Raw genomic sequence first — 86418 nt, 5'->3', positions numbered from 1 at the left:
CAAGCACTTTTTCACCTATTTATGCATTTTTCTTCACGAGGCTAAGGATTGAGGGCTTCGAGACCAGCATCGCAGGCGCGCGCCTGCCACGGATTTCAATCTCGATGGGGGTGCCGGGCCGGGCCAGTTCCGCGGGCACATACCCCATGCCGATCCCGATGCCCAGCGACGGGCTCTGCGTTCCGCTCGCTACCTCGCCAACTTTCGCCGCGCCTGGCCCGGTCCTCCAGAGGGCATAGTGGGGGCGGGGCGGAGCTGACTTCCCGGTCATCTTGAAAGCCACGAGCTTCCGGGCCGGGCCTTGCGCCTTCTGCGCGGCAAGCACTACGCGGCCGATGAACTCGCCCTTGTCCAGCGCGACAAAGAAACCCAGCCCCGCTTCAATGGGGGTTGTGTCTTCGTCCAGTTCGTGGCCGTAAAGGGGGTAACACACTTCGGTGCGCAGCGTGTCGCGCGCGCCCAACCCGGCGGGCTTCAGCCCGCAGGGTTGCCCGGCAGCCAGCACTTGGTTCCAGATCGCCTCAGTCATTTCGCCGGGAGCGACGACCTCGAAGCCGTCTTCGCCCGTGTAGCCGGTGCGTGAAACCCAGACTGTGCCGCCGGTTCCACTGAAGCGGGCTATCTGGTTCTTCTTCAACTCTGTCACCCGCGCCACGCTGGTGCCGCCCGTGGACGGGCCGGGAAAGCAGCGCTCAATGAACTCCACGACGCGCGGGCCTTGCACGGCCAGAGCGCCCGTCGAGTCCGACGCATTCTGGAAGCTCACCCCGCCGCGTTCGGGAAACGCGGCCAGCTGGGTTTCCAGCCAGCGCACATCAGCTTCGATGCGCGAGGCGTTGATGATGAGGAGGTATTCCTGGGCGGCGAGGCGATAGGCGTAAAGATCGTCAACGACCCCGCCGCGCTCGTTGCACAGCAGGGTGTACTGGCCCTGGCCAACCGCCAGCTTGCGGAGGTCGTTGGTGAGGGCATGATTGAGAAAGGCCTCCGCCCCGGGGCCGGCCAGTTGCAGCTCGCCCATGTGCGAGATATCAAACAGCCCCGCCGCCTGCCGCACGGCGAGGTGCTCGTCGGTGATGTCGGTATACTGCACGGGCATCTCCCAGCCGCCAAATTCGATGAGCCGGCCGCCCAATCGCTGATGGGCGGCGTGAAGTGGAGTGCGTTTCATCCGCCGAGCATTTTCTCATTCGCAGTGCCGCAGCAAGAATAATTTGCCCGCCGCCATTATCCTTTACCGCCTGCGGCAGGGACAGTGTGCTCCCCGCCGCGTCCTTTATCAGCTACGAGGACCGTCGGTGCTCGGACCCCGGTCCCGAACTCATTCGTAACCCCAATGGCGTCGCCGCTGTCGTTCGCGATCCTTCGACCCTTTGCGCGCTTTGAGCCTCTGTTGGAAGGCCAGCCAACCGAGATACACCACCACACCGACCGCGAGGGCAGCCATACCATTTACGAATATATCTGCGAGTGACATAAGGACCATCCGGCCGTTTCAATAACCTCCAGCCCTGGCAAGTTCGCAAAGAACGCTCCTCGCCGAAACCTCCGACGCCCGGTTCCATGTGGCGGCTACTCCGGAGATCGTTACCAAGCCCTTGGCGACGGCGAACCGGGTCAGGCCGGCGGTGTTGTGGATTTCGAGCTTGTGCATTAACCGCTCGCGATGGGTCTCCACGGTACGGGTGCTGATGTTCAGGCGACACCCGATTTCCTTGTTGCACAGACCGTCGGCGATGTGAGTCAAGACTTCGCGCTCCCGATCAGTTAGATCAGCCAAACCAGGGCCCGTCTGGTTGCCCCGGACCATCTGGTTGATAGCGACGTGAGCCACGTCGGGACTGAAGAAGGGCGCGCCGGAGTGGACGGTCTCTATCGCCCGGACAATATCTTCGGGCGACGACTCCTTGAGGACGTACCCGCTGGCGCCCACCTGGATGCAGCGCAACACAAATGCGCCATCTGTCTGCGTGGACAACAGCAGAACTTTGATCTGCGGCAATTCTCTATTCAGGGTTTCAACCACGGCCAACCCGGTCAGGTGCGGCATGTAGATGTCGGTTAACAGGACATCTGGAACCAGCGCCCTGGCCTGATTGATCGTCTCCCGCCCGTCAGCGGCTTCCCCGACCACCTGGATGTTCGGATGCCGTTCCAGGCAGGCCCTGAGACCGCGGCGCACGACCGGGTGGTCATCCGCCAATAGCAGCCGGATTGGCTGGCTCGCGCCGGGAAGACTGCCACCGTCGTGAGAGTGGTTGCGCCGGCCGAGGCCAACACCGTTGGCGGGGGCCGCAGTCGATGGGGCAAACGTGCGTGATCTCATTGCTAACTCGCTGGAAGTGGAATGCGGAATGCGGGATTCCCGAGTTGGATTTGAGCCGCCAGGCCATTGGCGATCAACTCGGGCAGGATGTTCGTCCGTCGGCGGGCATGCGGGATGGAACTGGCAAAAGAGGGCGGCTCGGTTTTTCGAACCGCCCTGACGCAACAAACGTCAAACCCACAACAGAAGGACATACTGCGAGCGTACTTTCGCACACGTGGCACATAGCAACAATCCGGGGCAAATCTGGAAATCACACCGGGGATTCACCGGGGCTGCGAGCAAACCTGGCGCCGGCGGAGTGGTATCCGGCGGCGAGCAGCAAGAGCTCCTTCCGCCGTCCTCCAACCGCTGCAGGGGTCAGCGGCGACCGCGGGTCGGGTGGGGCGACGATTGTGGTTGCTTTCGCAGACTGGTAGGTGCCTATACTTGGCCATGAAGGCTGTCCCTGCCTTTGTGGGATCAGGGCTGGTGCGCGGCGCGGCCGTCGCGGGCGGCGGACGAAACCGGAGGCTGCCTCTCTCTTCTCGTGGTTTCACCCTGATCGAGCTGCTGGTGGTGATCGCAATTATCGCGATTCTGGCGGCGCTGCTGCTGCCGGCGCTGGCGAAAGCCAAGGCCAAGGCCCACGCGGTCTATTGCACCAACAACATGAAGAACTGGGGCTACGCGACCATCATGTATGAGGGCGACTTCAACGACAGATTCCCACTCTTTGGCGATGACTCCACCGACTACACTAAACCGTTCTGGTTTCAGATTCTGGCGCCTTATGTCGCCAAGCGGCAGAAGCCCGGCGCTGGCCAGTTCAACACCGACCCCCTCTTTCTGGATGCGCTCCGGCGATGTCCCGGCGGGAGCATCGGCCCGGCGCCTTACTCCAGCGGGCCATCCGGGACCAACTGGAATTGTTACATCGGCTGTTACTTCGGCGCTTACGGGGAACCCGTCTCCACGCCGAGCTACAAAGGGATTTCAGGGCCATTCTATTATGGAAACAGGGTGCCGGCCATGCCTGCCTCCAAAATCAAGCGCCCTGCCCAGGCGATGATCTTCACGGATACCATCACGCACTATCTCTATTCCCCTTTGGCGTATCCCTTTACCGATGATGTGGATAACGACACCCAGAACGATACCTGGCCCAACTATGGCTACGCCTACAACTGGGGGCGGCCCACGGTTCACAGCCGCGGGGCCAATGTCACCACGGCCGATGGCCATGTGGAGCACGTGCCGTTCCGGGTGCTGTGGCGGCTGAACGGCACGGAGATGGTCAGCCGGCTGTGGTATATGGAATGAGGCGCAGCGGCGTTTTCGGCCGCAACAGCAACTCAGCCTCACCAGCGGCGCCACGGACCATCGGCGTGTTACCCTCCCGCCCGCGCCCAATTCCCGCCATCCCTCAAAGCAAGTAGTCGGTGTGCAGAAAACTGGAATGCCGTCCGCTGACGATATCCTGGATCAGCTGGCGGCTGTCGGGAGTGGATTGGGCCGCCACCAGTGAGCGGATCGAGAAACACTTCAGCGCGTCGCTGATGGACAGCGTCGCCTCGGCCGAATCCTTCCGCCCCGTAAACGGCAGGGTGTCAGGCCCGCGCTGGCACTGGCAATTGAGGTTGATGCGGCAGACCTGGTTGGCGAGCGGGGCAATCAGCCGGGCCACGCGCTGGTGGTCGCGGCCAAATATGCTCACCTGCTGTCCGAAGTTCGACTGCACCACATAATCCAGGAATTCCCGCTCGTCCCGATAGGAGCAGACCGGCACTACAGGGCCGAACTGTTCCTTGTGGTAGAGATCGGTTTGCGGCGCCACCGGATAGACCACGGCCGGGAAATAGAGCGTCGCCACATGCGTGCCGCCGCCGGCATTGATCACCTTGGCGCCGGCCGCCACGGCGTTCTCCACATACGCGTCGAGCGTCACGGCCTTGTCAAATTCCGGCAGCGGGGTAAGCTTCACATCCTTGTCCCAGGGCATCCCGACGGGGAGCGCGTTTACCGCGGCGCATAACCTCTCCAGGAACGCCGGCGCGATGGATTTGTGCACAAAAAGCATCTTCAACGCCGTGCAACGCTGGCCGTTGAAGCTGAGGCTGCCGGTCACGCATTCCCGCACCGCCGCGTCCAGGTCGGCGTCCGGCAGGATCAGCGCCGGGTTCTTGGCGTCCAGCCCCATGATGCAGCGCATCCGGTGCGGCTGCGGATGCTGGTGTTTGAGGATGTCCGCCACGCGGCTCGACCCGATGAACGCCAGCGCGTTGAGGCGTCCGCTCTTCATGATCGGGCCGATGATCTCCGCGCCCGAGCCCGAGAGGAAATTAACGACCCCCGGCGGGAAGCTATCGGCAAACGCGCGCAGCAACGGCTGGTGCAGCAGCCGGCCAAACTTGGGAGTCTTGACCACGAGCGTGTTGCCCATGATCAGCGCAGGGATGAGCGTGGTGTAAATCTCGTTCAACGGATAGTTGAACGGCCCCATGGAAAGGACCAGCCCCAGCGGCGAGCGGCGCACCTGGGCGATCACGCCGCCATCGAGGCTGAACCGTGATCCGACGCGGTCTATGTCCTTCAATGCCTCAACGGTCTTCCGGATGTAGTCCACGGTGCGGTCGAACTCCTTGCGGCTGTCGTCCAGGCTCTTGCCGATCTCCCACATGAGCAGCTTCACCACCTCGTTCCGCACGGCCAGCATGCGCCCCACAAAAGCCTCCACCGCCTCGATCCGGGCCGACACGGTCAGCGTTGGCCAACGACCGCGCCCGTCATCCCACGCGCGGGCGGCGGCTTCGAGCGCCGCCAGGCCCGCCGCCTCGTCCATCGCCGGCACGCTGCCGATGACCGGCCGGCGCAGCACGTTTCCCTCGCGCAAGCAGATCGGCGAGAGGATCTCCGCGACTGGCCCGGTCCATTCGCGGATTTCGCCGTTGATCAAGTACAGGCGTTCATAACCTCGGGTATCCGGGTGCCATTCCGCCGGCACCCGGTCGGCAGCGGGGAAAGCTTCAGTTAGTCGCCCGGCGAGGTTCGTGGAAATTGGCGCATTCATTTGCCGTGGATTCAACCTGCACCGGCCCACAAAAGCAATCCCGCCGCCACCGGAGCGCCGATCCTACAGGGCTGCATCTAACCATCTCCGCCTCCAAACGCGGTAGCGGCAGGCAGGATGCCTGCCGGGGGCATCCGAAACCGCTGGACCAGCCGCACTTGTTCCCCTTTCTGAGCCCCGGAGGGGCAGACGGATTGTAGCGCAGGCGTCCACGCCGGCGGGTCCTGGCGGCGTCCCACCGCCAAATCCGTGCGATTGCCTTGAATATCGGCATTACGGACGGCCCCCCATCCCTCTCCGCCTCCGAGACGTCGTGACGCCGAATGAATCACCGCGCTGGATTCGATTTCGCTCTCCCCGGATGGCGCCCGATCAAACGCCCACACCTGGAGTGCGGCGGCGTCCGACACGAGCGCGGCCAGCTTTCGGCGGAGCCGCAGGTCTTCGGCGCAAGGCTGGTGCGGGAACGGGCTGGCGCCGCAGCCAATGATCAATGACGGCTATCGCTCCTCCGACGAGCAGCACAAACAAGAGCGGCGACGCCAGACGAGGTCTTAAAGGCATCAACGGCAGCATGACCATACCCTACACCAGATCGCATTCTGGCACCAGCAGGCTTCGCGCATATTCACCGACTGAAAAAGACCGCTTCTTCCGGTTGGCCGGCCAGACCTGAGCTCCGCGATACACTTCGCGCCCGAACTCATTCTGCGAAAAATCTAGGTGTCAGGCAGAACTTGGTTCAGCACAGGACTCCCGGAAGTGCCAACGGTGGTTTTCTTCCCCACATTCCCGAATGCCGAAGTAGAGGAATTGCGATGTCATGATTGCCCCCAAGCCAAAACCGGTTGGATCCTCCCAGTTTCGAGCCCGCGCACTGTCCACATTTTGGACACTTATGCTGCCTGCCTGCGCTCTTAAGTCCCCGCTGACCCCGGCACCTCTGGCTTGGGATTACGGTGACAACCCGGTGCTGCTACGGTGTGTATCCCATGGGGATCGCTCCCCATGGGATACACACCGTAGCCCGACCGCACTAACAAGGCACCCCCCAGCCAGTCGCAAGCCAACGCCGGTGCACGACCGCCATAACGGCGTCGAGCCCGTCCGGCGATGGTGATGGAGGCAAGAAGGGGAGGCAAAAACGACGAATCGCCGATCCGCAACTGTGGTTTGATGCCTCAGGGGAGCTCGGCCCTGAAACTGTAGCTGCCCGATGCGACGTGAAACACGGCTTCGCTGGCAGGGGCCGCTATGAGCTTCACGCCTTCCGCATCCCGCGCGGGCACGCCCGACTCGGTGACCGCATCGGGGCTGCGGGTGGGAACGGTCACGATAGCGCTGGTGTTTGGCGGAACTTCGATCTTCAACCTCAGGCTCCGCCCCTCTCGCCGCCAGTCGCTAACGATGTTTCCGTGGGGACACCGATAGCGGCACCTGACCCACTCGACGGAATCCACCACCCCCGGACGAATATGGAATCGTCTGAAGCCGGGATGCTCCAGGTCGGGCCGAATCCCGGCGAGTCCTTCATAGAACCAGGCGCCAGGGGACCCGACGACCTGTATCACCTGGCTGCCCCAACCGGACCAACTTTCCGGCCAGGTCGCTGCGTTGCGCTCCCGCAGCAGGAAACCCCAGCCTGGAAAACCGGTCTGGTTCATCATGAGCGCGACCAGATTGTGGCGGTTCTCCCGTGTGAGCAGGTCCAGGAGGATGAAGGTGCCGAGCATGCCGGTGTCCAGGTGGCCGTTCCTGCGGTGCACAATGTCGGATTCGAGCTGCCTAAAAATGTCCGATCTGAGGCTGGCAGGCACGACTCCGGCATAGAGTGCGATGGCCAGATATGCCTGCCGGTTGGGGCCGTAAGTGTTCCGGGCCGCATCGAAGTAGGTTCGGTGAACGAGCGGGCGCAGACCAGCAAGCCTGTCTTTGCACCGCTGATACTCCGCGTCATCGCCGAGCAAGCGGGCAAAAGCCGCTAACTCGTCCCACAGCAATACGCGGTAACAGTTGTTGAAGAATTCGCGTTCCTGCTCGGATTCGAAAACAAAACCGTGTTCGTCGGCGGATGCCCCCGGTGGATTCCAATCTCCGAGAAAGTACCACCGCAGGTAGTTGCCGGGCGGATAGGGATTGTAGTAGCGCAGGATGTCCCCCTCCGTGTGGCTTTCCAGGAAATCCACATATCTGCGCAGCGCCGTGTAGCTCTCCGATGCCGCCCGCGTGTCGCTAAACCAGACCGCGAGGCGCCGCACCAGCTCGCTGGCCTGTCCGCCCCACGAGGGTCCGCCGCCGGTCGGATAATACTCCGGCGCGGTGTGGCCAAGGAAGCCGTCCGCCCGCTGCCCATCCAACCAGTCGCGCAGCCACTTGCTGAAGAAGGCGTCGCTGCGAAAATTGTAGAGCAGGCCGGAAAGGAAGGCCCCTCCGTCGCCGTAGCCGAGCTTTTCGCGCGCTTCGCCTCCGCCCAGCACACCCGCCGGCATCTGCGTGCCGAGCGTGTTGACGGTGACCCGGTGAATCCGGTTGAACAGTTCGTTCGAGCATTCAAAGCTGCCCGCACTTTCCAGATCCGTCCGCACGATCCTGGCCTCCGCATCCTTCAAGCGGGGCGCATCCGCAAGGCCGCCTATCACGGCGTAACGGAAGGCGTGCTGGTTGAATTTGCTTTGAAGGACACCCGTCCGCTCCCGGCCCGCCACAAACACATCGCGCTGGTTGAAGGTCTGAAAGCCCTGGCTGTTTGTCATGTGCGCCAGATGGCGCAGTTCGGCCGGCAGATCAGCGTATTCAATCGTAATCTCCTGGCCCGGTTTGAGCCGGTTAAGCCGCAAATGAACCCAGCCGGTCAAAGGAGCGCCGAAGTCAATTACCCAGTTTGTGCCGTGCGGATAGATCGTCTTTGCCTGGATAGGCGGCCCCAGGCGGCTGCCCGGTAAAGCCTGCCATGAGCTCGGAACGTCAGGCGCCGCGACCTCCACGGCCTTGTGCCAACGGCTGTCATCCAAATGGATGTTGTTCCAATCTTCAACATACTTGCGAGCGTCCCATCGTTCCCCGCCCATGTCGCCCCACGCCCACGTTCCCACCTGGCTCAGGCAACTATCCCGCACTCGCCAGGAGGCGTCGGTCGCAACAACCTGCGAGCCGGTTGCCGTCGCCATCTCGAGCTGGGCGCGCAAGATCGGGGCTTTGCCCGGGTTGCCGTAGGCCGGTTGATACCATCCCGGTCCCAGCCAAAAGGCCACGCAGTTGAGTCCTTTCCTCAAGTGGCCGGTGACGTCATGCACGTTGTATAAAAAGCGTTTCCGGATGTTTGCATGCGGGGGGAGGAGCACCTCGGACCCGACCCTTCTGCCGTTGACATACACCTCATAATGTCCCGGAGTGTTCACATAAAGGAGCGCGCGCTCTGCCGGCGCCGGGAGAGCAAATTCCCGACGCATCCACGGATGCGCCAGCGTTTCGGCTTCCATGGTAATCCACTTGGCCCGCCAATCCTCCGGGTTGCGCAACCCCATCGTCCACTCGGCGAGCCGGCTCCAGGCCGAAGCCTCCCCGTCCTTGCCCCACACCCGGACCTTCCAATGGCAGCGCGCGCGCGAGTTCAGCCTGCGCCCGCCATATTCAACCTGAATGCTGCGGTCTGACGCCACTCGCCCGCTGTCCCAAAGATCGCCTTGATTCCTGCGCAAGAGGTCGGGACTGGTCGCCACGAGCACTTGGTAGGCTGCCTGCACCTCACCCCGCCGGCCGGATTGCAGCAGCCAACTCAGGCGCGGGCGGGCAACCTCGATGCCGAGCGGGTTCACGAAATACTCGCACCGGAGCCCCTCCACCCTGACCTTGCCGCCGCCCGACAAGCCGCCGGCGAACGCAGGAAACACCGCCAGGATCAGCAACGCAATCAACCGGCGGCCGCTTGCGGTTCCTGCGGAAGACCTTTCCCAGGGGGCGTGAACGTTTTCGAACCGCATAGAGGAATCATGAACTCGCCGGCTCACGCGGTCAACGGCGCCAGGAAAACTCCGGGAGGTTCAAGCTCCTCTGGGCCGAGCCTCACCAGACAGAATCCTCGACGAGCCGGTCTCTGACTGGAAGTGGCTTCAAACTCATTTGGGCACAAAGCGCAATGTTCTCAAGGCACAGGGGATGGGAAAACAGAAGTTGCGGCTCGCATCTCCCGCCGTGCGAAATCAGCCGCGGCGCGGAAGCTGTGCCCCAAGCGAGCCCGGGCGGAAGCAAGTTCCGCCCTCGCTACGGTCGCCAGGAATCCGCGAGGCGGCGAAAGCTGAGCTCGTCGCTGCCTGGGCTGACCCACAAAGCGGGGTCAAAGGCTTTGGGGTTGCTCCGGGCGCTCTGCCACTTCGCATGCCCGTCCGTAAAGAGCGCGTTGAGGCCGGCGATCCCGCTGTCCTTGTGGGGCACCAAGTCCAGGGAGTGGCACAAGTCGGTCGTGATGCTCTTGGCGGGATCCAGCACGTTCAGCTTTACCGGGCCCGTAACCTCATATGTGCCGTTGCCGATCTCGAGGCGAGCGCGGTCGTAGGTGACCTTCGGCAAGATGAAGCCCTTGAAATTCTCCGTTTCCTTCCGTTGGAAGTAGTAGGTGTAGCAAACCCGAATCCGGCCGGCCGAGTCGGTAGCCGGAACGGACGGCCAGGCGGCCACCTGGGTATAATACTCGTACGTCATGTTTGCGTTTTGCTTCGCCTGGCTCGGGCAGTAGAACACCTTCGCGTGGGGAACGGCCTTGGTGCGCCACAAGAGACCCAAGCCATAGTACCCCTGGATCACCTTTCCGGTGCCGGGAGTGACGTAGCAGGGAAAGTAGCTCAGCAGCGGCCAGTCATGATCCCAGGAAATCAGGGGAACAAAGTCATTGGACTCCGCGCTGTACATGTTGATTCCCAGGCCAATCTGCTTGAGGTTGCTCACGCAATTGACCCGCAAGGCGCGCTCCTTGGCCTTGCCCAGCGCCGGCAGCAACAACGCCGCCAGAATGGCGATGATGGCGATCACCACCAGCAGCTCGATCAGCGTAAAACCGGCCCCTGCCGGCGCCGCGCGAGAGCACTTCCCGCGATCGGCAGCGGCCTGCGCTTGTGAACTGCAGCTTAGTCTCATAAGTCGCATTGCAGTATATCCCAGGGGCGCGAGGCTTCAAAGCCCGTTTCATCCTGCCTAACCGTTAGACAGGATATTCCCCGCCAAAGCCGAGCCGGGCCCCGTGGAGACGCGCGCCGTCAGGGAAGGCAAGGAGCGCGCAGGGAAGAGCGATCCGGACTCGCGCCGCGGATTTGGGCAGAAGAATTGTGCAAAAGGGGGCTTGCGTTCAGCCGGAATTTCCGTAGCTTGTCCCAGCCTATTTGGAAGCGAGCGTAGCTCAGCCTGGTAGAGCATCACGTTGCCAACGTGAGTGTCGAGGGTTCGAATCCCTTCGCTCGCTCCAATTTTGCCGCAGAAACCGAGGGCCATCGGAGATTGCCTGTGTCTCGCGTTGAGAGGCGGAAGCACTGTGCCTTTGCGTTGCGGAACAACCGTTAGCTCGAAAGCACTTCAGAAGATTCCCAAATAGCCGACAAATGAACGCCGGTGAACGAGGTTTAATTGACGAAAGACGGCAGAATCCGCAAGTTATGCGCGTGATGAGATTTCCAGGAATTCTGTTACTCCTGCTCGGGACAACTGTCGCGGCACTGCCGCAGACGAATGCTCCTGAAGTCCGCAAGATGGCGCTGATAGACTGCGTTGAAGTTGCTTTGGGTCACAACTTCGATGTGCAGATCAAGCGCTACAATCCCGAACTGGCGGGCTATACGCTCAGCGCCAACTATGGGGATTACGAACCCGTCTTCAACCTCTCCGGCGGGCATGATTATTCCCGGTCGCCCGGCGGTTACGACGAGCAAGGCCGGCCTTTTACGGGCACCGAAGCCGACAATAACAAACTCGCTTTGGGGTTCTCCGGATTGCTTCCCTGGGGACTTAATTACAGCGTTGGCTCCAGCTTTCAGGATACCTATGGAACCCGTCCGGATGTTGTCCTGGCGACGCGAACCTCATTCCAGGACTTCTCCGGCAATGTCGGGTTCATGCAGTTGCGGCAGCCGTTGCTGAAGAATTTCTGGATTGACAGCACCCGGTTGCAGATCCTGCTGGACAAGAAGAACCTCAAGATTACCGAAGAGGACCTGCGCAACCAGTTGATGACGACGATCACCGCCGTGGAACAGGCCTACTATGAGGTGATTTTTGCCCAGGAGAACGTGAAGGTGCAGCAGAGCGCCCTGGAACTGGCCGAGCGTTTGCTGGCGGAGAACAGGAAGCGGGTGGAGCTCGGCGCACTGGCGCCGCTGGACGAGAAGCAGGCCGAGTCCCAGGTTGCCAGCAGCCGGGCCGATCTCCTGGCCGCGCAGGGCACCCGGGACACCCAGCAGCGGGTGCTGAAGAATCTGCTCAGCGACGATTACGGCAAGTGGCAGGATGTTTCCATTGAACCCGGGGAACGGCTGATCGCGGTGCCGGAGACCTTCGACTTGCAGGAAAGCTGGCGCAGGGGACTGACCTTGCGTCCCGACGTGCAACAGCAGAAGCTGAACCTGGAGAAGCAGGGTTACATCGTGCGTTATCAAAAAAACCAATTGCTGCCCCAATTGGACCTTGTCGGCACGGCGGGTTACCGCGCGTCCAGCCCCAACATGCCCGACTCCCTGGCCCAATTCCGAAGCCGGGACAACCCCTTCTGGAGCGGGGGTGCGCAATTGACTTTTCCCATCGGCAACACCGGCGCGCGGAACACCTACAAAGTGTCCAAAGCCACCCGGGAGCAGCTCGTGCTGCAGTTGAAGCAATTGGAGCAGACGGTCATGATCACGATCGAGAATGCGATCGCTGTTACGCGAACCAGCTTCCAAAGGGTGGATGCCACGCGGGAAGCGCGACTCTATGCCGAGGCCGCCCTGGAAGCCGAACAGAAGAAACTGGAGAACGGCAAGAGCACCAGTTTCTTCGTGTTGCAGCTACAGAGGGACCTCACCGCGGCGCGGTCGGCTGAAATTCGCGCTCTGGCCGACTACAATGAGGCGCTGGCACAACTGTCGCTGCAGGAAGGAAGCACTCTGGATCGCCGGCACATTACGCTGCACGCGAGGTGACCGTCCAGGAGCCGTGTACGTGACCGGTGGCAACTCGGTCAGCCGGCACCACGCAGACCCGGGAGTTCCCCAACCGCCTATGCCCCCGGTTTAACCGTTTCCTGGTCCTGCGGTTCAAATAGCCAGCCGGGATCATCCACAAAATCCGTCACCATCTGTCCCAGGTCTGCCTGTTTTACAGGGAAGTACTTCCCGGTGGCGGTGGCCAGGGTCTCCCCATTTTTGTTTCTCAGCTCGGCTCCGGCCTCGAACAGTTTGTCCCGCCGGTTGCAGACCAACTCGCCGGTGGCAACCAAGGCTTCATTGGGCCGGACCGGCCGGATAAAGCGCACTTTCAACTCGGCGCAATAGGCGAAGCGTTTCGTCCGCACCGCGCACGCCCAGACCATGATTTCATCGAGCAACGTAGCGATCAACCCGCCGTGGACGGTCTGCCGGAAACCAACATGCTCCGCGCGCGGGACAAACCGGGTTTGAACGCGGCGCCCATCCGTCTCAAAGCGCAGGTTCAATCCGGCCGGGTTGGCTTCACCGCAAACGAAACAGGAACGGGTGTGAGGCAGAGTTTTCAGGTTCATAGGTTCTTGTGATCTCGCGCCTGGAAGGCTTCAGCGCAAGAGTACCCCCCACGCGTTATCTCCCACGTGGTCGAATTCATTCAAGGGAATTCGAGCTTCATGGACCCGCATTTCAAGGGCGGGCAACCGGGCGATGCGCATCGCGCCCACTCATGGCGGCTTGGAACGGAGGCGGCAAGACTTTTCTGCAAATGAGCGCACCGGCGCCCGGGGCGCCCTCGCCGCGAGCGCCGGGGGACGGCGGTTTTCGGAGAACCCGCCCTCTATTTGCTAAGGAATGGCGCGTTCCACTCTTGCCCATACTTTGTAATTGCCGGACATGGCCGTTTGGCCTAGCTGTTACAAGAGAAACGAAAGGACTCTTATAATGCATACAAGTTTGATCATACTGTTCATTGTGCTGGCGCTGCCGGTGTTCTTCATTCTGATGTGGTTCGTCGTCACCTACAATGCGCTGGTGGCGCTGCGCAATCGCTTCAAGAACGCGTTCGCGCAAATTGACGTGCAGCTCAAGCGGCGCTATGACTTGATCCCTAACCTCGTCGAGACCGCCAAGGGCTACCTCAAGCACGAGCGTGGCACGCTCGAGGCCGTCGTGGCGGCCCGCAACGCCGCCTCCGCGGCCAGCCTGAGCGCCGCGCAGAATCCCGGCAACGCCGCAGCCATGAAGCAGCTCTCCAGCGCGGAAACTGCCCTGGCCAGCACGCTGGGCCGGCTCTTCGCGCTGGCCGAAGCCTACCCGGACTTGAAGGCCAACACGACCATGCTGACCCTGATGGAAGAACTCACCTCGACCGAAAACAAGGTGGCGTTTGCCCGGCAGGCGTATAACGATGCCGTGATGAGCTATAACACCAAACGCGAGACCTTCCCGACCAACTTGATTGCCGGACCGTTTAACTTCGGACCGGCCGAGTTGTTCGTCATCGAGAAGCCGGAACAGAAAGAAGCGCCGAAGGTCAGCTTCTGACATGCCCAATGCCGATTACCGATCGGCAATTGGCGATTGGAGATTGGCAATGGACTTCTTCGAGCGACAGGATCGAGCCCGCCAGAATACCAGGCTCCTCGTCATCTACTTCATTCTCGGCGTGGCGCTGCTGATCGCGGCGGTCTATGCTGCCGTGCTGGTGGTCTTCGCCGGTCTCGGCACCGGCCACCACCAAGGTTACGGTCAGGAGGCCCGCATGGTTTTGTGGCATCCGCAGCTTCTGCTCGGGGCTGCCGCGGGCACACTCGCGGTTATTGGCCTGGGCAGCGCCTTCAAAACCATGGAGTTGGCCCAGGGCGGCAGCGCCGTTGCCACGATGCTGGGCGGGAGGATTGTCAGCCCGACCACCACCGACCCGAACGAACGCAAACTGCGGAACGTGGTCGAGGAAATGGCCCTCGCCGCCGGCCTTCCGGTGCCGCAGATCTACCTCTTGCCCGACGAAAGAGGCATCAATGCCTTCGCCGCCGGCCACTCGAGCAGCGACGCCGTTGTCGCCGTCACCGCCGGCGCGATGAAGTTGCTCACTCGCGATGAGCTGCAGGGCGTCATCGGCCACGAGTTCAGCCATATCCTCAACGGCGACATGCGGCTCAACCTGCGCCTGATGGGCATCATTTTTGGCATCCTGTGCTTGACTGTGGTGGGCCGGATACTTCTGCAAACCAGAGGCCGGAAGAATCCACTCCCCTTGCTCGGCCTGGCACTGCTGCTGATTGGCTGGATCGGCGTGGTGTTTGGCCGGCTCATCCAAGCCGCCGTCAGCCGGGAGCGTGAGTTTCTCGCGGACGCCTCGTCAGTGCAGTTCACGCGCAACCCGGCGGGCCTGGCCGGCGCGCTGAAGAAGATCGGCGGGTTGGAATTGGGATCGAAGCTCAAAGCGGCGCATGCCGACGAAGCCAGCCACATGTTCTTCGGCAACGGCATGGGCAAGTCGTTCTTCCACCTGCTGGACACACATCCACCGCTGGCCGAACGCATCCGGGCCATTGATCCGGACTTCGATGGACGTTTCCCGCGCGTCAGCCTCGCCACAGCGGAGGCGGCCGTTCCGCCGGCCTCAGCCAAACCGCAGGGCTCACCCATTCCGTTCCCATTCCCGGGCCTGCCGCACGCGCAACGAGGGCTGGCAGAACTCACAACACCGGCAACTGTCTCACAAACGGTCCTGGTCAACGCGGGCAAGCCCACTCCCGCCCATCTCCGCTACGCCGAGGAGAGGCGCTCCGGCATCCCGACAAATCTGCAGTCCGCCGCGCGGGAAAGCCTTGGCGCCAGCACCCTGATTTACGCCCTTTTGCTGAGCGACGACGAAGCGGTCCGCCACAAGCAACTCGAGGAACTAACCACGACGACCTCTGCCGCCGTGGTTCAGGAAACGCTTCGCGTGCTGCCGGAGGTGCGGGCTATGCCAACCTACGCCAAACTGCCCCTGGTTGACTTCGCGCTGCCGGGGCTTTGCCAGCTATCGCCGCGGCAATTCCAGCAGTTCCGCGCAGCGGTGCGAAAGTTGGTCGAGAGCGACAGCGAGATTGACCTCTTCGAATACGTGCTGCAAAAGATCGTCGTGCGCCACCTGGAACCGCATTTCCTCCCGGCCCGCAAGCCGGTCATTCAGTATTATGCGCTCAAACCGCTGGTGGGGGATTGCGCCATCCTACTCTCGGCGCTGGCGTGCCTCGGCCAGGACGCCCCAGACAAAGTCCAATTTGCTTTCCAACAGGGCGCGCAGCCGCTCAGCTACGCCGCACAGGTGGAACTTCGCCGCTTGCCTGAGGCGGACTGCGATCTGGCGCAAGTGGACGCCGCCTTGAACCGGCTCTGCCAGGCGGTGCCGCAGATCAAGAAGAGCGTGCTCAATGCCTGCGCGCAAACGGTGGCCGCAGACGGCGTCATCCAGGAAATGGAGGCCGAACTCCTGCGGGCGATTGCCGATACGCTCGACTGCCCAATGCCGCCGTTTATCCTCGTTCAACCCAATGAATAATTCACTTGAGATCCCCGCGCTGTCCGCGTTCGCGCTCTGCTCCGCCCTTGTCGCCCTCGATGCCCAAACAACCAGCGACTCGACCCCGCCGCAACTCCCGGCAAAGGAGAAACTCCACCTTTATTTGCTCATGGGCCAGTCCAACATGGCCGGGCGCGGCAAACTCGGCGCCGAGGACATAACACCTCATCCGCGCGTGCTGGTCTTCAGTCTCGCGAACCGGTGGGAAGCTGCCGTCGAGCCGATCACGCGCGACAAGCCGCAGATGCTCGGCGTGGGGCCGGGCCTGGCTTTCGGCAAGGCCATGGCCGAGAAGACCCCTGGCGCGACGATCGGCCTGGTTCCGTGCGCGGTCGGCGGCACAGCGCTGAAACGCTGGCAGCACGGCGGCGACTTGTACTCCAATGCGGTCCACCGAGCCAAACTGGCGGCGCGCGATGGCACGCTGAAGGGGATTCTCTGGCACCAGGGGGAAAGCGACTCCGGCACAGCCACGAATGCTAATACCTACGGCGAACGCCTCGCCGGGATGATCCAGGACATACGCGCCGACCTTGCCGCTCCCGGGTTGCCCGTGGTTGTGGGTCAGATCGGCGAGTTCCTCTATGACCGTGGTCCGGACAAATCGCCCTATGCCCGCGTCGTCAACGGCGCCCTCGCTGCGCTTCCTGACAAAGTCCCCGCCACCGCTTGCGCCCCCTCCAAAGGCCTGAACCACAAAGGCGACCAGCTACACTTCGACGCCTCCTCCCAGCGCGAGTTCGGCCGCCGCTACGCCGCCGCCATGCTGCGCCTGCAACCCGCCCGGAAGCCTGCCGAACCGGAACGATAGACTACTGCGCCCGTCCGGAGCCGCACACCAGGCTTGCAGAGGTGGCAGCTACGGTGAATGCTGTCCGGGCGTGACGAATCAAATCCCCATGTTGCCCCCGGCACTGATCCGCTCGGCCATCCTGTTGGCAGCATCCACCGTCTTTGCCGCAGACGCACCTCCTCCCTTCCCACTCGACCCTCAACAGCACCTCGAGCGCACCTGCTTCCAGACCGCGGCGCCGTGGAGCGCCATCGCCAACCTGCGCTCGGATGTGGCCATTGCCTACGGCGTGGACCCCGGTCTCCCGCAACGCATCCAGACGTGGCGGGACCGCGGCTACCGCATTCACGTCATGACAGGCGTCTCCTGGGGCAACTACCAGGATTACCTCTACGGGCGGTTCGACGGCGTCAACCACGAGGACGACGCCCAGACGGATCGGGCGGGGAACAAGATCAGCCACGGAGGCGATGTTTACTACATGTGCCCCGGGACAAACTACGGGCGATTCCTGTGCCAGGGCGTCCAGCGCGCGCTCGATGCCGGGGCTGAGGCGATCCACCTGGAAGAGCCGGAGTTCTGGGTTCACGGCGGCTATTCGGAAGGCTTCAAACGCGAGTGGCGGAACCACTATCGCGAGGACTGGCAGCCGCCGCATACTTCCGTGGATGCCCAGTGGCGTTCCTCCAGGCTCAAGTATTACCTCTACCGGCGCGCCTTGCAGCAGGTGTTCGACCATGTGCAGGACTACAACCGCCGCACCGGCCGGCGTGTGCGGTGCTATGTCCCATCACACAGCCTGCTCAGCTACGCCCACTGGCGCATCGTCAGCCCCGAATCCAGCCTCGCGCGCCTCAACGGCTGCGACGGCTACATCGCCCAGGTCTGGACCGGCACCGCCCGCACCCCGAACCTGTTCCGCGGCCAACTGCGCGAGCGCACCTTCGAAACCGCCTTCCTGGAATACGGCGCCATGATGAATCTCGTCCGCGGCACCGGCCGCCATCTCTGGTTCCTCAACGACCCCGTCGAGGACAACCCCGACCACGACTGGACCGACTACCGCGTCAACTGGGAATCCACCATGGTTGCCTCTCTGCTTCAACCCGACGTGTGGCGCTTCGAAGTCGCGCCCTGGCCGGAGCGCGTGTTCGGCGGCCAGTATCCGAAGCCCGGCAAACCGGGCGAGCGCGAGCCCATGCCCCCGGCCTACGCCACCGAGGTGCAGACGGTCTGCCAGGCGCTCAATGACATGAACCAACACCGCCTCGAGTGGGACTGTGGCACCACCGGCATCGGCCTGATCGTCAGTGACTCGCTGATGTTCCAGCGCGGCGAACCGACCCCCAGCGACCCCCACCTCAGCCACATTTACGGCCTGGCCCTGCCGCTGCTCAAGCGCGGCATGCCGCTCACGCCCGTGCAACTCGAGAATCTGACTCTGCCGGATTACCTCAAGGGCTTCCGCGTCCTGCTCCTCTCCTACCACGGCCAGAAGCCGCTCAGCCCCGAGGTGCACCAGTCGCTCGCCGCCTGGGTCAAGCGCGGCGGCGTGCTGGTCGTCTGCGATGACGACGCTGACCCCTATAACACCGTCCGCGAGTGGTGGAACAGCGATGGCCGCCATTACCGCACCCCGCGCGAGCATCTCTTCGAACAACTAACCCTCGTAGCCGCCGACGTCAGTCGGCGCACTTCTTCTTCACCCAACCTGGCCCCGACTAACAGCGGCGGCCACGGTTCACACCTCATGCCCGTCGGCAAAGGCGCTGTCATCTGGATGCGTGAAAACCCCGCCGCCTTGGCCACGAGCGCCGCGGGAGACGCGCGCCTGGTCGCCACGGTGAAACAAGCTGCCGCCCGCGCCCGGCTCAAATGGCGCGAGACCAACTACCTGCTCCTGCGCCGCGGCCCGTATGTCATCGCCGCGGGCCTGGATGAGTCGGTCGCAGGCCCGCCCCGGACCCTTCGTGGCCGCTGGATAAACCTCTTCGACTCCGAGCTGCGCGTCCGGCAATCAGTCGCCCTCACGCCAGGCTCCCGCTTCTTTCTGCTGGACGTCGAAGCCGTGCGCGGCCGCGATCCGCGTGTGCTCGCCTCGGCGTGCAAAGCCCTGCCGACAAAGGCCACCCGGCGCTCGCTCTCACTGGCAGTGGAAGGAGTGGTCAACACCCCTGCCGTCGTGCTGCTGCGCGCGCCGGCGGCTCCGCGGTCCGTCACGCTCGCCGGGCAGCCACTGGCGGATCATCACTACTCCTCCGCGGATCGGTTGCTGTGGCTTCGCTTCACCAACGAAGCCAGCCCCCGGGATCTCGTAGTTGAGTTCTGATCGGCGTTGGCAGGCCATTCTGCCGGCGCTTTCACCCTTCGGAGCGAGCCGCACAAAGGTGGGCCTTGAACCTGCGGCAAGTGGCGGCAAGGTCACCCGCGTTGAGAATCGCCGACACCACGCAGACGCGCGTGGCGCCTGCGGCCAGCACGTCGCGCACATTCTCCAGATTGATTCCACCAATCGCGAACCACGGAACGCGGACGTTCGCCGCTGCCCAGCGCACATACTCGAGCGTCACCGCCCTGGCCGATGGCTTGGTGCCGGTCGGAAACACCGGCCCGACGCCCAAATAATCCGCCCCTGCCGCCTCCGCCCGCCGAGCCTGTTCCGGCGCGGCTGTGCTCAGTCCAATCCTGACTCGGGCGTTGCCGGCCCGCTTCCCCTCCGCCAGCATTCCATCAGGGCCGCTTCCAGTCGCGAGCTGAGAAACCTCGGTATAGCCTGCGCCAAAGAAGTCCTCCTGCCCCAGGTGGCAGAACTCCGCGCCCAGTTCCCAGGCGAGCGCCGGATAATCGTTGATCACCAGGCCGACTCCTGCCCGCTGCGTCACAGGCAGGATCTCCTCGGCCATGCGCCGCACCTCGTCAGGCTGAGAGAGCTTGGCGCGGAGTTGGACCAAGTCCGCGCCGCCGTCGCAGAGTTGCTGCGCGACCACCGCCGGCGTCCTTCCGTGCAGGTAAGCGGTATCCACAAAGGCATAAAGCCGGCATTCCGATAGCGGTTTCATCGTTTGAGCATGCGCCCCTATTGGTCTGAGTCAAACAGTTCTGCAATTTCCCCGGCGATTGTCCGCGCACCAAGGGGGTTCGACCGGTCAGACGGGGAGGTGACGTTGCCGCCATGAAGAAACAGAAAGGCCGGGCTGCGCACCCGGCCTTTCTGCCACATTCTACACTGAGAACAATTTTAAATTCTCAACCGATGCCACACACTGACATCGTTAACACGCCATAACCATACCAGACCCACTGTCCCCCGCCAGTCACCAGTACTGGGGACAACAGGCAAGAGCACCCATGGCCGGTCAGGCTGAGGCCCGGATACCCAGCCCCGGAGCCAAAAATCGCGGAAATAACACACCCCCCGGTTGGCAACCCGGCGATTCCGTTCGGCAACACGGGTCAGCAGCCAGCCGCCCACAAGGGAGTCTCACCGTATCCTCACCGTATCCTCACCGTCTCCACACCGTAGATACAACCTTGACATCGCCGCAGATTTTTGGCGTAACATGCTGTTTTCAAGCCACTTACATCCAAACCCACCCAAAAAGGGCCCTCCTGGAGGGCAATTACATCGTAAATACCGCAGCAGTAATGAGTTGCGAATAATCAGCAGCCTAACGCAGACCTCCCATCCTCGAAAGGCCTCCCCAATACCCGGAAAGGGTCGCTACCCATTGAACTACCCTGCCCATGCGCTCTAATCCGCCCAGGCGGCCATCCTCTGCCCGGGTGCTGGCCGTCCCTTGGCCGACCTCCTGGCCGTCACATGGCCGTCTAGTGGCCGTCTAGTGGCCGTCTCATGGCCGTCCAGGACCCGTCCCGTGGCGAATTCCGTAGCAGTGGGGGCGCGCCCGGCAGCCGAAGCCTGATTTGCAGCAAGTTATCCAACCCGCAAACGCCACCCTTCAGCCTCCCAGCCTTCCCAGCGGGTCGCTTGACAGGTGCGTGATCAAATTTATAGTGCGCTTACCCGATTTTAGGGGAAAAATGCACCGTAAGATGTCATCGGAGAACGGCGACGAGCCTCCCTCGTGTAGCGCGACAGGCACGCTCAAAGAGTTCCGCCCGGCCGGGCGGGGCTTCTGGGCCAACGTGCCGGACGCGGATTGGAACGACTGGCACTGGCAACTCAAGCATCGGATTACCACCGTCGAGCAGCTCGAACGCCTGATGCCGACGCTCACGCCGGAGGAGATCGCCGGCGCGAGACTGGCCAACCACAAGCTGGCGCTGGCCATCACGCCCTATTTCTTCAACCTCATTGACCCGGCGGACGAGAATTGCCCTATTCGCTGGCAGGTCATCCCGCGCGTGGCGGAAACGCACGTCGCCCCCTGGGAGATGAGCGATCCGTGCGGGGAGGACTCCCATTCGCCCGTGCCCGGGCTGGTGCACCGGTATCCGGACCGGGTGCTGTTCCTGGTCACCGACCGGTGCGCGGCGTATTGCCGCTACTGCACCCGGTCGCGCCTCGTGAGCAACGCCAGCGGCTACGACTTCCACCCCGAATTCAACCGGCAGATTGACTACGTGCGGCTCCATCCGGAAGTGCGCGACGTGCTGCTGAGCGGGGGCGACCCGCTCCTGTTCAGCGACGACAAGCTGGAACATCTGTTGAGCCGGCTGCGCGCCATCCCGCACGTGGAGTTCCTGCGGATCGGCACGCGCATCCCGATCTTCCTGCCGCAGCGCATCACCCCGGAGCTATGCGCCATGTTCCGCAAATATCACCCGCTCTTCGTCAGCATCCACTCCAATCACCCAAGGGAGTTGACGGTTGAGGCGCGCGAAGCCCTGGGGCGACTGGCCGACGCGGGCATTCCGCTGGGCAACCAGTCGGTGCTGCTGCGGAATGTGAATGACAATCCGGCGGTGATGAAGGCGCACGTGCAGAAGCTGCTGCTCTGCCGCGTGAAACCTTACTACCTCTACCAGTGCGACCTGATTGCAGGCTCGGCCCATTTGCGCACCAGCGTCCGCAAGGGGCTGGAGGTTATGGAGAACCTGCGCGGGCACACGACCGGCTACGCCGTGCCGGAATACGTGATTGACGCCCCCGGCGGCGGCGGCAAGGTGCCAGTGACGCCGGAATACGTGCTTAGCCGCAACGCCGAGCGCGTGGTGATAAGAAACTACGAGGGCAGGATTTTCGAGTATCCCGAGGCGAGCGACGGCACGCCCCTGTTGGCGCCGCCGCGCGAAATCGAAGAGCCCGAGTTGGTGTAGCCAGCCTCAATCCTCAGCAGCCTGCGTGGCCACGGTTAGACGCGCCCCCGGCTGATCAAGCCCACGATTAGTGGTTGTCACTTGCTTCGGATTCGGTCACAATCCCGGCGTGGAAGTCCAGGTTCAGTTTGCGAAGCAGATGTCACTTAGATAGCACAAAAAACCAAATACTATGAGCACAAATCATACATGGAGATTCTTCAGGGCCGGCGGCTTTGACCAGGTCAAGCTTGATACCGGCGCGGACCTGTTGGCGATTGACCAACTCGACCTCAAGCTGTGGGTGGCCCTGGCCTGCCCGACTTCAGGACTCGAGTTCGACAAAGAAACCCTGGCCTTGATTGACACGGACAAAGACGGGCGCGTCCGCGCGCCGGAACTCATCGCGGCGGTCAAGTGGGCCGGCAACCTGCTCAGGAACCCGGACGACCTGCTAAGAAGCTCGCCCACGCTCCGACCGGCCGCCATCAATGATACCACCGCCGAAGGCACGCTGATCGCCAACTTCGCGAGGAAGGTCCTGGGCAAGGCCGAATCCGCGGAGATTACTGTCGAGGAAGCCGCCGCCGCCGCCCAGGTCTTCGCCGCCAAACCTTTTAACGGCGACGGCATTGTGCCCGCGGACTCAGCCGGCGACGACGCCACCAAGGCCGTCATCAACGATATCATTGAGTGCCTCGGGTCGGTCCTGGACGCAAGCGGCAAGCCGGGCATCAACCAGGCCAAAGTGGACCAGTTCTTCACCGACGCGGCAGCCTACTCCGATTGGTGGAAAAAGGCCGAAGGCAATGCCGCGCTGCTGCCGCTCGGTCCGGGCACCGAAGCCGCCGCCACTGCCGTCAAAGCGGTCAAAGCGAAAGTGGATGACTACTTCGCCCGCTGCCGGCTGGCAGCGTTCGACCCGCGCTCCGTCAACGCGCTGAATCGCGACGAGAAGGAGTTCCTCGCCTTGGGCGCCAAGGACCTGACCGCCGCGAATGCGGACATCGCCGGTTTCCCGCTCGCACAAATCAGCGCCAACAAGCCGCTGCCCCTCACGCAAGGGATTAACCCGGCCTGGGCCGGCGCGATGGCCACTTTCCAGGCCGCCGCGGTTAAGCCTATCCTCGGAGAGCGAGCCTCGCTCACGGAAGCCGACTGGGCCGCGCTGCTCGCCAAGCTGGGCGCCTTCGAGGCCTGGACGGGCAGCAAGGCGGGCGGATCGGTCGAGAAAATCGGCGTGAAGCGCGTGCGGGAAATCCTGGCCGGCAAGGCGAAGGAAACGCTCACCGCGCTCATCGCCAAGGACAAAGCGGAGGAAGGCAATGCCCAGGCCGTGGTCGGCCTCAACCGCCTGGCGCACTACCACCGCGACCTCAACCAGCTCTGCCACAACTTTGTTTCCTTCAGCGACTTCTACGGCCGCAAGAACAAGGCCATCTTCCAGGCCGGCACCCTCTACCTGGATCAGCGGAGCTGCGATCTGTGCCTCACGGTCGAAGACGCCGGCAAACACGCCGCCATGGCGGCGCTGGCGGGCACCTACCTTGCCTATTGCGATTGCTATCGCAAGGGCACGGGCGAAAAAATGCAGATCGTTGCCGCCTTCACCGGAGGCGACTCCGACAACCTCATGGTCGGCCGGAACGGCATCTTCTTCGATCGCAAGGGCCGTGACTGGGACGCGACGATCACCAAGATCATTGACAACCCGATCAGCATCCGGCAGGCGTTCTTTGCACCGTACAAAAAGCTGGTGCGAATGATCGAAGAGCAGGTGGCCAAACGCGCCGCCGCAGCGGACGCGGCCTCCGACGCCAAACTGGCGGCAGCCGCCAAGGCGACAGCCGGCGGCGAATTGCCCAAACCGGCGGAACCGCCCAAGACGAAGTTTGACACCGGCACACTCGCGGCCATCGGCCTGGTGCTGACCACCTTGCTGGCCGCCCTGGGCGGCATCTTCGGCAAGATCGTCGGCTTGCCGTGGTGGCAGATCCCATTGGTCATTATCATCATCCTGCTGGCCATTTCCGCGCCCTCAATGATCATGGCGTGGCTGAAGCTGCGACGGCGCAACCTCGGCCCCATCCTGGACGCCAACGGCTGGGCTGTGAACGCCAAGGCGAAGATGAACGTGCCGTTCGGCGGGGCGCTCACCGGTGTTGCCGCGTTGCCGCCCGGCTCGCAGCGGGACCTGGTCGACCCATTCGCCGAAAAGAAGAGCCCGTGGCCAAAGATCATCGTGGTGCTCATCCTGCTGGCGGTGGCCGCCTTCTTCCTCCTCAAGCAGGGGTGCATCCCCACACCGCGGTGGTGCTGCACCAAGGAGCCGGCGAAGGTTGAAACGGCGGTCCCGGCGCCGGCGGCTCCAGCCGATGCCGCGGCGAAACCGGCTGACACGCCTCAGTAACTCTCTGCCCGCAGAGTTGATCACGTCACCCCGGCAGCAGCTTGCTGCCGGGGTTTAGTGCGTCTAGCCTCAAACCAGACATGCCTCGTGAAACCAAAGACGCCAAAACGGCCAGGCTCCAGGCAATCATCGCCGGCCTGAAGCAGGCCCACCCGGACGCCCATTGCGAACTGAACCACACCTGCCCGCTGGAACTGCTGATCGCCACGATCCTTTCGGCCCAGTGCACCGACAAGCGCGTCAATCTCGTCACGGCTGGGCTGTTTACCAAGTATCGCTCCGCGGCCGATTACGCGCGCGCGCCGCAGGCCGAACTGGAACGGGACATCAAGACCACCGGCTTCTTTCGCAACAAGGCCAAAAGCATTAAGGCTTGTTGCCAGGCCCTGGTGGAAAAGCACAAGGGCCAGGTCCCGCGCACGATGGAGGAACTGACCCAACTGGGCGGCGTGGGCCGCAAGACCGCCAATGTCGTGCTCGGCAATGCCTTCAATATCAGCTGCGGCGTGGTGGTGGATACGCACGTCGCCCGGCTGTCCCAGCGGCTCGGGCTCACCAAAGAGACGGCCCCGGAGAAGATCGAGCAGGACCTCATGGCCCTGGTGCCACAGGAGCAGTGGACGATGCTGAGTCACTGGCTGATCTGGCATGGCCGCCGCCGCTGCGATGCCCGCAAACCCGACTGTGCCGCCTGTGAAATCAAGCCGCTCTGCCCGCGAATCGGCGTGCTCAGACATGCCTGACCCTCCAATGCGATGACCCGGCAGCCCTGGTACCTCCTCCAATCCGGCCCGGGCGACGCGGCCTTCAACATGGCCCTGGACGAGGCCCTGTTGCACGCCGCGCCGCGGCTGGGCCAGCCTGTGCTGCGCTTTTACGCCTGGTCCGAGCCCGCCGCGTCGTTCGGCTACTTTCAGAAACACACCCTGATCGAACGCCTGACGCCGCTGCGCCCGCTGGTGCGGCGCCCCACCGGCGGCGGCCTGGTGCCGCACGACGCGGATTGGACCTACAGCCTCATTTTCCCCCCAGTTCACGACTGGTATGGCCTCAGCGCCACCGAAAGTTACCGGCGCGTGCACGAGTGGATTCGCACCGCCTTCACCCGGCTTGACCTCGCAACCGAACTGGCGCCCGTGTGCAGCAAGAGCCTCCCCGGCCAGTGCTTCCAGGGCCACGAGCGGTTCGATTTGCTCTGCGGTGGCCGGAAGCTCGCCGGCGCGGCCCAGCGCCGCACCCGCGACGGCTTGCTAATTCAGGGATCGGTCCAGCCCCGGGGCTTCTGCTTCGCCCGATCGGATTGGGAACGAGCCATGTGCGAGGCGGTTCGCTCGGCGCCGGGCGTGCAGTGGGAGCCATACACGCCGGACGCCCGCCTCGCCGAATGCACCCTCGCGCTCGCGCGGCAGAAGTACTCCCAGGCGAGCTTTAACCGGAAACGGTAGCGAGCGGCTCCGCCGCTGACATCGGCCGGGGATGTCGTTGCCTCGAGCGGTGGAGCGGCTTATTGTCCCGGCGCATGATTCGGTTGGTTCTATTCGACATTGACGGCACGCTGATCCGCACGGGCGGCGCGGGGGTGCGGGCGTTTGCCGAGACGTTCGCCTCCGAGTTCAACACGGTGGACGGTTTCGAACGGTTGCAGTTCCCGGGCCGCACCGACACCGGCCTGGTGCGCGAATTCTTCGGATTCCACCAGATCGCGCCGACGCCGGAGAACTTCACCCGGTTCTTCCAGCGCTACGTGTTCTGCCTGGACCATATTCTGCGCGAGAGCAAGACCGCGGTCTGTCCGGGCGTGTGGGAATTCCTGCGCGAGCTGCAGGCGCTGCCGCACGCGCCGTTGCTGGGCCTGCTGACGGGCAACATCCGGCTGGGCGCCGAAATCAAACTGCGCCACTTCCAGATGTGGGACGCATTCGAGACAGGCGCGTTCGGCGACGACCACGAAGAGCGCGATCGGATTGCCGCCGTGGCGCAGCAGCGCGGCAGCCGCCTGCTCGGCACCGAACTGCGCGGAGACGAAGTGCTGGTGGTGGGAGATACCCCCAACGATATCCGGTGCGGACGGGCCATCCGCGCCAAAGTGCTGGCGGTGGCGACCGGGGGAAGCCGGCTGGAAGAGCTCGAAGCGCACCAGCCCGACTGGGCGGTGCCGGATTTGCGGGCGATCACCGCCCGGGAAGTGGCGGGTTAACGGGATCAGTGATGATGCTTGCCGCCGCCGCAGCAGCATCCGCAACCACCGCCGCCCTTGCCGTCGCACGCCGGCGCGGCGCTGGTCGGGCTGGCCACCGAGGAAGCGAAGACCGAGAGCTTCTTGGAGAGTTTAGCCGAGCCGCATTGCGGGCACTTGGTCCCCTTCCAACGTGTGGAACGTACCAGGATTTCGCTGTCTTGCTCGCAGTTAGCGCAATGAAACTCGTAAATCGGCATGAGGTTAAGGTATCCGGGCGGCGCCAGAGCTCAAGCCTGGATTTCCACCGCCAACCCGCTGTTTGACCGAGCGACAGGAGATTCGCGTCGAATAGGCCAAACCCGGGGTTCAGCGGACCAGGAATGTCAAATCGCGGCGGCCTGCTCGTTTCTCCGCGGCAGTGCCATCGCCTGCGCGGGTCGCAAATGCGTTAACGCAAAGAGCATCAAGTAGGAGAGGAACAGGAATGCGCCGAAGAGGATGGGAAAGACAAAGGAGGTGGAATTGGCCAGGGGATCGGCAACCCAGCTGCCAATGCCGTGATAGACCTGTCGTGGCTTGAACAGCACGTCCCAGCTGTTGAAGCGCATGAAGCGGCCCAGATAAATACCGAATCCGCTCAACGCCGCCACCCCGCAGATAAACAGCCAGCTCACCGCCCGGCCGAACATCCGCTCCACCACCGACTGCATCAGGTAAAGGGATAGGAAACCCAGCACCAGTCCCGTGACCGCGCAGAGCAGGATCAGCACTAGATCCACCCAGAAATGGCCGAGATGGCGGGAATTAAGGTGAATCAAATCCGTGAAGATGTAGGGCGCGTTGGGAAAGAACAACAGCCATGCGCCAGCCAGGCTCACGAAAGCCAGGTTCCACCGCGCGGCGCCTTGATAGCGCTCGCAAGCCAGCAGCGCAAAGATCAGCGGCAGCCAGGCCAGGAACAGGTTCCATGTCAGGAAGCTGTAACGCAGGTTGCCCGTTGAGGCAATTCGCGCCATCACCAGCGCCACGCAGGCGCCGGAGGCAATCAACAAAGCGAGCACCGGCATGGCGGTCTCGTGCTTTAAGGCAAGCTTTAGTATCTTCATAACGGAACGGCTGTCTTTTGACCCTGCATCCAGGCTTCCCGCTCAATGTTGCATGGCCATGCTTGATGCCGGGGTGGGAACACCGCGGTCCATTGCTCAAGGCGCTCCGCTCAGGCGCGATCCCGCGCATACCAATCAATGTTCCGCGTGAACCAGATCACCGCGCCCAGCACCGCGAATAACCCTCCCGTTCCGAGCAGCAAGGCGTAATCCTGCAATTGGAGCGCGATGTAGAGAAAGCCGTAGATGCCTGCCAGCAGGCCCGCCACGATGAACGTGCGCCCGCCGCTCTTCAGCATCTTCGCACTGTGGAAACAGATCAGCAGCGTTGTCGCTCCAGCCGACGCCAGGTACGCAAAGCCAAACGGGATAAACTCGGAGAGCGAGAGCAGCCCGAGATAAAACAGGCAGAGCGCCGCGCCCACAATGGCATATTGGAACGGGTGAATCCTGAGCGCCGCCAGCAGCTCGAACAGGAAGAACGCCGCGAAGATCAGCACGATGAACAGCACCCCGTATTTGATCGCCCGCTCGGTGTTGCGATAAGCGTCAATACCGGACAGGAAGTTCACCCCGAAGAGGGAGGATTCGATGCCGCTCGGCGTCAGACAGGGCTCGGGCGTCTGGCTGGTCCACTGCTGCGGGAAGTTGCGCCCGTAGTAGGAAACCTGCCAGGTGGCCTCAAAACCATCGCGCGTGACCTTGCGCTCGGCCGGCAGAAACGTTCCGAAGAAACTTGGATCCGGCCAGGGCGACGTCAGCTTGACGGTGGTCTGGGAGCCCAGTGGCGCGAAGCTCAAGCCCCCGCTGCCGTTAAGCGAGAGCGCAAGCCGGAAGGGAATCGGCTCCTCGCCGCCCTGCACATCGCCCACGGTGGCAAACACGCCAGATTGCACGCCGGACTGGAACCCGCCCAACCTGCCGCCCGGCAACAGGGGACAGTTCTTCTCGCCCCACTTGAGCACCAGAGTTTCCTTGACACCGCGCAGGTCCGGGATGGCAAAGGCAACCAGCGCCTCGTCCCACAACACCTCCTCGGCCTTGCTGCTGCGCAGGCGCCCAAAGTCGGGCCGCGCAAACTCGCCCGCGAACTCCAGCGTCCCGGTGTAAACCACCGCCGGGTAAATGCCGCGCCGCAGTTCCATCGGCTTGACCTCGCCCGTGACCGCCAGGTTGGTGGGCAGGAAGTAGGCGTTGGCCGTCACCAAATCCACCACCTCGACCTTCTCCACCTTGCCGCCCGCCCCCGCCTGCTCCTTCCAGGACTTGGCCTTGTAACGATACGGGACGATTAGCACGGGTCCGATCAGTTTCTGCTCGCGGCCCCAGATCGAGGTGATGTCCGCCACCGCCTCGTTGCGCCGCCCCAAGCGCTCGCGCAGCACCGAGCGCACCATGCTCAGCGGAACCAGCAGCAGCAAAATGAGCACCGCCACGCCGATCAGCTTGAAGGTCGTGGACCAGCGTTTCAGGAAGGACGATGCCTCCGCAATGACAGGGGGTTTAGTTTCGTTCATAGTCTTCTCTCCTTTGGTTCTTTGCTCAGGCTTGCGGTTCGGGCTCAAGCAGCCTGTCGGTGCTGCAACTCGCCGGCCGAGTGCGCCATTGGTTCGTGTTGGCACCTCAAGGCCAGTTCATTGAGCCATTGCTCGACCTCGTCAATCGAGGCATCCGGCGTGGAGGTGCCTGCCGTGACGCCCACCGTTTGGGCCGCGGCAAACCACTCTTCCCGCAGGTCGGCTGCCGTCTGGACATGGTGCACGCTCGCGCAGTGGCGGCTGCATGTGCGCACCAGTTCGTGCGTGTTGTTGCTGTGCGCACCGCCGATCACCACGACGACATCCGATTCCTGTGCCAGCTCGCTGGCCGAGTGTTGCCGCTGCTTGGTGGGCCGGCACACGGTGTCAACGAACCGCACCTCGGCGTCGGGAAAGCAGCGCCCCATCAGTTCCACCAGGGCATGCACCTTCTCGATCGGCTGTGTGGTCTGCGCCGCCACGCCAAACCGCGCCCGCGGCCGCAACTCATAGACCTCCCCCTCCGAAAGCACGACGTCATAGTCCGCCAGGTCCTCCGTCAGACCGCGCACCTCGACGTGGCCGCGCTGGCCGACAATGACCGGGTGATAACCCTCACCCACGAGCCGGGCCACCGCTCGGTGGGCGGCGCGAACCAGCGGGCAGGTGGCCTCCACCACGTTCAGCCCGCGCCCGCGCACCCGCCCAATGGCAGCCTCGGAAGCGCCGTGGGCGGTAATCATCACCGTCCGGGTACTAACCGCCTCTGGCCGCTGCGCAATCTGGATACCCCGGCCACGCAAGCCGGCCAGGACTGTCTCGTTGTGCACCAGGTCCCCCAGCACGGTGAGCGGCGCGGATTCAGATTGGTTCAGGGCCATAGTGATGGCGTCGCGCACGCCGAAGCACATGCCCAGGTGTTCTGCTCGGATGACTCTCATACTTCACTTTGTGTCACAAAGTATATGACCCCTCAGGTTGTGTTTCGTTCAAACTCATTTGCTATTCAGGTTTGGTTTGCTGGACGATTTGCTCCAGCAGGTTGATGTAGCGGGTGAAAGCCTTCTTGCCTGCGGCGGTCAGGGAGCACGTGGTGAGCGGGCGATTGTTCTGAAAGGACTTGGTCACGGACAGGTAGCCGGCCTCCTGGAGGGTGCGGAGATGCGTGGTGAGGTTGCCGTCGGTCATGCCCAGGGCGTCACGCAGCTCGGTGAAGGACAGCTCGGGCGAGGCGGCCAGCATGGAGAGGATGGCCAGCCGGCCCTTCTCGTGGATGACCCGATCGAGCTGGAGAAAGGGTTCCGGATTCACGTTTCATTCCTGCGGGACTCGGTGAAGTAGAGGTAGATGCCATAGGCCAAATGCAGCCCGCCGAAAAAGAAGCCCATTACAAGGTGATCCAGCACAGGGTTCGGCTCGGTCTGAAACCGTGGAATCACCAGCAACGACAAGCCGCCAAGGACCATCAGGCCCCATGCGAAGAGCCGGATGCCCCGGGACATGAAGAAGCCGGCGGCGTGCAGCGCGCTCGCATACAAGAACAGATTCGGGAAGATGAACAGCCAGCGCGTATGACCGACGTCCAGCACGACCAGCACCAGGCTGAAAACAAACCCCGCCGCCAGCGGCAGCATGGCGGCCTGGGTCACCCGCCGGGTTGGCAGGGACCAAAACGGCTCGCCGCCCTTCAACGCCTGGCGACGCACCAGGAGCGACACGCCGGTCAGGGCCGCTGCGGCGACCGCAAGCCAGTAGAGAGCAAACGCCCGCCCCGAAGTGATGCGTGCGCCGCAGCCGACGCCCGCGGCAATCACCCCCATCAACCCGGCGAAGATCATGATGGGCGCCAGCGCCCGCCGATAAAGCGCGGATCGCTCCATCAAGGTGCGAATGACCTGGAGATGTTCGGTGGCCCATTTAGATTCCATGGCAATACTTTGCGCCACAAAGCGCAAAGGTGCAAGCACTTTTTCAAGCAAGCGCTTTATCCTCGTCTCCGGCTAGAGCGCTTTGTCGTAGATCCGCTGGAGCATCTGCTTCCCTCGGGCCAGTCGGCAGGGGTCCACAATGGTGATCCCGTCCCGGCCGAAGCGCGCGGTGACCGGCGCGCCTTTGCCGGCGCGCAGGTATCTGAAGTTCAAATCGCGCACGACACGCGCCGCATGAATAATGGCTACGCTGATCCGCGCTTCCTCCGCGGTCGGATAAAAGTCGGCCACACTGGCCCGAGTCGCGCCAAAGAACTTCACCCGGCAGATCGCGGCCAATCCCACAGTGAGGCTGTCTATCCCGTAGCCGATGTAAGCCAGCGAACCATCCGTGCGCTTCACGTCGCGGGTGAAATGACTGTTGGCGGTGCGACTCCCGCCGCCCCGGCTCCACCAGCGCAAGCCGCGGTATTGCTGGTCGCTCTCGACCTTGCCGTCAGTGCCGACGATCTCGTGGCCCTGGTTGACCGGCCCCTCGAAGTCGGGCGGGGTGATCCAGTTGTTGTGGAAGCTGATGCTCATGCCGTTGGCAAAGTCAACGCGCACCTGCACGGCGTCGTAAGCGTTGATGCCGTCTCGCAGGAGCCGCTTCTTCTGGCCGACCGCGGTCAGCGAGACCGGCTTGCTCCGGTAGTAATGGTAGATCAAATCCACCCAATGGGTGCCGACGTAGCTGAACGGATCGCTCTCCTCTGCCCACTTGAACGTGCGGGTAGAGACGTGCAGCGGCTCCTCCAAATACGCCGCGCCATAAAGCGGGTCGCCGATGCGCTGCCGGATCTCCTCGCGGATGCGCATGTGGTCGGCGTCGTAGCGCTTGTGCATGTCCACGGTGACGATGCGCTGCTTCCTGCGCGCCAGCTCGATGATGCGGTCGGCCTCGGCGATGTGCAGGCACATTGGCTTCTCCGTAATGACATGCACGCCGGCCTTGAGGGCAGCCAGAATCACCTCCGCGTGCAGCGGGTCTGGCGTGGCCACGGCCAGCACATCAAGATCGGGAAACTGGCGCAGGATGTCCAACCATGGCCTCGCGCCGGCGAATGCCCTGGGCGCGTGGCCGGTCCAGCGCCGGAAATTGTCCCGGGCGCGGCGGGCAGACTTCTCTGTGCGCGCGGCCACAGCGGCCAGTTCAAACTTGATCGGCGCGAGATCCCGCGCCCATTTGTCCAATCCCACCCGGCCAAGTTGCGGGCTGATGCCGGCTCGCTGCAAGTCCGCATACGCCCGCGCATGCACGTCACCGCCGAACATGCCGGTGCCGACCAGGGCAATCTTGATTGTGTTGTCCATCGTAACGCGGGACAGGCGCCCGGCCTGTTCCCTGCTTGTGCACGCCGAATGTGTCGCGGGCGCCAGATGGGCGCAACCCATTTTAGCATGGGGCTGGCCGACGCTTCGGCGCACCGCCGGTTACAAACAATTGCGCCTTTGGTCGCTCGCCTTTACCCTGGCGCGCATGATAGGCACGGCCCTGAATGTGGCGGGAATTCTGATCGGCGGCACCGTCGGCCTGGTGCGGCGCAAACCGCTGCCGCCCCAGCGCGAGTCTTTCCTCAAGGTGGGGCTGGGAGTATTCACGGTCTTCTACGGCCTGCGGCTCACGTGGCTGAGCCTGAACGGTTCGTTGCCACAGATCCTCAAGCAGCTGTTGATCGTCGTGCTGGCGCTGATGCTGGGGAAGCTGACCGGGCGCCTGCTGCGCCTCCAGAAGTTGTCAAACCAGATCGGGCGGCGGGCGCGGGACCGCATAGCCGCGCTCAAGCCGGATGCCACCGGCCGGCTGGACGAGGGTTTCAGGACCTGCGCCGCGCTTTATTGTGCCGCCCCGCTGGCCATTCTCGGGTCGGTCCAGGATGGTCTGTCCGGCTACTACTATCCGCTGGCGGTAAAGGCGGTGATGGATAGCCTGGGAACGATGGGATTCGTGCTGCTGTTCGGGTGGGGCGTGATGCTGGCGGCGGTGCCGGTGCTGGCGTTTCAAGGCACGATTACCCTGGCCTGCCTGCACCTCCTCAGACCGTTCCTCGCAGCGCACGGCCTCGTGGATTCGGTGAACGCAGTGGGCGGCTTGCTCGTGTTTTGCGTGGCGTTGCTCATCTTCGAGCTCAAGCGGATCGAGGTGGCGGATTACCTGCCGGCCCTCATCTTCGCGCCGCTGCTGACCTGGGCGTTCAAGTGAGACCAGTGTTGCCTGCGGTTAAACCGGGGCCGGAAGCGCGACGAAAGATTTCTTCGTCCGATAATCTTGCCGTAATCTGCGTGTGCTAAGTTTGATCTTGCCGGTCAGGTGGCTGGCGCGATGCGGCGCGGTTTGGACTGGCTGCCAACGCATCTGAAACAAGAATCCAACAGTCCGGGTAACGAGCTATGAAGATAATGAATCGAATCGGGGCGGGCATGGTGGTGGGAACCGCGGCCATACTGCTGGCGTTGCCAGTTCTGGCCGAAGACAAGCAAGCTAAAGAGCAGGAAGTCAAACTCGCTGACTGTCCGGCGGCTGTGCAGCAAACCATCAAGGACAACGCCGACGGAGGCCAGATTCTCGAAGTCGAGAAGTGCGTCGCGAAGGATGGCGCGGTGGTTTATGAAGCCGAGGTGAAGAAAGCTGATGGCAAGACCGTGGACGTCCGGGTCGCCGCGGACGGCAAGCTAATCGCCATCGAGGCCGACGATGAGGACGAGGATGACGATGAGGGGGAGGACGACGATGACAAAGACGATGACGAGGGCGACGACGAGGACGAGGACTGAGAGGGCGACGGTTGGGACGGCAATCAGCGTTTTTGGCGGGTATCGCAGCATGGCGGAGGGGGCCAGGGGATTTGGGTGGGCTGCGATGCCCTCCTTGCTGATTGGGACCGTGCAGCAATCCCCCCTTGCGCATGATGAATATATATGAGGCGGTTCACGTTTGAGGTTCTGATTGCTGGCTTAGCCTTTGCCACCGGTGCGCTCCTGGTCGGCCATCAGCAGGCGGGACGCCACGCCCGCGAGTTCGAATTGCAGCGTGCCGCTTGGGAGGCCGAGAAGGCCGACCTGGAGGCCCAGGTCGAGGCGGCACGTGTCCGCAACGCACGGCTGGCAGCCGAGGCCTCGCAGCCCGACGCCGTTCCGCTGCCGGCGAGTTCCGCCGGCCTGAGCCCGCAGGAACTGCTCAAGAAGCTGGCGGCGCTCAAACCGGCGCCGGGTCCCGGCCATGGCCACGCGCTGCGGCAGGCGTTGGGGCTGTTGGAGCAGCTCAGGCAAGCCGGGCCCGCCGCGCTGCCTGCCCTGAGGGAGTTTCTAGCCTCTGGCCAGGATGTGCCCTATGAGGCGACCGGCGGCAGGGGGAGGCGCGATTTGGGGTCACTCGCCGAGGCTTTGGCGCCGCCGTCGCTGCGGCTCGGCTTGTTTGATGTGCTGCGGCAAATCGGCGGGGCGAATGCGGAAGCAATCCTGGCCGAAGCGCTGGCGAGAGCTGGGCGGGGGTTGGAGGTGGCCTATCTGGCCCGGCTTCTGGAGGAAATGGCGCCGGGCAATTACAAGGACGCCGCGCTGGCAAGGGCGCGCAGCCTCCTTGCCAGCGGGACGGCCTCGGAGCGCGAATTCCTCTTCGACATGCTGCGGCGATTCAGCGACACCGCGTATGTGGGCACCGCGCAAACGCAAGTGGTGCAATCCGACGGCAAGGTGGATCGCGGCGCGCTGCGTTACCTGCAGCAGACCCTGGGCGAACAAAGCGTCGCGCTCGCCGCCCAGCTCTATCAGGACAGCCGCCTGGCCGAGCCCGGGAGCAAGGAACCGTTGGCCCGCCTGGCGTTGACGTATGTGGGGGTCAACGATCAAGCCGCCGGTCTGTTCCACACCGCCGTGTTCGACCAGACACTGACCCCTGACCAGAAGCGCAACCTCATCGAGGATCTCAACCAGGACGGGCTGAGCAACACGCGCAGCCCCACACCCGAGGAATTGCAGATCATCACCAAGCGCTACGAGCTCACCCAGGCGTACTTGCAACAGGACTACGTGCTTAACGACAAGCTACTGAATGCGGCGTTCCGCGAAGCGGACAAAGACCTGCGCAACATGCTGCAGCGGGCCGCCGCGGCAGCCCCGGTGCGCTGAGCGGCGTGGCGGACGGCTTCTCCTTGCGCGGAGCCCGCCCGGGCGGCTTTAATTTCCAGATGCGCGTGCTGGTGGTCGAAGACTCGGTCCGTTTGCGCCAGAGTGTGAGCGCCTGGCTGCGGCGGAATGGCTTTGCTGTGGACGCCAGCGCCGATGGTGAGGAGGGGCTGTTCCTGGCGGAGACCAACGACTACGACGCGCTGGTGCTCGACATCATGCTGCCGAAGCTGGACGGCCTTGCCCTGCTGCAACGGCTCCGCAAGCAGGGCAAGCGCACGCACGTGCTGCTCCTGACCGCCCGGGACACGGTCGCCGACCGGGTGCGCGGGCTGGAACTGGGCGCGGATGATTACCTGGTCAAGCCCTTTGCGCTGGAGGAGCTGCTCGCCCGAGTCAAAGCGCTCTGCCGTCGCGCCTATGGCAGCAAGGAGACGCTGTTGCAGGTTGAGGACCTTGCAGTTGATACCGCGGCTCGGAAGGTGAGCCGCGCGGGGCGCGCCATCACGCTGCAGCCGCGCGAATATGCACTGCTCGAGTACCTGGCGCGCCGCCGCGGGCAGATCGTTACCCGCACGGAAATCGAGGAGCACATCTATGGCGGCGAGATCGAGCCGGCGAGCAACGCGGTGGACTCGGCCATTTGTTCGCTGCGACAGAAGCTGGGCGAACGGAGCTCCGCCCCGCTGATCCACACGCGGCGCGGACTAGGCTACGAACTGGCAGCGGAATGAAGAGCATTCGCCGGCAACTGACCTGGAAACTGCTGCTCAGCGTGGGCCTGCTGCTGGGGATGGGCGGCCTGGCCGTTTATCTCTGCGCGCGGGCGGCGTTGCACGGCGAGTTCGACGCAGGGCTCCGTGCCAAGGTCCAAGCGCTGGCCGCCTTGACCGAGCAACAGGGCAACCGCCCGAAGTTGGACTTTGCCGACGAGCACCTGCCAAGCTTCGAGGAGAGAGGAGCCGACTTCTTCGAGCTGTCGGACGCCGACGGTCGGACGGTGGAACGCTCGCGCTCGCTCCGCGGTGCGCCTCTGCCGTGCCGCTTCGGAACGCTGGAGAGGCCCTTGTTCTGGAACCTGACGCTGCCCGATGGTCAGAAGTGCCGCGCGACCGGCCTTAAGTTCCGTCCCCCGGATTCGGACGACGAGCCGCAGAACGGCGCGGTTCCGCAGGCGATCCTGGTTGTGGCCTCCGATCGCCGGCAGATGGATCGCACCCTGGCCACGCTGCAGGTCGTATTGGCGGGCGGGGGACTGCTTCTGCTCGCGGCCACCGCGCTGGTGGTGCCGCGTGTGCTGCGGCGGGAGCTTGGACCGCTGCAAACCCTGGCGGCGGAAGCGGCCCGAATTGACGCGGCCAGCCTGTCGGCGCGCTTCGCCGCAGAGGGGCTGCCGCGAGAACTGGCCCCCATCGCCGCGCGCCTCAACGAGCTGCTTGCCCGCTTGCAGGACTCCTTCGAGCGCGAACGGCGCTTCAGTTCGGATGTGGCACACGAGTTCCGCACCCCGGTGGCCGAGCTGCGCAGCCTAGCCGAGCTGGCCATCAAGGCGCCGGAAGCCCGGGCTGCCGATGCGGACCCGGCCATGCTGGCCATCGCTCTGCATCTGGAGTCCATACTTACGCGGCTGCTGGCCCTGGCGCGGGGTGAATGCGGGGGACTGCCCGTGCGGCGAGAAAACGTGCACCTGGCGACGTTCGTTCGGGATGCGTGCGAGCCGTTCCAGGAAAAAGCGGCGGGGCGTGGGTTGAAGTTCCGGATCGAGGCGCCAGACAACGCCCGGACGGAAACCGACCCCGTCCTCCTTCGTTCCATTCTGACAAATCTCCTGGACAACGCTGTTTCTTATACCCCGCAGAGCGGCGTGATCGAGGTGGAAGCCACCGCCGACAATGGTCGCCTCACGCTGCGCGTCGTGAACGGCACGGAGGATCTCACGGAGCGCGATCTGCCGCACCTGTTCGAGCGGTTCTGGCGCAGAGACGACGCACGGCCGACTGACGGACACACGGGTTTGGGACTCTCAATGGCGCGGGCCTTCGCCGAAGCCATAGGCTGTCAGCTCAGTGCGGCTCTGGTCGCGCCCGGACGGCTCGCAATGGTCCTGACGCAGTCCGAATCGGATGACTAAGCGCGCGGGTTGACAGCGTTGAGGCGCGAGTGTGAATTGGCTGGGCAAACGGACCCTGCCGACTAGACTCCTGTCCATGAACAAAGTGCGCTTGGGAATCATCGGCTTGGGCAACATCGGCCAGCACCACTTCGGCTATCTCACCGGTGGAAAGGTGAGCCGCGCCGAGGTGACCGCTGTTTCGGACGCTGTGACGGGCAAGCTGGAGAAATACAAACCGTTGAGGACTTTCACCGACCCCGAGGAGCTGATTCGCTCCGGGCTGGTGGACGCGGTCATCATCGCCACCCCGCATTATCAGCATACCACACTCGGCATAACCGCCCTCAAGCAGGGCCTGCACGTGATGGTCGAAAAGCCCATTTCCGCGCACAAGGCCGATGCCGAGCGGCTGATTGCCGCCCATCAGCAGCGCCCCGAGCTGGTGTTTGCCGGCATGTTCCAACTGCGCGCCGAGCCGCGTTACTTGAAGATGCGCAAGCTCATCCAAAGCGGCGAACTGGGCGAGATCGTGCGCATCAGCTGGATCATGACTGACTGGTTCCGCACGGAGGCGTATTACGCAAGCGGCGGGTGGCGCGCCACCTGGAAGGGCGAGGGCGGCGGCGTGCTGCTCAACCAATGCCTGCACAACCTGGATGCCCTGCAATGGCTGCTGGGCATGCCGGCCCGCGTGCGCGGCTTCTGCCAGCTCGGCCGGTTCCACGACATCGAGGTCGAGGACAATGTCTCCGCCTACCTCGAATACGCCGGCGGCGCCACCGGTACGTTCGTCTCCTCCACCGGCGAGTCCCCCGGCACCAATCGCTTCGAGATCATCGGCACGCGGGGGAAGCTGCTGCTCGAAGCCGACAAGCTTGCCCTCACACGCAACGAGGAAGACATGATTGAGTTCAGCCGCAGCGCCAGGCTCGGCTTCGCCAAGCCGGAGGTCTGGAACGTCGAAATCCCCTTCAGCGCCTCCCCCAACGGCCACGCCGTGCTGATGCAGAACTTCGTGAACGCCATCCTCGACGGCGAGCCGCTCGTTGCCCCGGGCGCGGAGGGCATCCATTCCGTCGAGCTGGCCAACGTGATCCTCTACTCCTCGCTCACCGGCCAGACAGTCGAACTGCCGATGGATAGCGCGGCTTACGAGCAGCAGCTTAACCAGTTAATCTCCGCCTCGAAGGTGGAAAAGAAAGTGGTGGAGGTATCCAATGAAGACTTCACCGCGTCATTCAGGAAATAGCTATGAAATACATGGGCATCGGCGACGAAGGCGCCAACAGCATTGACGGCCAGGTTCAGGCCACGCGGGAACTCGGCTGGAAATTCCTTGAGCCCCGGGGCGTCGAGGTCCCCGGATTCGCCAAGGCCAACTTCCACGACATACCGGACGAGGCGTTCGACCAGGCCGTCCGCAAGCTGGAGGCAGCCGGCATCGGCGCCTACTGCTTCGGGTCAACCATCATGAACTGGGCCAAAAAAGTGGGCGACCCCTTCGACATCACCCTGGCGGAGGTTAACCGCGCCATCCCACGAATGCAGCGCGCGGGCGCCAAATACATTCGCATCATGAGCTTCAAGCCGGCCGATGATGAATACAAAATACCCACCGAGGTATTCCGCCGAGTGAAGGACGTCACAAACCGCTTCCTCGACGCCGGCCTTCAACCGGTTCATGAAAACTGCATGAACTACGGCGGCATGAGCTGGCAGCACGCCCTGGAGCTGCTCGACAAGTGCCCCGGCCTCAAATGGGTCTTCGACACCGCCAACCCCATCTTCAATCCCGACCGCTCCAAACCCGCGCCCTGGCCCAAACAGGACCCCTGGGAATTCTGGACCCACCTGCGCGATCACACCGTCCACATCCACATCAAGGACGCCACCTGGAACCCCGCGAAGAACGACGCCGACTACAACTGGCCCGGCGAAGGGCAAGGCCGTGTGCGCGACATCCTCAAAGACGCCGTGGCGCGCGGCTACGACGCCGGCCTCTCCATCGAGCCCCACATGGTTGTCGTCTTCCACGATGCCCAGTCGAAAGCGTTCAACGAGTCCGCCATGCGGCAGAACTACATCGAATACGGCCACCGCCTGGAAAAGATGGTCGGCGACATCAAGGCCGAGCTAAAGCAAGCCTGACCGTGGCCCAGCCCCGGCTGAGCGCTGCGTCATTCATCCTACTACTAGTCTCCACTCGGCCACCCGGCCCAGGACTTGGCGGCTCAACTTGACCCTGATCGGGATGCGGCCCCGACGCACAAGGGAATCCCTCCGTATCCGCACCGTATCCACACTGTATCCACACCGTAGGTTCACCTGCACAAACCACTCCAGCTCCGAAACTTACGTCAGTTCCCCACCCCCCTCCCCCCTGAAAACCAGCATAACTAACGCTGGCACAGGCACTTAAGGGCCATCCAAGCCGTGAGCTATGCGAATGCCACCCCGCTGGTTCAGCCCGCCTGCATGAAGGCGCGCGGGCATGCCCGCTTGTCTGGCTCGCACTCCGCAAAGCGGGCAGAATACCCGCGCTCCTCCAGCAGCTTCACGCATACGCGCTGACGGTTGATGCTGGCCAGATCGATCTTGACAAGCGCCTGCGGGTCAGTTAGTATCCGCGTCAGGAAGAGCGTGGTGATAGGGCAGGCGTGCGTCGCAAGTATAACACTCGAACCGGCTCCTTATCGTCAGACGCCATTTGATGAAATCAACCCTTGTGGGGCCTTGTATCGCCGTCCTGGCAATCGTCCTTGCCGGAGCCGCCCACTGCCACGCCCAGAAGATTGACCTCAACGCCAACGGGAGGAGTGACCTCTGGGAGCTAATTTGCGGAGCGGACAACCTTAACGCGAACGACGATTCGGACGGAGATGGTGTCTCGAACACCCTCGAAAGCACCGCGGGAACGAATCCCTTCGACACCGGCTCCGCGCTCAAGCTTGACGCGGTGGCCCATACCGCCGCAACCATCAGTGTCACGTTGTGCGGCTTTCCTGGCAAGCGCTACCAATTGCTGAGTTCGCCGGACCTCGTGTCGGCCGGCGTGTCCAACTGGGTCACGGCGGCGAGCGTCCTGGCGCAAACCGGCACCGTCGTCACGCTGAGCGCACCCGTCGGCGGCGCATCCGGATTCTTCTGCATCGCGGTTGCGGACGTGGACACGGACAGCGACGGCGTGAATGATTGGGAGGAATACAAACTTCGCACCGATCCCACCAGGGACTGGAGCAACAACCAACTGGACAGTCACGGCCAGCCGATGAGCGATTACGCCTACGCGGTATGGAAGCTCGCCTCCCAAAGCGTGGGCATCATGATTGACCGCAACGGCAACGAAATGAGCGACATCTGGGAACTCATGTTCGACGCCGGCAATCTCAGCCCGAGTGCCGATACCGATGGAGACGGTGTTGCCAATGCCCTCGAAAGCACCGCGGGCACCGATCCTCTCGACCCCGCTTCCGCGGCCCGGATTGCCACCGCGGTCCATTCGGTCACAAATTTCACGGTCACCATGCCCTGTGCGCTCGGAAAGCAATACCAGTTGCAGAGTGTTGCCGAGCTTGGCCCCGCCAGCGCGTCCAACTGGGTGACGGAGGCCAGCGTGGCAGCGCGGACCGGCACAATCGTCACGCTCAGCGCGCCCGCCATCGGCACCTCGAAGTTCCTCCGCATCGCCATTGCGGACCTGGACACCGACGGCGACGGGGTGAGCGATTGGGAGGAATACGAACTCGGTCTGGACCCGGCCAAGGCCGCCAGCAACAGCCAATTGGACGGCAACGGTCAACCGATGAACGATTACGTTTACTCAGTGAGCCAGCTCGCGTCGCAGAATGTCGTGACCATCGTGGCCACCGACCCGACCGCCATCCAACCCGACGCAGGGCAGAACGCCGTAAACTCTGGGCTGGTGACCCTCAGTCGCGGCGGGTTCCCGTTAACTGCCTTTACCGCCAACTTGACCCTGGCCGGGCCGGGTCCGGGCGTGGCGACTGAAGGCCTGGACCATGCCGTCGTGCCGCGGACAGTTCACTTCCCGGCAGGCGCGAGTTCCCAATCCATGACTGTGACGCCGCTGGCCAACACGAACTTGCTGCTGCCGGTCATTGCGACCTTGAAACTGCTGCCCGGAAGCGGCTACCAGCAGGGCGCCCCCGGCAACGCCAGCGTGGTGATTTATCCTTCGGCAACCCCCGGCGGCACCGGCCTGACGGGCCAATACTATACCAATTCCAGCGCGACTTACTCCAGCAGCGCGAACTTCAATCCGGCCAACCTGAAGCTCACCCGTGTGGACCCGACGATTGATTTCACCTGGGGCAACACCACCAATCCGATCCCGAATAACGGCTATTACTGCGTCCGGTGGACCGGCCAGGTGCAGCCCCAGTACTCGGAGACCTACTACTTCGTCGCCAATACCGGCGACGGTGTAAAGCTCTGGGTCAATGACCAACTCATTGTTAACGTGTGGTCAAGCCGGAACGCCGCTGACTCCGTCGGCACCATAGATCTGCAAGCAGGCGTGCGATACAACATCAGGATGGAGTATTTCCAGCTCACGGGCACAGCCTCGGCCCGGCTTTCGTGGTATAGCCCAAGCCAGGCCAAGCAGATCATACCCGCCAGCAGGCTCTATCCAACCACCAACGCGCCGTCCGCCGTCGTCAGCCCAATAACGGCGGTGGCCTTCGTCGGCATTCCGTTCAACTACACAAACGTGGGGGCTAATTCCGCCAGTTCCTACTCCGCCAGCGGCTTGCCCCCCGGGCTCGGGTTCAACTCCACCAACGGAGTGATCAGCGGCATTCCCACGCTGGCCGGCGACTACCAGGTGACCCTGACAGCCGGCAACTCGGCGGGTTTGGGCAGCTCTGTCGTAGCCATCCAGGTGCTGGATACCGGCAGCGCCGTGACGCGCGAGGTCTGGACCAGCGTCAGCGGCGTCAACGTCGCGGACATCCCGCTAAACACGCCGGCCACGCTGACCAACTCGCTGGGCACCCTCGAGGGGATCACTGACTTTGGCGACAACTACGGCGAGCGCGTCCGGGGCTACCTCACAGCGCCGGTCACAGGCAATTACTACTTCTGGCTCGCGGCCGGCGACTCGGCCGAGCTGTGGATTTCCAGCGACAGCGAGCCTGTGAACAAAGTCAGGCGCGCATATGTCCTGTCCAGCGCTCCGACCGCTCCGCGCCAGTGGAACCTCCAGCCAAACCAACGGTCGCCGTGGCTGGCGCTCGTGGCCGGCCAGCGCTACTACCTCGAGATTCTTCACAAAGCCGGCGCCGGAACGAACGACAACTGGTCCGTCGCCTGGCTCCAGGACCCCACCGGCACCAACGACGTTCCCAACGAGGTAATCCCGGGCTACGTCTTGTCTCGCTTCTTCCCGGTGCCGCCGACCTATCAGCCCGGCACGCTTTACAGCGCCACGATGCTCGCCCAGGCCGGCGCGGTCAGTTCAGGTGTGGGCAGCGCCACCCTGCGCGTCAGCCCCGATGAATCGCACGCAGTGCTGAAGTTCACGTACAACAACCTTACCGCGCCGATCACCGGCCAGCATATCCATTCGGAGCCGTATCTGGGCAAGCCGGGCCAAATCATGTTCGATATTGATACGACGCCGCAGCAGTCCGACGGCAGTTACCTCTGGACCATTGCGCCGGTCGGCGCGCTGTCCGCCGGTGAGATCCGGGAGATCATCAAGGAGGGCAAAGCTTACATTAACCTCCACACCGCCAACTACCCGGGCGGCGAGATCAACGGCCATTTCACGCTGGCCAATGGCACCCAGACATTTACGCCGCCGCCCGATCCGCCGGCCTGGAGCGACGATTCGAGCAACTCGAACGCCGCCGCGCGGTTCCTCATCCAGGCCACCTACGGCCCGAGCGCTGCCGAGATCGCCAACGTGCAGGCGCTCGGCTACAGCGGCTGGATTGATTACCAAACCAGCCTGCCGTCCACACATCACCTGCCTCATGTGCTCGACCGTGTCTCGGCCGACCCGTCGGTGCCCTATCCGAGTGCGCTCACGTTCAACGCGTGGTGGCACCGGTCGGTTACCGCGCCCGACCAGTTGCGCCAGCGAGTTGCCTTCGCGCTGAGCGAGATTATGGTCGTCTCCGAAAACGGCGTGCTGCGAAACAACGCCCGCGCGCTGTCTTCCTATTACGACACCCTGCTGGACAACGCGTTCGGCAACTTCCGCGATCTGCTGGAGGCGGTCACACTTGCACCCGCGATGGGCCTCTATCTGGACATGCGCGCCAATAGCAAGGGGAGCCTCATCACCGGTCTGCACCCCAATGAGAATTACGCAAGGGAGATTCTCCAGTTGTTCTCCATCGGCCTGTATCGCATGTGGCCCGACGGCAGCCTGGTGCTCAGCTCGGGAGATACGCTGGTGCCCACCTACGATCAGGACGTCATCATGGGTTTCGCCAGCGTCTTCACCGGCTGGAATTACTACCAGCCCAACCAGGCGAATGGGCGGCTGCCGACCACCTGGTCCGTCCCGGCGAACTACACCAACCCGATGGTGCTCGTGCCCTCGCGCCATGAACTGGGCGCCAAACGGCTGCTGGAAAATGTGGTCCTTCCACCCGCCTGGGGGGCGCAGGCCGACTCCACCAAGACCAATTTCGACTACTACTGCTCGCAGGACCTGGAGCACGCCCTCGACTCGATCTTCCATCACCAGAATGTCGGTCCCTTCATCTGCCGGCAGCTCATCCAGAGGCTCGTCACCAGCCATCCCAGCCGCGACTACCTGTACCGCGTCGCGCAGAGATTCAACGACAACGGCTCGGGCGTGCGCGGCGATCTGGGCGCCGTCATCCGGGCCATCCTGCTCGACTACGAGGCCCGCAGCCCCGGCTTCATCACCCAGCCGACCTTCGGCAAACAGCGCGAGCCGCTGCTGCGCGTCACCGCCCCCGCACGCGCGTTCCCGTCGCCGCCAGGCCTTGGCGGCACCTATGACCAATCCGGCACCCAGCACATCACCGTTACGACCACGGCCGCCCATCGCTTGAACAACAATGATGTGGTCCTGCTCGATTTCACCGACACCTCCGGCCAGCCTGCCCCGCCCACGCAGGGCTACACCGTAACGGTCACCAGCCTTACCAACTTCACCGTCAATGCGCCCAATCTTCTGTCGGGCACCTATACCCAATCCGCGAACGTCATTACGCTTTCGCTCGCGAGCCACGGCCTGCAGGCCGCCGATCCGGTCTATCTCGTCTGCACCACTGGTGGGGGCGCGAGCGGGCAGTACCAAGTGGAGGCGGTCATTTCAACTTCCTCTTTTAAGGTCAACGCGGCCGACAGCGCCACGCGGTCGGGCAGCGGCTTAATCCACAGAATCCAGGCCGGCGGCTACATTCAGTCCGGAACCAACATAACGGTCAGTTGCTCCAGCCAGCATGGGTTGAGCGTGGGCGAGGCGGTGTTGCTCAAGTTCTCCACTGGCACCGCCCCGCCTGGCGTGTACCAGGTTGCGGCTGTTCCGGACCCGACCCGGTTTGCGGTGGTGGCCACCAATTCCGCCAGCCAAACTCGCGGCGGCTTCAACGCCTATCCGCTCAGTCCGCCGCCGCTGACCCGCGCCGGGCTCCTGGGCTTGCAGCAAAGCACCTGGAACCTCGGCAACACCGACGCCAATTTGACGCAGACTCCCCTGCGCTCGCCGACGGTGTTCAACTACTTCTTCCCGGACTACAAATTCCCGGGGGTGCTGGCGGCGGCCGGCCTGACCACCCCGGAGTTTCAGCTCACCTCGGACACCGAAGTGGCAGTGCAGATGAACTTCCTTGCCAATGGAATTCTCAACAACGGCAACAACACCAACGGCCTGAGCAGCTTCACCTCGGGCGATGGCGACATTGTCCTGGACATCGGGCCATGGATGACGACCAATTACACCGCCACCGCTGCGGGCGTGGGCAATCTGGTGGACTCGCTCAGCGCCCTGCTGACCGGCGGCCAAGTCTCCGCCGCGGCAAGAACCGCGATCGTCAACTACGTCGCCAGCCCCAGTCTCGCCTACAGCACGCCTCCTACCAGCACTCAGATCCGCAACCGCGTCCGTGCCGCGGTTCATTTACTGCTCACCTCACCCGATTTCACCATCCAGAAATAGGCTTATGAGACCCCCCGCCGGTTCGATGCTCACCCGCCGCCAGTTCATCCGCCAGGCCGCCTGCGCCGCCGTTGGCACCGTCGCCCTGACTTCGACGGTCCGTGATCTGCGCCTGATGAATGCCGTTGTCGCCCAAAGCAGCATCAACGACTACAGGGCCCTGGTGTGTCTCTTCCTCGCCGGCGGCAACGACTCCAACAACCTCATTATTCCGACCCTCCAGTCCGAATACGACGACTACGCTGCGATCCGAACTCCCGTGCTGGCCCTGCCGCTGACTGGCGGCCCGCCCAACACCCTTGTCCTGCCGATTTCGCCCCTTAACAGCGACGGCCACAGCTACGGCCTCCACCCCGCCTGCCCCGAGCTGCAGACCCTTTTCGGCGAAGGGAAGCTCGCAACGGTGTTTAACGTCGGCACGCTCGTCTATCCCATGACCCGCGCCGAGTACCAAGGCGGGATCCTGAAGCGACCGCCCCAGCTCTTCTCTCATTCCGACCAGGTCACTCAATGGCAAACCTCCGTTCCCGATCGGCCGCCCGGTACCGGCTGGGGCGGCCGCTGCGGCGATCTGCTCGCCTCGGTTCAACCGGACGCGGCCGTATCAATGGCGATCACGCTGGCGGGGGCCAATACCTTTGAAACCGGCAATTTCGTTTCCTCCTATTCGGTTTCCACCTCCGGTGCGATTGCGCTCACACCCACCAGCCAGCTCACCGGCGCGCGGCTGCAGGCCCTGACGAACATCCTCGGGGCGCCCTACCCAAACCTGCAGGCCAAAGCCTACGCCGATGTCGCCGCCCATTCCATCACGACCGGCGCGCTGCTCAATACCGCCATTGCCCCGACCGCCGCCGCCAATTACTGGACCACGACGTTTCCTGGCACGGTGGTCTTGCCTACCTACCCGGCTACGACCTTCAACTCGTCGCTCGGTCCGCAACTCAGGATGATCGCCCGGCTCATCGAGGCCGGCGCGCGCGCCCGGTCCTCCGGCGGATTCGGCATGAAGCGCCAGATCTTCTTCTGCTCGGTAGGCGGTTACGACCTCCATGCCAACCAGACCACGGTCACCGCCGGCGTCCCGATCCCGTACCGCGGCTCGCACGCGAACCTGCTGGCCGAGGTGAGCCAGTCTCTCTACGCGTTCCAGCGCGCCATGGAACAGATCGGCTTGTCGAACAACGTAACGGTGTTCACTGCCAGCGATTTCAACCGCACCTTCCCCTGCAACGGTCAGGGCAGCGATCACGGCTGGGGCAGTCACCACCTGGTCCTTGGCGGCGCAGTCCAGGGGCGGCGCACCTATGGCATATGGCCCACGTTGACCGTCAACGGCCCGGACGACACCAGCACCGGCCGCTGGATTCCCACCACCGCCATTGACCAGTACTTCGCGACACTCGCCTCCTGGTTTGGAGTGGACAATAGCAACCTGCTGACCGTCTTCCCTAATCTCGACCGATTCTCCGGACGCAACCTCGGGTTCGTATGATGCGGACGGTTGCCTTCCTGTTGCTTGCCCTGCTTGCAACGGGTGCCGGATGGTACTTCCTCCGCGCGCGCCCTGCCCGGACTGCCGCTGCGCTGCCGAATCCACCCGCCGCCGATGCGCAAAACGCGGCGGCGTCAGCCACGCAATCCGGCTCGCCGGAAACGGCTGGCCAACCCGTTGCGCAGCCCAACCAAACCGTGGCCTCTGCCGAGCCCGGTGCGCCTCCAATCCCGGCCGCTGTCGAACCCCTGCCGCCCGAGCTGGCCAGCCTCCCGCCCGCAACCATCCTCGAGAGCCTCCGCACCACCATCCGTCTTTACGGTCAGACGTTCGGCGGCAACCCGGTCGGCACAAACCCGGAAATCACCGCCGCCTTGAACGGAGATAACCCCAGGCAACTCCAGTTCCTCAAAACCGACGGCAATCGCGTCAACGCAAAGGGTGAATTGGTTGATCCCTGGAACACCCCCTACTTCTTCCATCAACTCTCCGGCACACAGACCGAGATCCGCTCCGCCGGCCAAGACCGGATCATGTACACGACGGATGACCTCATCATCCAGTAAGAAGGGCGCCCATCATCCGGGTGCCGCACCCCAGCAGTTCTTGACCCTGTCCGCGCGTTTGAACATCTTCTCAGGCTAGTTGTCAGTTTCACCGAACGAACCGCACGGGCGGTCTGCGTGAACGCAGGGCCGCCCCTACAGGCATCAGCCAAAACGACTGGATGGATTTATGCACAGCATACGACAAAGAACGTTGGTAAGTATGATGATGGCTTGCATGGCAGGCGTGCTGGCCGCAAGGGCCGCCGACGCTGCCGCCGAACTCCCGGCGCGGCTGATTACGGTCGCGTTCCAATACCCCGGCATCACCATCTCGCCGGAAGACAGCCTTAGCGTGGACCTGCTGATCAAGAACCGCGGGCGCAGCGATGAGACGGTGCTGGTCGAGGTGGCCGAGGCTCCGAAAGACTGGGACGTGCAGATTAAGCGCTTCAGCACCATCGTCAGCGGATTGTTCGTCGCCTCGAAGGAAGACCAGACCTTGAACCTGACTGCCAAGCCGAAGGACAAGGAGCTCAAGAAGTTGCCGCCCGGCACCTACCAGTTCGCCATCCGGGCCAAGACCGCCGACGGCGCGATCGAACGGAACGCCGCCGTCACCGTTACCGTGGCTGGGGACCAAAAGGCCGCTCAGCGCGTGACCATAGAAACCAGCTACCCGACCTTGCGCGGGCCTTCGGGCGACAAGTTCCAGTTCTCGCTCGACGTGCGCAACGACACCGACCAGGACGCGGTCTTCAACTTCCGCGCCACCGCGCCGCAGGGCTGGGAAACCTCCTTCAAACCCGCCTACGAGCAGAAGCAGATCAGCTCGCTCCAGATCCCGGCCAGCCAGAGCAAGAACGTCGAGATGGAGGTGACCCCGCCTTACAACGTGCAGGCGGGGGAATATGATTTCAAAGTGGAAGTGCAATCGCCCAAGGCCAAAGCGGAGCAGGATCTCAAGGTGGTGCTCACTGGCACCTATTCGCTGAAGGCTGGAACCGCCAACGGCTTGCTCTCCGTAGTGACCGAACGCGGCCAGAAGGCCGGCGTGACGCTGCTGGTCCAGAACACTGGCTCAGCCGCGCAGCGCGAAGTCAAGTTCTCCGCCCTCAAACCGGAGAATTGGAAAGTGGAATTCAAGCCGGAGAAGATCGAGAACCTGGAGCCCGGCGCCGTCAAGCAGGTGGAAATCACTATGACCCCGGCCCAGCAGGCGTTGATCGGCGATTACTCCGTCAGCGTTCAGGTCGAAGGCGAGAAGGCTAACGAGAATATAGAATTCCGGGTGACCCTTCACGCCGCGTCCAAGTGGGCTTGGATCGGCGTGGGGATCATTGTGCTGGTGGTGCTGGGGCTAAGCGTAATGTTCCGCATTCTTGGCCGGAGATAACCTGCGCCGCACCCCGATGGCCGCTGTCATCAAAACCGAGGGCCTGACCCGCCGCTATGGCCGCCAGACGGCTGTGGATGCGCTGTCGTTCGAGGTGAACGATGGCGAGATCTTCGGGTTCCTCGGCCCTAACGGCGCGGGCAAGACCACCACCATTCTCATGCTGCTGGGCCTGACGGAACCGACCACCGGACGGGCCGAGGTGCTGGGGTTTGATCCCGTGCGCGAGCCGCTGCAAATCAAGCGCCAGGTCGGCTACCTGCCCGAGAATGTCGGCTTCTATGACGACCTGACCGCGCGTGAGAACCTGCGCTTCGTGGCGCGCTTGAACCAGATTCCCGAAGCCCGGCTGCAGCCGCTCCTGGACCACGCCCTGGGCACGGTTGGATTGTCAGGCGAAAGCGACAAGCTGGTCGGCAAATTCTCGCACGGCATGCGCCAGCGCCTGGGCATCGCCGAGTTGCTGCTCAAGGAGCCCAAGCTGGTGATCCTTGACGAGCCGGCGCTGGGTTTGGACCCGGACGGCATGAACAAAATGCTCGAACTGATCGTCTCGCTCAACCGCGAGCGGGGCATGACGGTTCTGATGTGCACGCATCTGCTCAACCACGCCGAGCGCATCTGCGGCCGCGTGGGCATCATGAGCAAAGGCAAACTGGCTGCGCTCGGCACGATCGCAGAACTGGCTGGCAGCCAGCCGGGCGCCACCGGCCTCGAGCAAATCTATCTGCGCTACTCCCGGGAGGCCAAACCATGCTGACCATCTGCCGCAAAGAACTCGCCGACCACTTCGGCTCCATCCGCTTCCTGATCCTCTTTTGCCTGATTGTCATGGTGGCGCTGGTCACCAGCTACATGGCCGCCACCAACCTGCGCGAGACGCTCGAAGGCATGGCCAAGCCGTCACAGGTATTCCTCCTGCTCTTCACCGTGCCGGGCAAGTTCTTCTCGCTGGTCCAGTTCATTGCCTTCTTCGGGCCGTTGATCGGCATCGTCACCGGCTTCGACGCCATCAACCGCGAGCGCAATCACCGCACCCTCACCAAGCTGGTGTCCCAGCCGATCTTCCGCGACGCCGTCATCAATGGCAAGTTCCTCGCAGGCGTAATCACCATCTCCATCATGCTCCTCTGCCTTGTTCTGCTGATCTCGGGCATGGGCCTCTTCACGGTCGGGGTGGTGCCCGGATGGGAAGAAGTGGGGCGGCTGGTGGTTTACCTGCTCATCAGCATCGCCTACGTCTCCTTCTGGCTGGGGCTGTCCATCCTGTTCTCGATTCTCTTTCGCTCGTTGGCCACATCGGCCCTGGCGGCAATTGCGTTGTGGATATTCTGCTCGTTCTTCATGGGCTTTGCCGCCGATCTTGCCGCGGATGCTGTGGCCCGCGTGAACGACCCCGCTGACCCCGAGCAGGTTGTCGCCAACCGCCGCATATCGGACGCTGCCAGCCTGGCGTCGCCGGTGGTGTTATACTCCCAATCCACCTCCAGCATACTGGACCCCTACCGCCGCACCCGCAGCAACATGGTCCTGGTCGAGCCCATGGAACGTCTCTCGATGGAACGATTCCAGAATCCGCTGCCGCTGGACCAGTCAATCCTAGTGGTCGGCCCTTACCTGGCCCTGTTGGCGGGGCTCACCCTGGTTTGCTTCGCTCTGTCCTACTTCATCTTCCTGCGCCAGGAGATACGGTCCGTTTGAATCAGGAGCAACTGCGTCTCGCTGGCAGCGTTGCCCAAAGGAAGGCATAGCATTGTGTAGTGGGAACCGGTATAACCGTGCCCAGCCAACCGATGAACACCATATCCATCCCGGTCGCGCTCATCTTAATCACCACATCAGGAGTTGCCCGCCCACTTGCGGCCAGCACCATCAGCGGTGACTGGGTCGCCAGGCATTTTGGAAACAACACAGCAGTTCTGCCGCTCTCCTTCAAGTATGGCGGGAGGTCCTCCAGCGAGGTGCTGCCGGCGTGGAAGCTGAAGCAGGAGTTGCCCAAGCCGCGTGGTGTGCAACGCTCGCATACCGTTCGATTAACCGATCCCGTTACAGGCCTGCTCATCGAGTGCGAGGTGACGCAATACACCAACCATCCCGCGGTCGAGTGGGTGCTGCACTTCGAGAACACCGGCACCAACGACACGCCCATCCTGGAGAACATATCTACCTTGGACCTGCCGCTGGATTCGCCAGCCGGCAACGCGCTCGTCCACTATGCCAGGGGCGCGACGTGTTCGATGGACGACTTTCAGCCGTTGACCGAGCCGATGGGCCCTGGCGCGCGCCTGCATCTGGAGGCCGGAGGAGGACGCTCATCAAGCGATTTCCTGCCCTTCTTCAACTGGGAAATACCCTCGCGGGAAGGCGTGATCATCGGCCTTGGCTGGTCGGGCGAGTGGGCCGCCGACTTCACGCAGTCCGCCCCGAAGCAAACTCGAATCAAGGCCGGCCTGGCGCTGACACACCTCAAGCTGCATCCGGGCGAACGCATCCGGTCGCCGCGTGTGGCCCTGCTGTACTACAAAGGGGATTGGATTGACGGCCAGAACCAGTGGCGGCGATTCTTACTCGAACACCACCGACCGACGGTAAACGGCCACTCTTTGGTGCCGCCGCTGCTTAACGGCACCTGGGGCAGAATGCACGCCTCCAATCACCTTGCCAACATCAAGGCCATCGCCGCCGCAAACCTCCCGGTGGATTATTACTGGATTGACGCCGAATGGTTTGGCCGTGTCCCATGGTGGCAAAACACGGGCAATTGGCAGGTAAACAAGGACTTCTATCCGCAAGGGCTCAAGCCTCTCAGCGATCTGCTCCACCAGTCCGGCCGCAGATTCCTGCTCTGGTTCGAGCCGGAGCGTGTCTGCGAGGGCACGCCGTGGGCAGCGGAACTGGACAAATGGCTGCTGGCTCTGCCGCCGGAAAGGAAAGTCTATCGCTGGGAAAAGCAGACCTTTCCAGACTGGGTGAAGTCCGAGAGCCTGCGCAACCAGATCAAGGAGAATGACCGGCTGGTCGACCTCGGCAACCCGCAGGCGCGGAAGTTCATAACCGACTTCTTTTCTGATTGCGTCAGGGAATACGGGCTCGATTGCTACCGGCATGATGCGAACATCGCGCCGCTCGAATTCTGGCGGGCCGCCGACGCTCCGGACCGGCAGGGCATGACTGAGATTCGGTGGGTCGAAGGCCTCTATGCGTTCTGGGACGAACTGCTTCGCCGCCATCCGCATCTCATCATTGACAACTGTGCCAGTGGCGGCCGACGCATCGACCTGGAGACCATTGAGCGCAGCACGCCCTTCTGGCGGACCGATTTCCCCGGCGACCCGAACGGCAAGCAATGCCACACTTACGGCCTTTCGTTCTGGGTGCCGCTCAACGCCACAGGCTCAGTGACACCAGGCCGCGACAGTGAATATGCCTGGCGCAGCACGATCTCCAGTTCGGTGGTGTTTGGCCTCTTCAATAACGACGAGGCCAGCCAGACCGTGCCCCCTTTTGGCGGCTTCCCGATCGAGAAGGCCCGGGCAGCTTTGGAACAGTACCGTCGCCTTCAGCCATGCTTCCTGGGGGACTACTACCCGCTATCAGGTTATTCAAAAGCGCTGGACATCTGGATGGCCTGGCAGTTCCACCGCGCCGATTTGGGCGAGGGCTTGGTCCAGGCGTTTCGCCGCGACCATAGTGTCTATGAATCAGCGCGGTTCAAACTGCGCGGCCTCCAGCCAGATGCCCGTTACCGCATCGTCAACCTGGACTCTCCCGACACGAAGGAAATGTCTGGGGCCGAGCTGCTGGAGAAGGGCCTGCCCGTAAGCATCGCGGCGCGGCCCGGCTCGGCTATTCTCACCTACCACATCGCCAAATAGACCCCCGCACCCGCCTGGCCCCTACGAGAGAAAACCTGGATTCGATTATACCGGGCGCGCCGAACTTATGGATGGGCGGGCTTTGGCTCTAGCAAATGCTTGCCGAAGAATTCCTCAATGTGTTTCAGGTTCTTGTCGCTGGTGAAAAGGGCGCCACCGTGCTTGCCACCTTTAAGGACTACGAATGTTACATCCGCCCCAGCTTTCTTCAGCGCTCCGGCGAACGTCTCGCTTTGGGAGATTGGAACAGTGGCGTCGAGATCGCCGTGCATGATTAGAAATGGGGTCGCATCCCTGGACACATGAGTGATGGGGCTGGCTTTCCTGGCGTTCTCCCTATTCTCTTGCGCATCGCCTCCGAGCAATTTGGCGCGGGTCTCTTTCGCGCCCACCGTGAGGAAGTCCGTTGGGCCATACCAGTCCACCACGGCCTGCACCCGGCTGGATTGCTCCTCGTTCCCGCCCGGACCCTCCAGTTCTCTGACGCCCGCCGTGGTGCCAAGTAGCGCCACAAGGTGTCCGCCGGCCGAGCTGCCCCAAGCCCCAATATGATCCGCATCCAGGCCGAATTCCCGGGCGTTGGCGCGCAGCCAGCGGACCGCCGCCTTGCAGTCGTGGATTTGCGCGGGAAAGATCGCGTGCTGGCTGAATCGGTAGTTGATCGAGGCCACCGCGTAGCCTTTGGTGGCAAACCGGAACGCCGGCCCATTCGTCTTGTCTCCGCGCGTCCACCCGCCGCCATGCACCCAAAGGATCACCGGCAGGGGCCGGGCTGCTTTCTCAGGAAGGTAAAGATCCAGCCGGTTGCGCTCATGTCCCCCCTGGACATATTCCAGGTCGCGCAACACCTGCACCCCTGGCAGGGGTGCCGGACCAGCGCTCTTCTTCTGGGCCCCCGCGGCGTTCCCTATGCCGGCGAGTGTGGTGCCAGCCAACACCAACAACAATGCTGGCAGTAGGAAGTTCTGTCTTCTTGAGACTGCCTGAATATTGGGCAAAAGCATGTAGGCATCATGCTGCCGACGACCGAAACGCGGTCAAGCGGGAACTGGCTGAGGTCCTTCAGACATCTCCCCCAACACATAGAGAAGAACCTACGAAATATGCTCTGCCCGCGTCGCTCCCCTGCAACCTCGGGGAAGGCGCCCCTGGCTAAGGCGCATAGCGAAAGACAGCGCTAATCTTGGCCGCGCGATCGGCCTTCAGCCGCACCCAGTGCGCGGAATAACCCGCCGGGAATTGATGCCGGGCCGTCTTTCCAGGCGCGACAGTTAGTTTCCGGTATTCGCTCCATTCGCCGTTAGCGGCAAAGTCCACTTCGATGGTGAACGTAACCGGCGCCGTGGCCCGGTGCGAAAGCGCCAGCGACTTGGTGCGGTAGCCGGCCATAAGATAAGGATCGCTGGGCGCGTCCGGCGCCACGTGGGTGTCTTTCCAAGGTCCGCCCTCGCCCACGGGAGCACCCATGCGCCAGAGGTCGTCCACATTACCGAACCACACAGCCACTTTGCCGCCGGCGGACTTGTAGCAATGCTCGTCCGGTTGGGCGTCGGCGCGCACACCTGCAAGGACAAGAAGACCGCGCCAAGACGCGAAGTCGCTTATACGCTTGTTGTGAGTAGTGATGGGCCGCATACGCTGAAAGCCACCCGCGTCGGAGCGGGGAACTTCGTAAATGGTCCCGTGAGCGTTGAAGAGACTGCGCTCGGTAACAACTTCACGCAGGTCGCGCGGCCAGCCGGTGGCAAAGGGCTCGTCATACACAACCGCACTTTTGGGCAGGCGGTAGCGTCTGTCCCCTTCCGTTACCAACACCGACGCGGCATCCACGCTGAAGCTGTGCTTCGTGCCGTATTGCCTGCGCAGTAGCGTGTCACTGGCGGCGTCGCCCAAAGGCTTGAAGTCAAGCCGGCCATCCATGATCCAGACGTGTTGCTCTTTCACCTGCCCTCCCTGGTAAGTGTTTGCCGCCAGGACAAGCTTGCGAGCGTCACCTGCTTCCGGCTTGACCAGCGCATCAATGACCGCACCGCGATAATCGCAGTCTGCCAGGGCGGCGAACCGGGCTGGATCAGCGGAGCGCGCCGGGCTGCCAAGATGGAAGAAGGCGCTGGCGCTCCGGACGGCCTGCCGGGCTTTCACGCGCACCCACTGGGCCTTCAACTCCTGATCCAACACACGGAACGCATAACCATTGGCGGGCACAGACACGCTGGCTACCGGCTTCCATTGGCCGCGACCATGCAAGTCAGCCTCGACCGCAAACTCCATGGCGCGATCCGAGCGGTGCTTCAGATGCAGTGTCCCTTCGCTGAAGCCCGCCATGAGGAAAGGTGGCGAAGACTCGCCAGCCTTGAGGTCGTCATTCAGCCACGGACCACCCCAGCCGATGGGCGCGCCGAAGCCTTCGAGGTCGGACCAGCTCCCGAACCAGAGAGCGGAATGGGATTGACCGGCCAGTTCGTTCTGCATGATCGAGGCATCGTCGCGAGCCATCACGATTTGGCCTTGCCAGGCGCAGTAATCCACCGGCATGCGCGTGTAAGTGGAGATGGTCCGCAGCCCGCCGCAATTGGCGACTGAGAAGGTCCTGGGAAAATCAAAGAAAAGCCCATGCATGTGAGCGAGCCACCGTCCCCCGGTCACTTCGCGGATGCGCGGCCACTCGGTATACCAGCCGTGCAAGGCGTCGTGAGCATAGCTGCCCTTGGGCAGGCGGAAAGTGTGCCATTCGCCGTGCTCCAGCAGCTTGAGAATAACCGAGCGCTTGTCCCAGCCCAGCGCCCACAGGCGATCGTCCCCTGGCGCACTCCCGTGCAAGCCACCGGGCCCAGTGACTTCGGTAAACGCCGCACGCTCGATCACTTGCCATTCCTGTTTCCAATCCTTGCCGTCGGACTGGGCCAGGCACCCGGCGGGGCCGTCAAAACTCGAGTTTTTGGCGAAGCTCCATCCCCGCTCGCCGTTGTTGGCCACGACCAGGTGCCCCGCGCTGGTGGCGGCGCCTTTGCCATGGGTGCCGGGATAAGTGCCACCGAGCAAACCGTACAGCTTGTTCACGCCCAGGGTATTGACATCCACTTCATACAGTTCGCGCTCCATGCCGACGAAATACACCTTGTGTGCGGGGTCGGTGAGGTGCCGGGCGTTGCCGGTAATGCGCAGCGCCATGCGCGAGATGTCCACGGTGCGAACGTTGCCGCCCTCGTCAATGAAATGCGGCCCAATGATAAGCTGCCTCGATTCGGTGTGGATCATACGGTTGGCATGGGTGCCCCCGACGCTCTCGGGACGCATCTCCAGCTTCAGGTTCTGGTCCACCGAGTAGAGCTTGTCCTGGCTTCCTTGCGGGCAATGCGGCGGGTAGGTGATAAACCAGAGCTTGTCCGCCCAGGGCACGACCGCGCCAATGCCGCACTCGCCATAGGTGTTAAACACCGCGAGGTGCGGATAGACCCCGCTAACGCGCACCACCTTATCTGCCGATGAAGGTACCCAGACCTGGCCGATGTCTGCCGACGCTGCGGATGGAGCCGCGGCGTACGCCGCCAGCGCGAACGCCCCCACGGTTACGAAATAGAGAGGAAGAACGCAACGCACGGCTGGATGTCTAAGGGTCGAGGTTAACCTCAACAACGCCCAAGCATCTTTTGCCGCTCCATGCCCGGGTATAATTCCCAATTTCGCTCCGCATGAATCTGCTTATAGGGCCGGGGGCGGACCAGGAGCAAGCACTAGTTTGGGAGTTCAGCCAGCAGCAGAAGGGCGCGGACAGTGCAAGTTCTGGCCCGGTAATCGCCGGACACGACTGCGCTTACCACGCCAGGAACGGCAGACTGTGGCGGCACTCCGTATCAACACAAACAAGCCGATTCCCACCTGCAGTTTCTCCTCACCCACGTTCGGGCTGGAAAGGGGATGCCCCCGGATGAACTCCACCGTGTTATCGCTTCTTGCCCGGCAGGGTTGTCCAGCCGTAGAGTGTTCCTATGGCGCACGCAGATTTCGTCCATCTCCACCTGCACACCGAGTACTCACTACTCGATGGGGCTTGCCGGCTGGACCGGCTGATGGACAAAGCGCATGAGCTGCGGTTGCCCGCCCTGGCGATCACCGACCACGGCACGCTTTACGGTGCGATTGACTTCTACGAAGCGGCAGGCAAACGAGGCATCAAGCCAATCATTGGCTGCGAGGTGTATGTCGCTCCCAGGAGCCGGTTCGAGAAGAAGACGAGCACAGGCGGGCGGGATGTGTATCACCACCTTGTTCTGCTGGCCAAGGACGAGGTTGGCTACAAGAACCTGATCCAGCTCGCCACCAAGGCGCACTTGGAAGGCTACTACTACAAACCGCGCATAGACAAGGAACTGCTAACCACGCACAAGGAGGGGCTGATCGCTCTGTCTGGCTGCCTGCAAGGTGAAATCCCTGAGTTGATTCAGAAGGACCAACTGCCCCGGGCGCGCGAAACGATCGACTGGTTCAAGCAGACGCTCGGCGCGGAGAACTTCTACCTGGAGCTACAGCACCATGGCTTGCCCGAACAAGCCAAGGTCAACCGCCACTTGATCCCTTGGGCCAGGGAGTTCGGCCTGAAGCTCGTTGCGACCAACGACGTGCATTACATCGAGAAGGACCATGCTCACGCGCACGACTGTTTGATTTGCATCGGCACGCAGACCCAGTTGTCCGATTCAAAACGGTTGCGTTACGCCGACCAGCAATTCTATCTCCGCTCCGCCGACGAGATGCGGGCGCGCTTTTCCGAGGTCCCGGAAGCTGTGCTGAACTCACTGGAAGTGGCTGACAAGTGCAACCTGGAAATCGATTTCGATACACTGCATTATCCGGTCTTCCATCCGCCGGAGCATTTCACGCGCGAAGGCTACTTGCGACATCTGCTGACCGAAGGATTGCGCAAACGCTACGGCATCCACGCGCGAGCCGAGAAGCATGATTTCATTATCGAACGCGTCGAAGATCCGCGACGGCTCCCAACCTATGTCGCGCAAGCAACCGCGCCAGCGGACACCGGGGACATCCCCCCCCCCGCTTCCGTCGGCACCAACCGCCTCGCAGCAAGGACGCCGCGCAAATCCGCGGGCGACCGCGCCTGCGCCACGGATCCAGCCGCTGCTGCGGTCCAAGCTCTCTTGGACCGTCTTCAGCTTGAACTCCAAGTCATCGAGAGGACGGGGTTCGTCAGCTACTTCCTGATTGTCAGTGACTTCATCCGCTACGGCCATGAGCGGGGCATTCCCTGCGGAGCGCGCGGCTCAGCCGCCGGCTCCCTGGTGACCTACCTTCTGGGCATCTCCAACGTGGACCCAATCCGCTACGGCCTGCTGTTCGAGCGGTTCCTCAATCCCGAGCGCGTTAACCCGCCGGATATTGACATTGACTTTGCCGACGACCGGCGCGCCGATGTCATCGAATACGTCCGGGAGAAGTATGGCCGGGATGCCGTCGCGCAAATCATTACCTTTGGCACGTTGGGCGCCAAAGCCGTTGTCCGTGACGTAAGCCGGGTGATGGGTCTGAATTTCAGCGATGGGGACCGGCTGGCGAAGATGATTCCCTTCGACCTCAAAATGACGCTCGAAAAGGCACTCAAACAATCACCTGAGCTAAAGCAGGCCTACGAGAACGAAGAAATTACGCGCGAGCTGATTGACACGGCGTTCGTTCTCGAAGACCTCACGCGCAACGCCTCGGTGCATGCGGCCGGCGTGGTGATTGGCGACCAACCACTGGTGAACCTGCTTCCCCTCAAACAGGACGAGGACGGCGGCATCGTTACCCAGTATGCGATGGGGCCGGTTGGTGCGCTCGGCCTGCTGAAGATGGACTTTCTTGGTCTCAAAACCCTCACGGTCATTCGCAACACCTGTGAAATGGTCAAGCAGACGCGCGGCATCGAAGTGCCCATTGACACACTGCCGCTGAACGACCCCAAGGCCTATGACCTGCTGAACAAGGCAAACACACTCGGCGTGTTCCAATTAGAATCCAGCGGGATGCGAGACCTGTGCCGGAAGTTCCAGATCGCCTCCATCGAGCACATCACAGCGTTGATCGCGCTCTACCGTCCGGGACCGATGGAGCTGATCCCTGAGTTCATCCGGCGCCGCCACGGCGAGATTAACATCGAATATGAGCATCCGTTGCTCCAACCGATTTGCAGCGAGACCTACGGGATCATGATTTACCAGGAGCAGGTGATGCAGGCTGCGCAGGCGCTAGCGGGCTATACGCTGGGCGGGGCGGACTTGCTGCGCCGGGCCATGGGCAAGAAGAACTACGATGAGATGATCAAGCAGCGCGAGATCTTCGTCAAGGGGTGCGCGCGGGTAAACAACATACCCGCGGCGAAGGCGAACCAGATCTTCGACTTGTTGGAGAAGTTTGCCGGGTACGGCTTCAACAAATCCCACGCCGCCGCCTATGCCGTCCTCGCGTATCAGACCGCCTATCTCAAAGCCAATTACCCTGTCGAGTTCTTCTGCGCCATGATGACCAACGACATGGCGGACACCGACAAGCTCAGCCAGTACATTGCCGAGGCGCGGAGCATGGATATCGAGGTCCTCCCGCCGGATGTAAACGAAAGCCAGGTCCATTTCGCGCCGGCACTGGAAACGCCGACCTCCAGCCGGCTTCAGACGCCCGCAGACTCCGTAAGGCCACCAGTATCGCCAGAGATTAAAAGCCGACTGGACGTCGGCGCTCCCGGCAGCGCTATCCGCTTCGGCCTGGCGGCCGTTAAGGGGGTCGGAGAAGTCGCGGTGCAAGCGATTTTGAAAGGCCGGGGTGAAGGACGGAAGTTCACCTCGCTGGCCGATCTGTGTGAGCGCGTGGATGCCCGCACAGTCAATCGCAAGGTCCTGGAGGCATTGATCAAGTGCGGCGCCTGCGATTGTCTGGGCCAGACCCGCGCGACCTTGTTCGCGCGAATGGACCGCACCCTAGCCCGCGCGGCCAGCATTGTCGCCGACCGGGAGCGCGGTCAAGCCTCGCTGTTTGGTGCCCTGGAGGACCGGTCAGTGCAGGCTCCGGAGGAAAACCACAGTTTCCCGGAATGGCCTGACCACAAACTGCTGGCGTATGAGAAGGAGTTGCTTGGTTTTTACGTGACGGGACATCCGCTTACCCCCTACGTGCCGGTGCTCGAGAAGTACGCGCTGGCCAACACCGTCACACTTGCACAGTTGCCCAGCCGCAGCCTCACGCGCATCGGCGGGCTCATCGCGGCAGTTCAGAACGGCGTCTCCAAGAAGAGCGGCAAGCCTTATTCGCTGGTCACCCTCGAGGATCTGGAAGGCTCGGTGCAGGTCCTTTGCCTGAACGAGAACTACGACAAGTATCGGGAGTTGCTGGCGCCGGGCAAAGCCATCCTGGTCATCGGCGAAGTCAATCTCGGGGATGACCGGCCCAAGCTCTTCCCCCAGGAGATCATACCGTTGGAAGACGCGCCGCTGCGTTTCACGAAACAAGTTCACCTGCGCCTGCACACTGCTCATCTCAAGCCGGAGCACCTTGACTCGGTCCAGGCCTTGGTGGCGGCGCACCCGGGCAAGTGTCCCTTGTTCCTCTGCTTTATGCGGCCCACCGGCGAAGTCATCTTCATGGAGACTCACGACCAGTTCTTCGTCGCGCCCTCGCGCGAGCTGCAACAAGCGGCCGACAACCAGTTCGGTGAGGAGACTTACTACGCCAAAGCGGATACCAGCCTGCCGGAGCGCGCCCCGCGCCGCTGGGAACGGCGGGCGGAAGGGAATGGCTCAGAAGGGTGAGCGCGCCAGCCTAATCTGGCTTGAAGCTCTGCATCGTCGGCCTTCCTCTCAAGCTCCCGGTGACTTTTGCCGGGGGGGTCTTGGCTGCGAGAATGCCCTGTGCCCCCACTACTGAAACAGACGTAAGCCGCCCTGACCTTTGCAGATCACGGCGGGTCGAGCGGACAATGATCTCGAGGGATTATTTTGTGGCTTCAACCATTGCGCCGGAGACCGGCACTACCGGCGAGAGCATCCCCATCTTCGCGCAGAGGAAATACACCACCGCGCCGATTATAAAGGCCAGCACCGGGGCGGCCGGGACGTTGACGCTGAGGTTGGGCAGGATGCCGACCACGAAGCCGGCGGCCCAGGCTACCCAGCCGGCGGGGTTGAAGCCGGCGCGCGGGCCGCTCCATTTCTTGCCGTTGAGCAGGTAATCCACCATCATCGCGCCACAGACCGGCCCAAAGGAGGCGCCGATGATCGGGAACACTTTACCGGCGGCATCGCCGGCGTAACCGCTCCAAGCCAGTAAAATAGCAACGACGGTGCCGATCCCGACGGAAATGAAGGGATTTACTTTGGGCAGGGTGGTCTTGAAGCTGTTGGCCGCAATGAACGACGAGAAGCAGGCCGGCGGGAAGGCCGCCAACGCCAGCAAGAACATCACCCACTTGCCCGCAGCGGGTCCCAGGACCACAGGAATGAGGTTGAACGCGTCGAGGATGAAGCCCGGACCGTTCTTGGCGCCCTTACCAGCCTCAAGAGCCTTGGCCTGCAGTTCGACCGATCCATATACCCCGGCAATCACCAGCAGGGCCGCGCCGGCAATCAAAACAATGGCGAGTGCTACTCCAACCATACCGCCCATCGAAACGTCCTTCTTGTCGCGGCTGTTCATGCCGAAGTCCACGCCAGCCGCGCCGGCGGTCGCAAAGAACCCCACTACGTTGGCGACAACAACGGCAAAGAGAGTAAACGCATCCAACGCGGGCGCCGCCGGCTTCAGATCGTTGGAGGCCAGGAAAGTCTGTTGGAGGGCCGTCAGATTTTTCGCATCGAAGTGACCGACGTTGCCAATGGTGGCGGCGACCAGAACAATCAGGGTAACCAGTGGGATGAGCGGCAGGTAAGTGGCGACCCTGGCAACATACTGGATGCCTTTGAGCCCCACGAAGCAGGCTAGCGCCCCCCAGACCACCATAATGGCCTTGGCGGGAACCGGAATGACTTCCGCCAGTGCCAGGGAGGAGAAGCAGACATTTACTCCCACCCAGCCGAACTGCAAGAGGCCCATCAGGAAGCCAGGCATGAGAAAACCGCCCTGGGAACCAAAGGTGGAGGTGCCCACAATATAGAGCGGAAGACCGGTCTTCATTCCGAGCATGCCCGGGGCAAGGTAGAACAAGTAGTGGCAGATCGCCGCCGCGACCACGAGTGCGACCAGCGGGAGGAGAATCCCCTGGGAAAGCGTCCCTCCCAGATTGTGCGACTTAAGCGATTCCTGCCAAAACACGAACCACAGGAAAATTCCCGCGTAGCTCGGGGCGGTGTTCTTGTACCAAGGCGCGCGCTTGTCTTTGGGATTGGGCACGGCGCTGGTGATGTATCCCGGGAGTTGGCCAACCACTTGTGCTTGTTGATTATTCATAGTTCAGTTACCGATTTGGTTACGCTGCCTGACTCCAAACAGACGGCAAGCATTGGGAGGGAATACTCGGATTTGAGGCCAAACTGTCAACACCATAATTCCAGCGGGCGCACCCCGCTCGCGCGGTGGCGGAAAGGGAACAGGTCGGAGCGCGCACGGCCAGGCCGCGTTCCACTGGCGCTTCCCAGCAATTGACTTGCCTCGTTGCTCTGTTAGCGTGGGCGGCGTCAGCATGGCGAAAAAGGTCTCCAGGTTCCATCAGATCCGCCAGCGCGCGGAGGCGCTGCTGGACGAGCGGGCCCCGGCGTCGCTGGCCGGCACTTCCCGCTGGCTTCGCTACGTTCATTTCTGGGTTCTGGTGTGCAAGAGCTTCATCCGCAACCGCTGCCTGGTGCGCGCCTCGGCGCTGGCCTACGCCACCGTGCTGGCGCTTGTTCCCATGCTGGCCGTGGCTATGAGCATCAGCAGCGCCGTGCTCAAGAAGGAGGGGGAAGACCAGATTGACAAGTTCATCGTGCAACTGGTGGCCAGCGTCACGCCGGCGGAAACGGTGGGCCTGAACGAACTTAAGCTCGATGAAGACTGGTTTACGGAGTTCACGGACACCAACGCATCCGCCGAGGTGACCGCACCTTCGTCCGCGCCCACCAACAGCCCGGCTCTCTCAGGCGGCGGCGGAGCAACCAACGGGGCCGCGCCGCCGGCCTTCGCCGAAACCGCGCAAGTGGTCAGGACGCGTCAAGCGATAGCGCGGGGCATCCACGAGTTCATCCAAAACACCCGCAGCGGCGCGTTGGGAGTGACGGGTAGTATTCTGTTGGTGTTCGCGGCCATCTCGATGCTGAACCGGATTGAAGACACTTTCAACGATATCTGGGGCGTGGCGCGCGGGCGAAGCTGGTTCATGCGGATTGTCCTCTACTGGGGCGTTATCAGCCTGGCGCCTTTGTTAATCGCCGTCGCGCTGGGGCTGACGACCGGACCACACTGGGGGGTTACGCAGCAGTGGCTGGCGGTCGTGCCGGTTTTGGGCCCGCTCATCTTCCAGCTCATGCCGGTCGTGGTCTTGTGCCTGTCCTTCGCCTTGTTTTATGCCCTGATACCAAATACGCACGTTAATTGGCAGGCGGCTCTGGCCGGCGGCCTGGCCGGGGGCATTCTCTTTCATCTCAACAACCTCGCGAGCGTGCTCTACGTGTCGCGCGTGGTGTCCAACAGCAGGATTTACGGCAGCCTCGGGATGGTGCCCGTGTTCATGATCGGGCTCTACTTTGCGTGGTTGATCCTGCTGTTTGGGGCGCAGGTGGCCTACGCGTACCAGAACCGGGCTTCGTATCTGGAGGAACGGCAGGTTGAGAACATCAACCAGCGCGGGCGTGAGTTCGTGGCGCTGCGGCTGATGACCTGCATCGGCCAGCGGTTCGCGAAGGGGGAGCTGCCGCCCGACTCGGTCGAAATCGCCGAGGCACTGGCCGTGCCGACGCGCCTGGTGCAGCAGCTGATGCGAATCTTGTGCGCCGCCCGGCTCGTGACAGAGACCGCCGGCGAAGCCCCGGGCTACTTGCCGGCGCGCCCGCTGGAAACGATCACTTGCCACGATATCCTGATGGCCTTGCGCGCCAGCCAGGGGCAGGACCTGGCGACGCGCGACGAGCCGACGCGCACAGAAGTCTACGGGGAATTCCACCGTATCGAGGAAGCGGAACGGCACGCTGCGGCTTCGGTAACCATGCTGGCGCTGGTCAACCGGGCGCAGAGCCAGAATATCCTGACAGAGTGATGGAGTGCTGGAGCGGTAACGAGACGCGAATAGACTATTAGCACAAGATTGACATAGGTTCCTCGATCGAACCGGTTTTTGGTCTCCTTGCCTATCGGAAGGCCGAGCATGGCTATAGCGCCTTGAACGACCTTTCCTTCGAGCTTAAACAAGGACTGCTGAAACTTGTTGAAAGTTCCAAGCACAAGCAAGAGACTGATGGATGGATCGGCAGCCTGATACTAGAAGAGAGCAACATCGCATACATTTGATGGCCTACACTCCATTGCCCCAGCAATCCATTACTCCAATTCCCCTATGATCATTGGCGTGCCTAAAGAGATTAAGGACCAGGAATACCGCGTGGCCTTGCTGCCTTCGGTTGCTTATCAACTCGTCCAGCGCGGCCACCAGGTGCTGGTGGAACGTAACGCCGGCGCCGGGTCGGGCTACCCTGATTCGGATTACGCCCAAGCCGGCGCGACCCTAGTGAACGACCACGCGGCGGCGTACGAAAAGGCCGATATCGTGGTGAAGGTCAAGGAACCGCTGCCGTCTGAATACGGGCTGCTCAAGCCGGGCCAACTGCTGTTTACTTACCTGCACCTGGCGGCGAGCCGGTCGCTGACTGAGGCGCTGATAAAATCCCGGGTGACCGGACTGGCCTATGAGACCATCGAAGTCAACCGGCGACTGCCGCTGCTGGAACCGATGAGCGAGATTGCTGGGCGCATGTCTGTCCTGGTCGGCGGCTACTTTCTAGCCAAGCACAATGGCGGCAGCGGCGTGTTGCTCGGCGGGGTGCCTGGCGTGTTGCCGGGCAAGGTCGTCGTGCTGGGAGGCGGCGCCTCGGGCATCAACGCCGCCCGCATGGCCCAGGGGATGGGCGCCGATGTGACCATCCTCGAAGTGGATCTGGAGCGAATGCGCTTCCTGGACATCACCTTGCATACTGCCCACACACTTTACTCGAACGAAGCGCACCTGATGGAACTGCTGCCGTCGGTGGATCTGCTCATCGGCGCCGTGCTGGTTCCCGGGGCCAAGGCGCCCCGGCTGATTCGCCGCGATATGCTGCGGCGGATGCACCCGGGCAGCGTGCTGGTGGATATCGCGATTGACCAGGGCGGTTGCTCGGAAACATCCCGACCCACCACGCACGATCACCCGGTCTTCGTTGAGGAAGGTGTTGTCCACTATTGCGTGGCCAACATGCCGGGGGCCTATGCGCGGACGGCGACGCAGGCGTTGACGAACGTCACTCACCGCTATCTTGAATTGCTGGCCGATCACGGGCTGGCCGAATCGTGCCAGCGGCAGCCGGCGCTGGTAAGCGGGATCAACGTGATGGACGGCAAGATCACCCACAAGGCCGTGGCCGGCGCGCATGGGCTGGCGTATTCGGCGCCGGCCTTTTGAACAAGGGTCAAGCAGTGTTACCGAACCCCCACATCCCTGAATGAAGGCCCCCATCCCCGACAATGAGAAGCAGCGGTTGGCAGCCCTGCGCGAGTACCAAATCCTGGATAGCGGGACGGAACAGGCTTACGATGATATCACCGCGCTGGCCGCATATGTCTGTGATGTGCCCATCGCCACGATCTCCCTCGTGGACGAGTCCCGGCAGTGGTTCAAATCAAGGGTGGGATTGAACGAACAGGAGACGCCGCGCGATGTGGCGTTTTGCGCCCATGCGATCCTGCAGGTGGAACCGTTGATCGTGCGAGATGCGCTCAACGACGCGAGGTTCGCGGACAGCGCCCTGGTCACGCGCACGCCGCACATACGGTTCTACGCCGGCTTCCCGCTGTCCAGCCCGGAAGGCTTTGCTTTGGGTTCCCTGTGTGCCATTGACCGCAAGCCGCGGCAACTCTCTCCCCAGCAGAAGACCGCGATGCAAGCCCTGGCGCGCCAGGTGATGGCTCTACTGGAGCTGCGGCGTGCCTCGAAGCGCATGGCCGAGGTGTTGGAGAAGGTCAAAACTCTGCACGGCCTGCTGCCAATCTGCGCCTGGTGCAAGCGCATCCGCGACGACCAAGGCTACTGGAGCCAAGTCGAGGCCTACATCCACGAGCACACCGGGGCCGACTTCACACACGGCATTTGCCCCGAGTGCCTGGAGAAGCAGCGCCCGAACAGGGGGACAACGGAGTGATGGAATAGGGAAGCAATACAGCGATCCAGCGGTGCAGTGATAGATTCCCGGCACTCCACCGCTCCAACGATCCAAGGTCCCGTTTTTGCTCAGCCGAGCTTGCCGTTGGCCAGGCAACTCACCGATCTGCCTTGGTTGGGCAGCACTTGGATGGCGCGGTCGTCATAGAAGCGGATGAGGTCGTAGTCCTTCTGATTGGTGACCTCCAAGCGCCCGAGCCCGTGTTTCTCGACCCAGTCCTGGATCATCGGGACGCTTTCTGGATCACAGGCCCGGGCGGAGAAGATCTTCACTGTCACCCCGGCCGCCAGCAGGCTTTTGACCATCTCAATCATCTCGGGAATCGGTGTTCCCAGCGGGTAGGGCGGCAGGAAATGGCCCTCTTCGTCATCCCGGGCCAATGTGCCGTCCAGATCCACGCCGATCCACTGGTGCTGGGCGACAAAGACCGGTTCCGCGCCGGGATCGAGCGTGATCCAGGCGCCGGGATTGCCTTGTTTGTCGTGTGCTTTCTCTATCTGCAGCGGGCCCATGAGCATAATCTAGATTGCTCTCCCGCGAAGTCCACCACAATGTTCCGGCACGCGTACCGGAAATGCCAGAGTCCCGCTTGACTGGCGGCGTTTTGACGGCACACTCAGGCGAGCATCCATATTTGCATTTTATCGGCCGTATGAAGTCGAGATCGTTCACCCGCCGGAGTTGCATTCATCACGGACTTGCGGTGGCCGCGGGCGCGCCGTTTGCAATCACCTGTATTCCCGCCGGCCGGGCGGCGGGCTTACCGGCTGCCAACCTCACCGCAACGGCGACTTGAATTCCCGACTTCTGATGCTTGCGGCACGCCACCTCACGGTCTGGGTGTGGTCGCTGGGGTGTTGGTGCGCGAGCGCCGCGGTTGCGCCCGGCGACTGGCCCATGTTCCGCGGCGGGCCGGCGCTTGTGGGCGTCGGCGAGGGCAAGCTGCCGGAGAAGCTGCAATTGCTCTGGACCTTCAAGACTGCCGGTCCGGTGAAGTCCTCCCCGGCGATCGTTCGGGACCGCGTTTTCGTCGGGTCGGACGACGGCCATGTCTATGCCGTGGGCCTTGCAGATGGCAGCAAGGTTTGGGCGTTCAAGACGGAGGACGGTGTGGAATCCTCGCCCCTGGTGTTGGAGGGGAAGGTGTATATCGGTTCGAGCGACGGTTTGCTTTACGCGCTTGAGGCCGGAACCGGCAAACTGGCCTGGAAATACCGGACGGGCGACAAAATCCTCGGCGCGCCAAACTGGGTGCAATCGGCCGGCGGCGTGCGGGTGCTCGTCGGCAGCTACGATTACAAACTCCACTGCGTGGACGCCGTGACGGGCCGCAGCAACTGGGTTTATGAAACGAGCAACTACATCAACGGATCGCCCGCGGTTGCCAACAACCAGACTGTTTTCGGCGGGTGCGACGGGCTGCTTCATGTGATCTCGCTGGCGGACGGCAAACAGGTACAGGAGGTTGATGCCGGGGCCTATGTCGCCGCCTCGGTGGCATTGGCGGACGGGCGCGCTTATTTCGGCCAGTACGAGAACGAGTTCATGTGCGTGGACCTCAAGGAAGGGGGGAAGGTGTGGACCTTTCACGACCGGAACTTTCCGTATTTCTCTTCTCCCGCAGTGACGGCCGAATTTGTCGTGTTTGGCGGGCGGGACAAGTTGTTGCACTGTGTCAAGCGCGCCGATGGGAAAGCGGTCTGGAGCTTCGCCACGCGCGGCGAGGTGGACAGTTCGCCGGCGGTGTGCGGGAACAGGGTGGTCGTGGGCTCCGACGACGGGCGGTTGTATGTGGTGTCACTGGACCACGGCAAGGAGATTTGGTCCTACGAGATCGGGCAGCCAATCGAGAGTTCGCCGGCAGTTGCGCGGGGCAGGATAGTGGTTGGGGGGAATGATGGCAGTGTTTATTGCTTTGGCGTGAAGTGAATCTGGTGCAGCTAACTCCCGGCGCGGGCGCCATGTATTGCGGCGGGTGCCTGCGCGACAACGCGCTGGTAGCTGCGCTGCGCAAGCTGGGCCACCAGGTCACCATGGTGCCGCTTTACCTGCCGCTGACGCTGGATGAGACAAACCAAAGCACAGGCACGCCGCTTTTCTTTGGCGGGCTGAGCGTCTATCTGGAACAGAAGTCCGCGCTCTTCCGGGGCGCGCCCGGCTGGCTGCATGATCTGCTGGCCTCGCCCCACCTGCTGAAGTGGGCGGCGGGCAGGGCGGCCAAGACCCGTGCGGCCGACCTGGGCGAGTTAACCCTTTCCATGCTGCGTGGTGAGGAAGGACACCAGGGGCGCGAACTGGAGGAGCTTGTTGCGTGGCTCAAAACCCAGCCACCACCGGACGTGCTCTGCCTTTCCAACGCCCTGCTGCTTGGCATGGCTCGCCGACTCAAGTCCGAGTTGCGGGTTCCGGTTGCCTGCTCCTTACAGGGGGAGGACTCGTTCCTGGACGCCTTGCCTGAACCGCTTCGCGCAACCTGCTGGCGCACGCTGGCCGAACGGGCGGCGGAGGTGGACCTGCTCATCGCGCCGAGCAGTTACTTTGGCCGGCTAATGACCGAGCGGCTCGGCCTGGCCCCGGCAAAGGTGCGGGTGATCCACAATGGAATCAACCTGGATGGGTACGAGGCGGCAGGCGAGCAGGCAGGCGCGCCTGCCGTAGGGTTCTTTGCCCGGATGTGTCCGGAGAAGGGGCTCGACACGCTGGTCGAGGCCTACATCCGTTTGCGCCAGCGTGGCCGGGCGGGCCAGCTCAAGCTGCGGGTGGGTGGCAGCTGCGGGCCGGCGGACACACCGTTTGTCAATTCGCAGCGCGAACGGCTGGGGGCAAACGGCTTGCTCGCCGAGGCAGAGTTTCATCCCAATCCTGACCGGGCGGGCAAACTCAAGTTCCTGCGCTCACTTTCCGTTTTCTCGGTTCCCGCGCGCTGTGGAGAAGCGTATGGCCTCTATGTCATCGAAGCACTGGCGGCGGGCGTGCCGGTCGTGCAGCCCCGCACCGCGGCCTTCCCCGAGCTGGTTGAGGCAACGCGCGGAGGAGTCCTCTGCGCGCCCGGCGACCCGCAGGCGTTGGCGGAGGCGATCGAGCGGTTGCTCGTGGAGCCCGCTCAGGCCCGTGCGCTGGGCGAGGCTGGCCGGCGGGCGGTTTTTGACCGGTTCAGCGCCCAGGCGATGGCCGAAGCGCTGCTGCAAGCATGTGGTGAACTGGCAGGGCGGAGGCCCTAACGGCTGCCTATTCCGGAAACGCCTCGGGCGGGGGGCAACGGTTGACGACCAGCCAGTAGTAGCCGAGGTCCCGGATGATGGTTTGGAACTGGTCAAAGTCTATTGGCTTCTGGATGTAGCTGTTAACGCCCAACCGGTAGCCTTCGACCATGTCTTGCTGCTCGCGGGACGAAGTCATCACCACCACCGGCACCGGCCGCGTGCGCGGGTCTTCCTTGATGGCCTTGAGCACCTCCAGGCCGCTTACCTTGGGCAACTTTAAATCAAGCAGGATGACCTTTGGGGGGCCGTTGATGCTGCGCTGCTGGTAGGTCCCGCGGCAGAAGAGGAAATCCAGGGCTTCCTCCCCGTCACGCACCACGTGAATCTTGTTGGCCAGCTTGTGCTTCCGCAAAGCGATGAGTGTCAGCTCCACGTCATTGGGATCGTCCTCCACGAGGAGCAGTTCCACTTCTTTAGTGTTCATATCGCCATTTGTTGTTCTTCCGCCTGCGCCGCGGGCCCCAAACCGGCGACTGTGAAATAGAAGGTGGCCCCCCGATCAACGACTGCCTCGGCCCAGATGTGCCCTCCGTGTTTGCGCACGATGCGGTCCACGGTGGCCAGCCCGACGCCGGTGCCCTCGAACTCCTCGGCCCGATGAAATCGCTGGAACACGCCGAACAGCTTATCGGCGTATTTCATGCTGAACCCGACGCCGTTGTCGCGCACGAAGACCGCGGTATTGCCGTTGGTCTTGCGGCAGCCGATCTCGATCACGGCGACCGGGCGGGGCCGGGTGTATTTCACGGCGTTGGAGAGGAGATTGGCAAAGACCTGCTTCATCAGGCCGCGGTCGCACTCCACGACGGGCAGAGGCTCGACGCGCCATTCCAGCGTGCGGTCGGCGGTCTCGTGCTTCAGGTCCGCCAGCACCTCCTCCACAAGGCTGCCCAGTGGTATGGATTGCCGTCGCAATTCCTGGCGGCTGACGCGCGCCAGGTTGAGCAGATCCTCCAGCAGCAAGCTCATCTTCCTGGTGCTTTTGCGGATGTTCTCCAGGTAATGCAGGGCGTCAGGCCGCAGCTCGGCCGCGACTTCCTCGTGCAGAATCTTCGAAAAGGCGTCAATGTGCCGCAACGGCGCGCGCAGGTCGTGGGCCACCGAGTAGGTGAATGACTCCAGCTCTTTGTTGGCCGCGGTCAGCTCCGCGGTGCGCTCCGTGACGCGCTGCTCCAGTTCCGCGTTCAACTGTCGAATCTGCGCTTCCGCCCGCTGGCGTTCGGTGATGTCTCGCAAGATGACCGTATAAGTCTGTTGTCCGCCCACTTCTATGTGCGAGATCGAAGCTTCAATGGGGAATTCCTCGCCGTCGGCGCGCAAGCCGGAGAGCGGCCGCAAATGTCCCATGGCCCGGCTGGTGAGTCCCGTGTGTCCAAATTCCGCCACATGGCAGCGGTGCGCCTCGCGATATCGCGCCGGAATGAACCGATCGAGCGGCTGCCCGAGAGCTTCGGCGGCCGGGCAGCGGAACATCTTCTCCGCCGCCTCGTTGAAAACCGTAATGTTCTGCCGGGCATCCACACTGATAATGGCGTCCATCGCCGAGCCGATGATGCCCGAGAAGCGCGCCCGGCTTTCTCGGATCTCCCGCTCCGCGCGTTTCCGCTCGGTAATGTCGTGCGCGATCGAAGAGATGCCGACGATATCGCCGCGCGCATTCCTGATCGGCGACACAGTGAGCGACAGCTCAAGGGGCCGGCCGTCTTTGCGAATGCGCACAGTTTCGTAGTGCCGGGTTGACCCCAGCTTGGCCACCTCGAGAATCTGCGCCTCCTCCTCCGGCCGGTCCGGGGACAGGAGGCGCGTAATCGGCTGCCCCACCATTTCCGCCGCCGTGTAGCCGAACATTCGCTCGGCTCCGGCATTCCAACTAACGACTTTGCCTTCCAGGTCTTTTCCAACGATCGCATCGTCCGAAGAGCTCACGATGGCGGCCAGGAAGGATCGCAACTCTTCGTCCCGACGCAGGGTTGACGTCTGCGCTTCAATGCGCCCGAGCATCTCGTTAAATGCTTCGGTCAACAGGCCCGTTTCGTCGCCGCTGACTATCTGGGCGCGAATGGAGTAATCGCCGCGTTTGGAAACACCATTCGCCACCTCCGCCAGCGCCAGGATGGGATCAGTGATCCGCCGCTGCAGGGTATGGGAGAGGGCTAGCGCGGCCAGCGCCGAGCCAAGCAGAACCAACACGGCTATCCCACTGTAAACGCGCAACCGCAAATGCAACGGATGACTGCTGGAATGCAAGTAGAGCATCCCTTGCGGCACACCGTCCTCCGCTACCGGCATGAAGAGCACCAATCGTCCGCTGTCAAACCAGCGGCCACCGGTTGCCGGCGCCGGCGGAAGCGCGTTGGGAGACGTCTGGATTGGATACCACGCAAACAGCTTGCCCTGACGGTCATAGAGCGCGGCCACCGCGATGCGCGGGTCGGCCCGCAGCGAGGCCAGTGTCGAACGCGCATCTTTCTCATCCCCGGACACGAGCGCCGGGACACTGTGATCCGCAATGACAGCCGCTGTCGCCGACAGGCCGCGGGTCAGGTTCTTCCGGTAGCTCACCAGATCGAAAACGGCAAATGCCGCAGCCGTAAGCAGCAGCACCACCATGTTCGTCAGCATGATGACGGCTATCGTCTTGCGCTTGATTGATTGACCCTTGACTGCCATTCGATTGTTTCTAAGGCAAAATACCGCACCTGTTGAGTTTTTCCACTGGCTCAAATCGGCGTTGGCCGACCGCGCTGCGTGACGGTTGGGTTAACTGGGTTGGCCGTGGAAAGGTGGACGACAGGTCACGGGCTGTCTTCGACTGCTGCAAGAGTGGTCGTTGAGGCCGGGCTTGTGTAATGCTCCGTAATTGCGGAACTTACAGCAAAGGCGGTTCCTGGCCCTTCCGGGCGGGGTGTTCTAAGCATAAGTGCTGTAACGACAGCAGGTTACGCCCAGGAACTGCAGCGATGTCAAGGCTGTATCCACGGTGTGGATACGGTGTGGATACGGTGTGGATACGGTGAGACTGGCTTGTGGGTTGAGGTCAGGACCACCACAGGAGGGCAGGCGGAACCAGCGCGGTTCGCGCCGCGGCTACTGAGATGGGCAAACGGGGCGTGGCCAGGGCGACAGGGCGTTGTGGGGAATCGAAGTCCCCATCGCCGCCGGTTATACCAGCGACCGCACTGCCGCTGCGATGCGCTCGGCAATGCGGGGCAGGGCAGCCTGAAGGACAGGGGTCAGGGAGGTGCCCAGGGTAAACGGATCCTCCACCTCAATAGCGAAGATTCTGACCTGCGCCGGCATTGCCAGTCCCAAGTGCCGGCCCAGCGCCAGGGTTTCACTCACGCCCAGAAAGTGCGGAGTGCGCCCGGTCAGTTGCCGCAACGCGCCCGCATCCAGTTCATGCACCGTAGCCGGAGGCGCCTTGCCAGTCTGGATGGAATCCACAATGACCACAACGGAGTAGCCGGCAATGAAGTCGAGCAGAGCCAGGCCCATCTCTTTTGTCTCGCGGACATCAATCGCCGGACAGTCGGCCAACGCACCCTGGAGTTGGCGCACAACCAACAGGCCGACGGCATCGTCGGTGAGGATGTCATTGCCCAAGCCAAGGAGGAGAACCTGTGCGTCCGGGGATCGCGGAGCGTCCAGTCCGGTGGTAGTCTCGAGCGCCGAGAGGCTCATATCTCAAAGCCGCGGTCTGGAATCCGGGGTTCGACCGAAGCCCGAACCTGGAAACCAGAAGGGCGTCTCATTCCTGCACAAGCTGTTGCACCAGATTGCGCTGGGGGTCGTAGATGTTGACGCGCAGCGGCAGATGGCCCGGGAGCGAGTGCGTGGCGCAGCCCAAACATGGGTCGTAAGCCCGGAAAGCCATCTCGACCTTGTTGAGCAGCCCCTCGCTGACCTTGCCACCCTTGATGAGGCCCTTGGCGGCGCGGTCAACGCTCATGGCGATGCGGGCGGCGTTGTTGCCGGTGGCCACTACCAGATTGGCCTTGCGGATGAGGCCTTTCTCGTCGGTCTCGTAATGATGGAAGAGCGTGCCCCGCGGGGCTTCGATCACTCCCATGCCGACTTTCGGCACGGAGGTCGGAACGCGCCGGACCTCGGGACTGGTGATCTCGGGATCGTTGACAAGCTGTTGCATGCGCTCGGCGGCATAAACCATTTCAATGACGCGGGCCCAGTGGTTGGCCAGGGTGTGATGCACGGGTTTGCCGCCCAGGGTCTGGTAGAATTCCTCGTAGGCGGCCTGGGCCTTGGGCGTGGCCATGCCGTCGGCGGCATTCAGGCGCGCCAGCGGAGCCACGGAGTAGATGCTGGTGTCGGGGCCTTCCACAAAACCCTTCCAACCGCGTGGCTTGAGGTAGGTGAACTTCATGTAGCTCCACGGCTCGACGTGCTCCGCCACATAATCGAGATACTGCTGGGCCGTGAATTTGCAGACTTCCTTGCCGGTGCAGTCCACGACGCGGAGTTTGCCGTCGTAGAAGTTGACCTTGTTTTGGTCGTCCACCATCCCCATGTAGCAGGTCTTGTGGGTGTAAGCGTCGGAGGTAATGAGCTGCACGTAGTCCGGATTGGCGAGGACAATCTTCTTGAACACGTCCAGTGTCCAGAGGGCGAATTCGAGGGCGTCCTGGGCGAGCTGCTTGAACATGGGCAGGTCCTCGACTTTGAGCCCCTTGCTGACGCCGCCCGGCAGACCGAGCACTGGATGGACGACTTTGCCCCCGAAGTAGGCGATCAACTCGCGCAGGCGCCGGCGGCTGCTGATGACCTTCTTGCCGGCTTCTAGGCCAACCTTGCCGATGACGCCCACGATGTTGCGTTCGGCCGCCGGGGCCTCGGGGCCGACGATGAAGTCGGGCCCACCCAGAACAAACACATGCAGGGCATGGTCCTCGAGGATGAAGGTGTTATAGACCAGCTCCCGAATCTTGCGTCCAGCCGAAGTGGGCTCGACCTGGTAGAGGTTGTCGAGAGTCTTGGCCGCGGCCATGTGATGGGCGGTGGGGCAAACGCCGCAAATGCGGCTGGTGATCTGCGGCATGTCTTCCGCCGGCCGCCCGATGCTGAACACCTCGAAACCGCGCAACTCGGGCACCTGGAGGTAGGCGCGCTCCACATCCCCCTTGTCATCGAGGAAGATGTCGATCTTGCCGTGGCCTTCGAGCCGGGTGATGGGGTTGATGGTGACGTTGCGGCGGGCCGACTGGTAGGCGGCGTTGGCGCGGAGGTTGCCTTGATTGAACGCTTGTTGGGTAGCTGGATTCATATCACTTTCCGTTGGCCGGCAAAGTCACTTTGCGGCGCAGCATGCTCTTGGCGAAGCCGTAGCGGTAGAAGGTGCCCAGCGGGTCCGGGATGCCTTCCAGCACCTGGTTGATTTCAGCTTCCTCCCTCGGCGCGACATTGGCGCAGAGGGAGGACATGATCTTGAGGCCCTGGTCCCGGACGCGCGAGGTGGGGCCGAAGCAGCCGGTGCACGGCATGTTGCCGATGGTGCATTGCGAACCACAGCCACTCCGGGTCGCCGGCCCCATGCAGACCACACCTTGCGCCAGAAAGCACAGGTCCGGGTCGGCCAGCAACTGGTGCGGGCGCTTGAACTCGGTGAAACTGATGTTTTCGGGTTTGCTTTTCTTGCGCGGACACTCGTCGCACAAGGCGATATCGGGCGCAATGACGGAACCTTTGGGCGGCAGCTTGCCTTCGAGCAGCGCCGTGATCGCGGTCCTGGTGATATTGGGCGTCGGCGGGCAGCCCGGGACGTAGTAATCCACCTCCACCACCTGGTCCAGCGAGCGGACCACATGATGAAGGGCGGGCAACGTGACTTCGCGGCCAGCTTCGGTGAAACTCAATTGCGGGCGGGTTTTGTCGCCGCCGCTGGCCAGGGTCGGCGCATCCTCGTAATTGAACTTGAGCATCTGCTCACGTGAGAACTGGTTGGCCAGGCCGGGAATGCCCCCGCTGACGGCGCAGGAGCCGTAGGCAATCAGGAACTGGCTCTTGCGGCGCAGCAAGAGGGACATCTCCTCCTGTTCGGTGGAGCGGATGGCGCCATTGAGGAGAGTCGCGGTAATGGACTTGTCCGGCATGGCCTCGATGTCCTTGTACTTGAAGTCCATCGCCACCGGCCAGAGGACGATGTCCACCTTCTCGACGACCCCGAGTATGTCCTCAGCCAGGTCAACGACGGTTTCTTCGCAGCCTCCGCACGAGGCGCACCAATAGAACGCTACTTTGGGTTTAGGCATGAGCCGCCTCCATCTTGTTGGCCTGGCTGGCAGACTCGCCGCGCTTTTCGCAACCGCAGCCCGATGCAGCCTCCTTCCCCGCCACATGCGCAGCGAAATGTTCCATTTCCTTGTCCCACTCCTCGAACTTCTGCGGGATGTCGAGGGGCCCGAGTTTTTGGATGTGCCCGACCATCTCGTTGACCACGCGCTTGACCTTCTCGCCTTCCGCGGCGGAGATCCACTCCAACCGCACCCGCTCGTTCTCGATGCCGAGTTCGGCGAGCATGCGTTTCAACATTTGAAACCGGCGGAGCATTTTATAGTTGCCCTCGACATAGTGGCAGTCGCCCGGGTGGCAGCCGCCGATCAGCACGCCGTCGGCCCCTCGAGCCAGCGCATCCAGGATGAACTGCGGGTCTACGCGGCCGGAGCACATCAGCCGGATAACGCGGATGTTGGCGGCGTACTTGAGCCGCGAAACACCGGCGAGGTCCGCGGCGGTGTAGGTGCACCAGTTGCAGAAGAACGCAACGATGCGGGGTTTCCATTCTTTAGTCATAAGCCAGGACTCCTTTGATTTCACTGAAGACCTCTTCGTCTTCGAACAGGCGCTGCGCGATCGAGCCGGACGGGCAGGAGGCCACGCACGTGCCGCAGCCTTTGCAGAGCGCTTCATTGATGACCGCTTTTGCCTTCGCCGCGTCAAACGTGATGGCGGTGTACGGGCAAAGCGGGATGCAGGATTTGCAGCCGGAGCACTCATCCTCCAGCACGTAAGCCGTGTTTGGTTCCTGCTCGATGTAACCCTTGTCAATGAGCACCATGGCCTCGGCCGCGGCGGCGCCCGCCTGGGCAACCGTGTCCGGGATGTCGCGAGGTCCCTGACAAGCCCCCGCCAGATAGATGCCATCGGTAAAGGTATTCACTGGAGCCAGCTTCGGGTGCCGCTCCAGGAAGAACCCTTCGCTCCCGCAGCTCATGTTGAACATGCGCCGCACTGCCTGGGCGTCAGTCTGCGGCTCCAACCCGGTAGAAAGCACCACCATGTCCACGGGGATTCGCCGGACAAAACCCGCCAGCGTGTCCTCGACGCGGAGCACCAGCTTGCCTTCCTCCTCCGGGGTCATGGCCCAATCGGTGACTTCGCCCACGCGGCCGCGGATGAAATGCACACCCTCTTCGAGGAGCTTGTCGTAGAACTCCTCGTAACCTTTGCCTGGCGTGCGCATGTCTATGTAGAAGTTGAAGATTTCGGCCTCGGTGTGCTCTTTGAGCAGGTGCGCCAGTTTCAGAGAGTACATGCAGCAGACGCGCGAGCACCAGCGATTGGTCTTCTTATCGCGCGAGCCAACGCAGTGGATAATACCGATGGCTTTCGGTTGCCTGCCGTCGCGCAGGATCACCTCGCCGCCCGTCGGGCCGGAGGCATTTACCAAGCGCTCCACCTCCAGCGAGGTATAGACGTTCGGGTAGGTGCCGTAGCCGTACTGGGGTATGCGCTTCGCGTCGAAGGTCTGAAACCCGGTCGCCACGATGATGGTGCCCACCTTGATCTCTTTGATCTCTTCCTTCTGCGAGAAATCAATAGCCTTCTTCTCGCCGCAGGCTTCCACGCAGGTTTTCTTGCACTTGTCGGTGAGGACGCCGCGCTTGAAGTTGAGGCAGACTTCTGGATCAATCAGCACCACCTGGGGTGTGGCCTGCGGGAAGGGGATATAGACGGGCTTGCGCTTGCCAAGCCCCTCGTTGAATTCATCCAGGAACTTCGGTTCCTTGTAGACGCAGTTGGAAATGCACTCCTGGCACCCGGTGCAGAGGTCTTCGTCAATGTAGCGCGGCTTGCGCTTGACGGTGACGGTGTAGTTGCCCACGTAACCGTCCACCTTGGTGACCTCGGAGTAGCTCCAAAGAGTGATGTTCTCGTGCGAGCCGACCTCGGACATCTTGGGGGTCAGGATGCATGCTGCGCAATCCAGCGTAGGGAAGGTCTTGTCGAACTTCGCCATGTGTCCGCCAATCGAGGGCTCCCGTTCAACCAGGTAAACTTTCTTGCCGGCGTTGGCGAGGGTCATGGCGGCGTGGATGCCGGCGATGCCGCCGCCCACCACCAGCACGTCCGGGTGGATGGGCACTTTCTTCACTTCCAGCGCCCGGTGATGCACGACGCGCTCGATGGCGGCGCGGGCCAGGGCTTTGGCTTTCTCGGTGGCTTCCCCGCGGTTGGTGTGCACCCACGAGTTGTGTTCGCGGATATTGACCATGTGGAAGAAGAACGGGTTGAGCCCACCGGCTTCAGTCGCGCTTCTGAACGTATGTTCGTGAAGCAGCGGAGAGCAGGAGGCCACCACCACCCGGTTTAGCTTGAACTCACGGATATCCCGCTGGATCAATTCCTGGCCCGGGTCCGAGCACATATACTTGTAATCCCGGGAAAGGACCACGCCGGGCAGCGTCTCGACGTATTTGGCGACCTCCGGGCAATCCACCATGGCGGCAATGTTATGGCCGCAGTGACAGACGTAGAAACCGACGCGAACTTCCCCGCGGTTAACGATAGTGTTCATGTCAAATCCATTGAGTTGCGATTAAGCGGCCACGGGCTTGGAGGCTTCCGCGGCGGAAGGGCGCCACTTGAAGGGTATTGCCGCCCGCTTCAATCCCAGTTCGTCTTCGGGCAGCCCAAAAGCCAGCCCCATCAGTTGTGTGAAATAGACCGTTGGCACTAATACGGGGCCATACTGACTGGTTACCGGCGCGTGGTAGCCGTCCAGGTTGAATTGGCACAGCGGGCAGACTGTGGCCAGGCAATCTGCGCCGCGCTTCTTGGCTTCGTTAAGGAGAATATAGACCATCCGAATACCCGCCTCGGGCACTGTGCCAGTCAGGCTGCCGCCGCAGCACTTGGTCTTGAGGGGATAACCCACAATGGTGGCCCCGAGCGCTTCGAGCAGGCGATCCATGGTGGTGGGATTGTACTGGTCATCGAAAGTTGCGTATGGCCGGACGAGCTGACAGCCATAATAAGGGGCGATCTTCAATCCCTTTAGAGGTCTGCGCACTTTCTGCCTGATGGCTTCCAGGCCGACGTCGTTGATGAGCACGTCCAGCGGATGGCGCACCGGTGTATCGCCGCTGTAATGCAGGCCCACGGCACCCAACGCGCGGTCCATGGTTTCCTTCATAGCGGGGTAATCGTGGAAGTAGTGCTTGGTCTTGTTGAGCACAAGGTAGCAGGCGGCGCAGGGCGCCATGATCGGGCGACCTCCCTGTTTCTCCGCCAGCGCGAGGTTGCGGGCCGCCAGCACGCAAGCCTTGGCCTCATCCACCGCCATGTAGGCGGTCGCACCGCAGCAGTTCCAGTCATCCAGTTCCTCCAAATCGACGCCCAGGTGTTGCATGACCGGCAGGAGGGATTCCTCGTAAGCTCGACCGAGGCCCTTGAGCGAACAACCGGGGAAATATGAGTATTTCATATCAGCAGGCTCCTTTCTTGGTGTCAGTCGCGTCCAGCATGCGGGCAATGTCACCATGCTGCTTGATCTTCTCAGTGGCCAGCGACAGGCGCCCAGTCTTCATCAAGTCAATCCCCATCCGCCAATTGCCCATGGCGGCAAACGGATTTGTTTTCAGAAACAGCTTCATCACCAGCAGCATTTCCGTGATCCGGCCGTGCTTTTTCACCATTTCGGTAAACTCGCGTGCCAGCACCGGGATCGGGAAGCGCTTGGGGTAGATCCCCGCCTGGATGGCCCGCTGCTTAAGCTCATACATGATATCCGTGATGCGGATCTCGCGCGGGCATTCGACGGTGCAGGCATAACAGGACGCGCACAGCCAAATGGTGTGACTCTTGAGGACTTCATTTTTGAAGTCCCCCCGGGCGAGCGCCATGACCTGGCGAGGCGTGTAGTCCATGTAGATGCTCAATGGGCACACCCCCGAGCAAGTGCCGCACTGGATGCAGCTTTCCAATTGCTCGCATCCCGGCACTCGCATGATCTCCTTGCCGAAGCCCTTGATCCGGTCCGCGTCGTATTTAATTGTGCGTTGTATTTCCATCATAAAGGCCTCCGCCAAACTCAACCGGCGCCTGCCTCATACTTCCGGGCAAGCAGCGACTCTCCGTCGTTCCCGACGGATTTCCGTTGCGTATGACGACTTTCCGTCATATCCAGCAGCAATTAAGGTGAATTTGACCAAGAACTCTCAACATGCCTTGCCAAAGCCTCTCCATTTTTTGTGCGAATCTGGACTCTCTGTTTTAGCATGTCTAATGGTGCCGATACGCACTGGTGCTAGCTCCTGGCTTGAGGAGGGGCCGCCCAGTGGCGGGTCGCGGACCAAGGGCAGGAGGCCTGTATTGCCGCGATGGCGAGGCAGCTATGCCGGTTGTGGCTTTGTGCTTCAAACCGCTAACGAGAGGCGTTCTCAGGTCCTGACCATTCGGGCTACGCAAGTCCCGTCAACGCCTTCCACAAAAGGTAAAAGCTCGCGCATCCTTTCGAGTTTGAATTCAATGTGGGTCGCGAGGAACTCCCGTGCCACATCGCTGTTTTCCTCCGGTTCCAGGCTGCACGTGCTGTAAACCAGCGTGCCGCCTGGTTTCAGAAGTGGCGCTGCCTGGCGCAGCAGCTCCAGTTGGATCGCCCGCAGGCGCCCGAGTTCCTCGGGGCGAATCCGCCAACGCAGGTCAATTCGGCGCCGCATAACTCCGGTGTTGGAACACGGCGCGTCAACAAGGATGCGGTCGAAGCCGGCTGGGGGTTGGGCATTGAGGGTTGAGGGGATAAGGGTCTCAACGCAGGTCACACCCAGGCGGGCGCAGTTCTGGTGAATCAACTCCAGCCGTTCGGGACCCGTATCGTGGGCGACGAGGCGGCCCTCGTTGTGCATGAACTGGGCAATGGCGGTCAGTTTCCCACCGGGCGCGGCGCAGAGGTCGAGCACGTTTTCGCCGGACTGCGGGTCCAGTTCCCGCACCGCCAGCAGGGTGCTGGGGTCCTGCACATAGAACTGACCTTGCTGGAAGCTGGGCAGCCGGCTCAGTGGCGGATGCGATTTGAGCTCGAAGACCAGGTTCTCCTCCAGCCAATCCCGGCGGAAGAAATCATACTCCACACCTTCGTCGCGCCACTGGGTCAGGAGCTTGCCAGGGTCCGCTTTCAGGGTATTGACGCGAGCGAACGTTTTCGGGGGCTGATTATTCCATTCCATGAGCTGGGCCGCGCGGTCAGCGCCCCAGCGCTCGTGCCAGCGCCTCGCCAGCCATTCGGGGTGGGAATAGCCCAGATGAGGCTGTTGCGTCTTCAGCTCGGCCAGCAGGCGGGCGGTGGCATCGAACTCGCGCAAGTATCCGCGCAACAAGGCATTGATGAATCCCGCTTGAGTGTGGAAGCCCTCGTGTTTAGCCAATTCAACCGTTTCGTGCACGGCGGCGTGGTTGGGGATGCGGTCGAGCCAGAAGATCTGGTAGAGACCTAGTCGCAGGAGAGATTGCAGCTTTGGTTTCTGCGCGCGCCCCGCCGTCTTGCGAGCGATCAGCCAGTCCAAGGTCGCCTGCCAGCGGGTGATTCCATAGGCCAGTTCCTGGCACAGGTGGCGGTCAGGCGGGGAAAGCGGGCTTTGGGCCAGCGCCGCCGCCAGACGGTTCTCGAGGAAATCCCCGTCCGCGCCCCGTTGCAGGATGCGCAGTGCAATTTCTCTTGGTTTTCCGGCGCTCACGGCCTTTAATAGAGCGATTCCGCTCAAGGGACGCGAGCGTTAAGATACTTTATGAGAGAAGAATTCGAGAAAATGGCGGCGGCGGGGAAATTGGAGCGGCACCACATCGAACCGCTGGTGCAACTGACCACCACGGGTTTCTGCATGCACCGGAGCTGGGGTTTTGGGCGAATCAAGACGATGGATCCCGTCTTTGGACGGTTCACGATTGACTTCGACAACAAGGCCGACCACACGATGGACCTGGCTTTTGCCGCCGAGTCGCTCAAGCCGATACCCAGAGATCACATCCTCGCGCGCAAGGCATCGGACCCGGCGGCCCTGCGGCAGATGGCGGCCGCGCAGCCATTGGAACTGGTCAAGCTGGTGGTGACCAGCTACGGCGGCAAAGCCACGGTGGACCAGATTCAACACGCGCTGGTGCCCGATGTCATTGGCATGGATTGGAAGAAGTGGTGGGAATTGGCCCGGCGCGAATTGAAGAAGGATGGCCATTTCCAGGTTCCGCTCAAGAAGAGCCTGCCCGTGATTTACCAGGTCCAGGAAGTCTCACTGCAGGATCGGTTGATGGAGGGATTCCGCACGGCCAAAGGGTTGAAGGCCCGAGTTGCCGTCGCCACCGAGCTGCTCAGAAACGTGGACGATCTGGCCGACAAGACCGCTGCCGGCAGGGAAGTTGTGGCCTTGCTGAATGTTGAAATCCCCAGCTACCAGCGCACCCAGCCCGCCGTGGCGCTCGAAGCTATCTTTGCCCGGGACGATCTCCGGGGGGCGACGGGGCTGCCGCCCGGCGAAGGGGAGGTCACCGCGCAGACGATTTGGACTCAAGACGCGCAGTTCGGTCCATTGCTGGAGCAACTTCCATCCTCCAAGCATCGCCGGGCGCTGGAGTCCTTCAAGGCGGCCAACCCCGAGCACTGGCATGACGCGGTGCGGACAGGGCTGAACACCGTCCCAGCGAGGCTCTGCCGCGAGCTGGCCGGCCTCCTGATTGAGACCGGCCAGATGCAGCAGCTCAAGGACACCGTGGCGCGGCTCATCAGCCAGCACAACGCCAGCAGCGAGTTGCTGTTGTGGCTGGCAAAAGACCGGGACGATTCTTTCGCCGACATCCTCGGCCCGGAGGTCTTCCGCGCCATGCTCACCGCTATGGAACGCGATCAGTTCAACGAGCGGCGCTCCAACCGCCTGCGGGATTACATTCTCGACGACCACGAGCTGCTGGTGGAGCTGATCGGCTCAGCCGACCTGGAAGTCATCAAAGACCTGACGCGAGCATTGCAGCTCTCGCCTTCATTTGACGACATGGACAAGCGTTCGCTCCTGGCCCGCATCGTGAAAAGCTATCCGGCGATCCAGGTGCTCATCTCGGGCGAACAACCCCGGCAGGAGGCCACGCTGATGGTTTCCTGGGCCAGCCTGGAGCGGCGCAAGTGCGAATACCGCGAGCTGGTGGAAAAGAAGATCCCGGCCAATTCCAAGGAAATCGCCCTGGCACGCAGCTACGGTGACTTGAGCGAGAACCATGAATACAAGGCCGCCAAGGAAATGCAGAAGCTGCTCATGCGCCGGAAGGCGGACCTGGAAACGGAGCTGGTCCGGGCCCGCGGCACGGACTTTGCCGGGGTGAGGACGGACGTGGCGGGCGTCGGCACCGTGGTGCGCGCCACCGATTTGGTGACTGGCCAGCCGGAGCGGATTGTAATCCTCGGCGCCTGGGATTCCGAACCGGATAAGGAGGTCGTGAGCTACCTTTCGCCAATGGCCCAGGCGCTACTCGGGCACAAAGTCGGCGACGAAGTCGAGTTCGAAGTCCACGAAGTCGTGCACCGTCATCGCCTCGACTCGATTGAGCCGTACGTAACGGCGCCGGCAGCCCCGCCCCCGGTCGGGAGTCAGGCCGGCGCGGAAACCGCCAGCGTGGCGTGATTGGCCGCTGCGCGGCGGGTCAGCGCTGGCGTCGCGAGAGGTTACGCCATGCCGCCGAACGTCACGTGGTCATCCAGGTCCAGCAAGTCAAACCAAGTCGAGATGTCCTCGCGTTTGGGCGCAATCTTGCTGTGCACCTTGTGGAAGAACTCGCGTGATTCGGTATCGGCGGGCGCCCGTTGTTCCTGACAGGCCGACCACATTCGGATTTCGGGTTCTGTGCGCTTGTGCTGGGCGTGCTTTTGAATCCAGGCAAGGACCTCGCCGTCACTCTTGCCCGCCGCAAGCTGCCGCTTGACCGCCCCGGCCTTGACACCCACGAAATCCAGGAAACGCTGGTCAACCGGACAGGCGTAATTGTATTCGCCATTCCGGCCGGCAACCGTCGCGCGGCCTTTGTCCAGCATGCGCGGCAAGATGACGTAGCCGCCTAACCGCACGCGCGGGCTGCGCGGCGGACGTTGAGTCAGATCTGGAGCATTCTTTAGAGCCATAGGTTTTTTGTCTTCCATTCCCAAGTATGTCGCGCATCCGGCCTGGCGCCGGAACGCTCTGTTCCCATTAAGATGCCGCCGGATTGACGGAATGCAAGCTGCCCGGCCTCGGTTGGCGCCAGAAAATGAGACAGCCACGTGCATTAATTCAACAGCAACCTCACCCCCTGGGAGGCATTGGCCGCATTGGCGGATCGGCATGGCCCAGCATCATTATGGGACTCCCCTTGGGGCAGGGAGTCCTTTTGCGGCCCGTGCTGGCTTAGCGTTTCATTTGTTGTCTCAATGGTAGACAGCCTTTTCCGATCAGTGGGCATTTTCAGGCCCGTATCGTGGAGTCCTCCCGGTATTTGGGCTATTGGCACTATGACTGCTCAAAGGTGCGGCAATGAAACAGCAATGTGTCATGGTCCGGTCGCAAGCAAAACTAATTTAATTACATGAAACGTATAATCCTCGCCCTCACGTTCGTTGGGATGGTCGCCTGCAGTTTGGCTGGCTTTGCCCAAACCACCTCGCCCACCGGCGATGCACCAGCCACCCCAGCCAGCGATGCTGCCCCACCCGCGGCAGTGCCCGACGCTCCTCCGGCGCCGGCGGCCACGCCTGACGCAGCGGCAGCACCGGCGCCAGCCGCCGAGACAGCCGCCGCCAGCAGTCCGGCTGCGACCGAGGCACCGGCCCCAGCTCCCGTAGCCGAGGTCCCGACGCCGGCCCCGGCCGCCCCGGCGGTTGCGGCCAATGATGCCGCTCAGCCCGCCGCACCGGCCACCGATGCCGCCAGCGAGACCAGTCCGGGCACCCCGATCCCGCTCATCACCATTGAGGATGTGCCGCTGACCGACGCCATCCGCAACCTCGCCCGCCAGGCCGAAATCAACTATGTGCTTGATCCGAAGATCGGCTTCGGCCAGGTAGGACCCGATGGCAAAGTGACACCGCAGCCCTCCGTGACCATTCGCTGGGAGAATGTCACCGCCGAGCAGGCACTCAACGCCTTGCTCAACAACTACACCCTGCAATTAGTGGATGATCCCAAGAGCAAGATCGCCCGCGTCACGGTCAAAGATCCGGCCGCGCCGCCCCCGCTCTTTACGAAGATCATCCAGCTCAAGTACGCTCCTCCCTCGAACGTAGTCGCCGCGGCGCAGAGCATTCTGACCGATAAGCGCAGCAAAGTCATGCCGGATGTCCGCACCAGCCAGTTGGTTGTGGTGGCGACGGAACCTGAGCTTGTGGCTGTGGACGAGCTCGTCACCCGTCTCGACACCATCACCAGGCAAGTGCTGATTGAAGCGAGAATCCTGGAGACGACCGTGAATCCCAAGACGATGAAAGGAGTTGATTGGGCCAGCACTCTGGAGGCTCAGCGCGTTACGATGGGCAATAACGGGTTCACGCGCGCACCTGGAGGCGAATCATTACCGTTAACTCCGATCGAAAGTGCACCGGCGCCCGGCGCCTTGTTGGATAGCCCAACAAAGCTCCTGATGAACCTCAGTCAAGGCAGCGTCTTCAACCCGTCCATGGCGTTTCTCAACGCTGACGGCGTCAGCGCGATCATCTCCTTCCTCAATACATACTCCGAAGTGAGAGAAATCTCCTCTCCACGATCTGTCACGCTGGACAACGAAAAAGCCACCGTCGAGGTCGGCATGCTCTATCCCATCGTGAATGTCTCGGCGGGCACGGCGAACACGACCGGTGGTTCGCAGATCACGTATTCGAACCTGACCATTCGCCTCGAAGTGACCCCCCGCATTTCGGCCAATGACTATGTCAATCTAACCGTCACCCCATCTATCACGAAACTCGGTCCCTCGTTCACGTCCACCATCGCGGGCGTTGACAACGAAGTGGACTCCTTCCTTACGCGCAATCTGACCACGCACGTGATGATCCCCAGCGGCAACTCGCTGGTCATGGGCGGTCTGATTCAGGACCAAATCAATCAGGCAAACACCAAGGTTCCGCTCCTCGGTGACATCCCGGTGCTGGGATACCTTTTCCGGCATGATTCCAAGGATCGGTCAAAGACCGATCTCGTTCTCTTCATCACGCCCACGATTGTTAAAGATCAGGACTATCAGCCGACGAAGGCGCCCTTCTTGAATCGGCCCGTGCCGGAAAAGGACACCCTGGAAGAGGACTGGTCGGCCTGGGACAGCGGCAAGCCGAAGGATTGGAGTAAGAAGCAAGCCGCGGCTACTGGGTTCAAAGACGAGAGTGCTTTGGCGAAGAAGTAACCTCCGCTCTTTCTCACCATGCCGCCCTGTCCGCAGGGCGGCATTTTTTTTGGGTGCGCCCGGCAGGGCGCACTGACTAGTTGGTTAGAGTCCAATGCAC

At 62.5% G+C, this 86418-nt stretch carries 63 protein-coding genes and 1 tRNA gene; 34 read left to right on the top strand and 30 right to left on the bottom strand.

What is annotated here, in order from left to right:
- Positions 1-19: 19 nt before the first annotated feature.
- From gcvT to P5205_15355, 3 genes are all read right to left on the bottom strand, one after another.
- Positions 20-1171: a glycine cleavage system aminomethyltransferase GcvT gene (gcvT, locus tag P5205_15365; protein ID HSA11742.1), complete on the bottom strand. Its 1152-nt coding sequence runs from the start codon at positions 1169-1171 to the stop codon at positions 20-22.
- Between the two features lie 150 nt (positions 1172-1321).
- On the bottom strand, positions 1322-1447 hold the full coding sequence (locus P5205_15360) for a hypothetical protein (GenBank protein HSA11741.1): 126 nt from the start codon (positions 1445-1447) through the stop codon (positions 1322-1324).
- 48 nt (positions 1448-1495) lie between these two features.
- Complete coding sequence (locus P5205_15355; GenBank protein HSA11740.1) at positions 1496-2326, bottom strand: response regulator transcription factor; 831 nt, start codon at positions 2324-2326, stop codon at positions 1496-1498.
- A gap of 435 nt (positions 2327-2761) precedes the next feature.
- On the opposite strand from P5205_15355, the gene P5205_15350 reads away from it, so the two are divergent.
- On the top strand, positions 2762-3628 hold the full coding sequence (locus tag P5205_15350) for a prepilin-type N-terminal cleavage/methylation domain-containing protein (GenBank protein ID HSA11739.1): 867 nt from the start codon (positions 2762-2764) through the stop codon (positions 3626-3628).
- Positions 3629-3731: 103 nt separating this feature from the next.
- Here P5205_15350 and P5205_15345 read toward each other — a convergent pair whose 3' ends face one another.
- From P5205_15345 to P5205_15335, 3 genes are all read right to left on the bottom strand, one after another.
- Entirely contained in the window at positions 3732-5375 is a 1644-nt protein-coding gene (locus P5205_15345; protein HSA11738.1) for an aldehyde dehydrogenase family protein, read from the bottom strand.
- A gap of 1181 nt (positions 5376-6556) precedes the next feature.
- On the bottom strand, positions 6557-9355 hold the full coding sequence (locus P5205_15340) for a family 78 glycoside hydrolase catalytic domain (GenBank protein ID HSA11737.1): 2799 nt from the start codon (positions 9353-9355) through the stop codon (positions 6557-6559).
- Positions 9356-9635: 280 nt separating this feature from the next.
- On the bottom strand, positions 9636-10505 hold the full coding sequence (locus P5205_15335) for a prepilin-type N-terminal cleavage/methylation domain-containing protein (GenBank protein ID HSA11736.1): 870 nt from the start codon (positions 10503-10505) through the stop codon (positions 9636-9638).
- Between the two features lie 248 nt (positions 10506-10753).
- Between P5205_15335 and P5205_15330 the strand changes: the two genes are divergently transcribed.
- Both P5205_15330 and P5205_15325 read left to right on the top strand, forming a co-directional pair.
- A tRNA-Gly gene (locus tag P5205_15330) sits at positions 10754-10830 on the top strand.
- Positions 10831-11026: 196 nt separating this feature from the next.
- Positions 11027-12535 (top strand): TolC family protein, encoded by a 1509-nt coding sequence (locus tag P5205_15325; GenBank protein ID HSA11735.1) that lies wholly within the window; start codon positions 11027-11029, stop codon positions 12533-12535.
- Positions 12536-12612: 77 nt separating this feature from the next.
- On the opposite strand, the gene P5205_15320 is transcribed toward P5205_15325, so the two are convergent.
- Complete coding sequence (locus tag P5205_15320; protein HSA11734.1) at positions 12613-13113, bottom strand: PaaI family thioesterase; 501 nt, start codon at positions 13111-13113, stop codon at positions 12613-12615.
- Positions 13114-13480: 367 nt separating this feature from the next.
- On the opposite strand from P5205_15320, the gene P5205_15315 reads away from it, so the two are divergent.
- From P5205_15315 to P5205_15300, 4 genes are all read left to right on the top strand, one after another.
- Positions 13481-14083, top strand: a complete 603-nt coding sequence (locus tag P5205_15315) for a LemA family protein (protein HSA11733.1) — start codon at positions 13481-13483, stop codon at positions 14081-14083.
- 1 nt (position 14084) lies between these two features.
- Complete coding sequence (locus tag P5205_15310) at positions 14085-16091, top strand: M48 family metallopeptidase (protein ID HSA11732.1); 2007 nt, start codon at positions 14085-14087, stop codon at positions 16089-16091.
- Positions 16084-16923, top strand: a complete 840-nt coding sequence (locus P5205_15305) for a sialate O-acetylesterase (GenBank protein HSA11731.1) — start codon at positions 16084-16086, stop codon at positions 16921-16923. Before P5205_15310 ends, P5205_15305 begins: the two co-directional genes overlap by 8 nt.
- 70 nt (positions 16924-16993) lie before the next feature.
- Positions 16994-19234, top strand: a complete 2241-nt coding sequence (locus tag P5205_15300) for a hypothetical protein (GenBank protein HSA11730.1) — start codon at positions 16994-16996, stop codon at positions 19232-19234.
- A 31-nt stretch (positions 19235-19265) separates the two neighbouring features.
- Here the strand turns inward: P5205_15300 and thiE are convergent, their stop codons facing one another.
- Complete coding sequence (thiE, locus tag P5205_15295; protein ID HSA11729.1) at positions 19266-19964, bottom strand: thiamine phosphate synthase; 699 nt, start codon at positions 19962-19964, stop codon at positions 19266-19268.
- 994 nt (positions 19965-20958) lie between these two features.
- Here thiE and P5205_15290 point away from each other — a divergent pair.
- From P5205_15290 to P5205_15270, 5 genes are all read left to right on the top strand, one after another.
- Positions 20959-22185: a KamA family radical SAM protein gene (locus tag P5205_15290; protein ID HSA11728.1), complete on the top strand. Its 1227-nt coding sequence runs from the start codon at positions 20959-20961 to the stop codon at positions 22183-22185.
- Positions 22186-22357: 172 nt separating this feature from the next.
- Positions 22358-24574, top strand: a complete 2217-nt coding sequence (locus tag P5205_15285) for a hypothetical protein (GenBank protein HSA11727.1) — start codon at positions 22358-22360, stop codon at positions 24572-24574.
- An 80-nt stretch (positions 24575-24654) separates the two neighbouring features.
- Entirely contained in the window at positions 24655-25317 is a 663-nt protein-coding gene (gene nth, locus P5205_15280; protein HSA11726.1) for an endonuclease III, read from the top strand.
- Positions 25318-25329: 12 nt separating this feature from the next.
- The gene (locus P5205_15275; GenBank protein ID HSA11725.1) at positions 25330-26019 is read left to right on the top strand and encodes a lipoate--protein ligase family protein; all 690 of its coding nucleotides are present in this window, start codon (positions 25330-25332) and stop codon (positions 26017-26019) included.
- Positions 26020-26093: 74 nt separating this feature from the next.
- A complete protein-coding gene (locus P5205_15270; GenBank protein ID HSA11724.1) occupies positions 26094-26771 on the top strand; it encodes an HAD family hydrolase in 678 nt (225 codons plus the stop codon).
- A 5-nt stretch (positions 26772-26776) separates the two neighbouring features.
- Here P5205_15270 and P5205_15265 read toward each other — a convergent pair whose 3' ends face one another.
- The 7 genes from P5205_15265 to P5205_15235 form a co-directional block, all read right to left on the bottom strand.
- Positions 26777-27010 (bottom strand): zinc ribbon domain-containing protein, encoded by a 234-nt coding sequence (locus P5205_15265; protein ID HSA11723.1) that lies wholly within the window; start codon positions 27008-27010, stop codon positions 26777-26779.
- A gap of 126 nt (positions 27011-27136) precedes the next feature.
- Positions 27137-27859 carry a DUF1361 domain-containing protein gene (locus tag P5205_15260; GenBank protein HSA11722.1) on the bottom strand — a complete coding sequence of 241 codons (723 nt, stop codon included), beginning with the start codon at positions 27857-27859 and terminating at the stop codon, positions 27137-27139.
- 110 nt (positions 27860-27969) lie between these two features.
- The gene (creD, locus tag P5205_15255) at positions 27970-29376 is read right to left on the bottom strand and encodes a cell envelope integrity protein CreD (GenBank protein HSA11721.1); all 1407 of its coding nucleotides are present in this window, start codon (positions 29374-29376) and stop codon (positions 27970-27972) included.
- Positions 29377-29420: 44 nt separating this feature from the next.
- Entirely contained in the window at positions 29421-30317 is an 897-nt protein-coding gene (gene ispH / locus P5205_15250; GenBank protein HSA11720.1) for a 4-hydroxy-3-methylbut-2-enyl diphosphate reductase, read from the bottom strand.
- A gap of 61 nt (positions 30318-30378) precedes the next feature.
- Complete coding sequence (locus P5205_15245) at positions 30379-30687, bottom strand: transcriptional regulator (protein HSA11719.1); 309 nt, start codon at positions 30685-30687, stop codon at positions 30379-30381.
- Complete coding sequence (locus P5205_15240; GenBank protein ID HSA11718.1) at positions 30684-31304, bottom strand: hypothetical protein; 621 nt, start codon at positions 31302-31304, stop codon at positions 30684-30686. Before P5205_15240 ends, P5205_15245 begins: the two co-directional genes overlap by 4 nt.
- A gap of 72 nt (positions 31305-31376) precedes the next feature.
- Positions 31377-32657, bottom strand: coding sequence for a Gfo/Idh/MocA family oxidoreductase (locus P5205_15235; GenBank protein ID HSA11717.1), 1281 nt, complete (start codon positions 32655-32657; stop codon positions 31377-31379).
- Positions 32658-32694: 37 nt separating this feature from the next.
- On the opposite strand from P5205_15235, the gene P5205_15230 reads away from it, so the two are divergent.
- From P5205_15230 to P5205_15165, 14 genes are all read left to right on the top strand, one after another.
- The gene (locus P5205_15230; GenBank protein HSA11716.1) at positions 32695-33546 is read left to right on the top strand and encodes a DUF554 family protein; all 852 of its coding nucleotides are present in this window, start codon (positions 32695-32697) and stop codon (positions 33544-33546) included.
- A 188-nt stretch (positions 33547-33734) separates the two neighbouring features.
- On the top strand, positions 33735-34118 hold the full coding sequence (locus tag P5205_15225) for a hypothetical protein (GenBank protein HSA11715.1): 384 nt from the start codon (positions 33735-33737) through the stop codon (positions 34116-34118).
- Positions 34119-34262: 144 nt separating this feature from the next.
- Entirely contained in the window at positions 34263-35471 is a 1209-nt protein-coding gene (locus P5205_15220) for a hypothetical protein (protein HSA11714.1), read from the top strand.
- Positions 35472-35530: 59 nt separating this feature from the next.
- A complete protein-coding gene (locus P5205_15215) occupies positions 35531-36202 on the top strand; it encodes a response regulator transcription factor (protein HSA11713.1) in 672 nt (223 codons plus the stop codon).
- Entirely contained in the window at positions 36199-37599 is a 1401-nt protein-coding gene (locus tag P5205_15210) for a HAMP domain-containing sensor histidine kinase (protein ID HSA11712.1), read from the top strand. Before P5205_15215 ends, P5205_15210 begins: the two co-directional genes overlap by 4 nt.
- Positions 37600-37675: 76 nt before the next feature.
- Positions 37676-38830 (top strand): Gfo/Idh/MocA family oxidoreductase, encoded by a 1155-nt coding sequence (locus P5205_15205; GenBank protein ID HSA11711.1) that lies wholly within the window; start codon positions 37676-37678, stop codon positions 38828-38830.
- A gap of 2 nt (positions 38831-38832) precedes the next feature.
- Positions 38833-39729: a TIM barrel protein gene (locus tag P5205_15200; GenBank protein ID HSA11710.1), complete on the top strand. Its 897-nt coding sequence runs from the start codon at positions 38833-38835 to the stop codon at positions 39727-39729.
- A gap of 562 nt (positions 39730-40291) precedes the next feature.
- Entirely contained in the window at positions 40292-45745 is a 5454-nt protein-coding gene (locus P5205_15195) for a DUF1800 family protein (protein HSA11709.1), read from the top strand.
- Positions 45746-45749: 4 nt separating this feature from the next.
- Positions 45750-47240, top strand: a complete 1491-nt coding sequence (locus tag P5205_15190) for a DUF1501 domain-containing protein (protein ID HSA11708.1) — start codon at positions 45750-45752, stop codon at positions 47238-47240.
- A complete protein-coding gene (locus tag P5205_15185) occupies positions 47237-47806 on the top strand; it encodes a hypothetical protein (protein ID HSA11707.1) in 570 nt (189 codons plus the stop codon). The genes P5205_15190 and P5205_15185 overlap by 4 nt, the downstream gene beginning before the upstream one ends.
- Positions 47807-48008: 202 nt before the next feature.
- Positions 48009-49181 carry an NEW3 domain-containing protein gene (locus P5205_15180; GenBank protein ID HSA11706.1) on the top strand — a complete coding sequence of 391 codons (1173 nt, stop codon included), beginning with the start codon at positions 48009-48011 and terminating at the stop codon, positions 49179-49181.
- A 16-nt stretch (positions 49182-49197) separates the two neighbouring features.
- Positions 49198-49941, top strand: coding sequence for an ABC transporter ATP-binding protein (locus tag P5205_15175; protein HSA11705.1), 744 nt, complete (start codon positions 49198-49200; stop codon positions 49939-49941).
- Positions 49935-50882 carry an ABC transporter permease subunit gene (locus tag P5205_15170; GenBank protein HSA11704.1) on the top strand — a complete coding sequence of 316 codons (948 nt, stop codon included), beginning with the start codon at positions 49935-49937 and terminating at the stop codon, positions 50880-50882. The genes P5205_15175 and P5205_15170 overlap by 7 nt, the downstream gene beginning before the upstream one ends.
- A gap of 92 nt (positions 50883-50974) precedes the next feature.
- Positions 50975-53056, top strand: a complete 2082-nt coding sequence (locus P5205_15165) for an alpha-galactosidase (GenBank protein HSA11703.1) — start codon at positions 50975-50977, stop codon at positions 53054-53056.
- A 65-nt stretch (positions 53057-53121) separates the two neighbouring features.
- Here the strand turns inward: P5205_15165 and P5205_15160 are convergent, their stop codons facing one another.
- Together P5205_15160 and P5205_15155 are read right to left on the bottom strand one after the other, a co-directional pair.
- Complete coding sequence (locus tag P5205_15160; GenBank protein ID HSA11702.1) at positions 53122-53991, bottom strand: alpha/beta hydrolase; 870 nt, start codon at positions 53989-53991, stop codon at positions 53122-53124.
- Positions 53992-54208: 217 nt separating this feature from the next.
- Positions 54209-56656 (bottom strand): hypothetical protein, encoded by a 2448-nt coding sequence (locus P5205_15155; GenBank protein ID HSA11701.1) that lies wholly within the window; start codon positions 56654-56656, stop codon positions 54209-54211.
- A gap of 389 nt (positions 56657-57045) precedes the next feature.
- Between P5205_15155 and dnaE the strand changes: the two genes are divergently transcribed.
- Positions 57046-60852, top strand: coding sequence for a DNA polymerase III subunit alpha (gene dnaE / locus P5205_15150; protein ID HSA11700.1), 3807 nt, complete (start codon positions 57046-57048; stop codon positions 60850-60852).
- 181 nt (positions 60853-61033) lie between these two features.
- On the opposite strand, the gene P5205_15145 is transcribed toward dnaE, so the two are convergent.
- On the bottom strand, positions 61034-62485 hold the full coding sequence (locus P5205_15145; GenBank protein HSA11699.1) for a cytosine permease: 1452 nt from the start codon (positions 62483-62485) through the stop codon (positions 61034-61036).
- A 232-nt stretch (positions 62486-62717) separates the two neighbouring features.
- On the opposite strand from P5205_15145, the gene P5205_15140 reads away from it, so the two are divergent.
- From P5205_15140 to P5205_15130, 3 genes are all read left to right on the top strand, one after another.
- Positions 62718-64265, top strand: coding sequence for a YhjD/YihY/BrkB family envelope integrity protein (locus P5205_15140; GenBank protein ID HSA11698.1), 1548 nt, complete (start codon positions 62718-62720; stop codon positions 64263-64265).
- Positions 64266-64562: 297 nt separating this feature from the next.
- Positions 64563-65663: an alanine dehydrogenase gene (gene ald / locus P5205_15135; protein HSA11697.1), complete on the top strand. Its 1101-nt coding sequence runs from the start codon at positions 64563-64565 to the stop codon at positions 65661-65663.
- A 40-nt stretch (positions 65664-65703) separates the two neighbouring features.
- Positions 65704-66399, top strand: coding sequence for a GAF domain-containing protein (locus tag P5205_15130; GenBank protein HSA11696.1), 696 nt, complete (start codon positions 65704-65706; stop codon positions 66397-66399).
- 89 nt (positions 66400-66488) lie between these two features.
- Here the strand turns inward: P5205_15130 and P5205_15125 are convergent, their stop codons facing one another.
- Positions 66489-66932, bottom strand: a complete 444-nt coding sequence (locus tag P5205_15125; protein ID HSA11695.1) for a hypothetical protein — start codon at positions 66930-66932, stop codon at positions 66489-66491.
- 298 nt (positions 66933-67230) lie between these two features.
- Between P5205_15125 and P5205_15120 the strand changes: the two genes are divergently transcribed.
- Positions 67231-68349: a PQQ-binding-like beta-propeller repeat protein gene (locus tag P5205_15120; protein HSA11694.1), complete on the top strand. Its 1119-nt coding sequence runs from the start codon at positions 67231-67233 to the stop codon at positions 68347-68349.
- Positions 68346-69641: a glycosyltransferase family 4 protein gene (locus P5205_15115; protein ID HSA11693.1), complete on the top strand. Its 1296-nt coding sequence runs from the start codon at positions 68346-68348 to the stop codon at positions 69639-69641. Before P5205_15120 ends, P5205_15115 begins: the two co-directional genes overlap by 4 nt.
- A 7-nt stretch (positions 69642-69648) precedes the next feature.
- On the opposite strand, the gene P5205_15110 is transcribed toward P5205_15115, so the two are convergent.
- The 10 genes from P5205_15110 to rsmB all read right to left on the bottom strand — a co-directional run bounded on the left by P5205_15110 (position 69649) and on the right by rsmB (position 81649).
- Positions 69649-70107 (bottom strand): response regulator, encoded by a 459-nt coding sequence (locus P5205_15110; GenBank protein HSA11692.1) that lies wholly within the window; start codon positions 70105-70107, stop codon positions 69649-69651.
- The gene (locus P5205_15105; protein ID HSA11691.1) at positions 70104-72353 is read right to left on the bottom strand and encodes a PAS domain S-box protein; all 2250 of its coding nucleotides are present in this window, start codon (positions 72351-72353) and stop codon (positions 70104-70106) included. Before P5205_15105 ends, P5205_15110 begins: the two co-directional genes overlap by 4 nt.
- 492 nt (positions 72354-72845) lie before the next feature.
- Positions 72846-73364: a hydrogenase maturation protease gene (locus P5205_15100; GenBank protein HSA11690.1), complete on the bottom strand. Its 519-nt coding sequence runs from the start codon at positions 73362-73364 to the stop codon at positions 72846-72848.
- A 67-nt stretch (positions 73365-73431) separates the two neighbouring features.
- Entirely contained in the window at positions 73432-74961 is a 1530-nt protein-coding gene (locus P5205_15095; GenBank protein HSA11689.1) for a Ni/Fe hydrogenase subunit alpha, read from the bottom strand.
- Between the two features lies 1 nt (position 74962).
- Positions 74963-75946 (bottom strand): oxidoreductase, encoded by a 984-nt coding sequence (locus P5205_15090; protein HSA11688.1) that lies wholly within the window; start codon positions 75944-75946, stop codon positions 74963-74965.
- The gene (locus P5205_15085) at positions 75939-76487 is read right to left on the bottom strand and encodes a hydrogenase iron-sulfur subunit (protein HSA11687.1); all 549 of its coding nucleotides are present in this window, start codon (positions 76485-76487) and stop codon (positions 75939-75941) included. The genes P5205_15090 and P5205_15085 overlap by 8 nt, the downstream gene beginning before the upstream one ends.
- Positions 76480-78492 carry a CoB--CoM heterodisulfide reductase iron-sulfur subunit A family protein gene (locus P5205_15080; GenBank protein ID HSA11686.1) on the bottom strand — a complete coding sequence of 671 codons (2013 nt, stop codon included), beginning with the start codon at positions 78490-78492 and terminating at the stop codon, positions 76480-76482. Before P5205_15080 ends, P5205_15085 begins: the two co-directional genes overlap by 8 nt.
- 21 nt (positions 78493-78513) lie before the next feature.
- Complete coding sequence (locus tag P5205_15075; protein HSA11685.1) at positions 78514-79401, bottom strand: CoB--CoM heterodisulfide reductase iron-sulfur subunit B family protein; 888 nt, start codon at positions 79399-79401, stop codon at positions 78514-78516.
- A 1-nt stretch (position 79402) separates the two neighbouring features.
- Complete coding sequence (locus P5205_15070) at positions 79403-79990, bottom strand: 4Fe-4S dicluster domain-containing protein (protein ID HSA11684.1); 588 nt, start codon at positions 79988-79990, stop codon at positions 79403-79405.
- Between the two features lie 366 nt (positions 79991-80356).
- Positions 80357-81649, bottom strand: a complete 1293-nt coding sequence (gene rsmB, locus P5205_15065) for a 16S rRNA (cytosine(967)-C(5))-methyltransferase RsmB (GenBank protein HSA11683.1) — start codon at positions 81647-81649, stop codon at positions 80357-80359.
- A gap of 51 nt (positions 81650-81700) precedes the next feature.
- On the opposite strand from rsmB, the gene P5205_15060 reads away from it, so the two are divergent.
- Positions 81701-83578: a GreA/GreB family elongation factor gene (locus P5205_15060; protein ID HSA11682.1), complete on the top strand. Its 1878-nt coding sequence runs from the start codon at positions 81701-81703 to the stop codon at positions 83576-83578.
- Positions 83579-83619: 41 nt separating this feature from the next.
- On the opposite strand, the gene P5205_15055 is transcribed toward P5205_15060, so the two are convergent.
- Positions 83620-84072 carry a DUF5069 domain-containing protein gene (locus P5205_15055; GenBank protein HSA11681.1) on the bottom strand — a complete coding sequence of 151 codons (453 nt, stop codon included), beginning with the start codon at positions 84070-84072 and terminating at the stop codon, positions 83620-83622.
- Positions 84073-84512: 440 nt separating this feature from the next.
- Here P5205_15055 and P5205_15050 point away from each other — a divergent pair, with 440 nt between their 5' ends.
- On the top strand, positions 84513-86318 hold the full coding sequence (locus tag P5205_15050) for a hypothetical protein (GenBank protein HSA11680.1): 1806 nt from the start codon (positions 84513-84515) through the stop codon (positions 86316-86318).
- Positions 86319-86418: the final 100 nt, after the last annotated feature.

Source organism: Candidatus Paceibacterota bacterium (assembly GCA_035452965.1).
In the GTDB taxonomy this organism is placed as follows: Bacteria; Verrucomicrobiota; Verrucomicrobiia; order Limisphaerales; family UBA8199; genus UBA8199.
This window is presented reverse-complemented; position numbering and strand designations above follow the sequence as displayed.

What these genes read in the sequence shown, in the direction of transcription:
- gcvT (HSA11742.1), bottom strand. Translation starts at nt 1,171, where the DNA reads ATGAAACGCACTCCACTTCACGCCGCCCATCAGCGATTGGGCGGCCGG.
- P5205_15360 (HSA11741.1), bottom strand. Translation starts at nt 1,447, where the DNA reads ATGGCTGCCCTCGCGGTCGGTGTGGTGGTGTATCTCGGTTGGCTGGCC.
- P5205_15355 (HSA11740.1), bottom strand. Translation starts at nt 2,326, where the DNA reads ATGAGATCACGCACGTTTGCCCCATCGACTGCGGCCCCCGCCAACGGT.
- P5205_15350 (HSA11739.1), top strand. Translation starts at nt 2,762, where the DNA reads ATGAAGGCTGTCCCTGCCTTTGTGGGATCAGGGCTGGTGCGCGGCGCG.
- P5205_15345 (HSA11738.1), bottom strand. Translation starts at nt 5,375, where the DNA reads ATGAATGCGCCAATTTCCACGAACCTCGCCGGGCGACTAACTGAAGCT.
- P5205_15340 (HSA11737.1), bottom strand. Translation starts at nt 9,355, where the DNA reads ATGCGGTTCGAAAACGTTCACGCCCCCTGGGAAAGGTCTTCCGCAGGA.
- P5205_15335 (HSA11736.1), bottom strand. Translation starts at nt 10,505, where the DNA reads ATGAGACTAAGCTGCAGTTCACAAGCGCAGGCCGCTGCCGATCGCGGG.
- P5205_15325 (HSA11735.1), top strand. Translation starts at nt 11,027, where the DNA reads ATGAGATTTCCAGGAATTCTGTTACTCCTGCTCGGGACAACTGTCGCG.
- P5205_15320 (HSA11734.1), bottom strand. Translation starts at nt 13,113, where the DNA reads ATGAACCTGAAAACTCTGCCTCACACCCGTTCCTGTTTCGTTTGCGGT.
- P5205_15315 (HSA11733.1), top strand. Translation starts at nt 13,481, where the DNA reads ATGCATACAAGTTTGATCATACTGTTCATTGTGCTGGCGCTGCCGGTG.
- P5205_15310 (HSA11732.1), top strand. Translation starts at nt 14,085, where the DNA reads ATGCCCAATGCCGATTACCGATCGGCAATTGGCGATTGGAGATTGGCA.
- P5205_15305 (HSA11731.1), top strand. Translation starts at nt 16,084, where the DNA reads ATGAATAATTCACTTGAGATCCCCGCGCTGTCCGCGTTCGCGCTCTGC.
- thiE (HSA11729.1), bottom strand. Translation starts at nt 19,964, where the DNA reads ATGAAACCGCTATCGGAATGCCGGCTTTATGCCTTTGTGGATACCGCT.
- P5205_15290 (HSA11728.1), top strand. Translation starts at nt 20,959, where the DNA reads ATGTCATCGGAGAACGGCGACGAGCCTCCCTCGTGTAGCGCGACAGGC.
- P5205_15285 (HSA11727.1), top strand. Translation starts at nt 22,358, where the DNA reads ATGAGCACAAATCATACATGGAGATTCTTCAGGGCCGGCGGCTTTGAC.
- nth (HSA11726.1), top strand. Translation starts at nt 24,655, where the DNA reads ATGCCTCGTGAAACCAAAGACGCCAAAACGGCCAGGCTCCAGGCAATC.
- P5205_15275 (HSA11725.1), top strand. Translation starts at nt 25,330, where the DNA reads ATGACCCGGCAGCCCTGGTACCTCCTCCAATCCGGCCCGGGCGACGCG.
- P5205_15270 (HSA11724.1), top strand. Translation starts at nt 26,094, where the DNA reads ATGATTCGGTTGGTTCTATTCGACATTGACGGCACGCTGATCCGCACG.
- P5205_15265 (HSA11723.1), bottom strand. Translation starts at nt 27,010, where the DNA reads ATGCCGATTTACGAGTTTCATTGCGCTAACTGCGAGCAAGACAGCGAA.
- P5205_15260 (HSA11722.1), bottom strand. Translation starts at nt 27,859, where the DNA reads ATGAAGATACTAAAGCTTGCCTTAAAGCACGAGACCGCCATGCCGGTG.
- creD (HSA11721.1), bottom strand. Translation starts at nt 29,376, where the DNA reads ATGAACGAAACTAAACCCCCTGTCATTGCGGAGGCATCGTCCTTCCTG.
- ispH (HSA11720.1), bottom strand. Translation starts at nt 30,317, where the DNA reads ATGAGAGTCATCCGAGCAGAACACCTGGGCATGTGCTTCGGCGTGCGC.
- P5205_15240 (HSA11718.1), bottom strand. Translation starts at nt 31,304, where the DNA reads ATGGAATCTAAATGGGCCACCGAACATCTCCAGGTCATTCGCACCTTG.
- P5205_15235 (HSA11717.1), bottom strand. Translation starts at nt 32,657, where the DNA reads ATGGACAACACAATCAAGATTGCCCTGGTCGGCACCGGCATGTTCGGC.
- P5205_15225 (HSA11715.1), top strand. Translation starts at nt 33,735, where the DNA reads ATGAAGATAATGAATCGAATCGGGGCGGGCATGGTGGTGGGAACCGCG.
- P5205_15220 (HSA11714.1), top strand. Translation starts at nt 34,263, where the DNA reads ATGAGGCGGTTCACGTTTGAGGTTCTGATTGCTGGCTTAGCCTTTGCC.
- P5205_15215 (HSA11713.1), top strand. Translation starts at nt 35,531, where the DNA reads ATGCGCGTGCTGGTGGTCGAAGACTCGGTCCGTTTGCGCCAGAGTGTG.
- P5205_15210 (HSA11712.1), top strand. Translation starts at nt 36,199, where the DNA reads ATGAAGAGCATTCGCCGGCAACTGACCTGGAAACTGCTGCTCAGCGTG.
- P5205_15205 (HSA11711.1), top strand. Translation starts at nt 37,676, where the DNA reads ATGAACAAAGTGCGCTTGGGAATCATCGGCTTGGGCAACATCGGCCAG.
- P5205_15200 (HSA11710.1), top strand. Translation starts at nt 38,833, where the DNA reads ATGAAATACATGGGCATCGGCGACGAAGGCGCCAACAGCATTGACGGC.
- P5205_15195 (HSA11709.1), top strand. Translation starts at nt 40,292, where the DNA reads ATGAAATCAACCCTTGTGGGGCCTTGTATCGCCGTCCTGGCAATCGTC.
- P5205_15190 (HSA11708.1), top strand. Translation starts at nt 45,750, where the DNA reads ATGAGACCCCCCGCCGGTTCGATGCTCACCCGCCGCCAGTTCATCCGC.
- P5205_15185 (HSA11707.1), top strand. Translation starts at nt 47,237, where the DNA reads ATGATGCGGACGGTTGCCTTCCTGTTGCTTGCCCTGCTTGCAACGGGT.
- P5205_15180 (HSA11706.1), top strand. Translation starts at nt 48,009, where the DNA reads ATGATGATGGCTTGCATGGCAGGCGTGCTGGCCGCAAGGGCCGCCGAC.
- P5205_15175 (HSA11705.1), top strand. Translation starts at nt 49,198, where the DNA reads ATGGCCGCTGTCATCAAAACCGAGGGCCTGACCCGCCGCTATGGCCGC.
- P5205_15170 (HSA11704.1), top strand. Translation starts at nt 49,935, where the DNA reads ATGCTGACCATCTGCCGCAAAGAACTCGCCGACCACTTCGGCTCCATC.
- P5205_15165 (HSA11703.1), top strand. Translation starts at nt 50,975, where the DNA reads ATGAACACCATATCCATCCCGGTCGCGCTCATCTTAATCACCACATCA.
- dnaE (HSA11700.1), top strand. Translation starts at nt 57,046, where the DNA reads ATGGCGCACGCAGATTTCGTCCATCTCCACCTGCACACCGAGTACTCA.
- P5205_15145 (HSA11699.1), bottom strand. Translation starts at nt 62,485, where the DNA reads ATGAATAATCAACAAGCACAAGTGGTTGGCCAACTCCCGGGATACATC.
- P5205_15140 (HSA11698.1), top strand. Translation starts at nt 62,718, where the DNA reads ATGGCGAAAAAGGTCTCCAGGTTCCATCAGATCCGCCAGCGCGCGGAG.
- ald (HSA11697.1), top strand. Translation starts at nt 64,563, where the DNA reads ATGATCATTGGCGTGCCTAAAGAGATTAAGGACCAGGAATACCGCGTG.
- P5205_15130 (HSA11696.1), top strand. Translation starts at nt 65,704, where the DNA reads ATGAAGGCCCCCATCCCCGACAATGAGAAGCAGCGGTTGGCAGCCCTG.
- P5205_15125 (HSA11695.1), bottom strand. Translation starts at nt 66,932, where the DNA reads ATGGGCCCGCTGCAGATAGAGAAAGCACACGACAAACAAGGCAATCCC.
- P5205_15120 (HSA11694.1), top strand. Translation starts at nt 67,231, where the DNA reads ATGCTTGCGGCACGCCACCTCACGGTCTGGGTGTGGTCGCTGGGGTGT.
- P5205_15110 (HSA11692.1), bottom strand. Translation starts at nt 70,107, where the DNA reads ATGAACACTAAAGAAGTGGAACTGCTCCTCGTGGAGGACGATCCCAAT.
- P5205_15105 (HSA11691.1), bottom strand. Translation starts at nt 72,353, where the DNA reads ATGGCAGTCAAGGGTCAATCAATCAAGCGCAAGACGATAGCCGTCATC.
- P5205_15100 (HSA11690.1), bottom strand. Translation starts at nt 73,364, where the DNA reads ATGAGCCTCTCGGCGCTCGAGACTACCACCGGACTGGACGCTCCGCGA.
- P5205_15095 (HSA11689.1), bottom strand. Translation starts at nt 74,961, where the DNA reads ATGAATCCAGCTACCCAACAAGCGTTCAATCAAGGCAACCTCCGCGCC.
- P5205_15090 (HSA11688.1), bottom strand. Translation starts at nt 75,946, where the DNA reads ATGCCTAAACCCAAAGTAGCGTTCTATTGGTGCGCCTCGTGCGGAGGC.
- P5205_15085 (HSA11687.1), bottom strand. Translation starts at nt 76,487, where the DNA reads ATGACTAAAGAATGGAAACCCCGCATCGTTGCGTTCTTCTGCAACTGG.
- P5205_15080 (HSA11686.1), bottom strand. Translation starts at nt 78,492, where the DNA reads ATGAACACTATCGTTAACCGCGGGGAAGTTCGCGTCGGTTTCTACGTC.
- P5205_15075 (HSA11685.1), bottom strand. Translation starts at nt 79,401, where the DNA reads ATGAAATACTCATATTTCCCCGGTTGTTCGCTCAAGGGCCTCGGTCGA.
- P5205_15070 (HSA11684.1), bottom strand. Translation starts at nt 79,990, where the DNA reads ATGATGGAAATACAACGCACAATTAAATACGACGCGGACCGGATCAAG.
- P5205_15060 (HSA11682.1), top strand. Translation starts at nt 81,701, where the DNA reads ATGAGAGAAGAATTCGAGAAAATGGCGGCGGCGGGGAAATTGGAGCGG.
- P5205_15055 (HSA11681.1), bottom strand. Translation starts at nt 84,072, where the DNA reads ATGGCTCTAAAGAATGCTCCAGATCTGACTCAACGTCCGCCGCGCAGC.
- P5205_15050 (HSA11680.1), top strand. Translation starts at nt 84,513, where the DNA reads ATGAAACGTATAATCCTCGCCCTCACGTTCGTTGGGATGGTCGCCTGC.